Source organism: Rahnella sp. AA (genome assembly GCF_002834385.1).
Lineage (GTDB): Bacteria > Pseudomonadota > Gammaproteobacteria > Enterobacterales > Enterobacteriaceae > Rahnella.
In genome coordinates this window covers 81,551-196,893 of sequence record NZ_PITQ01000010.1, presented here as the reverse complement: position 1 = coordinate 196,893, position 115,343 = coordinate 81,551, and the positions used below count along the sequence as shown (strand labels likewise).

The window sequence follows — 115,343 nt, the reverse complement described above, 5'->3', positions numbered from 1 at the left end:
TAAGTTGATGTGCCGAAAGGGATTTATGGAACAAAAAAACCGCCTTCCGGCGGCATTAAAAATGAATACTGGAATTCAGGCCGCCTTTAAGAAGGCTGCCACCAGAAGTTTGTGTGAGCAGATAATTGCAGATTCTGAGTATTCATTTTTTCAGAATATCACGAGGCTCCCCTGACGTAAACGCGGCGACTCTGATCGGTTTACGTCAACAGGCCCCCGCGATTTCATTAATCAGGCGGCTTTCACGGCACGAACTTTTTTGCCCGTCGCCGCTTCGTCTGCTATTTCTGCGGGTTCTGATGTCTCCGCAACCGGTTCCTGGATACTCTCTTCTTCCGGCAATTTGCTGGTGCGCAGAATATGCTGGACAGTGTCTTTTTGTTCAGCGAGACGCAGCGCGATGTTTTCTGCCAGCGTTTCGTCAATTTCAAGCTCACTCTGTAGCAGCCAGTCGGTAAAAGCATCTGCCATGTCGAGCATTTTGTCGTAAGCGTCTGCTTCTTTCTTATTGGCAAAAGTCATTTTTTCTTCACCTTTTCTGACGACAACAAATTTTGTTTCAACAGCCATGATTCGCTCCTTATACTGTAATTATATACAGCATACCAATGATGAGTGCAGCATACATCATCCATTTCACTTTTTACAGCCCACATGCATCAATCTGCAAATTCAGTTAATGTCACTGTCACACCAAAATTCAACGTATTTCGGGAGGACTTTGTGGCATCAATGCAAACGGTTTGTCGCTGGACAAAAGACTCATATCTGATCACGACGGATATCCGGCAACTTGATATTCCGGCCATTCACCGCTATCTGACCCGTTCAACATGGGCGGTCGGGATTGATGAGCAGACAGTCCGCGACTCAGTTGAGAACAGCCTTAATTTTGGGTTGTTTGACGGTGAAAAACAGATTGGATTCGCCCGATTCATCACAGATTACGCCACTTTTGCTTATCTTTGTGACGTTTATGTACTTGAAGAATATCAGGGAAAAAATCTTGGCGGCTGGTTGATCGAATGTGTTCAGGCGCATCCGGTGACTGAACGGTTGCGCCGTATGGTGCTGTTTACGTCCACCGCCCCGTGGCTCTATGAGAAATTCGGCTATGAACCCGTGAATCGCCCTGATTACACCTGGACAATTGCCCGCCCTGATATTTACCTGAAGAAAACGTAACCATCATGGCTGCGGGCATATTCTTATTCACTGCCAGCCCGCGGCGAAATCTGGCCGCAGGCTGGCAGTATAAGCAAAACCTAAAGCACTGATCCCACCAGATAGAACATCACCATGCTCAGTATCACCACCGCCACGGTATTCCTGATAAACAGAGCAAACATCACACTGAACACCGTTCCCCAGAAATAAGGGTTATCAGGAAAGGCGCGCAACACACCGTCCTGCGCCACAATAATGGGGCCGCAAATGGACGTCAGTAAGCAGGGGGCTGCGTATTTTAGTGCCTGGTTGACGCATGCCGGTAAGCGCACCGGCAAGCGGGGCTCGAGGAACACATAACGGTTGAAGAAAACCACCCCCGCCAGCGTAAACAGCAATAACCAGCTCATTCTTTTTCTCCGCATAATCTGGCGATCAGCAATGAAATCCCCATGCCTGAAAGCCCGGCGATGATGATTGCGCCGGAGAAATGCAACGCAGTGAACAGCATCGATAACCCTAATGAACTGCACACACCGGCAAGGACGGCGGGTCGGTTAATCATCGGGATCACAAGGGAGGCAAAGGTCGCAATAATCGAAAAATCCAGATGAAACCGTGCCAGATTGGGTACCGATGACGCCATCACAATGCCTGCCAGGCTGCATATCACCCAGCAAAAATAAAAAGTCAGCCCTGCCCCGATCATAAATCCCGGTGTCAGCGTATCCCGCTCTTTATATGACGCACTCAGGGCAAAGAGTTCATCGGTCAGCAGGAACCCCACCGGAATACGAAGCCGGGCGGCGAAGGCTGAAACCTGCTGCCTGAGCGTCAGCCCATACAGAAAGTGTTGTGCTGTCAGAAAGAAAACCGATATCACGATAACCGGCGCGCTGGCTCCGGACATCAGCATCGCCAGTGTGACCAGTTGCGCGGCTCCCGCATACACAATGGCAGACATCCCGAGGCTTTGGGAAAATGTCAGCCCGGACTGAACCGCCATCGATCCGGCCAGAATGCCCCAGGGGATCACGGATAAACATAAAGGCAGCATCGCGATTGCGCCATGCACGAACCCGTTATGGCGGTCTGCGGTCTTTGGAATTGTCATCATAATAGTGAACCGTAATGAGTTGAACGGTCACTTTATGCGGGAAACGCAAGCCCGGTCTTGAACACGATTGCGGGGGTCAGAAAATCTTGTGGGCTTTGATAAACTGGCCGGGCGTCACGCCCATGGCGCGTTTGAAATGCCGGTTCAGATGGCTTTGATCAGCAAACCCGGCCAGTAACGCCGATTCTCCAATGGGAAGCCCACCTAACAGACAGGCTTTTGCCTTACGTAAACGGGCCTGGATGAGCCAGGAATGCGGCGATAATCCGACGATTTTCGTAAACTGGCGCAGGAAATGCCAGGTGCTCAGCCCGGCGGCTTCCGCCAGGTCTGTCAGGCCGAAATCGGCTTCGGGGCAATCATTGAGCAAATCCTTAATCCTCAGGATCTGCGTTTCGGCATGACTGAGTGGCCGGGGGGTTTTAGGCGAAGAGCAATGACGCATCACCAGCCAGGTCATGGTCGACATCAGCATGCTTTCTTTAAACAGCTTATCGCCGGGCTGCATCAGCACATCAAAAGTCATCTGTAATTGCTGCGCCAGGCCGGGATCGTAAACCACCGGCAGAGGAAACCAGGGGATTTCGCCATTCATGCTGAGCAGGTCGCGCGATAATGATTTCATCAGGGAAGGATGGGGATAGAGCGCACGGTAGGCCCAGCCCGTTTCTGATTCTGCCTGTCCGGTATGCACCTCATCAGGGTTTACCAGCACAATATGGCCCTGCGGCGCGCAGTGCTCACCGCCGCTGCGGTAGAAACGCTGCGTGCCGTTTTCGATAAGTGAAATGCAAAATGTCTCGTGAACGTGGCGCGAAAAGCACTGTTCACGGTAAGTCGCATTCAGCATCTCCAGCCCGTTAAATTCGGCCAGATGATAATAATTTGCCTGTTCTTGCATGGTTATCACTGTACCGGAACGTCGTTTTTCGCAAAAGGGACTTCTGTATACCGGCTCTGTCTCTGAAAATCTTGAACAAAGTTGCTGTCAGGTTTTTTTCTTTCGCCCGAACAGGTCAGCCGTAATTTTCGCCATAAAGGCCAATCAGGCGTCGGACCACGCCGTTCGTCCAGCCGAAGCCATCTTGCAATGGGTATTCTCCCCCGCCGCCCGCACGGGAGGTGTCGCCGGAAATATGATATTTTTCAATCAACTTGTGATGTTGCTGATAAAAATCATGGACCGTTTTCAGCCAGCTGCGGGCGATTTCATCCCCCAGCAGATCTTTGCCATACAGCTTGAACCCCTGGATAGCCATCCATTGCAGCGGTGCCCAGCCGTTGGGTTTGTCCCATTGCTCGCCGGTTTCATTCCCGGTCGCCAGGAGGCCCCCCGGCGTGAGTAAATGTTCCTGTATCGCCAGCGCCACTCTTTGTGCCTGCACGTGCGTCGCCATGCCAACGTAAAGCGGCACGACGCTGGCGGCGGAAAACATTGCCATTTTCTGGCGATGCCAGTCGTAATCACGGAAACATCCGTCAGCATCATCCCAGAGATAGCGGTTGATGGCATCGCGGCGGTTTTCCGCTTTTTGCCGGAACAGGGCTTCGGTGTGTTTCTCGCCTTTCAACCCGGAAATATTGGCAATTGTGCTTTCGAGTTTGTACAAAAAAGCATTGAGGTCGACGGGAATAAACTGTGTGGTGCGGATGCTGGCCAGCCGGTGGCTGTCGCGCAGCCATCGCGAAGAGTAATCCCAGCCGGACTCTGCGCCTGCACGCAAATCACGGTAAACTTCGTTAGCCGGACGGCTGGATTGCTTTGCGGTTTCCACATCTTCCAGCCAGGATTCATCACGCGGCGTGTCCCTGTCATCCCAGTAGCGATTGAGCAGCGTGCCGTCCGGCAGGCAAACTACGTGGCGGTAAGCCTGGTTAGACGTCAGTGAATCCGCGCCATCCATCCAGAAGGCATATTCCATTTTCAGATGTTCAAGATAACGCCGTGCGCCCCGCACGCCGTCCTCCTCAAACAGTTCGACCATCAGCGCAAAGACCGGCGGCTGTGAGCGGCTGAGGTAATAGGTACGGTTGCCGTTTGGGATATGTCCGTACATTTCGATCATCCAGGCAAAATTATCTGCCATCGTTCGCAGCAAATCATTGCGCCCGCTTTCCGCCAATCCCAGCATGGTGAAATAGGAGTCCCAATAGTAGGTTTCGCCAAAACGCCCGCCGGGGACGACGTAGGCCTGTGGCAACGGCAGCAGTGACGACCAGGGAACATGATCTTCAGGCTGGCGCGTCAGTACCGGCCAGAGTTTATCGATGTGTTCTTTGAGAGAGTCACCGGGGTCGGAGACGTATTCATCGCCATGAGGTTCCGGCAGCCAGAAGTGGGCTGCAACAAACCGTTGTAAATTAAACCCCGGATGATTTTTTATCCGCCGGTAACGCAGCAAAATATCCAGAGGATCCATTTTTGGCGGACAGTCAGGGAATGTTTTACTGTCGGCAAACAACTGTGAGGCCTGTACGCGCGTGAACAGCTCCATATAACGGTCAGCGGGGGTTAATGCATCGGACGGAGGCAACCCTTCGATCATCTCCGGTTCCGGTTCTGCATCCATCATCCGGTCAAGAATGAGTTCAATCGGTTCAAATTCGGTGTCGTCCGAAATCTTAAATTTAGCGTTTTGCATAGGCAATCGGCCTCTTTCAAATCAGTGTGTTACGCGACGGCGTCATGATCATTACAGTGCGACGAAATGTTGTGCAAATCCTGCAAATAGGTTTCTCCCCAGTTCGCAATATCATTTTTTCGTAGCACCGCCATCATGTCGTTGTAGCGTTCGAGCCTTTCAGGAAGGGGCATCGTAAGTGCTTTGTTCAGCGCAGCGGCCACATCATCACGATCGTAAGGATTGACAATCAGCGCGGCGGTCAGCTCATTCGCGGCACCGGCAAATTGCGACAACACCAGCACGCCGGGGTCTGTCGGATCCTGTGCGGCGACGTACTCTTTGGCCACCAGATTCATCCCATCGCGCAACGGTGTTACCAGGCCGACATCCGTGAGGCGGAACAACTTCATCAGCAGGCTGCGCTGAAAATGTTGATTGAGGTAAAACAGCGGGGTCTGGTTCATGCTGCCGTATTTGCCGTTGATGCGCCCCACTTCCGTTTCCAGTTGATGGCGCAGTTCCTGGTATGCCTGCACATCACCGCGCGACGTTGGCGCTATCTGGGTATAACGCACCTTGCCACGATGTTGCGGGTATTTTTCCAGTAAGGCTTCAAACGCCAGAAAACGCTCCGGCAGCCCTTTGGTGTAATCGAGGCGTTCACAGGAAATAATGTTCTGTGCTTCACGCAGTTCACGTTCAATTGCCGCCATTTTCGGTGGCAGTGCCCCTTCGGCCATCTCTTTAATGCTTTCCGGCGCAATGCTGATCGGGTAGACACCGGTCGCAAAGGTATGGCCAAAAGCCTGATGCAGGTTGCCGGTAATTTGCTCAAGTGCGTCAAGTTGCCCCAGATTATCGAGAAACGCCTGACGGTCATTTTCCGTCTGGAAACCGAGCAAATCATACTCACTCATCATTTTGAGCAGCGGGTCATGGGTTGGGACAGCATTAAAAATTTCTGGCGTGGGGAACGGAATATGCAGGAAAAAGCCAATGCGGTTCTTCACCCCGAGCTTGCGCAGCGCAGCGGCAAAAGGCAGCAAATGATAATCGTGGATCCACAAGATATCATCCGGCTGGAGCAGTGGCTGCAACCTTCTCGCCAGCAGATCATTGACCCGGCAGTAGCCTTCCCAGGCTTCGCGCTGGAAATCGACTAAATCGGTGCGGTAATGAAGCGCGGGCCAGAGTACGGCATTAGAAAACTGGCAGTAATAGAGGTCGTAATCGTTTTGATTAAGCGGAACCGAGGCATAAGTGATGCCGTCATTTTCCACCAGTTTCAGTTCCTCTTCATCGTCCTCGCCGGAAATCTCGCTGATTTCACCATTCCAGCCAAACCACAGCCCTGACGTATTTTTCAAAGCATCCAGAATGCCGACGGCCAGACCGCCTGCGGATTTCGAACCGTCAGGAATGGCAATACGGTTAGAGACAACAACCAGGCGGCTCATGAGTCTGCCTCCGATGTGTGAGAAGTGGGATGAGTGATAAAGTGACGTTGTAACGCATTCAGCCACTGGTAAACATCGCTGACGCGCCCGACCCGGTAGTGTGCAAGGCTTGAGCCTTCACCGACTTTTACGGAGATCCCCTGCAGTGCATTGACGACTTCGAACCCCTTTTCGTCGGTCAGGTCATCTCCGATAAATATCGGCAGGCGTCCGGCAAATGGCACCTGTTGCATAAAGTCGTAAATCGCCACACCTTTGTCTTTGCCGCGCGGTTTGATTTCAATGACGCACTTACCGGGCTGAAGGACTAACTCCGGAAACGTCGTTACCACGCGCTCTGCCAGTTCTAATACCTGTTGCTGATGGAGCATCGCCTGGCGGTAATGCAGGGCAAACGCCATCCCTTTGGTTTCCAGTAATGTCCCCGGCAGCACTGACATGCCTGCTGAGAGCGTTTGCTCAACCTGTCTGACAATGTGAGGCGGTAAGGTTACGCGGTGGAAGTTTCCGGCACCATCGCGCATTTCGGCCCCGTGAACACCCGCCGCAGGCAGCGTTAGCGGCGCAACCAGCAGGTCAAGCTGCTCAACCGGGCGGCCTGATATCAGCGCCAGCGCGCCGGAAGAGGCCGTGAATAAAGCATATAAATTATCGCGAACGGCGGCGGGTATTGTGACCCCCTCCGGCTCATCGCAAATTTCTGCCAATGTGCCGTCGACGTCGAAAAAGAAGGCGTATTGTCGCGGATCCAGTCCGACGGGTAAAAGCGGCGTTTCGGTGGTGTTTTCCTGAATTTCTATGGTCAAAATAACTCTCCTGTTTGCATGTTACGACACAGCGCCTCATTGCGCTGAACACTCCCGGAGGTGTTTTCTTATTTTCTAATAGTTGTATCTGATACCTTGTTCACGAAGGACAATTTCGAATAAACAAATATAGTCTCTTATCAGGGCACCACCGGGATAATCAGATTTATCCAGAAGCCCGCCGGTGCAGGGCATTCTCAAAAATTCCGATAAACGTGACGTTGTCGCAACGCCACTCATGCATCCGCACTTTCTTCCCCGCCGATGATTTCTTCATCGCTCAGACGGTCAATCACCGGATAAGCGACGGCAGCAATATGGTGATGTACGCGCCGGTAATCGCGTAACACGCGCTGGAAAATATCGCCCGATTCCGCCCACGCATTTTTATCGTCACGCAGCTTTCTGAAATGCTCGCGACTGGCGATGGCTTCAATCTGGCGCACCACCTCTTTGCGCGCTACCAACTGATGCGCCGCCGCTAAATCTTCCCCGAGAAAAGCAGTGATCGCCAGGCGCAGGCTCGTCAGAATTTCCGCGTGCAGCAGGCCGATGTTATGCAGCTCGAATTCGCTGAACTGCTCGCCACGCCGCGCACGACGGGTTGCCAGTTGCGTCAGGCTGCTGGAAAGAATGTCGCCCGCGTGCTCAATATTAATGACAAACATCAGGATCTCCTGCGCGCGGTCGGCGTCCGAATCGCTTAACCCTTCTTGTCCGATATCGGCCAGATACGCGCGGATCGCCGCACTCAGCACGTCGAGTGACAAATCTGCCTGACGGATTTCGCCTGCTTTCAGAAGATCAGGCGCGACAAACAGCGCACGCAGGCTGTCGAGCATCATGTTCAGCATATCGGTGACCCGCAGTGATTCGCGCACGGAATTGGACAGCCCGATATAGGCGATGTCCAGCCCCGCCTCGTCGAGATACATCGGCATGCCCGGGTCCGCCGGACGCTGTTCTTCCGGGAAGAAGCGTTCCAGTGCACGTGACAGCGGACCGGTCAGACCGATAAACACCACCGCCAGAACGGCGCTGAACGCGGTATGGAACATCACCACCAGCTGCGGGGTGGTCAGCGCGAGCCGGGTTGCCAGTGCACTGAGCAGTGGCATCAGCACCAGTGCCACCCCGCATCCGGCACCGCGCACCAGCAGATTGCCGACCGGCAGACGGCGTGCCACCGCCGAGCCGGCATTCAGCACCGGCGGCAGCGCTCCGCCGATATTGGCACCGAGCACCAGCACCATGGCGGTGACCGGTGTCATCACGCCGGTGGCGGCAAGCGAGGCAATCAGCAAAATAACCGCCACGCTGGAATGACAAATCAGCGTCAGAATAATGGTTACCATCAGTGCAATCAGCGTATCGCCTTCCAGCCCCTGCATGACGGCGTGAAATACCGGCGGCCAGCGTGGCGCTGAGCATGCCGAGTGCCAGCAGCATCTGGCCAAGCCCTATCAGCGCGCAGCCCGCACTTTCAAACCCCGAGTGGTCACGAAGTTTAAACACCACAAACCCGCTCAGTATCAGCAAAGGAACGGCAATTTCGGTGTTGAAACTCATCAGCTGAACCACCAGTGTCGACCCGACATTCGCGCCGAGCATAACCGCCAGCGCCGGTGCCAGGCTCAGCGTTCCGGCGGCGGTAAATGAAGTCGCCATCAGGCTGACTGCGGTACTGCTTTGCAACAGGCCGGTTATGCCGATACCGGCGAGCAGCGCCATCCAGCGGTTAGTGAGATGCCGCCCCATCCAGTGACGCAGCGGGGTACCAAATCCGCGTTGCAATGCAGTTGAAATCATGTGAGAACCCCACAGCAACAGCGCGATCGCGCCGGCCAGATGGACAAGCAGTGAGGTTCCGGATTGAGTCGTCATAATCATTGTCATTCCCCTTTTTCAGGGTTGTTTTTGTGATGCAAAAAATGCGAAAAGCAAAGGCTCGATAAAAGCAGGTACCGCCGTCCCGACGGCACCTTTGGTCAGTAAATCAGAACCATTGTTTGAAGCGGCGGATATAGAACGTTTTCATGCCCTGCGCCACGCAGCAGTAAGCCAGCAACGTACCGGCCAGCCACGGGAAGTATTCCCACGGCAGCGCCTGCAAACCGACCACCGGACCGAGCGGCGAAAACGGTACATAAATCCCAATCACCATTACCAGACCGGTCATCAGCATCACCGGCCAGGCGGCGGTGCTCTGAATGAACGGTATTTTCTGCGTGCGCAGCATGTGAACCACCAGCGTCTGCGACAGCAAGCCTTCCACGAACCAGCCGGACTGGAACAGCGTCTGCATATGTTCACTGTTGGCGCTGAACACGTACCACATCAGCGCAAAGGTGGTCATATCGAAAATCGACGATGTCGGGCCAATCCACACCATGAAACGGCCGATGTTTTTAGCGTCCCACTTGCGGGGCTTTTTCAGGAACTCTTTGTCGATTTTGTCCCAAGGCAGCGCCAGCTGGGAGATGTCGTACATCAGGTTTTGCAGCAGTAACTGGATAGCCAGCATCGGCAGGAACGGAATAAACGCACTGGCGACAAGCACCGAAAACACATTGCCGAAGTTAGAACTGGCGGTCATGTTTAGATACTTCATGATATTCCCGAACGTCTCGCGCCCTTTCAGAACGCCCTCTTCCAGCACCATCAGGCTTTTTTCCAGCAGGATGATATCGGCAGATTCTTTGGCGATATCCGTGCCGCTGTCGACGGAAATCCCGACGTCGGCGTCACGCAGCGCAGGCGCATCGTTAATTCCGTCACCCAAAAATCCGACCGTATGCCCGTTGGCCTGCAAAGCTTTCAGCACGCGGGATTTTTGCAGCGGTGTCAGTTTGGCAAACACCGTGCGCTCTTCGACCAGTTCACGCAGCGATGCGTCATCGAGACGTTCAATCTGCGGCCCCAGCAGCGGTTCACCCGGCTCCAGCCCGACCTGACGGCAGATACGGCTGGTCACGACCGCGTTATCCCCGGTCAGCACTTTCACCGCCACGCCGATATCGCGCATTGCGGCAATCGCCGGCCCTGCAGATTCTTTTGGCGGGTCCAGGAACGTCAGGAACCCGTGGATAATCAGATCGTGTTCGTCATCAGCGCCGTACTGCTTTTTTGTCTCAGGGCGGCGAATTTCGCGGGTCGCGACGACCAGAACGCGGAAACCGTCTTTGTTGTAGTCGTTCGACATCGCCAGCAACGCATCGCGCCGCGCATCTGTCAGTTCCACGACATTGCCGTTTTCGCGGATATGCGTGGAAATGCCCAGCATTTCTTCCACCGCGCCTTTACACACCAGCAGATGGTTTGCATTGCGGTCTTTGACGACGACGGACAAACGGCGACGCACGAAATCGAACGGTATTTCATCGACCTTGCTGTAACCCTGCGGTTTCACAAAGCCCGGCGTATTGTCAGAGAACCAGATAACCGCCTGATCCATGAGATTTTTGATGCCGCTTTGGTGATAACTGTTCAGCCAGGCAAGTTCCAGCACCGAAGCGTCTTTCTGGCCGCGTGTGTTGATATGGTGCTCGAGGATAATTTTATCCTGCGTCAGCGTGCCGGTTTTATCGGTGCACAGCACGTCCATCGCGCCGAGATTCTGGATAGCATTCAGGCGTTTCACCACCACCTTGCGCTTCGCCATCGCCATTGCGCCTTTTGCCAGGTTAGCGCTGACGATCATTGGCAGCATTTCCGGCGTCAGACCGACGGCAACCGCGACCGCGAAAAGCAGTGCATCCCACCATTCGCCTTTCATGATGCCGTTGATGAGAAACACCACCGGCACCATCACCAGCATGAAGCGGATCAGTAACCAGCTGACGCTGTTCACGCCGCGGTCAAAGGCCGTCTGGGCACGGGTGCCGACAATCGCTTTGGCCAGCGAACCAAAATAGGTACGGGGTCCGGTGGCGACGACCACGGCTAATGCTGTGCCGCTGACCACGTTGGTGCCCATAAAACAGATGTTCGGAATATCCAGCAGATTTTCGTTTTCAGCCCCGCTTTCATTCGCTGATTTTTGCGCGACGTTGCCCAGCGTGTCGTACTTTTCGACCGGCAACGCTTCGCCGGTCAGCACGGCCTGACTGATAAACAGATCCCGCGATTCCAGCAGCCGGACATCCGCCGGGATCATATCCCCGGCGTAAAGCTGCACGATGTCGCCCACCACCAGCTGGCGCATCGGGATCTCGCACAGTTTGCCCTCTTTACCCGCCACCTCGCGGCGTAACACGGTTGCCGTAGTACGAACCATGGCCTTCAGCGCTTCGGCGGATTTGGCAGAGCGATATTCCTGCCAGAAACGTACCAACCCGCTGAGGCCTACCATCGCGCCTATGATATAAACCGACGTCAGATCGGTTTCTTCACCCGCGCGCAGCGGCAGCCAGAAATCGGTAAAGAAGCTGATAATCGCCAGCACGATGAGCACATAAATAAACGGATTGTTGAAGGCTTTAATCAGCTGAACCAGCATGTGAGGCGGCTTGTCGTGTGCCACTTCGTTATACCCTTGTTTCTCCAGTCGCTGAGCCGCGCTGTGGTGAGTCAGGCCTTCGCGGGTCGAGTTGACGTTAATGAGGGTAACCTCAACCTGGTTATTGGCTTCCTGAACGGCTCGCATGGAGAGCGCCTGTTTTTTTCTTTCTGAGATGTTTTGGTTTTGTGCAGTCATGATGATGCTCCTGTCACCGGATAACGTGCAGGTGGAAACCGCAATCTGTTATTTGCAGGCTGCAGAAACCCCTCACCTTATTTCAGTGATCGGTATTTATTTATTTGCGCAGAATTCCCCGCCGTTTATTTTTTGCTTATTATTTTTCTTAAAATAATAAGGGAATAAACAGAGTGAAATCTATTGTGTGTCTTTTATTGATGCATTACTGACGTGTGTTTTTATTATGAATAATAAAAGACCAAAGCCGTCAGGCATGCGTCCAGACGATGTTCAGCGCAGCGTAATGCTGACGTTGAATCAGTGAGAGGAAATCCGACTATGTGGGTCTTCGCTGTCAGAAACGATACAGCGTTGTTCCAGCTGACCGGTGACAGGACTGACCCGCCACGTGGTAACGCGGTGATTAAATGCGTTGATTTTAGAGGAAAAAATAGAATCTGCGTCTTTCTTGCGGGCAGCCAAAATCCTGTCACGAGACGGACGGAGACGCAAAGTGGATGTCAGTGTTTTAACATCAGAAAAAAGGGTAGATTTGAACTTCATAACACACCTCGGGACCGTGACATCCAGGTTGAGGTGGGATTACACGAGAGCATCAGGCTCTGGCGAGGCACACCCAAACGATGAAATGATCACAATCGATTTTATGTTTACTGTTCCGGCACGCTATATCAGCGTCATCCGGCAAGTTACTGGTTACAGTGTCCATTAGTCTCTTATGTAAAGTTAATAAAGGCCGTTACTTCCGGCTCGTGCAATTTACCCAGAGCGTCTATTATTGTCAACCCGCAAATTAAGATTAAAACCGTTCGTTTATATTTTAGAGAGGTTAGCTCCCGAATATAAACGAACCTCAATAACCCTGTTATTTACTGGCCCTTTTTATTCAACTTAAGGCGGCGACTGACAGGTTCAAATTTCTGGCAATGACAATCGGGCGATCACCACTTTCAGACCTGCGGCATGGGCGCGTTCCACCGTCGGCGGTCAGGATCGCAGTGAGCAGAACGTTGAACGGGCGCAAACTCTTAAAACGCGAAACGCCGGACAGGGATATGTCCGGCGAGGATTAATACAATGAATCTGACGAATCAGAAACTATCTGTCAGAAATTATATTGCACACCAATACGGAGGCGGGTCTGGCGCTCATCGGTTGTTTTACGCACGGAGACATCACCGACCTCCGCGTAAGGTGTCCATTGTTTATTAATATTGTAAGCCACTTTTAAATCCTGCTCATAATCCCATTTGTCATTGTCGTAAAGGATCTGATCGCTGTGTTTATAAATATAGTTATATTCAAACCGCCAGTCAGCAATTTTATAACCTAACCAGATTTCACCACGATTAGTTTTACGGTCCTCCGTATTTTCTTTGGTATAGCGGGTGTATTCGTAGCGGTAACGTGCATTGAAATAAACGCCGTTATCAAAGGTATACCCGGCCGTTAAGAACGGCTTATAAATGCTGTTGTCAGAACTGGATTCCAGCGTGAAACCCGGTTGTACAAAAACAGCCGGAGTGACTTTATATTGATAGCTGACCGTGCTTTCTGTGCCGTTATCTACCAGATTATTAAAAGGTTTATTCTGATTGTCACCGCCCGATTTCCACTTGGCTTCCAGCGAAAAACCGAACCCGTTGGCAAAACGATGTGAGACCATCGCCCTGTCTTTATGTTGTTTACTGTCATCGAGCCATTCATGGCGAAGATCAATGGTCACAGCCTGACTGCTGGCGCTGGCCAGCAGCAGACAGCAGAGCAGCAGTCTGTTATTTTTCATTTTAGAATCCCAGAGATATTGAGTAATATTATTTTATTTAAAGTGCATAATGCTAATTACGCTGTCATCATTTTTTCTTTAGAAAATCAGCATAATTAAATCCGCCGTCAGAAAGACGGGTCACCGGATCGGGTAGCCGCAGGGAAATAAACTCTCCGGGCTGAATTTCTTTATTCAATTTATTCACGGTTTTGTGGCCGGTATAAAAATAATTACTGTTATCGATATTGCCGCTGACGGCGTCATCGTACTTTCCGGCGGAGGTGCGCAGCGAAACGTTGCCTTTGAACACGCCCTGTTTATCGGCGGTGGTATAGGGCGACGGGCGGAACAGGAAATTAAAGCGTTTGTTGTCCACCGCACGGTTGTTTTCTACGATCAGTGCACCGGGGTTAAAGTTGTCGGTAAAACCGTCCATGCCATTTTCTACCGCCACATTGTGACGCACGATATGGGCAACCGGTAAACCTTCCCCGCCAAGTTTAAAACCGTTGCTGCCGTTGTGAACCGACAGGCTATTTTCAATGGTCACGCTGCCGTTCGGGCCATCTTCAATCTTGTTAAACAGATCGAATCCGTCATCGATGTTGTCGTGGGAATAGCAGTTCACCAGCCGGTTGCCCTCACCCACCCGCATTTTCACCGCGAATCCGTCCGCATTTTTACGTCCCGGATCCTGATTTCCCCAGGATTCAGAATTGCTGATCAGGTTGTGGCTGGCCCATAATGCGCGCCCGATGCCGTCCGGTGATGCCACCCAGATGCCCGTGTCATCGGCATGATGTGCTTTGACGCGGTCAATGTGGTTATAACTGCCGGCAATGCTGAAGCTTTTTTGCGTAACGGTAATGCCCTGAATATCCCAGTAACCCGCATCCAATTTCAGCCCGTTAAACACCACGCTGTCACCCTGCGGCCGCAATATTTTGCGGGCTTTTTCCGTCCCGCTGGCGGTCGCCGGAATGAGGCTGGCAGGATATTCACCACCGGCCAGCCACAGGGTGCCACCCGGCGCTAACAGATTGACTGCACTGGCGAAATCCAGCGGGTTCGCCGGTGAACCGTCGTTCCCCGCGCGACCCTGCGGGGAGACATACAAGGCTTCAGGGTTGCTCACCAGCGCTAGGCTGACCGGGAATTCCTGTGTCAGCGGTTTGCCGTTATCCGGGGTAAACGTGATACTCAGCGCTGTGGCAGGATGCTCTGCATGGAACGGGATGGCGATCACCTCGCCGCCGCGCACGGCTTTATGACGCAGCAACGGTTTTCCCCCCTGTTCAATTTGCAGGCTTCCGTCGCCATTAGTGCGTAGCTGGAAAACGCTGTCACGGTGCGTAATGACGGGTGATGACATCACTTCAATTCGCGGGTTGAGTGACGGTGTCACATAGGCAGCAGACGGCCGGGTATGCGCTTCGCTGAGCGTCAGTTTCGCGTGATTCACGGTGATTCTGGCATTGCGCGAGGCAAAGAAACCAACGTAATACCCGGTTTTGTCCAGTTGCGTGACACGGTCTGCCCCCTCAACCGTTTTACTTATCCATTGCTCACTGCCTTGTGGCGCATAGGCAACGTCAAAACCGGTGTCCGTGCGGGTCAGGCGCAGCGAAAAATGTTCAGGCGTTGTCAGCGGATGGTAGCTTTCGCGCACAATACCAATACCGGTATTTCCCCACGGCTGCTGTACACCCTGGCGGGCAATCAGCGCCAGAACGGGCGGTTTTTCACCGATGGCCATGACGCTGTTCATCACCATGTTTGATGCCGCCGGGAGCTCTTCAATGCCCGGTTTGGTGACCGGTTCACGCGGATTACCCAGAATATCGCGCACCAGTAACCCGGCACCTTCCTGCCCTGCTGGTTTCGCGCCGTTCTCCGGCCCGAACTGATTGAGCGTGATATCTGCCTCGAGACGGAAATTCACCTCCGCCGGTAAACGCGTATAAAAATAGGTCAGACCATCATGGCTGTTGCCCACTTTGCCGCCACGGCTTTCCAGCGTGAAAGGCGTGATGAGCGGCGATCCTGACGCCGGAACGGCTTTTCCGTCCGCCAGCCGTATTTCATTCATACCGATTTTTTCCGGCAGAACGTTTGTCGAAAAATTGACGTCGGTCGACTGACCGAAAGTGATGCTGTGCCAGACCAGATTGCCGGCATCAGGCAATGCAGCGGCGATGCCTTGTGCGCTCATCCCCAGGGACAGCGCCACAATAAACAGTTTTGGTTCCCACATGATCGTTCTTATCCTAAAAACGCAGGGTGTCGCTGGCCGGTTTCCCGGCCAGTCGGTGAAGTTAATTCATAGCGTGGTGAAACTGTGTGTTACGGGTTTTGCGTCGTACTGACCATGGGTTTCGGTTCAGTAATCTCAACGGCGGGTGTATTGAAAATTTTGCGGCAGACCGTGCTGTTACCCCAACATTCTTCATACGGATAGCCAATCAGTTCTTCCATTACCGCCCGGACCTGCGGCTGAACCTGGCTTATCTGCCCGCCTGCTTTGATACGCGCGACTTCGCCAAGAACCACCAGATGAGTTTTGCGGTTCAGCTTCATTTGATTACTAAAGACAATCGCCATCAGTGCCAGCGCGATAACGCCGATGCAGAACACCATCGCGATGGCCATCACGGCGCTTTCCGGCTGTGTATGTGACTTCGACTGGAAGCCGTAGAAACTCAGGATGGCCCCCATCACAAAGACGATCACCGAGCGCATCAGTTTACCGGAGAACGTCATCGCACCGGCGTAGATCCCTTCGCGGCGACGTCCGGTAAAGGCTTCATCGATATCTGCCAGGAAGGTGTAAACCGTCCACGGAATGTAATACACACCGCCGGTACCGATACCGAACACGACTGTGATGGTCAGCATTGCGACGGTGGCGTACTGCTGTGGCAGGTGCAGGAAATGCAGCAAGCTGTAGCAGATGACTGAGAAAATAACGATACCGAGGGCCAGAATATAAGGCTTGCTGAAACCATGTTTCACGCAAATACCAATGAAGATGGCGGTGGAGAACAGTTGCAGAATGGAATTGAGGCTGCTCAGCCCTGCGACCATTGTCGGGTCATACTGCAGAACGAAAATGATGAAGTACGTAAAGACCGAAGCAAACAGCCATTCCGCGCCGAAACCACACAGGTACATGCCCAGATGCTTGCGGAATACGCGTAAATGAAACGTTGATTTCATGTCCCGCACCAGCGTCAGCATTGTTTTGCCGAGGCTCATTTTCTTCTCATTCACTGGCGTGGTTTCTTCCACCGGGCGTTCCCATGAGGACAGATACAGCATACCAATCGCAATAAACAGGATCACACCATAGGTCAGTGCGGTGAAGAAGAACGGTTGTGCGGAATCTTTGCCGTAAATGAGGATGAACTGGCCCGGAATGAAGGCCGCCAGGAAATTCGCCACTTTACCGAAAATCGCTTTGTAGCCTGTCAGCTTGGAACGTGCGGAAAAATCGGTGGTCATTTCCGTTGCAAGCGTTTCGTACGGCACCATCACCGAGGTGTAGATCAGTTCGAACATGACGTACGTGGACAGGTAATACCAGAACCCGAAGCCTTCCACCCACAGCAGCGGATAGAACATCATCAGTGGTACGCCAAGAAGGATAAAGAAACGGCGGCGGCCAAAGCGTTTACCGAGACGCGTTTTGCCAAAGTTGTCAGAGAGATAACCCATCAGCGGATTGCTGATGGCATCAATGATGCTGGCGACAGAGAAAATCGCTGAAGCCTGTAACAGCGTCAGGCCACAGAAGGTGGTGTAGAAATACAGTAACCAGATGCCGGCGATCGCCAGCGCCCCGCTACCTAACAGATTGCCGCCGCCATACGCCAGCTGATGTTTAAATAAAATTGGTTTTTCTGCGTTCATTGTGTTCCCGCCCAGAAGAGAGTTTTTAAATATGAACCGGTGTTTCGTTTTTATGGATATGGCGTTTTATATAGGCGAGGGGAATGAATAGATGTGAATCAGTTCACATTTGAAACAGCAGGTGTGAATTGTCGGCCTGTTTTGAGATACGTGTAACACTCTCATCCATAAAAAATACACATTTCGGGAGACTATTCGTAACGCATTAGTTTGGGATTGAATGATTAGGCGACTATTGCTTTAAGAAACCGTAACTTAACTGTTACGTGAATTTTACTTACAGAACGGATTTTGCAGTGAAGGTCATGCATACAGCAGGAGTTAAGGTGGGAAAAGGCCAGTCCCTGGCCCTGTTGCTTGCTACAGCGAGTGATTCTGAGGCGGTAAATCCTGAGGTTTGCGATCAGGAGTTAAGTAATGACGCTGTGCTTGCATGGAGCTCATCCAGCAAGGTGTAACGCTTACGATATTCAGAGCGTTTTTTACTGGCGATGTCTTCCATCGGTTTTCGTGGCAGTTCAAGCGGCACGTCGTATAACGCAGAAGAGTAAGGCGTGGCGCTGATTGAATCCCAAAATTCGTTATAACTGGCGACAAATACGTTTTTCTTACGGTGACGGTAACGCAGGCTGCGAAACACGTGGCCGGTATCGCTCACGGCCAGAATACGACGGACGCCGGTTTCTGCCGCGATACGTTGCAGGCTTTCCAGCAGCAGGCGTTTCGGGAACAAGCCGTAACAGGATTTTGTGGCCTGCTTAATGACTTCATGCGGCGTTGAGCGGTGTGCTCCCTGGAACCCGCCGACAATCAGCGTCAGGCCCCCGTCGCGTTGCACAATACTGAACGTCAGCGCGGCCAGCAGCGTGTCTTCCATATACAGGAACATGTTGGCTTCGCCTTCACGCTCCGATTTGCCGATTGATCCCAGCACAACATGAAATGACTCGCCGTCTTTACCGGTAAACTGCGTGACAGTGTTGCCTTTTGCACTCAGAAACGTATTGCGCAGCCCGATGTTGGCAATATTTTTGACGAATTCATAGTGATCAACCAGCGCGGCGGCACGCCCGGCAGAGGCTAATCCGAGGTGCAGATAAGGTTTGTGAATTTTGCTCGGTAATTTGGTCTGAACGCTGAATGCTTCCTGCCAGACCGGTTCGGCGGCCATTTTGTTGAGCACTCTCAGGGTATCCAGCGGATGCAGTAACGTACGCACGGCGTATTTCACGCGGAACATCCGGTCACGCCACAAATTATCCGGTACACACGCCCCGCTCAGCAGATCTATAAACAGGTTGAATCCGCTGGCATTTTTTGTCGTTGTTTCGCTGAGGGATTCAGTTTCGTTGAGGGGGGAGTGTTCCATGATTATTTCCGTCACCTGAAATAATCACGGTATCACCCGATTTTTAAACAATTTTACAACGCGCTTTTAAAGCAGGATGGCGCGATAGGAATAAACGCAGACCGTTTAACTGTCGTTTACTTTACAACTTACTTACACAGAAACCCGATTTTCTGCACATTTATCAGGTAATGCCGGGGGGGCTGTTTATTTGGTGTTTCTCTTCATTTCAGTTTGTCATGACTGTGAACGTTTCCCCACTCACACATCATATCTAAAACAGGGAGCAGGGACTGGCCTCTTGCAGAAAGGCTATATTCCACCTTTGGCGGGATTTGCGGGTATTCCTTCCTGATGATCAAACCGTCACTCTCCAGCTCTTTCAGCGTGAGGCTTAGCGTTCTGTAGGAAATTTTCCCCAGACGGCGTTTCAGCTCATTGAATCGCACGACAGGCGTTGCCCCGGTTAACGAATAGAGGATGATCATTTTATATTTTCCGCTGACCAGCGAAAGCGTATAAGCGAACCCCGTTTCCTCCCTAAGCTCGCAGGGCATATCAATCACTTCCTCTTTCATTACACTATCCTTTTGTATAGTACATATCATAAATGACAGTATTGTACTTTAAATTAAAGCTCCCTATGATGCAAACATCAAGCAGACACTGAATTACTTCATCGAATAAAGGGATATATTATTTGAAAACGCTCATTGTTGTTATTCACCCAAACCTGAATGAATCTGTTATCAACAAACGCTGGACCCGTGAATTAACGCAGTACCCTGAATTATATACTGTCCATAATCTTTATAAGACTTATCCAGACGGCATTATTGATGTACAGAAGGAGCAACAGTTAATTGAGCTGCATGACAGCATTGTTCTGCAATTCCCGTTGTATTGGTTTAATTGCCCTCCGCTGCTGAAGAAGTGGCTGGATGAGGTCTTTACCTACGGCTGGGCATATGGCTCCACCAGCGGCCACAAGCTCAAAAATCGTAAATTTGCTCTTGCCGTGAGCGCCGGTATTAAGGAAGCGGATTTTGTATCAGGCGGGCGTTATCAGCACTCGTTAAAAGAAATACTGTTGCCCTTTGAAATGACGGCTAAATATGTAGAGGCAAATTACCTCCCCTTCTATGCTTTCTATGATGCTGAGAGTGAAGTTTCGCAAGCGCAATTAGATCATAGTGCGAAAGGATATATAGATTATCTTCAGTCTTTCTCTTTAATGCCATAAGTTAAACCCGGCAATTGCCGGGTTATTTTATTTACAGAAAATTAAAACGTAGCTGCGTTATTTATTCTCGACAAATTCAAACGCCAGTCGTAGTTGTTCTGCGTTCGGGTCACCTGGCAACAGATGAATGGATTCCCCTGCCTGCAATGTACGGGCGATCAGGCGTGACATCTGTTTTTCATCCTGAATATTCACCTTCAGTTGCGCCAGACTGACGGGCAAGTCCAGCACGCGGTATAGCGCGGTGAGCTGTTGCACCACCTCCGGCTGATTGAGCAGTGCACTTTGTACCAGAATACCGTAAGCCACTTTAGTGCCGTGCAGGAAAGCGTCGGTTTGCGGCAACGCCGTCAGGCCGTTATGCACTGAGTGTGCCGCCGCGATACGCGTAAATCTGTCCCCTAATCCGCCGACCAGACCTCCGCCGGCAATAATGGCATCGAGGACATTAAGGAACGGTTGTGTCAGCTCGTTATTATCCTGGGCCTGCAGCGCAGCTTCGCTTTCATTGAGTAAAACGTCGCGGATCGTCAGCGCCGTGTTCAGGCCGAGTTGCACCGTTAACGGCAGAATTTCCGGTTGCGGGCTGAGCACTACCGCTTCGTACCATTTCGCCAGCGTGTCGCCGATACCCGCCAGCAGATATTCTTTCGGCGCACGCAGAATAATGCGCGGTTCGACCAGCACCAGATGATTGGCATCATTAAAGATTTCATAGCGCAGTGCCTGCCCCTCGTCGTTATACCAGACAGACAGCGGCGTCCAGGCGGCGCAGGTGGCGGCAATAGTTGGGATTGCCACCACGGGCAAGCCGAGACGTCGCGCCACCACTTTTGCCGTGTCGAGCACGGCACCACCGCCAATGCCGATCACGACCTGCCGGTCTTTTCCGCCAATACCGGCAATACGCTGTACTTCGGTTTCGCTGCAATGAGCCTTAAACAGTACGCGTTTTGCCTGCGGGGCGGTAAAGCTCTCAGGGAGAAAGTCTTGCGCGGCAACCAGCGCGCGTTCGCCATAAATCCACAGCGCCTTATCCAGCTGCTGTGGCGGGTAAAACTGCGCCAGCCTGTCGATTGCGCCAGGGAAAGAAAAATAGTTTGCAGGGCCGGTAACGACGCGGATATCGGTATCACTCATGAGGAAATCCTTGATTTAGAAGCTGTTAACATCCTACGCCCGGACATCCGGATGGCTAATAATCTTTAGCATTAACTTATGCCTTTTCGTTCGTTGCCATTCATTCACGGGTCATCAAAACTCGGACAATCAATTCATTATCTCAATATAAAAGCCTGATCAAAGGCTGGCATGAATTGTCTTCCCGTTTAAATGATGATTAACCACACAGGGCAACAGACATGAAATTGTTCTCCGCTTCACTGCTGGCGTTAAGCCTGCTCGCCGTTTTTCCTTCTTTTGCCGCCGATACCGCGGCGGTGCCGAAAGCTATCAGCGACCATAAAGGGCCGATCCGCATTGCGGTGATCCGCAATCTGGGTTCAGACGATAACACCACGCAATTTGTCTCCGGCGCGGTTCAGGAAGGCCGCAAACTGGGCTTTCAGGTCAGCACGTTCCTGAGTAACGGTGACGACGCCAAATTCCAGGATTTCGTCAACCAGGCCATCAGCCAAAAATACGACGGCATTATTTTGTCTCAGGGACGTGACCCTTATTCCACCGAATTACTCAAGCGCATCACCGCCAGCGGCATCGCCGTTTCGGTCTTCGATACGGCTGTCAACGGTGATATCCCCGGCGTGACGGTCACTCAGCAGGATGATGCTTCTCTGACAGATCTTTCTGTCGGACAGTTAGTCAAAGATTTCAACGGCAAAGCCAATATCGTCAAGCTATGGGTCGCCGGTTTCCCGCCAATGGAACGCCGTCAGGATGCGTATAAAAAGCTGCTGAAAGACCAGCCGGGCATCCATGAACTGGAATCCGTCGGCGCGGTGTCTTCGGATGTTCAGGGCGACACGGCCAACAAAATTGGCGCAATTCTGGCGAAATACCCGAAAGGCAAAATTGACGCCATCTGGGGAACCTGGGATGCATTCAGCCAGGGCGCGTATAAGGCCTTGCAGGAAAATGGCCGCACCGAAATCAAACTCTACAGCATCGACATTTCCAATCAGGATATCGGCCTGATGCGTGAAGCGAACAGCCCGTGGAAACTCAGCGCAGCGGTCGATCCGAAACTGATCGGCGCGATTAACCTGCGTCTGGTGGCGTATAAGATTGCCGGCGAGAAAACGCCTGCTACCTATGATTTCAAAGCTGCGGCGATCCCTCAGGCGTTGCTTGTCAGCAATCCGGACGCCGTAAACGTCGCGTCGCTGGCAAAAGTCATTCCTGGCTGGGGCAAATCGGATGATTTCATCGCGCCGTGGTTCACCACGCTTGAAGCGAAAAATAAGAAATAAGGCCGGAATATGACAACGCAATCTCTGCCTCAACCGGAATACAGCCGAAACATGCGGCTGATCGGGCACAGCGACCAGGGGGGGAAACCTGACGGCGTGCAGGTGATGGTTCACCGCGGTTATGCCTATATCGGGCATATGGTGTCGCAGGGTTTTTCCATCGTGGATGTCCGCGACCCGAAAAATCCGCGCCCTGCCGGTTTCGTCGCAGCACCACCGGGCACCTGGAATGTGCATTTACAGGCGCACGACGATTTACTGCTGGTGATTAATGCACGCGATTTGTTTGCCGACGTGCGTTTCGCCGATGAAAAAGTGTATTACACCCGTTCCGTCAGCGAAACGGTCAAGGGCACGCAGCAGCGCGGCTGGAGCGCCGGTGTGCGTATTTTTGATATTTCGACGCCTGACCGGCCAAAAGAGATCGGTTTTCTCGGGCTGGAAGGCATCGGCGTTCACCGCATCTGGTATGTCGGCGGGCGCTGGGCTTACGTTTCTGCACTGATCGACGGTTACAGCGATTACATCTTCCTGACTATCGATCTGGCTGACCCGCGCAATCCGCAGGTAGCCGGACGCTGGTGGCTGCCGGGGATGCACAACGCAGGTGGCGAAACACCGGACTGGCCGGAGGGCAAACGCTATGCGCTGCATCATGCGATCATCAGCGGTGATACCGCCTACGCCAGCTGGCGCGACGGCGGCCTGACGCTGCTCGACATCAAAGACAGAACCGCACCTCAGTTGATTTCACACCGTAACTGGAGCCCGCCGTTTGGTGGGGGTACGCATACCGCGCTGCCGTTACCGGACCGGGATCTGCTGATCGTGCTGGATGAGGCGGTGCTGGATAATCAGGAGGATGGCGAGAAACTGATCTGGGTATTCGACGTGCGTGAGCCGTCAAATCCGGTAAGCATTTCAACGTTTCCGCAGCCGGATGAACGCGATTATGTCAGTAAAGGCGCGCATTTCGGCCCGCACAATCTGCATGAGAACCGGCCTGGCAGCTTTATCAGTTCGACGCTGATCTTTGCCACTTACCAGAATGCCGGTGTGCGTGCGTACGACATCAGTAATCCGTATCAGCCGAAGGAAACCGGTGCACTGGTTCCGGCGGCTCCGGCCAAAATGATGGATACCCGCCCCGGCAGGCCGCAGGTGATTCAGTCCTGCGACGTGTTTGTCGATGCGCAGGGTATTATCTACAGCACCGACTACAACGGTGGATTATCGATCATCGAGTATCTCGGGTAATTCTGTGCCGCATCTGAACTCGTCAGTTTAAGATGCGGCGATTTTCTTTTCCGCGATTTTTAGTAAAAAGCACCATTCCGTCTCACCATCAGCAGCAATAATCGCCACTTTTCATTTGCCTTCACTTGCATATGGGCTTCTGCATTGTTTTATTAACTCCGTTCTCTGACTCTGGCTAAGGTGCTTTGATGAATGATTTCTCACAAACCGATTTTGACGTCCGGCTGGAATGGGGTGCTCAGGCAGCAGAGCAACTGGCGGCTGAGGCAGATTGCATTGTCATTATCGACGTGATGTCGTTTTCGACCTGCGTGAGCATTGCAGCGGAACGCGGTAGTTTTATTTTTCCGTATCCGTGGAAAGATGCCCGTGCGCAGGATTATGCCTCTGAGAAAAATGCGCTGTGTGCACAGTTTGACCGCCGTTTTGACGGGCCGGGGTTTACACTTTCTCCCTGCTCCTTGCAGGATATGACCGCGGGTACCCGGCTGGTGCTGCCCTCGCCTAACGGTTCTGCACTGACGTTTGCTGCGAAGAAAAAGTCAGGTGCGGATATTTTCACTGCCTGCTTTCGAAACCTGACCGCGACCGCCCGTGCCTGCGAAAAGTATTCCCGCATTCTGGTGATACCCGCCGGAGAAAAGTGGTCTGACAACACTCTTCGCCCGGCCATTGAAGATCTGGCGGCGGCTGGCGGATTGATTTCACGCCTGAAACACCGGCGCTTATCAGTAGAAGCCCGTGCTGCCTGCGCGGTTTACGAGGCCATTAACCGGGAGGAACTCCGGGATTGCGGTTCTGCGGTTGAGCTGCGGCGGCGCGGATTTGCCGCCGATGTGGCAATTTGTCTGGATGAAGATGTCTGCGATGTGGCCTGCAAACTCACGGACGATGCTTTCGGTCCCACGGTTTCAAGCTAAAACCGCTCTTTTTGATCCTTGTCCTATCTATAACCTTCCTGAAGGTGTGTGATAGGTTAAATACTTATCATCTATCTTTTGCTGCACCTTGCAGCGATTTTGCTTTTTCCGGGACAGAAGACAATGAGCCAAAGTAAATCGGATGTGTCAGAACATCCGCAGGGAGATGTTGCTGCGAATACCGGGATCTCTGTTATTGCTTTATTGGTTGCTGCTGCTTTCTTTATGGAGTTTATCGACGGTACGGTGATTGCCACCGCACTGCCGCAGATGGCTCTCTCATTCGGGGTTTCGGCGGTGGATCTGAACGCCGGGATGAGTGCCTATATGCTGACGCTGGCAGTACTGATCCCCGCCAGCGGCTGGGCGGCTGAACGGTTCGGCGCCCGTAACGTTTTCACCTTTGCACTCGCCGTGTTTACGCTGGCCTCGTTGTTTTGCGCGATGGCGTCGGGTGTCAGCGAATTTATCATTCTGCGTATTATTCAGGGGATTGGCGGGGCGCTGATGGTGCCGGTTGGCCGCCTGACGGTGCTGAAAACCACGCCGAAACCTCAGCTGATTAAAGCGATTGCTACCCTGACGTGGCCTGCGTTGGTTGCCCCTATTCTCGGGCCGCCGCTGGGCGGGTTTATCACGCACTATGCGTCATGGCACTGGATTTTTTATATCAACGTACCGCTGGGCGTGATTGCAATGCTGCTGGCCTGGCGTCTGTTCCCGCAGGAACGTCCGGATGAACCCAAGCATTTCGACAAACCGGGTTTTCTGCTGACCGGGCTGGCGATGCTTTCACTGGTGACCGGGCTGGAGCTTATCAGCCAGGATCACATCTTGTGGACGACGGCCATTCTCTTGCTGGTTGCCGGTGTGGGGCTTTCCTTCATGGCAATTCGGCATTTATACCGCGCGCCTGCGCCGATGGTGCATCTGGCGTCTCTGGTGATCCCGACATTTCGTATCAGCATGGGCGGCGGCTCGCTGTTTCGCGTGACGATAAGCGCCGTACCGTTTCTGTTACCGCTGATGTTGCAGGTGGGTTTTGGTATGGACCCCTTCCATTCCGGCCTGCTGGTGCTGGCCGTGTTTGCCGGTAACCTGGCGATGAAGCCGGCAACCACGCCGCTTATCCGTCGTTTTGGCTTCCGGCCCGTGTTGGTGGTGAACGGTCTGCTCAGCGTTTTCTCGTTGCTGTTCTGTGCTTTTCTGACGCCCGGCACACCTGACTGGCTGGTGATGCTATTGCTGTTCCTCGGCGGTCTGAGCCGTTCGATGCAGTTTACCGGCATCAGCACGCTGGCGTTTTCTGATGTTCCGCAAAAACAAATGGCCGATGCCAACACGCTGTTCAGTACGGTGTTACAGCTCTCTGTCGGGCTGGGGATCACCGTCGGTGCGCTGGGGACCCGGCTTGGGGAGCAACTTATTGCGCTGATGCACTGGGAATCTGTGCCGGGTATGAGTTTCAAAATCTCTTTCATTGTCATCGCTGTTCTGACGCTGATCGGCTGGCTCGACATGCTGCGTCTGAAGCCGGATGCCGGATCAACGGTTTCGGGCAAAAAGTGAACCGTTGCCTTATGATGAATCGTGTTGATAAACCCTTCAGGAGCAAACGATGTTCACAGGATTAAGCGCTTTTCCTCTTACACCGCTGACGGCAACGGGGGGCGATGAGAAATCCTTTGTCAGATTGATTGAACGGCTGGTGAACGCCAGGGTGGATTCCATTGGCGCGCTGGGGTCGACGGGCAGTTACGCGTACCTGACCCGCGAAGAACGCGCCCGCGTCACGCGTCTGGCAGTGGAACATGCCGGTGGAACTCCGGTGATGGTGAGCATTGGTTCATTGCGAACCTCTGACGTACTGCATCTTGCGGAAGATGCGCAGCAGGCGGGCGTCAGCGCGGTATTACTGGCGCCGGTTTCTTACCAGAAACTGACCGCTGATGAAGTTTTTACCCTGTATGAAACGGTTTCGCGCCATCTTTCGGTGCCACTCTGCGTTTACGATAATCCGGGCACCACGCATTTCGATTTTTCTGATGAATTGTATGCCCGCGTGGCGCAGCTGCCTGCCGTTGCCAGTATCAAAATCCCTAATCTTTCCGCCGATCCGCAGGCCACCCGCGCCCGGCTCAATGAAATTCGCACCCTTGTGCCTTCACATATCACGCTGGGTGCGGCGGGAGATCTGGCCGCCGCGACGGTGCTGACACAGGGCGGTGACGTCTGGTATTCAGTGATTGCCGGTCTGTTCCCGGAAATCCCGGTCGCCATTACCCGTGCAGCCCAAAGTGGCGATGAAGCTGAGGCGCAGGCGTTATCGGCGCAGCTTGAGCCGTTGTGGGTATTGTTCAGAAAACACGGCAGCCTGAGAGTCGTTGCGGCGGCGGCGGAAATTCTCGGTATTGTTTGCGCCCCCTGCCTGCCGTTACCGCTTCATGCCCTGGCCGGAGATGAACGTCAGCGCCTGGCGGAGGTTCTCAGAGAACTGAATTTACACGCCTGATTTTTACGGCGGGAACGCTTCCCGCCGTCTTGCCCCTTTCTCGCCTTCACGCCACAAACAGCCCCTCTTTTTGTCGCTTATTCAGCCGTTTGATTTCGCTTAAATCCTTTAGAGTGATTGCATCATGAACCTTTTCTGCCTGCGCGCTGGCGCGGAGCAAAACAAACAAAGGCTATTCAGGCGTGGCAAAATCATTTTTACGCAGTGGCAGTCTCAATGACATCCTTGCGCTGGGCGAAAACGGACAGCCGGTTTACGCATCAGCCCTGCAATTACGGGAAACCTTACGCCTGCGTAAACAACCTGCAATTGCCGATTGTCTGGCGATCCCGCAACTTAACGAGGCCGGAGATCGCCTCGACTGGTATTCCCCACGTGAAGGCAAAGTGGTTTCCTGGGCCGCCGCGACCGATTCTGCGCGAGCTTCGGCATTACGTCAGTTAGAAAATTGCCTCAATGTTGTCGCGCAAATCGGCAATACCGCTAAATCTTCTGAAAAACCCGCCAATCAGTTTTTTGGTTCTTTACTGGAAAAGGCGTTTCGCTTTCCGGATCAAAACCACGTTTATCTGGTCGGTGGTCAGCCGGTTATTACCTTCTGGGGCTTTGTTAATTTCGACAGTGCCAGTAATACAGACGCTTTCGCTTCCCTGCGCAATAGCCTGACGGCAGATGAACCGTTACCAACGCTGTCGCTGGCGGCGGAAAAAGTGAAAGCACCGGAACCGGTTGTTGCCCCAGTGGAACCGGTGAAAGTGATCAGGACGGTGGAAGCCCGTGCAGCAGAACAGGAAATCGCTGCACCGGAGCCTGTTGCGCCTCCTCGCCGCAAAATATCCCCGCTGATATGGGCGCTGCCAGTGGCTGCGCTGGTGGTGGCCGGGTCTGCTGCGGGCTGGCTGTATTCCCGTACGCCTGCGCCGAAAGTTGAAACGGCAAAAGCCAAAGCGCCTGAACCCGCCCCTGTTGCCGAACCTGCGCCAGTGGTCATTGCGCCACCGCCGGTGGCCGCAGAAGTGAAAGCGCCTGTTGCCGCTACGCCTGAACCCGCCAAACTGCCGGTCGCCCCGGCGGCGGTAGTCCCGTCGCCAGAGCCGGTCGCGGAAGTGGAAAAAACGCCGGTGGTTGCTGAACCCGTTGCTGCGCCGGTCAGCAAAAATGCGCTGGTGATGCCACCGGACGCCGTGAAAATTGGATCCACTAAATTCCTCAACGGCAACTGGAATGTGATTGTTGATATCAAAGATCCGGTTACCGGTAAGCCGCCGGTGCTGCACTATCAGATCAAACAGGGCCAGGGTACGGTGAAAATCACCTACGGTGCCGGGGTTACCTGCCATGCAGCCATGAGCGCGGGCCTGATGCAGTCGGGTAAACTGGTGATCAACAGCCGTTACAAAGCGAAATGCAGCGATGGCTCCCGCTATCAGATGCCGGAAATCAGCTGTACTCAGGGCGCAACTGGCGCAGCCGTGTGTCAGGGCCGTTATACCGGCGACACGGTTTACCCAATGACGATTAAGCGCGAAGGTAAATAACCGCATGCTGGCAACCATTACAGATTTTAAGCAAAAAATTACCCTGATTCAGGACAGCGGCATTCAGTTCCTCGACTTTGCGCTCAGGCCGGTGTGGGATGACGAATTACCGGCTAAATTTGTGCGCAAAAGTGCCAACGGGCCGTTATTGCGTCTGGATTACAACCGGCAAAATGGCCGTCATTTTTTACCGGGGCTGGATGGCGCAGCGCCGGAGGTGGTACGCCCTGAATTTAGCTTCCCACTCGAACAATCGCTGAAGCTGCTGGATCAGATCTGGCTGCCGCTGCCGTTTCTGCGCTTTAACCCGCCACGTACGTTTATGGCCGGGCCGGACAACTGGGCGCGGGTGCAGATCCGTGAGCTCGATGCACCGGAAGCCGATGGCAGCACACATCGCGTGGTGATCGCCTTTGATACCCGCGTGGTGGAAGGTGATGACGAACAAACACAACTGGCCCCCACGCCGGATGATGTCAAAAATGGCATCAGTTTTGCGCTGGCCTGGCACAACGACGAGTTGCCCGATTTCCTCGACCAAACCTGGGTTGACGGCTGGCTGCGGGAAGTGTTTACCGAGCAGGCCGCCCTGCGCGAACAGCGTGAAGCGCGCAATATTAAAGTTGCTTTGCGCGAGTTTGAATATCAGGCGCATTACCTGAACCTGCTGGAAATGCTGGGCAGCCAGCTGGGTATACCGGAACTAAAGATCAACGGTGCCACATTGCAGGAACCGGCGATCAACGTGGATCTTATTCTTGATGTCGGTAACTCACACACCTGCGGCATTCTGGTGGAAGACCATGTGGGCGAAACCGATGGACTGAAACAGACCAGTGAGCTGCAGCTCCGTGACCTGTCTGAGCCGCATTTCCTCTATAACGAGCTGTTTGAAAGCCGCGTTGAATTTGCTCAGGCGCGTTTCGGCAAGCCTAACTTCTCCGTAGAAAGTGGCCGTGATGATGCGTTTATCTGGCCTTCTATTCTGCGTGCGGGGCGTGAAGCCAACCGTCTGGCACTGCTGCGTGAAGGCACGGAAGGATCGACCGGTATTTCAAGCCCGCGCCGTTATCTGTGGGATGAGGACAGCTATTCGCCGGGCTGGCGTTTCAGCCAGGGGGGGCACGGCGCGATTCAGGAGCCGGTAGCGGCGGCAATGCCGCTCACTTTCCTGATCAACGACGAAGGCCAGCCGCTGTCTGAACTGGCCCCGGAAGATCGCCTGCCGGTGTTTTCTGCCCATTACAGCCGCAGCTCGGTTATGACGCTGATGCTGTCTGAACTGCTGGCGCAGGCGCTGATGCAAATCAATAGCCCTGCACAGCGAACTAAAATGCTGCGTTCTTCTGCGCCGCGCCAGTTGCGTAACATCATCCTGACGCTGCCTTCCGCCATGCCAAAACCGGAACGTGAGATTTTCCGCCGCCGGATGCAGGAAGCCATTGGCCTGGTATGGAAATCGATGGGCTGGCATCCGTCAGACGACGGTTTCAAAAACCAGGCCGATAAGGCGAAAAGCCGTATGCCAGTGCCGGATGTGCAGATGGAATGGGACGAAGCCACCTGCGGGCAGATGGTCTATCTCTATAACGAGACGCAGGTGAATTTTGGTGGTCACACTGGCGAATTCTTTGCCAGCATGGCACGTCCGGACCGTGAACTGGCTGACGATGAGCCGGTCGGTAAAACACTGCGCATCGCCTCGATTGATATCGGCGGTGGCACGACCGATCTGGCGATCACGCAATACTGGCTCGACGACGGTATCGGTAACAACGTTAAAATCACCCCGCGCCTGCTGTTCCGCGAAGGTTTTAAAGTGGCGGGTGACGATATTCTGCTTGATGTCATCCAGCTTTATATTTTGCCCGCATTGCATGCCGCGCTGAAAAAAGCCGGTCTGGCAAATCCGGACGGCCTGATGACGCGCCTGTTCGGCAGCGAAGGACGTATGGACGGGCACGCCACGCTGCGCCAGCAATGCACGCTGCAAATCTTCATCCCGCTGGCGCATGCGGTGCTGGAAGTTTACGAACGTTTTGATCCTCTGGATACGCATGCGGAAATTGATGCGCCGTTTGGTGAATTGCTGCTGCAGGCGCCAACGCAGAAAGTCCTGGAGTACCTGCATACCGAAATTCAGCGGGTGCTGCCGGCGGGTTCCGCCGTCTTTGATATCCTGCAGGCACCGCTGGTCCTTAAACTCAGCAAGCTGCACAGCGAGTTTTTATCCAACCGCATGAGTATTACGCAGAATCTGCGCTCGCTGTGTGAAGTGGTTGCGCTGCATGATTGTGATGTGCTGTTGCTGACGGGCCGCCCTTCGCGCTTCCCGGGGATCCAGGCGTTGTTCCGTCATCTGCAACCGTTACCCATCAACCGCATGCTGTCGCTCGATGGTTATCACACCAGCGGCTGGTACCCGTTCAACAAACTCGGGCGTATCGATAACCCGAAATCCACCGCTGCGGTGGGCGCAATGCTGTGCCTGCTGGCGCTGGATTTGCGTTTACCTGGTTTCTATTTTAAAGCCGGTGACTTCCAGCCGTATTCTACCGTGCGTTATCTGGGGATGCTCGATGGCAATCAGGCACTGACTGACGACAATGTCTGCTACAGCGATATTGACCTCGATGCCCACGATTATAAACTCGACAGTGCCGCCAGTTTCCGTATCCGCGGTGCAATTTGTCTGGGCTTCCGTCAGTTAGAGAACGATCGCTGGCCTGCGTCGCCGTTGTATACCTTGTCCATCGCTGAGCCTGAGCTGGCGCGAAAAGTCGCGGGTGACAGCGTGCTGCGGGTGAAACTGGCGGTGAAAAAAGGGGAAGATCACCCGACGCCGGAATTTTTCGATATTGCCAGTGCAGTGCTGGATAACGGCACCAAAGTGCCTTCTCATCACCTGCGCCTGCGGTTAAATACACTGGGCGAAAGCCATTACTGGATCGACAGTGGGAGCGTATTCGTCTCATGACAACAAGCACGACAGCATTAACTTCAGCACCGGAGCTGACCACTAATGAGTTGCAGCGCCAGTTTGCGGCGGTGTCCGGCACCATTGGCGATGCGCTCGGTTGGGTGGAAACCACCCGCAACCAGGCACCACGCCTTGATCTGGAAGCCGACCGCCTGAATCTGCAATTGAAACGTTGTCGGGATAAAGCGCAACGTCTGTCGCTGGCCTGCGAATTGCCGCCTGCACTGGGCTTTTATGGTCAGTCTCAGGCGGGTAAGTCTTATCTGATTTGTTCACTGGCCGCGGGAAACTATGGCCGGCTGGAAACGCGTCTGGGGGGCGTGACGCTGGATTACCTGACGCAAATTAACCCTGGCAACCGGACTGCACGTCTGGCGACCCGTTTTACGCGGCAGTCAGATGTACGCGATCGCGCCTTTCCGGTGCGCATTCTGTTACTTAATGAAGCAGATTTAGCCCGTATTGTTGTCCGTGCGTTTCGTCCGGACAGCCATTACCACGTTCCTGACACACAGCAAATCACCGAGCATCTGAATAAGCTGATGATGCACCGCCAGCCAGAGCCGGTTGAAGGATTTACCAGCGAACAAATGATGGGGTTATGGGATTCCATGATCCGCCTCGATGCCCGCCGGTTCCGTCATCTGAATGCGCATTTCTGGCCCGTTGCGGTGAAGCTTGCGCCTTATCTGAATATTGACGACCGTGCCCGTCTGTTCTCATTGTTATGGGGAAATGCTCCTGCCCTGACAACAGCATACCGGCATTATGCCCATACGCTGCAGCATCTTGGCGGCGCAGAAAGCCTGCTGGCCCCGCTCAGCGTTCTGGTGGATGAGGCGATGCAACCGGCTGATGGTATTTTCAGCCAGTCGCCTGCTTACGATATCGAAATTTCCGTTTGCCCTGAATTTGAGGGTAAAAGCGTGGCGCCCGTGACGTTGTCACTGGAAGAGCTGACGATGCTGGCTTCTGAAGTGCAAATTCCGTTACTTTCGCCGCCGCGTGAAGCGCTGTTCGAGCAAATTGATCTGCTGGATTTACCGGGTTACGGCCTTGCAGAAGATGACGAAGGCGAGGACGACATCACGCCGCTGTTCCGGGCAAAAGTCTCCTACCTGCCGGAGCGTTACACCGATCGCCATGAAATGAATATGCTGATGGTCTGTACTGCTTCTGACAAACGCGAAGACGTGGTCGCCATCGGGCGGACGCTGGAACACTGGGTAAAGGAAATGCACGGTGAGAATACGCAGGTCCGCAGCCGCCGTAAGCCGGGTCTGGTGTGGGTCTTAACGCCTTTTGACCGGCGTATGACGCAGGCCGTGCATTACGACGAAGCCGTGCAGCGCCATGTGGGGAATCCGGGGGACGCCTGGGGCGCATTACTGGCGATGGATGAACGCGGTCTGCAACGCATGGCGGATTATCTGGTGGCGGAAATTCGCCCGGAAGTGCGGCTGAACCGTCTGGCCGAATTGCTCGACGAATTGCGTCGCGAGCTGGCGGATAATCTGCTGGGACGCTGGTATCAGGCCGGTGAAGTTGCCGATCCGGCGCAAAAACAGCGTACTGTGCAGACGGTGATTAAGGCGCTGCAAACCCGTACCGGCGTTCACGGCGAGTTACTGGAAAAACTGCTGCCTGGCCGCGATGAGTTACATCGTATTTATCACGAACACGCCGGACAGCCCGCTGAAAGCGGTGAGCCGGATGAATCAGGTACAGAAAGTTTTGGTATCGGTATCGATATCGATTTATTTGCCGAGCAGCAGGATGCTCAGATCTGGCAGGATAAACCTGATGATGGCACCGCGTTTGCGCGTCAGGTGCAGCGATACTGGATCAACCATTTGCGCGGTCTGCCAGAGAATGAGCCTCTTATCGCCCTGCTGGGCGTGGCAAAGCCGACCGTCGAATTGCTGATGGAAGAACTGATCACCGCCAGTTTCCGTCTGAATATGGGAGAGGCGCTGGTCCGTTCTCTGGGGGGAATTCTGCCCGCAGGAGCACGCGATCATGAGCATCACGCCGATCGTCAGGTTTCCCGCGCCCTGACGGTTCTCGGTGATTTTGTGGCCTGGCTCGGTTTTGAGAAGCAGGCAGAAGCCGATCGTCCGGAAAGCCGTATCAATAAGGGCAACAAGATTTTTGCCAAGCCGCAGAAAAACGTGGCGAGCTGGAAATCATCCCGGCGTTTAACGAAGCTTTCTGCCACACCGACCAATACCACGGCATTTTACATTTATGACTGGCTGGTGGGTTTGCAGGAAAGCATCATGCGCAACGCGGGTTATGCGGCAGGAGGGGAAATCCCCGCCGTGCAGCGTGCAGATCTGGCCCGTTTGCTACAGGCGCTTGAAGCGTAAAAAAACGGTGCCGCGTAACGTCATGCAGAACAAAATGGCCGGAAGGATAACCTTCCGGCCATTTTTATGCCTTCAGCGATGGGGGCGCTCGCGGGCTAAACGTGTTCTCTATTGATTACTTCTGGCCGTTGAGTTGTGCCAGTTGTACCTCTGCCGCCCGGGCAGAAGATCCCGGGTTCTGGCCGGTGATCAGCAAGCCGTCCTGAACCACATACGAGCCCCAGTCTTCGCCTTTTGAGTAAATCCCACCCAGCGATTTGAGTTCATCTTCCACCAGGAAAGGCACGATGTCGGTCAGGCCGACGGCATCTTCTTCCGTATTTGCAAAACCGGTGACTTTTTTGCCCTGTACCAGCGGATTCCCCTGCGCATTTTTAACATGACGCAACACGCCCGGCGCGTGACAAACCAGCGCAACGAGTTTCTCAGCAGCCAGGAATGATTCGATCAGCGCAATCGACGTTTTATCTTCGGCCAGGTCCCACAGCGGGCCGTGGCCACCCGGATAAAAGACCGCATCAAAATCTGACTGAGAAATGCTGTCCAGACGAATGGTAGAGGCCAGCTGCGCAATGGCCTGTTCATCGGCTTCAAAACGGTGTGTCATCTCTGTCTGAAATGCAGGTTCATTACTTTTTGGGTCAAGCGGGGGTTGCCCGCCAGCCGGTGAAGCCAGCACGATATCAGCACCCGCGTCTTTAAAGGTGTAATACGGTGCTGCCAGTTCTTCCAGCCAGAAACCTGTTTTGATGCCGGTATCGCCCAGTTTGTCGTGTGAAGTCAGTACCATCAGAATTTTCATGTTGTATATCCTTGCAGTGAATGTTCGGTGACTGGATTGTAGTAGACCAGTCGTCTATTAACTCTTTACAAAAAAACACCTCAATGCGAGGTGCTCATTTCTGTCCAGCAGCTCAGCCGGGCTGATGGATAATTTGCTGCGTCATTGCCATCGCGGCTTCAAAAGGCTGCATGCTGCGGACGATTTTAACCATCACGCTTGATCCCAGCCATAACTGATACAGCCCCCGGGCAACGACAGAAGGATCATCTTTCACCTGCATCGATCCTTCTTTGACACCGGCCTCAATGGCCCGCGTAATGCGTTCAATAATGCCTGATGTGCCGTAATCTAACGCCTGACGCATCGCTTGAGAGAGGTCTGCCACTTCAGCGCCCAGTTTTACGGCCAGGCATTTGCCCTGACAATCAAAAAATGACTGGCTCTCCTGCCATTGTTGCCAGTAATTCATCAGGCGCTGAGCCATCGTCTGCCCCGGTTGCGCCAGGGTTTCATCCATCACAGACAAATAATCCCGGAAGTAGCTTTTCAGAAGCTCTTCCCCAAACGCGTCTTTCGAACTGAAATAATAGTAGAAAGACCCTTTCGGCACGGAAGCGGTTGTCAGGATTTCATTCAGCCCGACCGCTGAGAAGCCTTTTTGAGCCATGAGCTTCTGGCCGACGTCAAGAATGCGTTCGCGATGGTCTGATTTGTCTGCTGCTGACGTGGTTGTCTTGTTCATGGCGCTACACTACTTTGAATTAGACCAGTCGTCTAGTGAAAAATGAATAATTATTTAGCGCCTGTCTGGCGGGAATTTTTTAAAGATGTAAATACTACAAACTGTAAAAATTACTCAACTTTTTGTAAATTAAGCCGATGAAGTTTCTTACGGTTAATTCTCCGTTTATGTTTCAGGGGTGATACGGATGTTGATAGGGATAGATTTAGGTACATCAAACTGCGCAGTGGCTATCTGGCAAGACGGCCAGTCCGTTCTGGTTCCCAATGTTTACGGAAAAAATCTGACACCTTCGGTGATCGGGCTTGATGATGACGGGCATATTCTGGTGGGGGCGCCTGCTCATGCACGTTTGTTTACTCACCCGGATTTAACGCTTTCCAGTTTTAAACGATTTATGGGCACCGATCATCAGTTCCGGTTGGGTAAGCAGTTTTTTCGTGCTGAAGAACTTTCCGCCCTTCTGCTCCGCAGCCTGAAAGCCGATGTGGAACAGTATTGCGGGAGCAGCGTTGACCGCGCCATCATCACCGTTCCGGCTTATTTCAATGATATCCAGCGCAAGGCGGTGAAAGCGGCGGGTGAACTGGCCGGGTTACACGTCGAACGTCTGCTCAATGAACCGACGGCTGCGTCGCTGGCTTACGGGCTGGTGAACCAGCAGGAGCAAAAATTTCTGGTGTTCGATCTCGGTGGCGGCACGTTTGATGTGTCGATCATTGATATGTTCGAAGGCGTCATCGAAGTGCGTGCCAGCAGCGGCGATGTATTCCTGGGCGGTGATGATTTTACCCGCAGCCTGGCCAGCTGGATGCTGACGCAGTATCCGCAACTGGATAAAGACGATGCCGCCCTTTTCGGACAACTGCTGACGCTGGCCGAAAAAGCCAAGTGTCAGCTGACGACCGAAGACAGTACTACATTGAAATACCAGTGGCACGGCGACACGCTGAGCTGGACGTTTACCACAGATATCCTCATGCAATGCTGCGAGAGCACGCTTGAGCGGATGAAAAAACCGGTCATTCAGGCGTTGCGCGATGCGAAATTCTCAGCGGATGAAGTGGATCACGTCGTGCTGGTGGGGGGCGCTACACGAATGCCGCTGGTACGCCAGGCCGTGGCCCGCTTGTTTGGCCGTTTTCCGCGCAGCGAGCTGCAACCGGACGAAGCGATCGCATTGGGTGCCGGGATCCAGGCCGGGCTGGCATTACAGGATCAGGCTCTCGACGATATCGTGCTGACTGACGTTATGCCCTTTACGCTGGGCATTGCGATTTCCCGTCGCAAAGGTGAAGGCTATGAAGACGGTCATTTTTTGCCGCTGATTGAGCGCAACAGTTTTGTGCCGGTCAGCCGTGTAGAATCCATCGTGACGATCTCTGATCAACAAAAACAGCTAAATCTGGCGATTTATCAGGGCGAAGCGCGGCTTGTCGCTGATAACATTCTACTCGGTTCGCTCTCCGTCGACGTGCCGCCACGCCCCGCTGGCGAAATGACTGCTGACGTGCGTTTCACGTATACGCTCGATGGAATTCTCGAAGTGGAATGCAAAATCGACAGCACCGGACGGGTTGAAAAGCTGGTGATTGAGAAAGCCCCGGGCAGCCTGACACCGGCACAAATCGTGGAAAGCCTGCTGAAACTTGAAGGCATCAAGCAGCATCCGCGTGACCAGCTGGTAAACCGCCAGCTGGTCGCAGAAGCCAACGCCTATTACGAACAAAGCCTCGGCGTTCAGCGCCAGTTCATTGCCGATCAATTACATCGGTTTGAAAGCGTGCTTGATACTCAGGATGCTCGCCAGATTGCGGCTGCGCGTAAAGAATTTGAGGAGCTGATCGGCCATTTGCGCAGGGAATGGGAATAGCCGTATGGGAATCTGGTCAGTTCTTGGGATCGAACCCACACAGGATCTTGGTATTATCAAACGGGCCTACGCCCGCCAGCTGAAAAATTCGCGCCCTGACCAGGACCCTGAAGGCTACCAGCGGCTGCGGGAGGCTTTCGAGTCCGCCAAGCGAGGCGAGCAGTTTTGGAATTTCAGTGACGATGTCACTTTTTCCGCGCATCCGTCTCCTCAAGGTGAACTGACCTCCCTGTCAATGCCACTTCATTTTGACATGCCGGGCCTGCCCGCCGCGTTCGATGAGTCTTTACTGCAGCAAACACAAGTGAGTGACAAAGTTTCAGAAACCGTCAGCCTGCTGCTGAAGGATGAGGACGCGGGTATGCAGCTTCTAAGCCGCAACTTATCCGGCGACTTACTGCAAAATTTGAAATTCCGTGAGATGTTCAGCCAGCAGATGGCCTGGGAGCTGGCGGAGCGTGAGGGATTGTACCCTGCGTTGCTGGTTAAGGTCGCCGCGCGGATGGAATGGGAAATTGACCGCTATCAGCCTGAGGGTATTTCGCCTTACCAGCTTCAGGCGCTGCATCAGCAGATTGAAAATACGAGCGGCAATCGCTACTGGGCGTCACTCCGTGCGCAGTATCAGAGTCCGCGTTTCAGGCGCGAAGCCTTTGAATTGCTCAGCGTCGAAGGAAAAACCATTTCATGGTGGATGAAGTGTATCCCCGGTTTTACCGACGACATCAGAATGCAGCAACGTGAAATTAAATTGCGCCATCCGGCACTCCTGCCGCAGATCAATTCCCGTCTGGAAGATGAATTAACCCGTTGCCGCTTTGCGCTCAGCGGCGAAACAGCGTTTCTGGTGATATTCTGGTGCGTGCTGTCGGCCATCGGGGCCCGTCATTCTGCGCACTGGCTGCGTGACAGTGTTCTCTCTGCGGCCACCGTGTTGGGCTGTATTTTTGGGTATAAAGGCATTCATCTGTCTTTACGTCACCGTCCCCGCCTGCTGGCCGTCGCTGAAGCCGCCGCATCTTTGCTGATGATTGCCCTTGCGGCAAAGGTATTCAGCGGATTCTATGGCCTGTTCATTTATCTTCAGGATGACCCCGGACGCGGGCCGGCGTTGTTCTTCATGTTGCTGGTCACGGTGCTGTTCTGTACCTGGGCTATCAGCCCGAGATCCTGGCGCTGGTACAATCTCGTTAGCAACAGCGTGATTGCATTGCTGACGCTGCCGTGGCAGCAGGCCAGAAAACCCGGCTGGTTCAGGCGCATTATTGCGTGTGTTGTGATGTTATTTTTCTATTCGAGGCTAATTACGTGGGCAGTGGCATGACAGGCAACGGAGTGTGGTCAGTTCTGGGTATTGAACCCACGCAGGATCTGAGTGTGATTAAACGGGCTTATGCCCGTCAGTTAAAAAGCACACGCCCGGATGTTGACCCGGAAGGTTATCAGCGCCTGCGGGAGGCGTTCGACACGGCAAAAAATTATTGGGATATCCGTGAGGTGGTCACAGACACTGAGCCTGTCGTGGAAAACAGCGCACCGGCAATCATTCAGATGCCCGTTCAGTCCGACTTTTTGGCACACCACACACCGGTAACGGAGCAATTAAGTGTAAAACGCTGGAAAGTCATTTCGAAGGCGACAGAAATCATTGATGAAATGATGGACGATGAAACGGCCGGCCTTCGCCGTCTGGCTTCTTTTGAGCAAAGCAGTTTGCTGCAAAATATCGAACTGCACGAATTGTTTAACCAGGAGCTGGCCGCGCAGTTAAGTGAGCGGGAAGGGTTATATTCCGCATTGCTGAACAGCGTTTCTGCGATCATGGGCTGGGAGATCGACCACTACCAGCCGGGCGGTATTTCTGCGCAGCGGCTTTATGCGCTACAAGCGCAGATAGAAAAGACCGGCGCAAATTATTACTGGTCGGTGATGGCGCGTAATGGTCAGCTATCGGTACTTGACCGCCTGCGTTTTCGCTTGCTCACTGTTGAAGGCACCACGCTGCCCTGGTGGGCGAAACTGATGCCTGATTTTATTAAATCGCTCAATGAGAAAGTCAGTGAGATCAGAGCGTATTATCCTTCACTGTTGCCACGTATTAATTCCCGGTTGCTGAAATCTCTGTCAGAAACCCGGCTGGTGATAAGCTGGGGAACGGCATTTCTGGCGGCATTCTGGCTTTTGCTGATATTCACAGGCACCCGTGAACTGCCTGAACCCTGGCCCACGCGTGCTGTCCTTATCGCCATCACCGGGTTATATATTCATGGTTACCGTTATTTTGAGTCGAAACTGCGGTTCCGCCCGCGCTTGCTGTTTGCAATGCAATGCGTCCTGTCGCTGATCTCAACCGCCATCATGGTCAGAATGTTGCTGGGCTTTTTCACGATATTTAAACCTGAGGTGGGGGAATTGGTGATGGCAATTACCAATTACGGGGTACTGTGTGCCAGCAGTTTTTCCGTGCTCTGGATGATGGCACCAAAGCACTGGAAGTGGTACTGCACACCGTTAAACGCGATGACTGCGCTGGTGGTTTTCCCCTGGGAATTGATGAGAAGAAATTCCGGTGTGGTCGGTGTTGTTGTCTTTATCCTGATGCTGGGCGTTTATGCCCTGCTTCTTGCATTCGCTATCCGGTAACTCAATTGCGGGCTGAGCCAGCCCGCTGTCACTTTTATGACGTCAGCACCCAGACACTGACACTACCCGCATTACAATAAAACTGTGCGGTGCCTGCTTCATTTGTTTTGATGATATCTTCACGGTTTCCCAGCAGGTCCCGCCATTCTTTTTGTGCAAAATCTCCGCCCAGCTCGATAGTCTTTTCCCCCGCTTCGCCGCCGGACATGATGACGACGCAGCCGGGATGTTCTGCGGTGCCGCTGCGGGTAAACGCAATGCAATCAGGCTTATCGAAGTAATCGGTTTGAACGCCCCAGGCATGGGTCTGCCGCGCTTTAATTAAGGTTTCCAGACCGGGAATAACCGGCATGTCGATGGTGTAATTTTCACCGTCATCGCCTTTGTCTTCGTAATTCGCCCCCAATAAGTCAGGATAAAATACAATGGGGACGCCCTGCTCACGCAGTAAAATCAGCGCGTAAGCCAGCGGTTTGAACCACGGCTCAATAGGAGCTTCCAGCGACTGTAACGGCTGGGTGTCGTGGTTGGCGACCAGCGTGACGGCATGCGCGGGATCAACCTCCACCAGCGTGTTTTTGAAGATTGTACTCAGGTCGTAATCAGCGCCCTGTTTCGACGCGTGGTGAAAATTGAGTTGCAACGGTGCATCGAACAGCATCGTTTTACCCTCAACCTGATCGATATAATTTTGCAGCGTCGGCACATCGTGCGACCAGTATTCTGCCACGATATAAACCGGCTGCTCCGCCACGCTTTGAATATGGTCAATCCAGTCTTTGTAGAACCACGCCGGAATATGCTTGACGGCATCAAGGCGAAAACCGGTGCATTGTGTCTGTTCCATCAGCCAGCGCGCCCAGTATTTCAGCTCCTCATCAACGGCTTTATTGCGAAAATCAACGTTGGCTCCCATCAGATAATCGTAATTGCCAAACTCATCATCGACCTGAACGTTCCAGCCCCCGGCGGTATAATCGTTGATGATTTTGAAGATGCCGTTTTCATCCGGGTTTTCAATGTGATCCACGCCGCTGAAACAGTGATAATCCCAGATGAATTCCGAATATTGGCCTTTGCGTGCGGCGAAAATAAATCGCGTCCAGGCATCTGCTTCGATGATGTCTTCACTGATTTCATCCCGGTTATCCATGTTGACACGGTTCAGCCTGACGCGTTCTTTTTCGTCCGCACCCATTTTATGGTTCAGCACAACGTCAAGAATGACACCAAGTTTATGCTGTTTTAGTGCGGCGATTGCGGCCAGCAGGCCTTCTTTATCGCCATATTTAGTCGCACGCGTTCCTTTCTGTTCAAACTCGCCGAGATCGAACAAATCGTAGGTGTCATACCCCACTGAATATCCACCGGAGTCCCCTTTGTAGGCCGGTGGCAGCCACGCAGCGGTAATGCCAATTTCAGCCAGCCAGGCGGCCTTTTCGGCAACTTCCGGCCAGAGTTTTCCACCATCCGGGTAATACCAGTGAAAGAACTGAAACAACGTAGGATTCTGCATACAGGTTCTCCATTCAGATGACCGGGAAATGAAGTATGGAGCAGGAACGGGAAAATAGCGGTAGCGCGGGCCCTGTTCAGCGATAAAAAAAGCCGGTCAGCAATGTGACCGGCTTTACGTCCGCAGCAAACCTTAATCAGTTGATCTCGGGATGTTGTGCAATCAGGTTCTTTCTTTTGGCTTCCAGTTCCGCAATCTGCGCATCGATATCTTCAATTTTCTGTTCGATGTTATCGTGATGTTCCTGAAGGATTTCACGCGCTTCCGCGCGGTCAGATGCCGCTGGTGTAGCCCCTTTCAGCGGGCGGTTGGCGGTTTCTTTCATGAAAATCCCGGTCACCAGGCCGATCACCGCCACCACCATCAGATAGTATGCCGGCATGTACAGATTATTGGTGGCCTCCACCAGCCATGCGGCAATCGTGGGCGTCAGCCCGGCAATCAGTACTGAAACGTTAAAAGCAATCGCCAGGGCGCTGTAGCGGATATGCGTCGGGAACATCGCCGGCAGCGTTGAGGCCATCACACCGATGAAACAGTTCAGCAGTACCGCGAGGATCAGCAACCCTAAGAAAATCAGGCCGATGACATCGCTGTTGATCAGAATGAAACAAGGAATGGCCAGAATAAACAGGCCAATACTGCCGATGATCACGAAGGGTTTGCGGCCAAACCGGTCACTCAGCATTCCCATAAATGGCTGTACAAACAGCATTCCGACCATGATGGCGATGATAATCAGCACACCGTGATCTTCAGAGTAATGCAGGCTGTGCGACAAATAGCTCGGCATGTAGGTCAGCAACATGTAGTACGTGACGTTGGTGGCAATCACCATGCCGACGCAGATAATGAGCGGCTTCCACTGTTTGGTCAGAATCTCACGGAAAGAGACTTTCGGCGGTTCGGCGATGTCCTTACGGGAGTCGCTGTCGATTTTATCCACATGCTGCTGGAAGGTCGGGGTTTCTTCCAGCGCATGGCGCAGATAAATACCAATCAGGCCGAGCGGTGCGGCAATAAAGAATGGAATACGCCAGCCCCATTCGAGGAAGTTGGCATCACCCACAATACTTGAGATAAGCACCACGACGCCTGCGCCAAGGATAAAACCGGCGATGGAGCCGAAGTCCAGCCAGCTACCAAGGAAACCGCGTTTTCTGTCCGGTGAGTATTCGGCGACGAAGATTGCCGCACCGGTGTATTCACCTCCCACCGAAAAGCCCTGCGCCAGTTTTGCCACTAACAGCAGAATGGGCGCCCAGATACCGATGGAGTCGTAGCCGGGTATCAGCCCGATACAGAAAGTACTGACGGACATGATAATGATGGTGACAGAGAGCACCTTCTGACGACCAAATTTATCGCCGAGCGCGCCGAAAAACAGGCCGCCCAGAGGCCTGACGAGGAACGGAACGGAGAAAGTTGCCAGCGCGGCAATCATCTGAATGCCCGGGTCTGCGCCCGGGAAGAAGACCTGGCCTAATGCAAATGCCACAAAGCCATAAACACCAAAATCAAACCATTCCATCGCGTTACCCAGCGCGGCGGCGGTGATGGCTTTTTTCAGTTTGGTATCGTCAATGATGGTAATATCATTGATTTGCATAGGTTTAATGCGTTTTTTTCTTAATCTCATCTTTTACATCCCTTTTTTTAAATACTCCACCGTGTAAGCGTGAGATATTTTGTTCGTACCTTTAACTATTTCAGGTATCAATAATTTTCCAGCAAGCCATACCATTATAGGATCCTTTTGCGGTCTGGCAAAAGGCGACCATTTTGTGATCAGCTTTACACTTTTGTTTTCATCCTCCGCGTTTTTCCCTGCTAAGTGGTAATGTGTTTTCAAATTAATGAAACTGCATTTTAATTAATGAAAAGGAAGCCATAACAACGGCTAATTTCATGCTACTTATGGGGTGAATCATGGCAAAAGGTTCTCAGATTCAATTTAATTTCCACACCGTTCAGGATCGTCAGACCGGTGCGCGCGTCACACGCCTGACGCCTCCCGACGTTCTGTGTCATCGTAATTACTTCTATCAGAAATGCTTTACGCGTGACGGAAACCGGTTGTTGTTTGCCGGTGAGTTTGACGGCAACCGTAATTATTACCTGCTGGATTTAACGACGCAGAAAGCGGTTCAGCTCACACAAGGAAAAGGTGATAACACCTTCGGTGGCTTCCTTTCCCCGGACGATCAGTTTCTGTATTACGTGAAGAATGAGCGCAGCCTGCAACGGGTAAAACTGGCCGACTTCAGCGAGGAAACGGTTTATCAGGTGCCGCAGGAGTGGGTCGGATATGGTACCTGGGTAGCAAACAGTGAATGCACCAGCCTGGTTGGGATTGAAATCAGTCGCGAAGACTGGAAGCCTCTGTCTGACTGGAAAATATTCCAGGAGTTTTATCACAGCAATCCGCACTGCCGTCTTCTGTGCGTTGACTTACTCAATGGGAAATCCCGCGTTATCCACGAGAAAAACGAATGGCTGGGACACCCGATTTATCGGCCGTTCGATGACAATACGGTCGCGTTCTGCCACGAAGGCCCGCACGATTTAGTCGATGCACGCATGTGGCTGGTGAATGAGGACGGCAGTAATGTGCGTAAAGTAAAAGAACACGCGCCGGGTGAAAGCTGCACACATGAATTCTGGGTGCCGGACGGTTCCGCGCTGGTGTATGTTTCGTATCTGAAAGGTCAGCACGATCGCTATATCCGCCGTTTTGATCCACAAACCGGTGAAGATATCAGCCTGATGACTATGCCTGCATGTTCCCATCTGATGAGTAACGGGGACGGCTCGCTGCTGGTCGGCGATGGATCCGGTACGCCGGTGGATGTGAAAGATACGGCCAGCCATACGATTGAAAACGACCCGTGGTTATATATCTTCGATGCAAAAACTCGCCAGCATGCACCACTGGCGGCGCATAACAGTTCCTGGCAGGTGCTGGACGGTGACCGCCAGGTGACACATCCTCATCCCTCGTTTTCGCCGGATGATCGCCACGTATTGTTCACCACCGATTATGAAGGCTTACCTGCGCTTTATCTGGCCGAAATCCCTGAAGCCCTGCTCAGTTCATTACGAAAGGACTAAGGTATGTTTACGTTTAAAAAAGATATTCCCTTGCAAGATTTGGGCAACGGTGTGAGCCGTCGCGTTCTGGCCCATGACGGCACAATGATGGCCGTGGAAGTGTATTTCGAAGAAGGCGCGGTCGGCCCGATGCATAACCACGTTCATGAGCAACTCACGTACGTGCTGTCCGGCCGCTTTAAATTTACCATCGGTGAAGAAACTCATGAGGTGACCGCAGGAGATACACTCTATAAAAAACCGTACATTATGCACGGCTGCGTGTGTCTGGAAAAAGGCGTTTTGCTGGATACCTTCACGCCTCAGCGGCAGGATTTTCTCTGACTAACAGCAAATTTGATCAATAAAAAAACCGGTGATATCACCGGTTTTTTATCATGGTAAAAATGAAATCTTACGCGAGGATCTCACGGACGAAGTTTTCGATTTCTTTGTTCTGGCAGTTTTCGAAGAAACATTTCTGGAAACGCTCACCGGTCACGGCGGTTTTCACCAGCTCCGGATCAATCGCGCGCAATGTGTCGAGATAGTTTTCTTTCACCACCGCTGCTTTTACCTGATTAAGGATCCCTGCGTTCCTCACCTGAGGTTCTTTACGGTCAGCCGGATAGCCCTGGCCTTTGACGCCGGTGAAGGCTTTCTCAAAGATAAAACGCACGTTCAGCTCAGCGCCCCAGCCAAAACCCTTGGCGAAAGGCAGTGACAGCGCGTTGCCATTATTAATTTGCGCGAAGAGGAATGCATCTGCCGGATCGATACAATAACCGCAGTTAACGCCCGGATGAATATTCAGCGACATGAGCGCACCCTGCCCGGTTCCGCAGCCAGCTACGACAAAATCCACCGCTTTGGAATTGAGCAAAATACTGGCCATAATGCCCAGATGGATGTAAGTCAGGTGGTGATCCTGCTCATCTGACATGCCCACGTTGTATACCGGGTACTCTTTTTCCGATGCTACGGCGTTCAGCTCTTTCAGGATAATCGCGTTTTTTGCGGCCTGACTGTTTTCCATCATCAATGCAATTTTCATAAGATTCTCTCGTTAGGGCAGCGGGCAGGCCCGCTGCATAGGATCAACGGTTCAACATTGTGCGCAATTAACGCGCCAGCCAGCCGCCATCAACGGCAATGGTGTAGCCATTAATGTAGTCAGAGGCCGGTGAAGAAAGGAAAACGACAGGTCCCATCAGGTCCGATGGCAAGCCCCAGCGTCCGGCAGGTATGCGGCCAAGAATTTCTTCGCTGCGGGCTTCATCCGCGCGAAGTTGCTGAGTATTGTTCGTTGCCATATACCCCGGCGCGATAGCATTCACATTGATGCTGTGCTTAGCCCATTCGTTCGCCAGCAGGCGGGTAACCCCCATGACGGCACTTTTCGACGCGGTGTATGAAGGCACGCGGATGCCGCCCTGATAGGAAAGCATGGACGCAATATTGATAATTTTGCCGCCAGTGCCCTGCGCGATAAATTGTTTTGCGACCGCCTGAGACATGAAAAAGACGGATTTGATGTTGAGGTTCATCACGTCATCCCAGTTCTTTTCACTAAATTCAATCGCGTCTTCACGGCGGATGATCCCGGCGTTGTTGACCAGAATATCCAGATGCCCCATTTCTGCGACGGCGCGTTCCAGCAGCGCGGGGATCACTTTGGTATCGCTCAGATCAGCGGTCAGGCTGAGGAAACGACGCCCGGTCGCCCCTACACGCTCAATGGTTTCTGTCGGTTCAACAATATTGATACCGACAATGTCGCAACCCGCTTCAGCCAGACCGACTGCCATGCCCTGACCCAGACCGGTATCGCATCCGGTCACTATCGCGACTTTTCCCTTCAGAGAAAAATTATCCAGAATCATGATGTTTCCTTTATTCATAAGACGGAGGCAAATACGCTTTCCGTAGGACTTAATGGTTGTCGGGCTCTGCCCGGCGCCGAACTCATGAAAGGAAGTTTAGCGATAAAATTCGCTCAACTCAACAAATTGAAACGTCATTTCAATTTATGTGAACTTTGATGTCGTTTTTTGTTGGGTTGATCACGTCCTGAAGGACATCGTTGTGCTGATGCCAAAAAAATGGGCCGGAAACTGTGAAAAAAGTGCGAGAAAAAGCGGGATGAATGGATTCACCGGAAGGATTTGGAAATGACAGGGAAAGGCTGATTTCACTGCCCGGCAGGAAACCGGGCCCGTGGTGCACACTTGCAGAATGAAGTGAGAGGATATTTAGTGCAGGCAACCCTGGCATTCAGCGCCCATATTCAGGCCACGACGCCAGTCACCGGGAGTCTGGCCAAACTGACGTTTGAAACTGCGGGTGAAAGACTGCTGTGAATCGAAGCCCAGAGAAATCGCAACGCTGACAATCGGTTCGCCACTGCTGGCCAGCATGTCGGCAGATTTCTTCAGCTTTTTCTCGCGAATGAACTCGCCCATGGGCAAGCCGGTGTGTTCCTTAAACATCCGTTGCAGATACCAGCGTGAATAACCTGCACGCTTGGCCACCGTTTTGATATCCAGTCGCTCTTCCAGATTGTGATCGATCCAGTCGATCAGGTCGTGAATGAAATCCTCGGTTCTCATGAACATTCTCCCGCTCTTATTTTGTTTGTGCCCCCGAGGGCAACTCGTCTTTTTATAAACTGACGTAGTTTTTGCTTAAATGCAAGTTTTACTATTGCATTTAATTTGCCGTTACAGGATAGTCTCGTTTCCCCAAGTAAACGTTCTGTAAAATAGCACAGAAAGTGTAACAGTAATTCTTGCACTTTAGTAGGCGCATCCTTACAATCCCCTCGAATCAATTGTATCAGTATTTGATACATTATTGTGCTGATGAACAGCGCAAGTCCCAAAAAAGTCAGATCAGGCAAAGGACGTTACCCGGTGGACAGGCCGGTGTATTGCCTGACAGCACTTACTCACTGGAAATAAAAATAATGATGAACCTGAAAAATTCACAGGTTGTTGTACGCGGCCGTTCCGGCGGTACGCATTTAACGTTGCGCCTTTCCGGGGTTGCACTGATGGTTGCCCTGCTCGCCGGGTGTGACAACAGTGTGGCGCAAAATGCCGCACCACCTGCACCGCAGGTCACTGCGGCAGATGTCTTAATCAAGCAAATCAGCCAGTGGGATGCATTCAACGGCCGCGTGGAGGCAGTACAAAGTGTTCAGCTTCGCCCGCGGGTGTCCGGATATATCGATAAAGTGAATTATCAGGAAGGTCAGGAAGTGAAAAAGGGTCAGGTGCTATTCACCATTGATGACCGGACTTACCGGGCCTCGCAGGAACAAGCCCAGGCAGAGTTGGTGAGGGCGCGTAACCAGGCCAGTCTGGCAAGAAGTGAATCCGCACGAACCGAAGCGTTGATCGGCACGCAGGCAGTTTCGAAAGAAATCGCTGAGCAGCGCCGCTCGGCGGCTTCGCAGGCGCAGTCAGACGTGCTGGCTGCTCAGGCACAGCTGGATATGGCGCAGTTAAACCTCGATTTCACCCGTGTCACTTCCCCGATTGATGGGCGTGCCAGTCGTGCGATGATCACGACCGGCAATTTAGTGACCGCCGGAGACACCGCGAGTGTACTGACGACGCTGGTTTCTCTCGATACTGTCTACGTTTATTTCGATGTCGATGAGGGAACTTACCTGCGTTATCAGGCGCTGGCTCGTGACGGGAAACTCAATGACAGCCCGCAAAACCGCCTGCCGGTTCATGTCGGTCTGGTGGGTGAGAACGGCTACCCGCATCAGGGCGTGGTGGATTTCACCGACAATCAGCTTAATTCCGGCACTGGCACCATCCGCATGCGCGCCCTGCTGGATAACCGCGACCGCACCTTTACCCCGGGTTTATTTGCCCGCGTCCAGTTGCCGGGTAGTGCAGAGTTTAATGCGATGCTGGTCGATGACAAAGCGGTGCTGACCGATCAGGACCGTAAATTCGTTTATGTCGTGGATAAAGACGGTAAAGCTCAGCGGCGCGATGTCGTGGTCGGGCGTATGTCCGGCGGGTTGCGCATTGTGCAAAAAGGCCTGGAAGCCGGCGACCGCGTGATTATCGACGGCGTGCAGAAAGTGTTTATGCCGGGTATGCCAGTGAATGCCAAAACGGTGAACATGGCCGCCAATATCGTCTCCCCTGCCCCAGCAGCTGTTCAATAACAGAGAATCCTGACTCATGGACTTTTCCCGATTTTTCATCGACAGGCCGATCTTTGCGGCGGTTTTGTCAATTTTGATTTTAGTTACCGGGGCGATTGCGATCCCCCTGCTGCCCGTCAGCGAATACCCGAACGTAGTGCCGCCGAGTGTGCAGGTTCGCGCTGAATATCCGGGTGCAAACCCGAAAGTGATTGCGGAAACCGTGGCGACGCCACTGGAAGAAGCGATCAACGGCGTCGAAAACATGGTTTACATGAAATCTGTAGCCGGTTCTGATGGTGTGCTGGTGACAACGGTAACCTTCCGCCCGGGCACAGATCCGGATCAGGCGCAGGTTCAGGTACAGAACCGTGTGGCACAGGCTGAAGCGCGGTTACCGGAAGATGTGCGCCGCCAGGGCGTGACAACGCAGAAACAGTCACCAACGTTAACGCTGGTGGTACATCTGGTGTCACCAAACGGTAAGTACGATTCCCTGTATCTGAGTAACTACGCAACACTGAAAGTAAAAGATGAGCTGGCGCGTTTGCCCGGTGTCGGGCAGATCCAGATTTTCGGTGCAGGCGAATACGCCATGCGCGTCTGGCTGGATCCTAACAAAGTCGCGGCGCGCGGGCTGACGGCTTCGGACGTGGTTAAGGCAATGCAGGAGCAAAACGTGCAAGTGTCTGCGGGTCAGTTAGGCGCAGAACCTATGCCGAAAGACAGCGATTATCTGCTTTCAATCAACGCCCAGGGGCGCCTGAAAGACGAAGATGAGTTCGGCAAAATCATCCTGAAAAGCGGCGACAATGGCGAGATCGTGCGCCTGCGTGATGTTGCCCGCATTGAAATGGGGTCCGGAAGTTACGCCCTGCGCTCTCAGCTTAATAACAAAGATGCGGTGGGGATTGGCATCTTCCAGGCACCAGGTGCGAATGCGATCGATTTGTCCGATGCTGTACGCGCCAAAATGGCCGAACTCTCCACCCGCTTCCCGGAAGGAATGACCTGGCGCGCACCTTACGACCCAACGGTATTCGTTCGCGATTCCATCAGCGCGGTGGTTCATACATTGCTCGAAGCCGTGGTGCTGGTTGTGCTGGTGGTGATTCTCTTCCTGCAAACCTGGCGTGCGTCGATCATTCCGTTACTGGCAGTGCCGATTTCGGTCATCGGGACATTCAGTATTCTGTATTTACTTGGTTTTTCACTCAACACGCTTAGCCTGTTTGGGCTGGTATTGGCGATAGGGATAGTGGTCGATGACGCCATTGTGGTGGTGGAAAACGTCGAGCGAAATATCGAGGAAGGTTTAGCACCGCGAGAGGCCGCGCATCAGGCAATGCGGGAGGTTTCCGGGCCTATCGTCGCGATCGCGCTGGTACTGTGTGCGGTATTCGTACCGATGGCATTTCTGTCGGGCGTAACCGGTCAGTTCTACAAACAGTTTGCGGTTACCATCGCCATCTCTACCGTGATTTCCGCCATTAACTCACTGACGCTTTCCCCTGCGCTGGCGGCGCTGCTGTTGAAATCACACGGTGCGCCGAAAGATATGCCATCACGGTTGATTGACCGGCTGTTCGGCTGGATTTTCCGCCCGTTCAACCGCTTCTTTAATGCCAGTTCGCACCGCTATCAGAATGCGGTATCGAAAACCCTGGGGCGTCGTGGCGCTGTATTTGGTGTCTACGTTTTACTGCTGTGCGCGGCAGCATTCATGTTTAAAGCTGTGCCGGGCGGTTTTATTCCAACACAGGACAAATTGTATCTGATTGCTGGTGTGAAAATGCCGGAAGGGGCCTCTTTGTCACGTACTGATGCGGTGATCCGCAAAATCAGTGCGATGGGGTTAAGTACGGATGGCGTGATTGATGCGGTGGCCTTCCCCGGCCTGAATGCGTTGCAGTTCACCAACACACCGAATACCGGTACGGTGTTCTTCGCGCTGAAACCGCTGAGTGAACGTACACGCACGGCGGCCCAGATTAACGCAGAAATCAATGCCAAGATCTCACAAATCCAGGAAGGTTTTGCCTTCTCGATAATGCCGCCGCCGATCCTCGGCTTAGGCCAGGGTTCAGGTTATTCCCTGTATGTGCAGGATCGTGCAGGGCTGGGCTATGGTGCATTGCAGACTGCGATTAACACGATGTCTGGCGCTATCATGCAAACGCCGGGAATGGGATATCCCATTTCTTCTTATCAGGCTAACGTTCCGCAGCTTGACGCGCATATCGACCGTGATAAGGCCAAGGCTCAGGGGGTGTCGCTTGATGACCTGTTCAGCACTTTGCAGGTGTATCTGGGTTCGTCTTATATCAACGATTTCAACCGGTTCGGGCGGACCTGGAAAGTAATGGCGCAGGCCGATGGTCAGTTCCGTGACAGCGTGGAAGATATCGCTAATCTGCGTACGCGTAATGATAAAGGTGAGATGGTACCGATTGGCAGTATGCTGAATATTACGACGACCTACGGTCCGGACCCTGTGATTCGCTATAACGGCTATCCGGCTGCAGATTTAATTGGCGATGCAGACCCGCGTGTGCTGTCTTCGACGCAAGCCATGACAGAACTGACGGCAATGTCGAAAAACCTGCTGCCAAACGGCATGAATATCGAATGGACAGATCTGAGCTATCAGCAGTCGACACAAGGCAATGCAGCGCTGATTGTCTTCCCGATGTCTGTATTGCTGGCGTTTCTGGTGCTGGCAGCATTGTATGAAAGCTGGACGCTGCCGCTGGCGGTGATCCTGATTGTGCCGATGACGATGCTTTCCGCATTGTTTGGCGTGTGGCTGACCGGTGGGGATAACAACGTATTCGTGCAGGTCGGGCTAGTTGTGCTGATGGGGCTGGCCTGTAAGAACGCCATCCTGATTGTCGAGTTTGCCCGTGAGCTGGAAATGCAGGGTAAAGGGATTATCGAATCGGCGCTTGAAGCTTGCCGTTTGCGTCTGCGCCCGATTGTGATGACGTCGATTGCCTTTATTGCCGGCACTATCCCGCTGATCCTGGGGCATGGCGCGGGTGCAGAAGTGCGTGGCGTTACCGGGATTACCGTATTCTCCGGCATGCTGGGCGTTACGCTGTTCGGCCTGTTCCTGACACCTGTTTTCTATGTGGCCCTGCGTAAGCTGGTCACCCGCAAGAAAACGGCGTTAGAAACGCAAACTGCCTGATGCTCAAAAATTAAAAGTGTTAAATGCAAAAAGCCGGGATGACCTCCCGGCTTTTTTATCTCATTCGTTTACCCAATGGTTATTTCGAACAGAGCGAATTGTCGGCGTATTCAGCCGCTAAGTCTTTAGTACATTTATACTTTCCGCCCCGTTCGAACTCAGCCAGCGCATCCGCAACGGTGTGTCGCGCCAGAACCTGAAACGAGGCTTCTTCCGCTTCACTGACAATATTTTTGAAGTATGTGCAGGCATTTGCACTGACGACGCAGCGAGCAGGTACATCAGGGCGAGCGGCCCACAGACGTTTATCTTCGATCACGGCACAATAAATGTCGCGCAGAGAAATTTCTTCTGCCGGCCGGCCAAGGTTAATCGAGCCTGTTCGGCCAAGAGTGGACACGATAATGCCATGCTGAGTCAGCGGCACCATCAATTTGCGGATAAAGCTGGAGTTAGCTTCCAGACCGGTGGCTAAAATTGCACTGGTGCAGCGCTGACCAGCCTTTTGGGACTGTGCGATACAAAACACCATCTGCATAGCTGTCGGAAAGCGATAATCTAACATGTCATTGTCCTGAGAAACCAAGCCCCTAGATAAAGTACCGTATCACAGAGAAATAGCCCTGTACGTGATCTGGTCAATAATATAACAAATACCCGGCCTTTTGTACACGCAGTTTATCAATACATTTCAATAATGTAGGGCACAAAACGCTTAATAAACAGCCCTGCATAATTCCTCTTTTCACTTCTTTAAATTCAAGTGGTTGAGAGAAACTCCTGCAGAATCAGGCAAGGAATTTAAGCGATTCTAACCGAAATTGTTCTAAATGACTTAACCGAAATATCACCACAGGTTAAACGAAAGTCCTATCTCTCTTGAAATCTGCGGGCAGATTTATGATCATTCGCGCACTTTTGCAGCCCTCAGATAAGGCAGTTATTGAATGTTTTGGTATTTAGCAGGATTTTTCTTGCTACTTTGGTTGTTGGCAGGGCTGATTTATAACAGGTTGGCGGCTTCAAGTGAAAAGGATGCTGCAGATAAAAGCGAAACCGAAGAGTGCTTTTATGATTAACGATCTGTACATTAACAAACAAAATACAATTTATTCTCTATATAAAAAGCCCATCCTAAGATGGGCTTTGAATGTTGTTTATCAGATGTTAGATCAGAAAGAATCAGAACTGATATACCAAACCTACAGCAACGATATCATCGGTAGAGATACCTGCTGCCTGATAGAAGTCATCATCGCCGTCCAGTAAGTTTATTTTATAATCTACATAAGCAGACATATTCTTATTGAAGGAGTAGTTGGTACCGACTGAAACATATTTAACCAGGTCTTTGTCATTCCAGTCTGAATTTACATGGATGTCGCTATTCAGATCCTTACCTTTGGATTGCAGGTAAGAAATTTCAGGACGTAAACCGAAGTCAAACTGATATTGCGCAGTAACTTCAAAGTTCTGCGTTTTATTGGCAATAAGATTGTCATAGTTGCTGCCAAAACCGGTCATGTTGCGTGTTTCAGAATACATGGTTGCCAGGTAGACATTATTAGCGTCATATTTTGCGCCAATAGTCCATACGTCAGCTTTATCACCATCCGCAGTAGACAGGTTTACCTGATCATTCGTGCGGTCAGAAGATGCGTATGCTGCACCGGCGCTGATCCCCATACCGAAATCATAAGTGGTGGACAGCGCATAACCGTCACCATTTTGTTTACGGATAGAGCGGTCACCGTTATTTGTCCCTTCACCGGTTACATTACCGTCATTTGCGCCCTGATATTGCAGTGCAAAGTTCAGCCCCTTCACTTCACCGAAGAAGTCAGTGTTGCGGTAAGTGGCTACGCCATTGGTACGGCCAACCATGAAGTTATCTGCGGTGGTATAGGTATCGCCACCGAACTCTGGCAGCATATCCGTCCAGGCTTCAACGTCATACACAACACCGTAGTTACGGCCATAATCAAATGAACCGTATTCGCCAAGTTTCAGGCCTGCAAAGCCCAGACGTGTGGCGTTGCCAGCAGTGCTATCTTCAGTATTATTAACCTGAATATTGTATTCCCACTGCCCGTAGCCGGTCAGTTGATCGCTGATCTGTGTTTCGCCCTTGAAGCCTACACGTGCGTAGGTCTGGTCACCATCTTTGCTGGAATCGTCAGAGAAATAATGCAAACCATCAACCTTGCCGTACAGATCAAGTTTGTTGCCATCTTTATTATAAACTTCTGCAGAATGGGCTGCGCCTGCAACCAGTAATGCGGGGATAACCAATGCCAGTGCTTTTAATTTCATGATGTTATTCCTTTATCATTTAATTGAATGCTTTAAGTTTTTATATATAATTTACGTATGACTTGATGCTCGCAATAATATTACGCATATAGTTCCGTAGTGCTGTATATAAATTATCGTTTTTCATTTTATTATTTATTGCTAGATATTTCCATTCAAGAAATTAATATTTAAGATGAATGTGTATTTAGATTTATATAAAAATCATATTTATATTAATGAGCTTGGTTGTGATATTTTATTTATCGTTTCGTGGCATCATCACCACGAAACGATTTACCCTTCCTGATTTTATATTCACATTCAGTTGCCGTATTCCCTGTCCACGGCTTTACTCATTTGCCTCGTCTTAGCACGGGGCTTTTTTTTTTGCATAAAAAAACCCACAACCGGCGAAAGTTATGGGCTCAACAAATGAGAGAGAACTAAAAAATTCCTACGACGAGGTCAGAGAGACTTTCCACAACAACCTGCATACTGATGCCGGAACTGCTTAATCAGCAATGTCAGCACCCGTTATACAGGGGACTACAAGCACTATCAGGAGAAGGTTTGCCAGTTGCACAGTTCGTTCCAGTAACTGAACCTTAATAAACGCATATAGCGGTCAGTGGCGTCGAAACCAGGTCGGGTCACTGTTCCCCAGGTCAATACCGTAAAGACACCCGGTTGCCAGAAAGCTTTCCAGCAAGCGGTACGTGTCCTGCGCGTTTTCCTCAGGTTGGCGGAGCACTTCGCGATGCATAATTCGCTGCCACCACGAGCGGTGCTGAGCTTTTTGTACAGTCTTTGACATACAGGCCTCCGGAAGATGGCTGGGGTCTTTGTGAAAAACAATGACATGCAATGTTTATCGGATGTCATCAGTTAACCCTGTCTGGGCTGTGAAATGAACCAACGATTTATGCTTTCTATATGAGGTTTTGAACTATAACTTCCCGGACCATATCCCTTCGCAGAACAGTTTTGCACAGGCCTGGCTATTTTGATGGCGCAAAGCAGGATCTCCGGGCTCACAGGCGAGTTGTACAATTATGCCAGTGAAACACTGCCCCATAAGCGTTGCAGAGATATCATCGCGGAACAGCGCGTTTTGCTGGCTGAATGCCAGGTTTCCGGCAATCAGGGCGGATAACAGGCTTTGTGTTTCCCGTGCATGAGGCGGCGACAGCAATATCTGCTGAGTCATCTCGGTGTTTTCGGCAAAAAAATTGAGCAATTTGCGAAAACTCAGCGCTACGCGATCAATAACCTGATTTTCAGCCACCTGTGGCGCTATTTTTAATGAATACACCACTGTTTCCATGCGTTCCCGGAAAGCAGCAATATCGTCTTCGGTCATCTTTTGTCCTTTATCGTTTTGCAATTTCTTCATCCTGCCTGACTGATTTTCATAAATGTACCGTGCTACCTATTTGAATTCTATAAGTTAATGACCGTTGCTAACAATTGCACATAGGACGCTATAGGCGTAAACCAGTCAGTAGCTCACGTAATGGCGCCGGGTAGAGTATGCCGTGCCTTACGCGCAGCACCTGAGAACGATACCGAATACATAGAGGATAGTTGTATGTCTAAAAATGGAAAAGTGGCTTTAGTTACAGGTGGTGGTCAGGGGATCGGCCGTGCAATTGCACTGCGTCTGGCGAAGGATGGTTTTGCTGTCGCGGTTGTGGATTACAATGGCGAAACGGCAAAAAAAGTCGCCGAAGAAATTAACCATGCCGGCGGTAAAGCCATTGCCCAACTGGCCGATGTTTCAGACCGGGAACAAGTTTTTGCTGCCGTCGAGGCGGCAACCAAACAGCTGGGTGGTTTTGATGTGATCGTCAATAATGCCGGGATTGCCCCGACAACACTGATCGAAGACATCACGCCAGAGATTGTTGATAAAGTCTACAATATCAATGTTAAAGGCGTTATCTGGGGGATTCAGGCAGCGGTTAAAGCGTTCAAGTCCCTGGGACACGGTGGTAAAATCATTAACGCCTCCTCACAGGCCGGGCATGTGGGTAATCCTGAACTGGCGATCTACAGTTCGAGCAAATTTGCTGTGCGTGGCCTGACACAGACGGCCGCCCGCGATCTGGCCCCGCTGGGTGTGACTGTCAACGCCTATTGCCCCGGGATTGTGAAAACGCCAATGTGGGAAGAAATTGACCGTCAGGTCTCTGCCGCAGCAGGTAAGCCAGTGGGTTATGGTACGCAGGAATTTGCTAAAAATATCACCCTGAAACGTCTTTCCGAACCGGAGGATGTTGCGGCGTGTGTTTCTTATCTTGCCGGCCCTGACTCTGACTATATGACCGGTCAGGCATTGCTGATAGATGGCGGTATGGTATTCAATTGATCCCCCTTCCCGCCGGCCAGGCCTCTCAATGTGAGAGGCTTTTTTATTCCTGTCGTGTTTTTGCTCAGTGTCTTGCTAAAGGAATGTAGTATTCACAAGTCACGCCGTTGAGGGCAGATTCGCGCGAGTACTTTTCCAGATCCGGCTGGATGATAAATTCAAGCCCAAGGGTCGGCAGGAACACCGAATACAGGTACAGAATAAAATCGTTCAGCCGGCTGAGATCGTAAGGATAATTGATCTTAAGATACCGGCTGGCCGGAACCACAATCGTATGGGACTCGCTGAGCCTGACCTGCTGTGCGACGGTATATTCCATCTGTAATGCATTAGCGACTTCATCATGTGTATCAGGCCGGCAATCAGATAATCCCCAGACCGGCGCCAGCAGCGATTCGGGTGTTTCCAGATAACGTAGTAGTTCTGCACGATGGACGTGGTTTTTACTGTTGAACAGGGCTTCAATCGGATAGGAGTGCGTTACGGTGTCACCTTCAAATGCCATTTCCGGCAGTTCAACAATTTCATATTCCGGCTGTGGAAACTCATCGACAGTCAACGGCGCGGTGATCCCGTTCATCGTCCACGAGGCATTGCGGCGATACATTCCCGGCGTTTCGGCAAAATTCTTTTTAAATGAGCGGGTAAATGTTTGCTGCGAATCGTAAGAATAATACAGCGAGATATCGAGGATCGGCATATTAGTCAGACGTAACGCAATAGCTGCCATTGTCAGACGGCGGTCGCGTATATATTTACCCAGCGCGTAACCTGTTTTGCTTTTAAACAAACGCTGAAGATACCATGGGGAGTAGCCGGTTTTCTTCGAGGCTTTTTCCATGGTCAGGCGATCACTCAGGTTGACTTCGATCCAGTAAAGTAACTCTTTGATCAAGTCGTCATGAAAATCGGGTTTCTGCTCGCTGTGCAAAATGAACTCCCTGTGCTGCTATAGTGCCGCGTAATTTAGTGCGCGACAGATTTTGAAAACACATTCACTACAATGACACCGGCGATAATCAACCCGAGGCCGATCATTGCTGGCGTATCCAGTTTTTGTCCGTAACCAAACCACCCAATGGCAGAGACCAGAATAATTCCCACACCGGACCAGATGGCGTAAGCGATACCGGTCGGCAACGTTTTCAGGGTCAGTGACAATAAGAAGATTGCAATCGTATAACCGATCAGCGTGACGACGCTTGGCCATAAACGGGTGAATCCTTCCGAGCTTTTCAAACTGCTTGTCGCGATAACTTCAGCCAAAATAGCCAGCCCAAGCAGTAAATAAGTCTTAAACATCAGATGTTTCCTTACAAATCGTTTTGCCTGTGTACAGTTCATTTTGGATCGCGCGATCCAGATTGTATTCAGCGCAGGCGGCGGTTAATCCGAGGGACTCAAGGCGTGACATGGCATCCATGCTGCTGCTCAGGCCTATCAGGCGCCAGGAAATATGTTCCGGGGCTTCTCCGGCAACAAACTCCCCCTTTTGCCGGCCAAATACGATGGTGTCGGAGACCAGTTCATGCCAGTCAGCCACGGAAAGTGCGAAGGCGGCTTTCATCAGTGGATCCTGCTCTGTCAGTAACATGGCTTCATGCCACAAGGGAATGGCCATCAGAGATTCGTCATCCTGTGGGTCAACCAGAAGAAGAGTTAACTGTTCACGGGCCGTTAAACGCTGGCATCTTTCCAGCAGCTGAGCTTTCAGGATCTCCATGACCCGCGTATAGGCCTGCGCGCGCAATTCGGCTGCACTCGAAAAATGATGATGGACCTGGCCCGTCGCAGCACCGGCTTCCTGAGCGACACGCCGGACAGTTGTTGCGGCCAACCCTTCACGCCTTGCGATGCGCGCGGCAGCTTCAAGAATGTTAGCGCGACGGGCTTCTTTACACAGATAGGCCACTGAATAATCCGAAGCAATGGGAGTAGCTGAGGATAATGCCAAGACTTGGACGGATGTTCAAGTTTTTTGAGAACGTTCATTCACCTGTGATTTTATATAGGTAAATGACTTGCATTTTGGGGTGAAAGCGTACCCGCCAAAGCTTATAAAAAGCTTACGGCGGGAGTAGTTATTTATCTGAGCAGGCAAAACTGACGGCGGATTTTGAGTCGCCCGTTCCTTTATAGCGGGGGTATAGCGGATAATCGCACAGCGGCATTTCGCGGCCTGCAGTGGCTTTGTTGGTATCAATCATTACCTGCTGGCCGGGGTCAATACCGTGATCGACCCATTTATCCAGAGCGCCGAGTGAATCCCAGCTTACCCGAAATACACCGCTGCTGTGCGTGAATCCTGGCGCGAGATATAAGCGGGCAAACTGATGTAACTCTTTTTCTCCGAAGCGGGTTCTGAGCTTTTCATAATATGCCACCGTATTCCCCGGTGGGACTGACACATCTGCCATCCCGTGCATCAGTAAAAGTTTGCCTCCGTGATGAACAAAAGCACTTATGTCAGCGTCGTTATTGTCCACCTGAGCGGCCAGTTCTTGCAGCCTTGCCTCATGGGTTGCTGGGTTAAACGTCAGCGAATCGAAACTCGCGTCACGTGTGACTTCGTAGCGTACTGCCTCGTCGCCCATCATATAAGGAAAGGAAATGATGAGATTATTTCCTGCCGGTTGGGGTTTATCGGCACTGTTTCCAAATACACTAACCAGCCCCGGGGCATCCGCACCTAACAATACCGGCCAGCGTGCAAAGTGGTCTCCGGTAGGCAGTTTTACGCCCAGCGGAATCGGTTTATTCAGCATCTGCAGTAGCGAGATTTGCGTATCCGAAAGGCAGTTATTGCCGGTATCTTTACCGTCCGGGCAGCGCAGATGAGTCAGTTTAAAGGTTGCGCTGCAGGCATCCGTGTTGGCGACCACGCCATCAGCCAGACCATCCAGTTTATCGCAGGCACCGGTAACTGCATTGGCGATCAGGGCCGCTTTCAGCGGGGAAATCCATGCACCAGGTGTATTGTAAATTGCCTGCCCGATGCTGATCCCCGCCATATGTAGTTCGACGACGTTGTAAACAGGATGAATAGCAATGGCGCCATCATAGTCGAGAGGGAAGCGTTGAATGGCGGCGAGTGCTTCATGGCCGCCTTGTGAGTTCCCCTGAAAATACATGCGGGAAGGTTTTTTACCATAAGCCTGTGTGATAAGCGCGACGGCAACGTCATGCGTTTTCTTTATTTGCGCACCGGAAAAATTTTCCCAGGCTTCGGCATTTAGCGTAAAGGAAGCATCTGAAACGCCCCCCTGGTGGCCAGAATCGCTGCCGAAAGTGGCATAACCTTGTTTCAGAGCTCCGGGTGTAGCTGCTGGCGCCAGGCGAGCTGTGTCAGCATCTTTCACAGCACCGTCGAAACCGCTACCACCGAGTTGCAAAGCTTTACCATTCCAGCTAAATGGCAGGTAAAGCTGGAAGTTAATGTCCGGAGCTTTCAGGTCAATGGGTTTGATCTGCCCTTCCACTTTGCAATGCTGGCTATTCAACCCTGCTATTGCAACGTTTGTTACCACGGCACCCCGCGTAGGCAGCCCGATGCGGGACGCATCGATGCGAACATTTTTCAGTGCAATGCATTGTTGTTGGGTTAGCGCATTTGGTTGCGCAGCAAAGGTTGTGCTGGTGAGTAAAACCAATAAGCCGCTACAGAGAAATACTTTCATCAGGCTGCGTTCATTCCATGGACGTAATGGCGGCAGTTTGTCATTAATTGGAATTTGAAAAAAGCCTCTATTTTAGTTACAACATTCTAATAACGCATAAAAATAATAACTGAGAAAACTTAAACTTCCGTGAAATATTCGATTCAACAGGAAATCAGTGCAGCTCAGTCTTCAGAGCCACGGGGTTCGAGATCCAATGATGTAAAAAACCACGATAAGGGTTTAATTCATTGTTTGTATTGAAATTTAATGCCCCAGCATATTTATATGACCATGTATCAGCGGCGATAATCTTGCCAGATGCTCCTCATTTGGCTCTGCCACATAGCGACCATAGTTTTCTGTCTGTTCGCTGGTCAGAAAGTCATCATTCATTGCGCATCCTTTCGTAAACGGGTGTTCTGTTCTCTTTTTAACTGTCTCAAATGTTATAAATTTTGAGACCATTAAAAACGACTTAAAACGTGTGTATCAAAAATCGTGTGGGCGTAAACCTCACTTGAAATCAGATATGGCGATGATGCTTATTCACCAGAAACAACCAGCCAGATTGATGATAGAAAAGGCAGGTATTTCTCGGGCAACCTACTTTCGTTTAAAGAGGAAAGCCAGCCACATTGATTAACGAATACTACTTACTCTTCGACTTCAAGGTTATTTATTAGCCGTTGTAATAACGAAATCAGTGCAGAGCATTCCTCTATGTTCATCCCATGGGTTGCCAGTTCAACTACACCTTTTATCTGACAGCAGTTCGCGGACAAGCTGAAGGGTTATGTGAGCGGCACAATTGCCAGTGTCACGCATCGTCTGAATACCAGCCTGCTGGAGGGAATGAATAACAGGACCAAGGTGATAAAACGAATGGCTTATGGATACCGGGATAACGACTACTTTTTTATGAAGATAAAAGCAGCGTTTCCCGGTAAGGCGCGATGAACCAAAAAATAGGCTTAGCGTGGTTTATTTGGATTAATAACTTAGCTCAGCGCTGCAATTTTTGGTGCAGCAACTTCTGCCGGTTTATTGGTGAAACGCGTAACGGCGGTCAGCAGCACCGCGATCACCAGAGAACTGCCCATGAAGACGTAAGAAGCCTGCGGACCGTTGAAGACGCCGTTCAGGTAACCGACGATCCACGATCCGACAAAAGAACCGAGTGCGCCGAAGCTGACGATAAATGCCATCGCACCGGCCATCACATTGCGCGGCAGCAACTCGGGAATGGCGGCAAAGAACGGGCCGTAGGGTGTATACATCGCGCCACCGGCGATCACCAATAACACATATGACACCCAGAAATGATTCGCGCCCACGGTAAACGACGCACAGAAGCACACCGCGCCCAGCCCGAGGAACAGCAACACAATCAGCTTACGTTGCTGGTATTTATCAGAGAACCAGGACGCCCCGAGCATCAGCGGCACCGCCAGCAGATAAGGCGCAGCGGAAAGCCAGCCGGTCGCCACAATCCCCATACCAGAAGCAGTTTTCAGGATCGACGGCAGCCACATAATGAAACCGTACATACCGATGTTCCAGAAGAAGTGGATAAACGACAGCGACAGCACTTTGCGTGAACGCAGCGCTTCGCCATAATTTTTCACCGGCTTCATTTCGGCCTGTTCCGCCGCCAGCGACTCTTCAAGCGCCACTTTCTCCTGCTCGCTCAGCCATTTTGCATCTGCCGGACGATCAACAAATATCACCCACCAGATAGCCGCCCAGATAATCGCAGGAACGCCTTCGATGATAAACATCCCGCGCCAGCCAAGGGCATCCACCAAATAACCTGAAAGGATAGACATCCACAATACGGTGATCGGATTACCAAGAAACAGGAAAGTGTTGGCTTTCGAGCGTTCCTGCTTAGTGAACCAATGGCTGAGGAAGACCAGCATCGCAGGCATCACCACGCTTTCGGCCACGCCGAGCAGGAAACGAATAACCGCCAGCGCCACCACGCTGTGAACCATGCCGGTGGCAGTGGCTAAAACGCCCCACAGGATCAGGCTCCAGAAAATCAGTTTTTTGGCGCTGCGTTTTTCGGCATAAATCCCGCCCGGCACCTGAAAGAAGAAATAGCCTAGGAAGAACAAGGCGCCAAGCAGTGATGAAATGCCCGGCGTAATATTTAAATCCTGCGCCAACCCGGAGGCGGCACCAAACCCATAATTGGCACGGTCAAGATACGCGAGACTGTAGGTGATAAACGCCAGCGGAATAAGCTTACGCCAGCGCAGCGGTGCCAGTTTTTGAGGCAAATTGAGGTTCATATGTCGGTTCTCTGAGTTTTAGTATTACCTGCCAGAATGCCTTCTGGCGTCGTTTTTTAGCGCCAATGTGGATCGTATCATCCTGTCATACACCAACTTGTATGACATCATTCATGTTTAAAGATGCACCACTGAAATGCGCCGGGCAATCATCAGACTGGCGAAGTAAAATCTGCGTCACAAAATTCTTTTTTTAGCAGGCAGTGGCTCATAAGCCCGCAAAAACCGGCGGGATAACTTCACACCCGCCGCCTGACGTGCTATATCTCTGGCCGTTGTAGGACAACTTATGGCGACGGACAAGATGAGTATTCAATCGATCCAAAAACACAATGTGGTGAATGCGGTTTACGATCAGATCAAGGAAAAACTGCTTGATGGCAGCTGGCCGCCGGGTAGCAAACTCCCCTCGGAGGCGGAACTGACCGCATCGTTTAACGTCAGCCGCGTCAGCATCCGCAGTGCGGTGCAGCGGTTGCGGGATCTCGGCATTGTGGTGACGCAACAGGGCAAAGGCAGTTTTGTCAGCCAGAACCTCAGTCAGCAAACTCTGCTCAATGAACAGCAGCCGATCATGCACCTGAGCCGCGAAGAGTTTCACGACATGATGGTATTCCGTCAGACGGTGGAATTTAAGTGCATGGAGCTGGCGGTCATCAACGCCACGGCGGAAGACATCACCGCGCTGGAACAGGCGCTGAACCGTATGCTGGTCAATAAAGATGACTACAAAAAGTACTCACAGGCCGACTTCGACTTTCATCTGGCGATCGCCAAAGCCTCGCAGAACAAAGTGTTCTACAACGTGATGAATTCGATTAAAGACATCTATTACTACTATCTGGAAGAGCTGAACCGTGCGCTGGGGATTACGCTGGAAAGCGTCGAAGCGCACATCAAAGTGTTTATGGCGATCAAAAACCGCGACTCTTCAACAGCGGTTGCCGTACTCAATGACGCGATGTCCGACAACGTGACGGCCATCGAAAAGCTCAAACAGTCCCTGCCGGACGCCAAATAAGCGCCATACTCAGCGCCAGAATTTGCACTCTGGCGCTGAACCTTTCCGGACTTTACGGACGTGACGCCGTACCATCAGGTGTCCGCGCCATCGTCCAGGAAGGAATACCGCCGACGCACGGATACTGTGCCGCTTTTTTCTCGTCGATATCTATCCCCAGCCCTGGACGGTCGCTCAGATAGGCATAACCCTGATCGATTTCCGCACATCCCGGGAACACATCACGCAGCGCATCGTTCACCGGCGTATATTCCTGAATACCGAAATTGGTCACGCTCATGTCCAGGTGCAAATTGGCACAAACACCGACCGGCGAAATATCGCCCGGCCCGTGCCACGCGGTGCGCACACCGTGCAGTTCGCTGAGCGTCGCCAGTTTTTTCGCCGGCGTGATGCCGCCGATGGTGCTGACGTGACAGCGGATATAGTCGATCAGGTTATTGGTAATAAGCGGCTTCCAGTCATTGACGTTGGTAAACAGCTCGCCCATCGAAATCGGTGTGGAAGACTGCTGACGCAACATTTTCAGCCATTCGATATTTTCCGGCGCAACCGGATCCTCGAGATAAAACAGCTGATATTGCTCGAGCGTTTTCGCCAGTTGAACGGACGCAATCGGCTGCACGCGTTCGTGAACGTCGTGGATAAATTCGATGCCAAACCCGAGTTTATTACGCAGATGATCAAACAGACGCGGCACGCTTTTAACGTAAGATTCCGGGTCAAAATAAATCCCCGGCGTACTGGAGCGCGGCGAGCGTTTAGGCTGAATATTTTTGGCACGTGCCAGACGGGTGGCAATAAGCTTCATGTCGTCAGTCCCTGCTCCACCGTACATCCCCATCTGGCAGCGCACATACTGATAGCCCTCCTCCATGCGCGCACGGATATTGTCTTCCACTTCAAACTCATCGCCGCCGTCCGTGTGTACATACAGCGGAATACCGTCGCGGCATTTTCCGCCCAGCAGTTCATACACCGGCATGCCGGCCAGCTTTCCTTTGATATCCCACAGCGCCATGTCCACGCCGGAAAGCGCGTTGTTCATAATGGGGCCACTACGCCAGTAACCACTGACGCAGGCTGACTGCCAGATATCTTCAATACGCGTCGGATCCTTACCGATTAAAAACGGTTCCATGTATTCATCAATGGCGGTTTTCACCGCATGAATACGCTGGGTAAACGTGGCGCAGCCTAATCCGTATAAACCCGGCTGGTTGGTTTCCACTTTCACCACCGCGAGATCGATACCTCCGGGTGCCGTCAGAATGGTTTTCACCGCGGTGATTTTAAGATTACTCACAGTAACTCCTTAATATGTATGTCAGACCCGATAACGTCTTTTCCTGATGTGGCGCTCGCCACACAGCGAATGAATAACTCTTAGCGCAGTTATATCTATCAACTCAACTGTCGTCCTACAAGTTATTTTGTTTATATCACCCCTGAACAAACCGCCAAAGCCCGGTGAAGAGATTTTGTGCACTCGATCATACAATCTGCCGGAACAAAATTATTTGCTTGTTTTATAAAGACTAAATAAATTAATGCGATTTTTCATTCTAAAATTGTGTGACGAAGATGGCAAATAACTTACCTCAGCATTGATTTAAAAAGAGCCTTGAATCAGTTTAAACACGAATGATGTCATACAGGTTGAGTATCTGATGACGCCCTGAGAAATATCAACGATGAGGAATTATCATGTCTGCTGCATTATTTGATTTAACCGGCAAAACGGCGTTAGTGACGGGTTCTGCCCGCGGTTTAGGTTTTGCTTACGCACAGGGGCTGGCGGCGGCCGGGGCTGGCGTGATCCTCAATGATATCCGCGAAGAACTGTTGCAGGAATCTGTCCAGTCACTGCGTAATCAGGGTTATCAGGCGCACGGTTTTGCCTTTGATGTCACCCGTGAAGATGCCGTGGAAAGTGCCTTCGCCGCCCTCGAAGCACAGGGATTGCAGGTGGATATTCTGATCAACAACGCCGGGATCCAGTATCGCAAACCGATGGTAGAACTGGAGCTGGAACAATGGCAGCGCGTGATCGATACCAACCTCACCAGCGCCTTTATCGTCTCCCGGGCGGCGGCTAAACGCATGATCGACCGTGGCAACGGCGGCAAAATCATTAACATCGGCTCGCTGACCAGCCAGGCAGCGCGCCCCACCGTTGCGCCGTATACCGCCGCCAAAGGCGGTATCAAGATGCTGACCTGCTCGATGGCCGCCGAATGGGCAGAATTCAATATTCAGTCCAACGCCATCGGCCCCGGCTACATTCTCACCGACATGAATGCCGCGCTTATCGATAACAAGGAATTCGACAGCTGGGTAAAAGCCAGCAACCCGTCGAAACGCTGGGGTAAACCGCAGGAATTGATCGGCACTGCCGTGTTCCTGTCCTCGTCCGCTTCCGACTACATCAACGGCCAGATCATCTATGTCGATGGCGGCTGGCTGGCAGTGCTGTAAGCGCCTGCCTGAACTCTGAAAGACTTTGCCCGCGGCAGCCTGTGCCGTGGGCAGTACCCTGCATCTGCATGACCAAACCAATAAAAAAAACTGACCAGGACACTCAAATGAAAGCAACAAAGTCGCGATTTTTTATCCTGTCGCTGTTGTTCATTGTGACGGCCATTAACTATATGGACAGAGCGAATCTGTCCGTCGCGGGCAGTAAGATCCAGTCCGAATTCGATCTGAGCGCCACGCAGCTCGGTCTGCTGTTCTCAATGTTTACGTGGTTTTATGCTGCCAGTCAGATCCCCGTGGGCTATGTGTTGGACCGCATAGGCTCGCGTATTCTCTACGGCGGCGCCATTATTCTGTGGAGCATTTTCACTTTCCTTATGGGTTTCTCCTCGCACCATCTGTTCACGACTGCCACCGCCTCGTTCCTGATGCTGCTCGGCTGCCGCGCACTGATCGGCATAGCGGAAGCGCCGTCGTTTCCGTCGAATACCAAAATCATTGCCACCTGGTTTCCGGACCATGAACGCGCACGCGCCACGGCGATTTACTCCAGCGCGCAGTATATCGGCCTGGCGTTGCTGACCCCGGCGCTTTCCTACGTTGTGGCGGAATACGGCTGGGAAATGTCGTTCTATCTTTCCGGCGGCGCAGGCATTTTGTTCGGCATCTACTGGCTGATGAAATACCGCGACCCTCAGCACAGTACCGGCACCAACCAGCAGGAACTGAATTACATCCGCGAAGGCGGTGGTTACGGCTCCACAAATCAGGCCAGCGTCAGCGAGAAAGTACGCTGGAAAGACATCAAATATTTCCTCAAACAACGCACTATCTGGGGATTGTTCATCGCGCAGTTCGCCTGCTCTTCCACGCTTTATTTCTTCCTGACCTGGTTCATCGTCTATCTGGAAAAAGGGCTGCATCTGTCGATCACCAAAGCCGGGATCGGCGCGTCATTCCCGTATCTGATGGCGATGGCGGGCGTCCTGTGCGGCGGTACGCTGAGCGACATGCTGCTCAAAAAAGGCAAATCGCGCACCTTGGCCCGCAAACTGCCGGTGATGGCCGGTTTGTGTCTGACGATGGTGATTTGTCTGGTGAATTTCTTTGAAGATCAGCCGACTGTCGCCATTGCCATTTTATCCGTCGCGTTCTTCGCCAACGCCTTTTCCAATCTCGGCTGGGTGGTGTGGAGCGATGTGATCCCGCGTAACTTTATCGGCACGATGGGCGGCTGCCTGAATATCTGCGGCAACCTTTCCGGCATCGTCAGCCCGATTGCCATCGGCGTGATCCTGCAACGCACCAACAATTTCCAGTACGCCATGTGGTACATCGCCGCCGTCGCGCTGGCGGGTTTACTGGCTTACACCTTCCTGGTCGGCAAAATCGAAGTGATCGTGCCGCCGAAATCCGATATTCCCAATCAGCATCGTGCTGACTCAAATCAGCAGAAAATAACCGGAGCATTGAAATGAGCACTCAACACAAAATTACCTGTAAAGCCTGTTTCGCTTATGGCGAAAAAGACGTGCGCGTGGAAAAGCGCGAACTGGAATACAGTGACAGCGATATTCTGGTGAAAGTCGTTTGCGGCGGCATCTGCGGTTCTGACATTCACTATTATCAGCACGGACGCGCCGGGATGTCTGTGCTTAAACACCCGATGGTGGTCGGCCACGAGTTTGTCGGCGTGATAGAAAAAGCGCCGGCAGATTCAGGTTTCCACGCCGGTCAGCGCGTGGCGGTCAATCCCTCGCAGCCGTGCAATCACTGTGCATTTTGTCTCGAAGGGAAACAGAATCTGTGCAAAACCATGCGCTTTATGGGCAGCGCGCAGTTCAATCCGCACATCAACGGTGGATTCTCTGAATACGTTGTGGCGACGAAAGCCCAGTGCTTTGCCTACAGCAAGGTGCCACCTAAGGTGATGGCCTTTGCCGAACCCACGGCTGTGGCTATCCACGCGGTGAATGTCGCCGGAACGCTGGTTGGTAAAAAAGTACTGGTGATTGGCGCGGGGCCGATTGGTTGTCTGATCCTGGCAGCCGCCCGCAGCTCAGGGGCCTCGGAAATTGTCGCTTCCGACGTCAGCGCCCGCTGTCTCGAACTGGCCGTTGAAATGGGCGCCAGTGCCACATTCAACCCGATGGAGCAAGGCAGTGCGGACCACTATCAGGAGAACAGCGGCTATTTCGACGTAGTGTTCGAAGCCTCTGGCAGCCCGGCGGCCATCCAGTCTACCGTCGCTTTCACCCGCCCTTCCGGCACCATCGTACAGGTCGGTATGGGCGCGGCCAGCGTGGAATATCCGGTCATGCCGATGCTGGTCAAAGAGATCACCTGGGTGGGTTCTTTCCGCTTTATCGACGAATTTGCCACCGCCGTCGCCTGGCTGGAAGACGGTCGCGTCAATCCGCTGCCGTTACTCAGCGCAGAATATGCGCCGGAATCCATTGAAGAAGCGTTGATTGCCGCCGCCGATAAAACCCGCTCCTCGAAAGTGCAGATTACCTTCTGATACCTGCCCCAGCGCCACCGCTTTTCGTACCGGAAAAGCGGTAAGGGGTCCGCTTGGAATACGGAAAATAAACCACGCCAAGGCTACTTTTCAACCAGAATGCTCTTGCCTCCCCCCGAACTACGGGGCTACTGCGTTTCAGTGTCCTAAACCGAACTTGGCCCTCTAACCCCGTCACCGGCATATCCGGAACATAGACAGATTCAGCTGAGCTGGCAAATCGTCAAAAAAAAGGATATCTGAAGAGATTGTAAAAAAGGCCGCACAGGCGGCCTCTTTAGCTATTTCTTATTTTTAGTTGAACAACGCTTACCGCTTACGCCAGAGCGTCAGTTCTGCCACGGTATGCTGGAATTTTCGCGCGGTTTCGCGAATGACAAATGGCACGTTTTGCGGTTTTTGGATCTCTTCAAACTCACTTGCCAGAAGGCGGCATAGCGCCTGATGCGTTGTCAAAGCTTCACCATTTTCACGTAATCCTCCCAGCCAGTTTTCCTTCGATGTGAACTCTTCCAACCAGGTATACGGCGAGGAAAGCATCAGCAAGCCGCCGGGGCGGATCATCGGTGCAATATCTTTAAGAAAGCGTGCAGGCTCACGCAGGCGGTCCAGCAAATTCGCAGCCAGAACCAGATCGTATAATTCTGCCTGAGGTTTCAGGTTGCATGCGTCACCCTGCACAAAACTCACCCGCCCTGTCTGCTCTGCGCTGATATTTGCGTCGGATAATGTGACCTGGCAGTAATCCACCAGCTCGCCCTCTGCCGGTATGACATACCGACAAGCCTCACCGCGTGACAATGCCAAAGCAACATCAATAAACCGTGCGGAATAATCCATACCGACTACCGAATCGAAATGTCGGGCGAGCTCAAAACTGGCGCGGCCGGTAGCACAACCGATATCCAGCGCCCGCCCTCGCAATGACGTATTGTTGACTGCAATATCAACCAGTGTTGATGCATAATTTGCAACATCAAAATGGCGTGGTCCGTACTGGAAATCAAGATACTGAGCCACAAGGCCGTCAGTTTCATAAGGATTCACGGCCATGACTTCCTGATGACCGGACACCACATAACGAAAGCCCGCATGCTGGAAAAAGTGGCGGCGAAAAGCATAGCGGGAAGACTTCAAGGCCTCATTACCCGTCGAAATCCAGCTCCCCCCTTTGATCATCGAATGCTTGCCATCAAACGTTGGTGTTGAAAAATCGTCATACAATGGATGCACGCGGAAACCATCAAATCCACCGATCGGCGTTGAAGTCCACTGCCATACATTTCCCACGATGTCATAAAAATTGCCCTGCGCGAAATGATCGACCGGGCAGGAAGACGCCCATCCGGCAAGGTTGATGTTGCCCGGCGCTATATCCCAGTCAGGCTGATCACCGGGAACCCGATTGCGTAAAATCATCCATTCCGCTTCCGTCGGCAACTGTACTGACTCTCCGGTCTTCGCCGCTTTCCAGCGACAAAACGCTGCCGCTTCTAACTGGTTAACTTCTGCTGGCCAGTCCCACGGCATAGGCACTTCTTCCGTCATCAACCGTAGCTTCAGCTGTTCAGGTTCTTCGGGTGAACCGACCCAAAATGTCGGCATTTCTGCCTGTGCAAAATCACGCCAGCCGGCCCCTTCTTCATCCCACCATTGCGCTTCACGATAGCCACCTTCCTGCACAAAAGTATAAAATTCTGCATTACTGACCAGCATTTTACTGGCACTAAATGCCTGAATTTTATGTTCTGATGACCCATATTCATTATCCCAACCATAAGTATCATCACGCTTACCGAGAGTGACAACGTCACCTTTAACGGCCAATATTTCATTCACCGGCACCGTATTTCTGTCATGGCGGGCAAGATTACAAGATGGCCAGTGTGGTTGCGGTTTGACCCATTCCACTGGTAACTGCCGGATCAGGACACTGGAGGTCTCCAGATGAATACGTTCATGCTCGATACCCATCAGAATCACCCACGCCGGGCTATTCCACCCCACCGGCAAACTCAGTGGCATGGTATCGATAATACCAAGGATATCGTCACGGACTTTGTTGCGATATATCCGTAAATTTGCGACAGATGGCCAGTTATAGTGCTGATCGTCAAGATCGTCCCAACTCATCTCATCGACGCCAATCGCCAGCATCGCTTCAATCTGAGAATCGATGCGCCGGGAAATTAACCCGGCGGCCATCAGCTTATTGATATAAAAAGTTGCGGTATGCCCGAAATAAAAAATCAGCGGGTGACGAAGTGAAATAGCCTTATTGAAATAGGCTCGTTCATCGGCCAGGCAGTCAAACAGGCTTTCGTACAGTTCCCAGGTCTGAATAAAATAATCACGAATTTCCTGACGCTTTTGCTCTGCGGTTCCGGTACTGAGCAAAATTGTCTGTGTCGGTTCAGGCAGCCCGATGGCGCTCTTTTGTTGTGAAAGCATCATTCATTCCTCTGTCTTCTGGCGTTACCTAATCAATACCCAAGTGTAGCAGGTCACATTTACGTCTTTTCCCGGCACTGTCTGGCCAGGTTTTTTATCTCAGCTCATTTAGCCATAAAATCCGTAAGAATCTCTTTTACTCCATGAAAAGCAGTGAAGTAGGCGGTATCTGCAACGATTCACCTTCAAATTCATGGTGCAATCCAAGGTAATCCGGAGCACCAATGATGCCCTGAATATTGTCAGAAAATGCTTCCAGCGCCTGTTTCATTTGTGGCAAATAGTCGTGTGTGTCATATACGCGGTCGATGCCTTCCAGTGAATGATTCATAATTTTGCGTGCAACATCGTTAGGAACATTCAGGGAAGATAACTTAGAACGCGCCGTTCGGCGCAAATCCCGGGTGGCAAATGGCTCGATACCCAGGCCGCGTTCCGCGCGTAACATCCGCCGGATCACCTGCGTTATGGCTCCCCGGGATAATGCTTTTTGCGGATTACGCGGCGACGGAACCAGCCACGGGCTATCTTTCGGGCTGGATGAAATCAATGCATTAATGCAGGTAACCATTAACGGCGTCAGTGGCAGGCTGTGGTCGCGTGCCGATTTGTTGCGTGTGCCCTGCCTCCAGACGCCAATTCGTAAATGGAATTCATCTTTTCGGGCGCGAATGACTTCATCTGGCCGCCTTGCCGTTAGCAGACACAGGCGTAACGCCCAACGGCATTGCTCAGAAACATCCCATAAATCAAGTCCATGCCAAAAAATCCAGATTTCAGCATCGGTCAGCGATCGTTCGCGCGGCGGCGTATTTCTTCCCCCTACGTCGCGGCGTTTCATCGAACTTAACGGGGAGTGTGCCAGGTAGCCTTGCGTTTCTGCCCAACCAAAAAATTGCTTACACAACGCAAACACCCGTTTAGCCTCGGAAATTTTTCCATCCGCCAGTAAAACGTTGAATAACCGGTTCAGGCGCAAACGTGTGATTTTATTCAGGGGAACATCACCGATAACGGGTAAAACATGTTTCATCAGGGAAGAGACTGCAATTTCCGGACGGCGGCGTGTCAGAACCAGTGAAAGACGGATCCAGAGGTTGACCACCTGTCCAACCGTTGCGTTTCCCTCTTCGTCAACATTATCCAGTTTTGCCAGCGGCGTCATTTTCACATTCTTGAGATAAGCCAGAACGTGGCGGCCCACATTTTCGGCTGCAAAATCTGTTTCGGTTACAGTTCCATTTACCACGCTATTCATTTGCCACATTTTACCCGAAAAACCATAGGGCGGAGTTATAACAAGCCTGAGAGTCATAGGCAAAAATTTTGTGACTCCAGACCTATTAAGTCTGGAGTCACAATGACAACGAAGGACGAAAAATAAAGGATTCATGAGAAGGATTATCGGGATGAGATTTGACTAAAAAATCAGCAAATATAATGATGTAGCGCATATTTTCGGATGTAGTCATCGTTATACGTTATGAATTGACGAAATAATCGTCACCTTTCAGAACTGAGCGCTGACTTTCGATAGCGCGTTTTCAGCTTCTGTAGCGTAAATGTTTCCCTAAAGAAAATTTTGCTTATGCCGACATGTAAATAGTTAAGGATCCTTAATCCCATTCAAATCGCAGTCTGGCCACGGAAATGTCACTATGCGCAATAATCAACCAGTATCACAGCGGGAATATCAGTACCCTGACGACGCAACTCTGATGTCGACGACAGATGCCGACAGCCATATCACCTACGCCAACGATGCTTTTATTGAAGTCAGTGGTTTTGCCAGTGAAGATATTATCGGGCAGCCTCACAATATTGTGCGCCATCCCGATATGCCACCTTCAGCATTCAAAGACATGTGGACAACATTGCAGCAAGGTTTTCCGTGGACAGCGCTGGTCAAAAACCGCCGCCGCAACGGAGATCACTATTGGGTTCGTGCCAACGTCGTCCCGATTATTCGCAGCGGTAAGACTAAAGGTTATCTTTCAGTTCGCACCAAACCTACCGCGGCAGAAATTACGGAAACCCAGACGCTGTATGACAAAATGAATCGGGGGGAGCTCAACAACCGCCGGTTGCATCGTGGCCTGTTAATCCGTACCGGCCTCACCCGCGGGCTTTCCATTTTGAAAACCCTGTCGGTACGCTGGCGGATCCGCAGTGGTCTGATCGCCTTACTGATCATTAACTCAGCCGCAATTTCAAACCTGACAACATTGCCTGACATACAGCTGTATACAGCTTTCGCGCTCAATACTCTTTTCATCTTATTACTGGGATTTTGGCTTGAATGGCAGGTCACCCGCCCTGTTGAACAGCTATGCAGCCAGACATTGCGGGTCGCCAGCGGGGCCAGCCACACGATCACCCCGATGGAACGCGTCGACGAAATTGGAATGACATTGCGCTCGGTCGGACAGTTGGGGTTAATTTGCCGGTGGATGGTTGATGACGTTAATGACCAGGCACATAAAGTTCGCACCGCCAGTGAATCGCTGGCCAATGGTAATGAAGCGTTGAGCCAGCGTACGGAACAAACCGCAGCCAACGTTGGCGAAACGGCAGCGGCGATGAATGAAATGAGCGCGACGGTCGAGAGCAATACGCAAACTGCAGCTGATGCCGACAAGTTATCACTGACAGCAAGTGCAGCGGCGGAAAAAGGCAGCAATGCCATGCAGGAGGTCGTTGGCACCATGCAGGAAATTACTGACAGCTCGCACCAGATCGCGACGATCACCAATGTTATCGACGGCATCGCATTTCAGACTAACATTCTGGCACTCAATGCGGCAGTAGAAGCAGCCCGCGCCGGGGAACAGGGAAAAGGTTTCGCCGTGGTGGCCGGTGAAGTTCGAAGCCTTGCACAACGCAGTGCCAGTGCAGCCAGTGAAATCAAACGGCTAATCGACACCAGCGTGGAAACGGTGGTATCGGGATCCCGGCAAGTCGATCAGGCGGGTAAAACTATGGCTGAAATCGTGGCACAGGTCAGGAACGTCTCATCTCTGATCGGACAAATTCGTAATGCGACCAGCGAACAAAATCTGGGATTACTGGATATCGCCAAAGCGATTGAAGAACTGGATCGCATCACACATCAGAATTCGCTTCAGGTACAGGAAGGTGCGCAGGCATCTTCAGGCCTGAAACGACAGGCCGACCGCCTGGTCGAAGCAGTCGGGGTCTTCAGGTAGTTTGTTGAAATGCGTTCATGTACAGCACCAGATCCGGATAATTAGCCGAATCTGGTGCTGGTTATTTCCCGACTATTTTTCTGGCTTCCCACTCTGACGCCAGCAAAGCATACAAATATTCACTGCACCATTCACCTTTCAGAAAGCAGTTTTCCAGAAAGCTTCCTTCGCGCCGAAATCCTGCTGACCCGAATAACCGGTAACTGCCGTGGTTGCGGATATCGGTAACAGCGTACACACGGTGCTTTTTGAGATGGTCAAAAAGATACGTCAGCAGCAGATTTAATGCGCTTTTCGCGATACCTTTTCCCTGCCACTTCGGGTCAAGCGTTATGCCCAGCTCCACCTGATAGTCATCGACAAAGTGGAGCCCGAAATCCCCAACCATACCAAATTCAGCATGTTCGATCGCAATCTGAAACCAGTTATCCGGCGTACCAAAAGGAATTTCATTCATCTGTTCAAACAACAATTCCGCCTCCGGGCGGGTGAAATATTCCCAACTCTGATAACGGGCGACGGCCGGATCCTGGCGATAACGGGTGAAAGCGCCGAGGTCATCATGATGAAAGTGACGCAGACTGAGTAAAGATGAGGCCAGTAAAGTCATAGAGATTGCTCGTTAATATAAAAGACAATTCATTCGTTATATCAAAGTGTTATTGTTTGTGGAACCGTTTCCGTATCAATAAAAAAGCCGGACGAGGTTTTCCCTGCCCGGTCTGATTTATCACGGACCCCGCTCAGCCCACTGCCGGACTCAGGCGTTCGCCAGCCTGAACGCAGACACCGAGCGGGTCAGATGAAGCACCTGCTCTTCCAGTGAAGCCGCCGCTGCTGCAGATTCCTGCACCAGCGCCGCATTCTGCTGGGTGACGCCGTCAATTTCTGTCACGGCCTGCTCAATCTGACTGATCCCACGGCTTTGCTCATCGGACGCCGTCGAAATATGTTCCATCAGAACGTCGACCTGCGTAACCGATGAAATGATTGCCGAAATAGATTCGCCGGTACGGGAAACCTGATCCGATCCTTCCTTTATATTGGCAACCGATTCAGAAATCAGACTTTCGATTTCTTTTGCCGCTACCGCACTTCTCTGCGCGAGACTGCGCACTTCGCTGGCGACCACCGCAAATCCGCGCCCCTGCTCACCGGCGCGTGCGGCTTCAACCGCGGCATTCAGCGCCAGAATATTGGTCTGGAAAGCGATGCTGTTGATGACGCCCGTAATGTCCTCGATCTTTTTAGAGCTGCTGTTAATGCGCCCCATAGTTCCGATCACATCCTGCGCCACCTTCTCGCCCGCGCGGGCATTTTTTACCGCTTCGCGCGTCAGACCGCTGGCCCGGCTGACGTTTTCGGTATTTTGCTTAACCGTCGCGCCCAGCTCTTCCATGCTGGCGGCAGTTTGTGTCAGCGCCGCGGCCTGTTGTTCGGTACGCGAAGCCAGATCGATATTGCCTGCGGAAATTTCCTGCGACGCGTGCGCGACGGTATGGCTGGTGTCACGTACCTGCCCGATAATTTGGGTCAGGGACTGACGCATATGTTCCATCGACTGCATCAGTTCTTCAATTTCACTGCGGGAACTGTTTTTAAACGGTACCGGCGTATCGAGATAACCTTCTGCAATTTTGCGGCAATGATCGCGCGAGCTCAGCAGCGGAGTCAGAACGAAGCGCTTGAGTAATAACAACACGCCAATAATGATGATCAGGAACAGTAAACCAAACGCAATCGTCAGCCCGATACCAAACTTAAAATTGCCCTGAGCGTCGCTGTTAAGATTTCTGGCGTACTGCTCATGCAGCGCCAGCACTTTATCCAGCACCACTTCGTACTGATGATCAAGCTGAACTACGGCCGGGATCCGCGCTTTAAACTGCGCCTGATCACCCGCTTTCGCCGCATCAATCAACGGTTCGATCCCGTTCTGACGATAGTTCTGATAAGCCGTGCGGTAAGCCTCCGCCAGTGCATTTTCGCCCGGTAATTTTGGTGCATTTATGTAAGCCTGGAATGCGGCGTCCGCTTTTCCCATCACTTCACTGACGCCGTCCAGGGAAGTAGCAGAAGGTTGGCCGACGTTGTTTTCAATTTCCTTCATATATTCCATCACGCGAACACGCGAGGTACGGCTGTGGTTGATCGGGTCAATGATGGAAAGCACCACGCGGATTTCCTTATTCACGTCATCCAGAGACTGGTTGCTCTGCGTCAGCAACCAGACGTTTGAAATCATGCTGGTAAAAAAGAGAGCAAAAAGAACAACTAAAACAAGCAAAGAAGACTTTTTAAGCGACATCGGTACATTCTCAAAATGGGGCTGGAGTCTGTTTATCGGCAATTTGCACCAGATGTTTAACATTCCCATCGCCCTATCTGAAATTTACGGCAGGATGATCGGTGTCTGTAAGGACGTCAGCGGGGTACACGACAGACTAAATCTGACTATTCGGAAGAAAGCGTTTTCCCTATTTTTGAAATGATCTTTCACCCCTGAATTAAGAAATTTGTGTTCAGCCTCTTTTAAACGATCTTTAACAGGAAATTTTCCTGACGATCAGAAATTTGTAAATCAGAGGAAATAAATATTATCACACCGATGAAAAATAAATTCATACGGCATGAATCATTCACCACGCGAATAATTTTATGGAGAATAGAAGAAAAAAATTATATTTGTTCTCTTTTCTTACCCTGTACTAAATAAAAATTCATTGCGAGTTGTTATATATTTTTTGAGGGTGAGCAACCCATTCTTAAGGAATTTCTTACGACCCTCAGCTTATAAATAAATCTACTGAATCCCGAAACCCTTACTGTATGCGGCCTGCGGGGCCATATGAAAAAAAATATTATATATCAATAAAATGATCTGAATTTGTTCACGCAGAAATTAGTAACTATTGGTTACATATTTAATTTCCATTAAAACAAGTAATGTTTCTAAAATGACTCCTACAGGTACTTATCTGAAATTTTCTTTTCAGGTAAATTCAAAAACACACTGCACAAATGTTCCCGTAAATATTTTGTCTCGCTTGTGACCCTGGTTTTAGTTGCACACCGACGTGCATAAAAAGGATGTTTTTTGGCAGGGTTGCCAACCTTTCATTTATTTATGGATTCATTGGCAGCGTTTATCACTCCACAGTAAGGGATAGGCATGTCTAATAGCTTTCAGGAAGAAATACCCAAGGCTCGCGTCAATATTAAACTTGATTTACATACTGGCGGCGCTCAGAAGAAAGTCGAATTACCTTTAAAATTAATGGTCATGGGCGACTACAGCAATGGTAAAGAAATCCGCCCATTGTCAGAGCGTGAAAAAGTTAACATCAACAAAAATAACTTTAACAGTGTTCTGGCCGACTTCAGCCCGTCGCTTAGCCTGACCGTGGAAAACACTCTGGCCGGCGATCGCAGCGAAGAAATCGTCAGTCTTAACTTCAAAGAGATGAAAGATTTCGAGCCTGAACAGGTTGCACGCCAGATCCCACAACTGCGTGCGATGCTCGCTATGCGTAATTTATTACGTGACCTCAAATCCAACTTACTAGACAACGCCACTTTCCGCAAAGAACTCGAAACCATCCTGAAAGATGACAACTTGAGCGATGACCTGCGTGCTGAACTGGCTGCTCTGGCTCCCCAGAATTCTTAACCCTTCCTGAACGGATTAACCCGAGACTATGCTGATGTCTGCTACTGAAAACAGTCAAGAAAGCCGCACAACCGTGCTGGAACATGCCGACGCAGGAAGTGTTTATGCGTCTTTGTTTGAAAAAATCAATCTGACCCCGGTCTCCGCACTGGGAGACGTTAATGCCTTCCAGGACGATCAGGCCCTGTCTGATGTCACTACCGATGAACGTGTCACAGCGGCAGTTCAGGTCCTCCTGGAACGCCTGAAACAGTCCGGCCAGAAAGTTGAGCGTCTGGATAAAACGTTGCTGGATGGCCACATTGCCATGCTCGACGAGCAAATCAGCCGCCAGCTTGACGAAGTCATGCATCACCCTGAATTCCAACGCATGGAATCCGGCTGGCGTGGTCTGAAGTTCCTGGTAGACCGTACTGATTTCCGTCAGAACGTAAAAATTGAATTGCTGGACGTTTCTAAAGACGACCTGCGTCAAGACTTCGAAGATTGTCCTGAGATCATTCAAAGTGGCCTGTATCGTCATACCTACATCCAGGAATATGACACACCGGGCGGCGAACCAATCGGTTCTGTGATCTCCAACTACGAGTTTGACGCCAGCCCGCAAGACGTCGCGCTGCTGCGCAATATCTCTAAAGTGTCTGCCGCAGCACACATGCCGTTTGTCGGTGCTGTCGGCCCTAAATTCTTCCTGAAAGATTCCATGGAAGAAGTGGCCGCCATCAAAGATATCGGCAACTACTTTGACCGTGCTGAATACATCAAATGGAAATCTTTCCGTGACTCCGATGACTCACGCTATATCGGTCTGACCATGCCGCGAGTGCTGGGTCGTCTGCCTTACGGGCCAGACACCGTGCCCGTTCGCAGCTTCAACTACGTTGAAGAAGTGAAAGGCCCGGATCACGAGAAATACCTGTGGACCAACGCCTCTTTCGCATTTGCAGCGAACATGGTGAAAAGCTTCATCAAAAACGGCTGGTGTGTACAGATCCGCGGCCCGCAGGCGGGCGGTGCAGTCACTGATCTGCCAATCCACCTGTATGATCTGGGCACCGGCAATCAGGTGAAAATCCCGTCTGAAGTGATGATCCCGGAAACCCGCGAATTTGAATTCGCCAATCTCGGCTTCATTCCACTGTCTTACTACAAAAATCGTGATTACTCCTGCTTCTTCTCCGCGAACTCCGCGCAGAAACCGGCACTGTATGACACGGCTGATGCTACCGCGAATAGCCGTATCAACGCGCGTCTGCCCTACATCTTCCTGCTGTCACGCATTGCGCATTACCTGAAGCTGATTCAGCGTGAAAACATCGGCACCACCAAAGATCGCCGTTTGCTTGAGCTTGAGCTCAACACCTGGGTGCGCTCGCTGGTGACTGAAATGACCGATCCGGGCGACGACCTGCAGGCTTCTCATCCGCTGCGCGACGCTAAAGTGACCGTAGAAGATATCGAAGATAACCCGGGCTTCTTCCGCGTGAAACTGTACGCCGTACCGCACTTCCAGGTGGAAGGTATGGACGTCAACCTGTCATTGGTTTCTCAAATGCCGAAGGCGAAAGCGTAAAGGGCCGGGGTGGTAATGAAAATTTATCGACCACTGTGGAGTGAGGGGGCATTGCTGTCCCCTCAGCAGTTCCAGCAGCAGGCCCTGTGGGAGGCGCACAATAACCAGTGCATCGCCCACCTGGCTGTAGTCAATCCCTGGGGCGTGGCAAAAGCTGAGTTTGATGACGGCCTGCTGAGCGTACAGCGCTTGCAGGCTCTGCATCTGACGGTACGACTGTCTGACGGCACACTCGCGGATACAGGGAGCAGCGACCTGCTGCCCCCTGCACGTGATTTATCACAGGACATTCCTGCGCAGACTACCGAACTTACCATACTTCTGGCGATGCCTTTATTGCAGGCAAATACCAGTAACGTACAGATGACCGACGTCGCCGGTGACCGCCCGCTGCGTTACCGTCAGGAATGGGTAAACGTACAGGACATGTTTGGTCAGGAAGTAGAGTCTATGGCCGTTGCACGCTATGCCCTTTCGTTACGCTTTGATATCGAGCAAAACGACGAATACCTGACTTGTCCGGTATTACGCATTGTGCGCGACGGGCAAGGTGGCTGGAGAAAAGACAGTGCATTCATTCCGCCGCTGTTGGCCATGTCAGCGCACCCTGAGCTGGTGTTAAGCATGGAGCAAATCCTTACACAGCTTCAGGCAAAACGCCGTCGCCTCATGAGCATGCGCCGCGAAAGCAATCAGCGCATGGCGGATTTTGCGGTGGCTGACGTATCGTTGTTCTGGCTGCTCAATGCCCTCAATACACACGTATCCGTCCTGTCTGAGTTGGTGAAATACCCTGCCCGGCATCCGGAGCTCGTCTGGTTTGAGCTATCCAGGCTGGCGGGAAGCCTGCTGACATTTTCTCTTGAGCATGACATCGAGGCGATCCCAGCCTACGACCATGCGTCACCAGAAACCGTGTTCCCGCCACTGCTTGATTTGATCGGTAAACTGCTGGAAGCCAGCCTGCCTTCACGCGTGATCTCACTTGAGATGCAGCGAGTTAACGGGCAGCAATGGAAAGCACCTCTCAATGATAGCCGGTTGCGTGAAGAGGCTGACTTCTATCTGTCAGTGCGCTCGACCTTGCCAGCGTATCAGCTGATTTCACAGTTCCCCGCGTTGTGCAAAGTGGGGGCGCCAGACGATGTTAATAATATCGTGAATATCGCTCTCAACGGCGTTCCGCTCATTGTTCTAAGCCATGTTCCTGCCGCTATACCGTTGCGGCTTGAAAATCAGTATTTTGCGCTCGATCTGAATCATCCTTCCGCGAAAGCTATGCTGGATTCCGGGGTATGCATGTTCTATGTGCCGGAGTTGCTGGGTGAACTTCAGCTGGAACTGTATGCGGTGCTTCGCTCATGAAAAATGAAATCGATATTGATGAGCTTCTGGCCGATACCTGGCTCGCTGTCGTCCAGTTGCGTAACGGTGTTGTCGCAGAAGAAGGTGATGAGTTGTATGCGCGCTGCCGTGCACAGGTTGAACGGACTCAGGATCAGCTGAAGCTGGCTGGCTATGACGAAGAAAGCATTGAACATATTACGTATGCGCAATGTGCACTGCTCGATGAAACAGCTCTGGGTCGCCAGCAGTCTGGAAATCCACCAGATAACGGGCATCTGGCGTGGCAACGCGCACCGCTGCAGGCCCGTTTCTTTGGTTCATTGCAGGCAGGTAAAGCGCTGTACGAGCGGATACGCACCGTACTGCGTCAACCTGCGCCGGACATTGCGGTTCTGACCTGCTTCCACCGTGTTTTGTTACTGGGTTTTCACGGCCAGTACGGTGCGCAGGCGATCAACCTTCAGCAGCGCGAACAAACGCTGGAAGCACTCACTGAACGTGTGATGCCTTTCAAAGTGGCGCTCCCGGGTACATTGCTGAGCAAAACAGGACGTGTTCGTGGCAACGCATTGCTGCGATCGCCGTGGTCCTGGGTGCTTATCGCTATTGTCGTGGTAGCCGGTGTCTGGTGGGGTGGTCATCTTTGGCTACAACATGCTATCAGCCAGCAATTGCCGGGGCTGCACTGATATGCGTATAGGTTCCCGAAAGTCTGTTTACTGGCTGACTGCGCTGGCAGGTAGTCTCATCCTGGTTTTGTGCTGGGTATTCAGTCCGTTTGGCATGCCTGAGAAACTGATCGCCAGCGTGACTACCTTGGTGCTGGGACTTTTGCTGATGTGGTGGGCAAAGCGTCGTGATGTGTACGTCGACACAAGCACGCGTCTGGACAACCTGCCGGAAGCCTCGTTTTCTCAGCCGGTTGTTCTGGTCTGCGGGGACAAACTGGATGTTTTGTTCGGTGATACCACGGTCCGCGTAACGCCGCTTGCCTGCTATGTCAAAACGGATCCTGCTAAACCGCTCTCCGTTTTCGTTGATGCGGTTTTATCGCAACGCCCGGGCTGGATCCGCCAGATGTCCATGCTCTTAAGCGTGGCGCCTGAAACTCATGCCGATGAAGCTGTGTTTAGGGCAGAGATCAAAAGCTGGCGCCAGCAGTTTCATCGCCTGCAAAAACGTATTGGGTGCCGTATTCCTGTTCTGTTCAGCTGCTGGCTGAACGGGCCCGCATCGCCATGGTTTATCGGTGCGGCCGACGGAAAAATGGTGGTCAGGGAAGAAGAGGCAGGTGCGACATTGCTGGACGAATGGCTGGGTACGGCAGGTACACAGACTCAGTCCGCACGCCAGGCACAGGCAACCGTTCTGGATGCTGCCTGCATATGGCTTCGCACCGTGCTGCTCGACGAAATGCAACGCCCTGAGAGTTTATCTCCACCCGTCCGTCCCGTGGGTATTGGTGTGCGATTTGTGGCCCTATCAGGCATCGCGGATAACATCTGGTCAGCCGCTCTGCAGCGCCGGACTTCGCTCAGTGCCCTGATGCCTTTGCAGGCAGGTCAAGAAGGCGTGCTGCCTTTCCCGGATCCTTTACTCCCGCTGTTGTCCGGCACCACGCGGCATATCCGCGCAGGGCTGGCTCCGGTGCTTAGCATTATCATCTTGATGTGTTTTGCCGTGGCAGCCATCGGTTTTTCCGTAAACAACAATCTGTGGCTCATCACGCGTGTCGGTATGGATCTGAACCGCTATCGGGCCATTTCGATGGATAACTATATTCCGAAAGCTGAGGCTGTAGGCGTACTTAAACAGGATGCGCAGTTACTGGAACGCTATCACCGTCAGGGTGAGCCAATGCGTCTGGGGATCTGGCTCTATCAGGGAGAACGTCTGTGGCTGGCATTACAGCAGGAAATCGATCGCTACGTTCCCCCGCCGCCACCTCCACCGCCCGTTGAGAAAGACACACCGAAAACCGTGCGTCTCGATGCCCTGTCGCTGTTTGACACCGGCAAATCCGACCTCAAACCGGGTTCCCTCAAAATGCTGGTAAACGCGCTGGTCGACATCAAAGCCAAACCGGGCTGGCTGATCGTCGTCGCCGGACACACCGACATTACCGGAGACGCGAAGGCCAATCAGGTTTTATCCCAGAAGCGTGCGGAATCATTGCGCGACTGGATGCTCTCCACCAGTGATGTTTCCCCGACCTGCTTTGCGGTTCAGGGCTACGGCGCAACACGCCCGATTGCAACAAATGACACCCCGGAAGGCCGTGCAGCTAACCGTCGTGTCGAAATCAGTCTGGTGCCGCAGGCAGACGCCTGCAAGGCAACAGCAACCCCCGATTCATCAAATGATTGATGGATGCTTAACCTAGAAATGGAGAACTACCCATGGCAATTCCTGTTTATCTGTGGCTGAAAGACGACGGCGGCGCGGACATTAAAGGCTCCGTAGACGTAAAAGATCGCGAAGGCAGCATCGAAGTGGTTGCGCAGGAACACAACCTGTACATCCCGACCGATAACAACACCGGCAAACTGACGGGTACTCGTATTCACACCCCGTTCCTGTTTACCAAAGAAATCGACTCATCCAGCCCGTATTTGTACAAAGCAGTGACCACCGGTCAGACCCTGAAATCTGCTGAGTTCAAATGGTACCGCATCAACGACGCTGGCCAGGAAGTTGAGTATTTCAACACCAAGCTTGAGAACGTCAAACTGGTGAAAGTCGCGCCAAAAATGCACGACATCAAAGACCCGGCTAAAGAGAAACACAATCATCTCGAAGCGATTGAGCTGCGTTACGAAAAAATCACCTGGACTTACAAAGACGGCAACATCATTCATTCCGATTCGTGGAACGAACGTACCACCGCCTAATTACCCGTCATCTTTCGCGCCGCAGATGCGTTGGCTGCATTCGCTCACCCCGGTCACATAGTTATCTATGCTCCCGGGGCTTTGCGAACTTGCCGCCTTTCTGCAGCACGAAATATTTAGGGTAATACCCTGTGCGGACAGGATTTTCTGTCCGCCGTTTTCCTGAGCGTCTGCGTGTCGGGTGCTGAGTAAAAAAACAATCTGCCTTCCGCCCTGATGCGCTTTAGGTTCCTGATGACAAGGAAACAGCGACGGGCGGTAGCGTACCTAAAATCAAGGAGCAGCCCGCATGGAACACCAGTCAGCCGTTTTACTTCGTCGTTTGAACCCGTATTGCGCGAAAGCGCTGGAAGCTGCCGCGACTCTTTGCCAGACCCGCGCACATGCGGAAATCACGCCTGAACACTGGCTGCTGAAACTGCTCGAGCAAGGCGAAGGTGATATCACCGTGCTGGCCCGCCGTTATGAATGGGACATGGACGCGCTCTGGCAAAGCCTGCTGGCCCATCTCGATGCCCTGCCGCGTTCTGTGCGCACCCGCCCGCAACTGTCCGACGATTTGCAGACGCTGATGAAATCTGCCTGGCTGGCCGCCTCTTTGCAGGACGACAATCAGACTATCCGCAGCGTGAATCTTCTCGAAGCTCTTATTGCCAAACCTAAACTGCTGCGCTGCGAGGGCCTGTGGCCGCTGTTCAGCCTGAGTGAAGAACATCTCCGCCGCCTCAAACCGATGCTGGATGCGGTGTCAGAAGAGCGTTCAGATCTCCAGCAACAAGAAAGCCTGAACATGCCGGTCTCCTCACTGAATGAGCCTTCTGCCACGCCGAAAGCGGATAATCTCTCCAGCCTCGGCCTGAGCGAAGCCCTGCAAGCCGCACTGGATAAGTTCACGCTGGACGTCACCGCAAAAGCGAAAGCCGGGCAAATTGATCCGGTATTTGGCCGCGATAACGAAATCCGCCAGATGGTTGATATCCTCTCCCGCCGCCGTAAAAATAACCCGATCCTCGTGGGCGAACCGGGCGTGGGGAAAACCGCGCTGGTGGAAGGCCTTGCGCTGCGCATCGCGGAAGGTAACGTGCCGGACAGCCTGAAAACGGTCAGCCTGCGCACGCTGGATTTGGGTCTGCTACAGGCCGGTGCGGGCGTTAAAGGCGAGTTCGAACAGCGTCTGAAAAACGTCATCGACGCCGTCCAGCAATCTCCGGCGCCGGTTATCCTGTTCATCGACGAAGCGCACACCATCATCGGGGCAGGTAATCAGGCCGGTGGCGCGGACGCCGCCAACCTCCTCAAACCTGCCCTTGCCCGCGGCGAACTGCGTACCATCGCCGCCACCACCTGGTCTGAGTACAAACAGTATTTTGAACGCGATGCCGCCCTCGAGCGCCGCTTCCAGATTGTCAAAGTCGACGAGCCGGACGACGAGATGGCCAGCCTGATGCTGCGCGGTCTGAAATCCCGCTACGCCGAACACCATGGCGTACACATTACCGATGAAGCGGTAAAAGCCGCCGTCAGCCTGTCGCGCCGCTATATCACTGGCCGTCAGTTGCCGGACAAAGCCGTAGATTTGCTGGACACCGCCAGCGCCCGCGTCCGTATGAGCCTCGATACGTTGCCGGAAGATTTAACCCGTCTGAAAGCGCAAATCACCGCGCTGGAAATGGAAGAGCAGGCACTGCTGGAAGATATTGCGCTGGGCAACAAAACGCACGGCGATCGCCTTGAAAAGATTGAACAGGAGACCGATCGTCTGAGCGAACAGCTCACTGCGCTGGACACGCAGTATCACGCGGAGAAAGCCCTGACGCAGCAACTGCTGGAGACCCGCCAGGACATCAGCCGTCAGCAAGAGATCGCCAGCCTGCAGGATCAGCTCAGCCATTTGCAGGGCAATACGCCGCTGCTGAGCCTGGATGTTGATGTGCGCACCGTCGCCACCGTGATTGCCGACTGGACCGGCGTGCCGCTGTCCAGCCTGTTAAAAGACGAACAGACAGATTTGCTGCAACTTGAAAATCACTTGGGGCAGCGCGTCGTCGGACAGGATCACGCGCTCGTGGATATGGCGCAGCGCCTGCGCGCCGCCAAAACTGGCCTGACGTCAGAGAACGGTCCGCTGGGCGTATTTCTGCTGGTCGGGCCGAGCGGCGTGGGTAAAACCGAGACCGCGCTGTCACTCGCCGACTGTCTGTTCGGCGGCGAGAAATCCCTGATTACTATTAACCTCAGCGAATATCAGGAAGCGCACACCGTTTCCCAGCTGAAAGGTTCTCCTCCGGGCTACGTTGGTTATGGCCAGGGCGGCATTCTGACCGAAGCCGTGCGCAAACGTCCGTACAGCGTTGTTCTGCTCGATGAAGTCGAGAAAGCGCACACGGATGTCATCAACCTGTTCTATCAGGTCTTCGACCGCGGCTTTATGCGCGATGGCGAAGGGCGAGAGATCGACTTCCGTAATACCGTCATCCTGATGACCGCCAACCTTGGCAGCGACCACATCATGCAACTGCTGGAGGAACAACCGGAATCGACAGACAGCGATTTGCAGGAAATGCTGCGCCCTATCCTGCGCGACCACTTCCAGCCCGCGCTGCTGGCACGTTTTCAGACCCTGATTTATCGTCCGCTGGCCGCCAACGCGCTGCGCACCATCGTTGAGATGAAACTGGCGCAGGTCGCCAAACGCCTGAACAAACATTACGGCCTGCAAACCACCATCGAAGAAAGCCTCTACGACACGCTGGTCGCCGCCTGCCTGCTGCCGGACACCGGCGCGCGTAACATCGACAGCCTGCTCAACCAGCAGATCTTGCCGGTGCTGAGCCAGCAACTGCTGAGCCGCATGAGTGAGCAACAACGCACCACTTCACTGGCGCTGGGCTGGGATGAAAAGGAAGGGATTACGCTGGAATTTGATGCTGAAAAAGGAAATAACGCATGAGTGCATCCGAAGTCCTAAACCTGCTGCAAAACCAGTCACGTTACCGGGTAGATGTGCACGGCTGTGCGGCATTTCTCGACGTACTGCGCTTCGAAGGCGAGGAATGCCTGAGTGAGCCGTTTGAATACATTATCCATGCGACCTGCACGGACGCTGACCTGACCGCCGAACAGATGGTGTTGAAACTGGCCACGTTTACGATGCAGACGCCCGTGTTTGGCATCGCCGGCACCGCTATACCCGTTCGCGTCGTGCACGGTGTGATCCAGCATTTTTCCCGCATTTCTACCTCAGCGGATGAAACGGTTTACCGGATTGTTCTGGTGCCTCGCGTGGCGCTGCTTCGTCATAGTGAAAAGTGCGCCCTTTACCTCAATCAGTCCGTTCAGGAAGTCGTCGAGAAAGTTCTGCGCGATCACGGACTGGAAGGCGCGGATTTCGAGTTCCAGCTTTCGCAATCTTACCCGGCCCGCGAACTGATCACCCAGTGGCGCGAGACGGACTTAGCCTTCATACAGCGCTTACTGGCAGAGGTCGGGATTTACTGGCGATTTGAAATGGACACGCGTTTTGAGCATGACGTCATTATCTTTGCGGACAGCCAGCAGCAATACAAATTCGGCATAAGTCTGCCTTTACGTAATCAGGCGGGCATGAGCGACAGCGGTGCAGAAAGTGTCTGGGCGCTGACCACCCGTCATCAGGTAGTTACACAGCAGGTCACCACCCGCGATTATAACTACCGTGATGCGCTTAGCCCGATGGACAGCACGGCCAACGCCGCTGGTGGCGATGACACCACAGAAGGTGAAGCCTACCATTACGCCGAACCGTTTCTGGAGTCCGGCGCAGAAGACGCCGTGGAAACCGGTGCGTTTTATGCACGCCTGCGCCATGAGCGACTGCTTAATACCCAAAAAGCTGTCACCGGACGCAGCAGCAGCCCACAGCTGGCACCGGGTCAGGTGCTGGAAGTGGACGGCACCCTGCCTTCTGTACTCAGCCCAGGCATCTTGCTGACCGGCATCCAAACCAGCGGTTCACGCAAGAATGCCTTCACGGCTCACCTGACCGGCCAGCCTTACAGCGAAACTGTTTGTTTCCGCCCTGTTCTTCCCGCACGTCCGGCGATTGCAGGCACCTTACCGGCGCGGGTTGAGAGCACCACAAAAGGCGACACCTATTCCTGGCTGGACAGTCAGGGCCGCTATCGCGTGAAGCTTGATTTTGACCGTGACGAACAGGAACAGGGTTACGCCTATCTCTGGCTGCGCATGGCGAAACCTTACGCCGGGGACACGTATGGCTGGCATGCCCCCTTGCTGGACGGCACCGAAGTAGCCATTGCATTTGACAGCGGCGACTGTGACCGCCCGTACATCGCTTACGCCCTGCATGATTCGGCGCACGGCGATCACGTCACTGATGATAACCATACCCGCAACGTCCTGCGCACTCCGTCTTTCAACAAACTGAGAATGGAGGATAAACGTCAGGAAGAGCACGTTAAACTCGCGACTGAATTCGGTAAGACGCAGCTGAACATGGGTCACCTGGTTGATGCCGGACGTGAAAAGCGCGGTGCCGGGTTTGAAATCCGGACGGATGAACACGGCGTCATGCGGGCCGGCAAAGGTATTTTTATCAGCGCCGAAGAACAGCTCAAGGCACAAGGTGAGGTGCTGGAGATGGCACCCGCACTTGGCCAAATCAAGCAGGCCAACAACGAGATGCAGGCGTTGAGCGATGCCGCGACTCAGGCCACCGCGCTGGCATCAGATATCCAGAAACAGCTGAGCTTTGTTCAGGATCGCCTGACAAAACTGCAATCCGCTGCGGTTCTGGTCAGCGCGCCAATGGGCGTGGCACTCACCAGCGGCGAGCATTTGCAGCTTGCGGCAAAACAAAATCTGATGATGAACGCCGGTAACAACGCCGATATCGGCGTGATGAAAAATCTGTTTATCGGTGCCGGTGAAGCGCTGAGTATGTTTGTGCACAAGCAGGACGCAAAACTGATCGCCAATCAGGGAAAGGTCAATATTGACGCGCAAAATAACACGATGGCCCTGACCGCCAGACAAACCCTGACCATTACCAGTTCGGAAGATGAAATCGTCATCACCACGCCGAAAAAACTGACACTCAACGGCGGCGGTTCCTACCTGACGCTGGATGCCAGCAAAATCGAGCACGGCTCGTCAGGAGATATGACCATCAAATGCACGAACTATTTAGTGCCGATGACAGGGGCGTCTAAACCAAGTGATACACCAAAATTCACGACGGCGACGCTGGATATTTCAGAAAAAAATTCTGGAAAAGATTTTTCTGCATAAATATTTAATTACATTCGGATGCTAAAACTCTAATCGACTTCGCGAGGCTTAAATGAAGGTCAATATTATTTATAAATTTCTCGCATCATTGATTTTAAGTTTTTTATAGTCAGTGTTGTTTATGCCGGAAACGATACTTCTGAAAATCCGGTAGATAAAACTCAGCAGTTCTACACGAAATACATTCAACTTTATTTCAAAATTACTCCTCCCGATGCTCCTGAACTGAAAAAACTAATGAAGGACAATGTGTCGCCATCATTTTTAGAAAAAATTAAAAAAGCCCAAATTTGTGCAGATGGAAAGGATCCGGTTTGCCGCATCGAAGAAGTGAGTCCAGAGGATGGCTACGTATATATTATACGAGCCCAGGATGCATACGATGATTGGGTGCATGTTAATGTTGATCCGATATCGCTGAGTGACCGAAAAGCAGTTGTTAAAGTATCACTGGGTGGGGTTCAGGAGAAAGCCCATATACTTTCAGTGAGCCTTATTAATATTAATGACCATTGGAAAATAAATTCTGCTTCGGATCTCAGCCCCGCTAAATATCGCTTTAAATAATTACGCAGTGAACAACCTTAGATATAAGTAAATTACCATGCAAATAATAAAAGACTTCAAGTTTCGTCCATTTTATATAGGTTAAAAAATGCTTAATAAATTAATATGCTGTGGGTTGTTTGCTTTTACAACTAGTGTGGCTTCGTCGCCAAACCAGTCACAATCTCCAGAAGAAGCGGCTATCTCTTTTTATCATGATTACTTAACTTCCTCTCAACTCAATGTGACAGAAAGTTTAAAACAATCCGATATAGCGATTGCAAAATATACTACTCGTCATCTGCAAAAAGAAATTAACATGGATAATTCCGGTTCAGACTACTTCACTCACGCTCAGGAATTTTGCCCTGAGTGGGCAACCAATATTGCGGTGTCAAATACAAAAACCAAAAGCGACACTTCCCATATAATATTGACCCTGGGTTTTGAAAAAAGCTTTTCTTCGTATGATGTAGGCTTGATAAAAGAGCAAAGAATCTGGAAATTAAATTCTGTTAAATTCATTAGCAGGCGGTCTGGTTATTGTAATTAATGTTACATCGGGATGAACATGTTCAATATTCCTAAAGCGATTGAAGTATTACATACTAATGCGTCCATAATCTCAGCTAATAATTTATCAAGATTTAAACAAGGACTTGATCAAAAACTAAAGTATGGTAAATCACAATGCGCACATTATGTAAAAATAGCGATATCATCCGCTGAAGGTGGAGCATTACCCTTAAAGAATTCTGGTATAAATTCTGCAAAAGATTATGGTCCTTGCCTAATTGAAAATGGCTTCCACGCTGTCGATGGAGCAATGTCAGCTCATATTGCTGGAGTTTACTCAATCACAGGGCAGCAGGCCGGAGATGTCGTTGTTGTCCAAAGTGCGCCGAATCATCCGGACGGCCATATGGCAATGTTTGATGGTACGCAATGGGTGTCCGACTTTGTTCAGCCGAAAGGATTCTATCCAGCTGCAATTTATCGCACAAATAGCATAAGTTTTGTCTTGTATCGTTACGGTGATGCCCAGGATGCCCCACCTCCCGCAGAAAACAAGACCGACAATAAAGATCTTCATATCTGTTACCCCATCACCAAAAATGCCAAGGGCGACGAGTTTGGCAACAGTGAAGAGATACTGTCTCATATAGAAAAGGAACCCGCGGGGTTATATCTGGTTGGCCGGAATGGGATGTGGCACGGCGGTATTCATATCAGTTCTGTCACTACGCCATGGTGTGCTCTGAGCGGAAACGGAGCCTCGGAATCTACTGACTTCCCAACGCCCTATAAAGGAGGACAATCCCTGCGATGCATGGCAGATGGCGAAGTCGTCGCTTACCGTATTTGTAAGGATTATCTTCACGCGCCGTGGCCCTCCGGTGAACTCAGCTATTCAGGCTCTTTCGTGCTGATACGCCATTATCTCCAGCCGGGTGAAGACAAGAAAAGTAGTCTGACATTTTACACGCTGTACATGCACCTTGCCCCATGGTCGGCTTATCAGGGCAAAAAAGGAGAAACAAGCTGGAAAATCAACGAAAAAAACGGCTTATCCGCCTATGAAGATGCGGACCGTACAGTACGTAAAGGCACATTACCAAAGGGTACTAAAGTTCGTTGGGATGAGAATGATGAGGGTTACAAAACTCAAACGGATAAGGGCCGCATTTATGGCAATGTCACTCTTGACCAGGATGTGATTGTCAAAGCTCATGGACAAACACCCGAAAAAAAACTGTTCAGTAAAGGCGAATTGGTATGGGTTCTGGCGGACAGAGATAATTTAAAAACAACGGAATCTGTCGTTATCCCACCAGCATGGTGGGCGCATTTCCTGCCACCATCAAAGGAAACGCTTGAATACGACAAGGTTGTCTGTCCGAATCCATTACGTATTAATGCCAAAGATCCTGTAGGACATTTGGGTTATTATCAAAACCCGGTCAGCATGGGCTATATCCCCCGCTATCAGGCACATATTGAATGTTTGAGTGTGGACGAAAACTTACCGACATTCCTGACCAACCCGGATAAAGTCGAGCGGGATAAACCTTTGTACCTGAAATATTCACCGGGATTGCTTCGTTATAATAAAGATCTCTCTACCGGTAAATTTGTTAAAGAAACACAGGTAACCCGCTCAACTGGCATTGCCACATTATCGAAGATTAAACCGGCTAGTGGGCCTGTTGATGGCACCAATCCGGCCGAAACGTATTATCAAATCTATCCGGAAACGGCGTGGCTGGCAAAAAGCAGTGTGAAGTTGTTATCGCGATATGACCTGGGCGATCTGGGCTTTACGTTGACCGATGATTCGCCTCAAAGCTTTGATAAACTTGAAGGTAAAATTCCGCCAGAAAGTCTGATAAAAAAAATACTGGATATATTGCATCACGATTCACAGCAGGATATGCGTATTGACTATGCGTTGATGCAAACAAACTACAAACGTCTGATTGATATGCTGAGCGCTAAACCTGAAAGCTATTCTCCGGAAGAATACCGCCAGGCGATACACAATCCACACATGCGTGATTCGCTCTTTAGAATCATCGCAAAACACCCCAGTGAATGGTATTTCAAGCCGGCAGATTCCTTGTGGCAAACCTTCCTTAAGAATCTGGCAAAAGATCAGCCTGAATGGAAAGCCTACAATGAGACAGCGATTAAAAAACTGGGCTGGATACAGGATTTGGACAAAAGCAAAGTGGCTTTGGGACCGTCGTTGTGGCATATGCATCCGATAGTGTTTTTGAATATGATGAGTTCGAAGGGACGTTTTTCATATAAATACTCAAACTATAACATCACTCTCGATGATGCTTTAGATACTCAATTGAAGCTCGGTAACAATGGTGGGCCTACCATGCAAAAAGGCGGAGGGTTCCCTCGGATAAGCAAGGAAGAAATCCGTCCTTACTTTGATCCTGAGATACATCTGGAAGAACCTGATATTTTCCAATATCTTGATATCTCTATGCCAGTAAGTGTTACTGAGGAACAAATGAGAGCCTATCTTTCAAACAAAAATATCTTATCCGGACATGAGGCAACATTTTTAAATGCGGCTCAAAAATACGGTGTGAATGCTATTTATCTAGCTGTTCATGCATCGCTTGAAACAGGAAATGGGAAAAGCCCACTCGGTACAGGTATTATAGTAGATGGTGTAAAAGTATATAATATGTATGGAATTGGCGCGTTAGACGGAAAAGCAGTTGTTACTGGTTCGAATATGGCTAAGAAGATGGGTTGGACTACGCCAGAAAAAGCAATAGATGGAGGTGCATCATGGATAGCAAGTCATTATATACTTGCGAAACAAAATACATTGTACAAAATGAGATGGAATCCTGAGAATCCTGGCACACATCAATATGCCACAGCAGCTAATTGGGCCTTAGCTCAAAGTAAATCACTTAAGCGCGAGTGTGATCTATTCCCTGAAGTTACTTTACCTTTGGATATCCCGGTATATAAAAAATGAAAATTAAATTCTCATTTAGAAAGAACGCCATATCTATATTATATTTGGTTACTATATTCACAATCAATAGTGCTCTGGCTGAGAGTGATTCATGTCAGAAACTACAAAATACTGCCAAAGTGACTACGATAAACGGCCAAACAGATATACCGAGGGATACTTACGTATTTGCAAATAAAAATAGAGTGATGTTCTATAACGCACCAAATGAACTGTGTAAAATTAATGACATTTTTGTTGTGAATGGTGATTTGCTATATGCATATAAAAAATTCCTCACATATACTTATGTAAGCTATCCAACAATTAAAGGACAATATGTTTTTGGTTGGGTAAACAGCGATGACATAGATGCTTTCTCCCCTGAAAAAGCAGTAAGAAATAAAAAACGACTATTCATTACAGATTTTATTGTAATGAACGATAGCAATTGGTTCGGATTGGGAAGTAACTATGAAATTTTGGGCGTCAAAGAAAACGAAATATCATCAAGTTTCATAGGTGATTTTCCAAATAACGTTGGTGGTCTGGATAAGTTTTACGCACATGAATACACGAACTTTTCAATCATAGAATCTAACGTTGGTTATGATAAAAGACTGTGGACCATGGATGATAGTAATATAATTTCCTCCATCACCTTAAAAACGCCAAATTATAAAACCATTCGCAATATAAAAGTTGGTGATTCTGCCAATGACATCCGCAGTGCATACAATTTACTACCAGATAAAGAAAACAGCAACAAAATTGGATATTTATTTTCCGAGATGTCTTTAGTTTTTAATTTAAACAAAGAAAAAATAACCTCAATCGAAATGTCCTTCATTACAGATAATTAAAAATCCTGAAAATATAAAATCACTTTATTAAATATAATTAGTGAGCTTATGGGGTCCATAAACTAATCAGTGATCCACCGCACTGGTCAGACGATGGTCGTTAGAATTAATGAGGTAAGCATGTTCAGAATACTAGCGGTTAGTGCATTATTTTTTACATCAATTATATGCTTTGCTAAAGACCCAGTTGTCAAAATTAACACAGGCATTGTGGTTCCATCCAGTGATTATGGTTATTTTTTATACACACCAAGAAAAATCATGGATACAGATATTATATTTATGGAATATAATTTTAATGGTAAATTAAAGTGTTGCGTGAAAATAAATGGCAATGAGTTAGCATGGCGGGAGAAAACAACAGCAGTAAGTGATGAATCTGGAGGGCAAGATGTTAATCTTTATATTCCCATCAAAAATAATAAGATAAAAGAAACAGTTCCAAAGATATCCATTATTTTTTCAGAGCATGATTCTAAGTCATTTTCACCTGTAATCAGTAGGAGTGAAAATAACGTAACAGTTTTAGTGAAAGGCATGAACTATTATTTTTCCATGTGTAATAGCCAAGAAGGTGTGCATATCTACTCTGTAGGAAATAAAGTTGATGGGCATTTATATTATCCCCTTGGGTACGAAGTCAAACCAACGTGCCCTAAAGCTATTTATGATTACTAGTTGATCAAGAGGTTAAAAATGTTGAGCTTGAAATTCTTCCGTTTTCTTATTATTTCTGTTGTTTTATCTTCAACACAACTAATGGCTTCTACTGAAAAACCAGTAAAAGGACGCTTTGTTATTACACAAAAAGGTGAAACACTGAACGATGGATCCAGAGAGTCGATCACTTGGTTATTCAATATCGATGGGAATGGGGGTGGAGCATTAAAAAACTCTTCTTGGCATGCTTTTTTTACTTGTGATGGTGTTTATAAAATCACTCAGGATTCAGGACAGCTAGAATTCATGTGGGATAGAAATGCAAATCCGAAAAAGGTATGTTATACCCCTTCGCCACAATTTATAATGAAAAAAGAAAATGGACACTGGCTTATTAAAAGTAAATTATTCCCATGGGGAGATGGCGGTTGGGAGCAAATAGAGAAAATTACGGAAAATTAAGAAAAATTAAAATTGCGCCCCCAATAGTTAGCGTTTTTTTTTAAAAAAATGACGATGGGATAAGGTTTTCTTAACATAATCGGATAGTGCTATTATTTTATGTGAATAGCTATAAGATCAATTTGATATAAAAATTGGTGATTCTGTCAATGACATCGGAAGTATAGGCACTTTAATGCCGACAAAATAACACAACAGCAATTTTTCACCATTAATTCAATAACTTTATTGGTAACTAAAATGAAAAAAATACTTACTCCTAATGGACGTATCATAAAAAAGCAATACCTCCTGGCATTTTTATTAGGCGGACTTCCATTGCATACAGTTGTAGCAGCTGGTTTTGATTGTACTAATTCTAGCTTGAATGAAACTGAAAAAAAGATTTGCGATACTTCTTACCTCAGTAGGACTGATAGTCTAATTAATGAAATGTATTCAGCTAAATCCGCGAGTAGTATCAGCCAAGGTACATTAAAACGAGATCAAGTGAAATGGTTGCGTGAAAGAAATCTTTGTGGTGGTGATGCGAACTGTATAGAACTATCATACAGAAATAGAAAGCAACAACTGGATTCTACATTGGGCTTCCTTTCTGTCGAACAAATATTTAAGAATGAAATAGATCCTCCATTAGACGAGAATATCGTTAATAAAAATGGTTTTGTTATTAAGGATAATCCTTGGAAAGTAAGGAAGTTGTTTTCAAGAAGTGAAGTTTCTCATGAATTAAACCTATCAAGCGGTAGTGACGATCCTCGCGCCTGGCAGATTATGACATATAAAGTGGTTAACGGTGATCTTGTTTTGTTTTTTGCTGTAACGACACAAAACAGTATTAAAATCATTATGTATCGAAATGATAAAGCAAGTGTTTTCACTACACATGATTATAATAGAGGATTAAAAAATGCAAAAGACATATCATTGATAAGTCAAGACCCAACTTCATTCACTTATTCCATGGCTCCAGGTGTGGATTATTTAGATGATAGTACAGAATTCTTTAAAGTTAATATAATAAATGGTTTTATATCGCAACCTATAAAAACAGAAGTTTTGGATGAAGCATCCCGGACAGAAGCCAAATGGGTAGGTCATTGCGGGAGGCATAGTTGTATCGGTAATAGCGTATCGCCGGATAAAAAATGGCGCATCGCAACGCCTTATCTATCTTACGAAAATTCTGATGAAGGAATTTATTTTTTTCCAGAGAATAACCCAGACCTTGGTGTTAATGTTTTCATGCCCCAAACAGACAATAACGACCGTGAATATGGATACAATAGAAATTTTACCTGGGGTGAGGAAAATACATTTTATTTTGATAATGATGGCGGCCTTGCATGCATATGGAAAAGTAACATTGAGAAAAAAATAACTGAGCGTATTTTGCCTGTTGAAGGGCTTATAAAACCCTTCTATGTCAATTACAGCAGCCACCCCTATGTTATTTCAAGCCATGAAAATTACTCATCTATTGATAATGAATCAAATCGACTAGATGGTTATTTTATAGCTAAAAATTAAACTAATTAGTATGTTCGTTATATTTTTATTAAGAACCTTAATATTTCCTGATTCCTTTTGAGTTCAAGCAAACGTATAAATATGGTGAAAAAACCCACAATCTAAATGTGACTTCAACACGGCTGATACCATGCTCCTCCACAATAATTTCACCCCGCTCTGTAAAAGGATTTGCCCATGTTTCCTGTTGTTCGCGTTGGCGATAAAACCACTCATGGTGGAATGGTTTTGGCTGGTTCCGGCACGATGACGTTTGCGAATATTCCCGTTGCCCGTAAAGGCGATAAGGTGTCATGCCCGATACCCGGCCATGGGCCGACAACTATTATTGAAGGCAATCCTAATTATCTCGACAACGGTATTCCTGTGGCCTTTCACGGCCATAAATGCGCCTGCGGATGTACGCTGATAAGTTCTCTTCCTGCGGCGCAGGTAGGATAAAAATGCCCGTCAATCTCGATATTATTCCCGCTATTGCCCCCAAAGTGGTCCGGCCCCGCGTTCGTCGCTGGCTTATTTTCTGGGCGTTTCTTCTGCTGACGGGCGCGGTCGCCACGCTCTGGTTCTGGAAAAACGAACACACCGGCATGGCGTTCTGGTTCACTGCCGCCGTCGTTCCTACCGCCGTATGGGGCGTCCTCTTCAGCCTGCGGCGCATCAGCTATAAATGTGACCAGATCTGGGCGGCGTCGTGGAATGAGGAACGTAATCAGCTTCTTGAAGATGAAACGTTGCGGGGTCAGCGCCACCTCTGGCTACACGGGTGCGCATCGTTAACCACGCTGGGGAAAAATACCGGCGCGCTGGTCAGCGCCGTGTTGAAAAACACCCCGCTGATGTCTTCCTCTGTTCCACGAACCGGGGGCGCTACCGTTCGGCATACGCGCCTGGGAAATGAGCACAGTACGGTGCCCGAGCTATTGCTGGAATGCCGTTCGGTTCTTAGCGTGCGGATGAACAGCCTGCTCGACGCCCTTCCCGCTGAAATGCCGTGTTACGTCCTGCTCGATATCCATGTCGACAGCAACCCTGCGGTAAACGCGGCTGCGGCACAGGAGTTTCGTGGCGTGTTTTCCCGTCCGCTGCGGCAGATAAATGGCAGCGGGCTTGCTGCTTTAGACAGCTGGACAGACATGACCTGGGGCATTCCGTCGGCTCTGCTGATAGTGAGTACCCAGATCAATGCTTCACCCACCAATAACAGTGGCGAAGCTGCCGCTGCCATGTTGCTGACCAACTGCCCGTCGCCAGCCGATCCGCAGGCGGTACATATTCACCGGCCGGAACGCGGCAGCGCTGGCATGCTCAGCAAAACGATGTCCCGCGCGCTGTTGTGGGCGAAAGCAGCTCCGGCATCTGTCACACAGGCCTGGCTTACCGGCGGGAACCTGCTGACAGACAGCGGGTGGAGTACCGCCTGTGAAACCAACGCGCTTGCGCTGAATATTCAAAAGCAATGCGGCTTCATCGATAACATCACAGGGTTTACTGGCGTTGCTGCGCCATGGCTCGCCTACATCACGGCGGCCACACAGTGCCGCGAAGATGGCATCACACAGGCTGTTGCGGTGCAAACCGCCACGGACGAAATTTGGGTTGGATGCGTTTCTGCACCGGCCTCAGACGTTAAGGACATTCAGGACTCATCACTGTGACAATCAGATCCCTGCTGGGCAGTACTTTCTTGCTGTTGATTTTTATCGTCCTCATTGTGGCAGGTGCCCTCACCTTCTATCCGCAATGGGTGGCCTCCACGTTCGGCATCGGTCCGCTGTCGCCTTCCGGCATCTGGACACTTTGCCTGAGCCTCGTCGCCGGACTGGGCGCACTGTTCTGGCTGGTCGAACGTCTTTTCGACCGCGTCGGCAAAGCCGGTGTTCGCGTGCAATGGCATAAACAAAAAAATCAGCAGGCAGGGGCTGGCACCGCTTCTGATGTCGCCACTGCGCCCTCTTCGCCTTTCCCCGGGCTGGATGAACAACTTCGGTTTCGCTACGGCCGGTTCTGGCACAGAAAAGTGCGGATCCTCTGGGTGACGGGCGACACGGGGCTGGTCGAGCAGGTTGCACCCGGCCTGACCGGGCAGCACTGGCAGGAAGGTGACGGTACCGTGCTGCTGTGGGGCGGTTTACCTGACGTTCCCGCGGACGCTGAACGGGTGCAGGCCGTCCGTCAGTTACGTTCACGCCGCCCGCTGGACGGTATTGTCCATGTCCTTGACGGTGAAAACTTACCGGGCACAGCATCGCTGGATGAAATCCTGCGCCAGCGCCAAAAAAGAGACGCGCTGCTCGGCTGGCAGGCACCGGTTTACTTCTGGGTGCTCGGCAGCAGCGAATGGTCGCAGGCGGGTCGCGAGACCGGAACCGTCGGTTGCCTGACGCCGGGAAAGGTAACAGCAGATGCCGTACTCAGCGCACTCGATGCATTAATCCCTGATTTACGTCAGCAGGGAATGGCGCAACTGGCAGTGGATACCCGTTACGACTTCCTATTGCGTCTCACCGATAAACTGCGCAAAGAATGGCGTGCGGGGCTAAAAAGATTGCTGACCGCCGTTACGCAGGGCCCTTCTGCACTGATGCTGCGTGGCCTGATGTTCAGCCTGCCAGTCACAACAGAAGCAGGAACGGCGCATAACTGGGTACCGGTGCCGGTGTGGCAAGGTGTTTTGGAGGATTGTCGTCGCACAACCGGCAAACGCGTGGGCTGGCCATGGGAAAGGATCCTGCAAATTTCGCTTCTTTCTCTGATTGCCCTTTGGGGTGCAGGCACCCTGCTCTCTTTATGCATTAATCAGCAGCAGATCGCCGGGTCTCAGGAAAAAGCTGCGATGGCGGCAGATACGCAGCAACCTCTGGCGGACCGTCTGACGCATCAGCTGGCACTGCAACAGGAAATTGCAAAATTACAGTTCCGTGAGACGTCGGGTTCGCCGTGGTATACGCGCTTTGGTCTCAATCAAAATGCCACACAGCTGGCAGCACTTTGGCCGTTGTACCAGCGAAACAGCGAGATGTTAGTGCGCGATCCCGCACAGGCTAAACTCAGTCAGAGACTGACGGAGTTTGTCCAGCTGCCGCCGGGCAGCCCGCAGCGCGACGCTTTAACGCAACAGACATACGCAGAGCTTAAAGCCTACCTGATGATGTCCCGCCCTGATAAGGCAGACGCCACTTTCCTGAGTCAGACATTAATGACAGCCTGGCCGCAGCGCGAAGGGGTTCCGAACGGTCAGTGGCAAAATGTCGGGCCAAAACTCACCGCCTTCTGGGTACAGAATCTGCCAGCACATCCGGAGTGGAAAACCACGCAGAACAAAACGCTGGTGACTTCAGTACGGCAAATTCTGCTCAAGCAGATTGGCCAGCGCAATGCCGAAGCCGCCCTGTATCAGGACATGCTGAAGAAAGTCGCCAATAATTATCCGGATATGACGCTGACCGAAATGGTCGGCGATACCGATGCTTCATCGTTGTTTGATACCGAAGAAATTGTACCGGGAATGTTCACCCGTCAGGCGTGGGAAGAACAGGTTCAGGATGCGATTGATCAGGTGGTCGCGACCCGTCGCAATGAAATTGACTGGGTGCTCACCAGCAAATCCCAGCCTGCCGCTGACGACATATCACCCGAAGCGCTGAAAGAACGTCTTACCGAGCGTTATTTCACTGATTTTGGCAATGCGTGGCTGAACATGATCAACAGCCTGCACTGGCAGGAGCCCGGCTCGTTGTCTGAAGCGATTTCTCAACTTACGCTGATGTCTGACGTCCGTCGCTCACCGATGGTCGCGCTGATGAATACCCTCGCCTGGCAGGGGAAAACGGGGCAAAAAGGTGAAGCCCTGGCCGATACACTGGTTAATTCAGCCAAAAAACTGGTAGGCAAAAAACAGCAACCGGTGATCGAACAGGCGGGTGGCCCGCAAGGTCCGCTGGATGCCTCGTTCGGCCCGCTGCTGGCGATCATGGATGGGAAAAACGGCGGCGCTGGCAACAGCAACCTCAGCTTCCAGGCCTACTTAACCCGTGTGACGCAGGTTCGTCTGAAACTTCAACAGGTCACCACGGCACCGGATCCGCAGGCAATGACGCAGATGCTGGCGCAGACCGTGTTTCAGGGCAAAGCCGTCGATCTCACCGATACCCGTGATTACGGAAGTCTGGTTGCCGCCAGCCTCGGACAGGAATGGAACGGATTTGGTAAGGCGATGTTCGTACAACCGCTGGAACTGGCCTGGCGTCAGGTGCTGCAACCTGCGGCCGGTAGTCTGAATGCACAGTGGCAAAGTACCGTTGTAGACCAGTGGGATATCTCATTCGCCGGGCGCTATCCGTTTGCCACGACAGGCAGCGACGCGTCCTTACCGGTCGTTGCACAATATCTTCGTGCGGATTCCGGACGCATCTCGCAATTTCTGAAAACACAGATGAGCGGGATTTTACATCAGGAAGGTAACCGCTGGGTTCCGGACGCCATCACCAGTCAGGGCCTGACCTTTAACCCGGCATTCCTGGATGCTATCAACCAGTTAGGGCAATTGTCAGACATCATCTTTGCCCAGGGTGATGCGGGCTTACGCTTTGAACTGATGGCGCGACCATCGAAAGACGTGGTGCGCACCCAGCTCACCATAGACGGGCAGGATCTGGATTACTTCAACCAGATGGAAAGCTGGCAAAGCTTTACCTGGCCTGGCAAATCCTATTATCCGGGTACCCATCTCAGCTGGCGCAGCATCAGCTCCGGTATGCAACTGTTCGCAGACCAGACAGGTAACTGGGGGCTGATCCGCTTACTGGAAAAAGCACAGGTCACACAGCTCGACAGCAGCCGCTATCAGCTGGTCTGGAAAACGCCTGACGGGCTTCCGCTCAAATATATTCTGCGCACTGAACTGGGCAACGGCCCGCTGGCACTGCTGGCGTTACGCAATTTCTCATTGCCGAAGAAAGTCTTTTTAGATGACGTACCGGTCTCAGCGGCCCTTGCGGCTGACCCCGGCGCAGCCAATACCCACGATATGTCAGACAGTGAAGACATCCCCGCCGGAACCCCCTCCGGCTCTGGTGAATAAAGACTTCGTTTTTGCACCCGCGGCTGAACGCGTGTGCAATCCTGCCACTGCTTTCGATTGACAACACCACTGAATTTTTCAGTCAGGAATCTGTATATGGATGATTTGACCCTGCGTTATTACGAAGCAGAGATGCGCTACCTGCGCGAGGCCGGACGTGAATTTGCTCACGCCCACCCTGACCGCGCCGCCATGCTTAATCTGGACAAGTCCGGCGCACGTGACCCTTACGTAGAACGCCTGTTCGAAGGCTTTGCGTTTCTGATGGGCCGTTTGCGGGAAAAGCTGGATGATGACTTGCCGGAGCTGACTGAAGGGCTGGTCAGCCTGCTTTGGCCGCACTATATGCGCACCATTCCTTCGCTGGCGATCGTTGAGCTCAAGCCCGATTACCAGCAACTTAAACAGGCCGAGTCCATTCCTCAGGGCTTCTCCGTGCTGTCCCAACCTGTCGGCCCGAAGCACACCTGTTGCCAGTATCAGGTCACCCGGGACATGCCGTTGCAGCCACTCAATTTGTCACACGCGAAGCTGCATACCGAAACGGACGGGCGCTCAACGATACGCCTGCGTTTTGACTGCGGCCCGCTGGCGGACTGGCGCAAAGTTGATTTAAGCCGCGTGTCTGTGTATCTCGACGCAGATGGTCCGGTGAGCAGTGCGCTGCATCTGGCTCTCACGCGCAACGTGCAGGCCATGTACGTTCGCCAGCCAGAGTTGGGGCAAGACAGACGCGCCATCGATGGCTGGTTCAAACCGATGGGCTTTGAAGAAAATGAGCAGCTATGGCCAAAAGGCACCTCGGCCTTCAGCGGTTATCAGCTGCTGCTGGAATACTTTACCTTCCGGCCTAAATTCATGTTTGTTGAGCTCAACGGCCTGCAAAATGTTCACCTCGCACCGGGCACGACCTGGTTTGAACTCGATATCGTCCTGAGCGAATTGTGGCCGTACGACCTGCCGTTTGATACCGACACGTTCCGGCTGCACTGTGTACCGGTGATTAACCTGTTTTCACTGGAAGCCGATCCGCTTCAGATTGATCCGCTGGCTAACGAATACCTGCTGCGGCCGCTGCGTCTGCAGGACGGGCATGTGGAAATCTACAGCGTCGATCAGGTCCATGGTTCGGTAAAAAACGGCAGGCATGACTACGTGCCGTTTACCAGTTTTCGCCATCGTGGCGGCATGATGCGGCACGACGCGCCGGAGCGCTATTTCCACTCAAGGGTGAAACGGGGGCCGTCCGGCCTGCATGACACCTGGCTGATCCTTGGCGGTAAATCATTTGAGGCCGAGCAACTGGGGGATGTACGCGAGGCTCTGTCGCTGCGTATCACCGGCACCAACGGCCAGCTCCCGCGTAAAGCACTGGAAAGCACCCTACTTAACCGTGTGGTTAAAGCCGGGAAAGTGCCGGTGCAGGTGCGTAACCTGACCACCCCGACGATGCCGGTTTATCCCCCTGCCAACGACCGTTTCCACTGGCGGGTGATGAGCCATCTGGGTTCCAGTTTCCTCAGCATGATGGATGACCCGGAAGTGCTGCGTGGCACGCTGGCGTTGTATGACTGGACGGATGACGAAATGAATTGTCGCCGTCTGGAAGCCATCGTCGCGGTAAAACACCGCCTTATCCAACGTTTTGAAAAGGGGTTCATGCTGCGTGGCGTCGATATCGAAATCACCCTGAATACCGACAACTTTGCCGGTGAAGGTGACGTGAATTTATTCGGTGAGATGCTGCACCGCTTCTTTGGCTTGTACGCCGATATCCACCTTTTTAATCAGCTGACGCTGGTGTTACAACCGACAGGAAAACGCCTGAGATGGAACGAGAATCACAGTCAACACGTACCGGGCTGATCGACGCCCTGAGTTCGCAGGCACCCTATCTGAATTTCTACCGGTTTTGCCAGCTACTGGAACAAGCTGACAAAAACGCGCCGTTGTTAGGGACAACCAGCCATCCGGGCACTGATCCGGTGCGCTTTCGCCCCCATCCCGGCATGGGATTTCCGGTCAGCGAAATTAAATCTATTGATGCCGATAAAGACCATCCTGATGCTCCGCCCACCGTTCGTACGACCTTTATGGGGCTGTACGGCGTTGACTCACCGCTACCCACAGGCTATCTCGACGATATTGCCCAGCGGCGCGAGGGGCACGAAGGGGTTGAGCATTTTCTGGATATCTTCAACCACCGGCTGATGACCCAGTTTTACCGTATCTGGCGTAAATATGCCTACCCGGCAACATTTCAGGCAGGCGGGACGGATGAAACGTCTCAGTGTCTGCTTGGGCTGATTGGGCTGGGCATACCCGGAACTGAGAAACATATTGCCACGCCGGTCTCCCGCTTTTTGGCCCTGTTGAGCACCATGCGTTTGCCGACTCGCACGGCAGAAGGGATCCGTGCCCTGGTGAATCTGCTCGCACCTCAGACACAGGCGCATATTCAGGGCCATGACCCGGTGTCGGTAGAGATCCGCACACGCAGCGGACTTTCCGGTGAAAACAAGATCGCTCTGGCTCAGCGCAGCGTGTTGGGACGCAAAGGTAAAGATGGCAACAGCCGCGTGCTGGTCACCCTGTTTACCGACAATGCGCAGGAGGCGGAAGGCTGGTTGCCCGGCGGCCATCTGCACACCGACCTGCTCGTCCTGATGCGGGTATACCTGGGATACCGGTGCAACGCGCGGTTGCAACTCACCGTCCCAACCCGTCTGCTGCCTGAACCCCGGCTTGGCGGGACTCGCCGCATACAACTCGGGCGTACCGGTGTGCTGGGGCTGCAGGAAAGCAAACGCAGTTCACTGCCCCAGAGTATGACGGTCAGCCTTGGCCTCTATGAAGGTATCCGGGATGAACCTCTTTCCCCGGCGACATCGGGCGAATACCGTTTTCGTTAAATCTTGCCATCCCTGCCCCGCACGGATGCGCTGTTTTATGCAAAGTAAGAGAAGGATGCCCTGATGGCACAAAGAAACTCCACGCACGCCCGTTGGCTGCGCAGCGGCGTATGGCTGCTTGTCACCCTGCTCAGCGGTTGTGGTCTGACCCAGACCGTGGTCGACGGAACTAAAGGCGTGACTAAGGCCATTTTTTATAAACAAATTAAGATATTACATCTCGATTTCACTCCACGCTCCGCCGTGAATACCGACGTGGGTGATCAGTCATCTCTCGCCACGATGGTACGGGTTTACCAGCTCAAAGATCGCAAAGCCTTTGACGGCGCGGATTATGAAAAACTGCTGCTTCAGGCTGACACCGTCTTAAAACCCGATGCGCTGGCATCAAAGGAAGTTTTAGTCATGCCAGGTGGCGATGTATCGCTCGATATGCCGATGGAGGCCGATGCACAGTTTGTTGCTGTGGTGGCGCTCTTCCGCCACCCCGACAGACTGCATGACACCTGGCGGGTAGTCCTGAAACGTGACGAACTCGATCCGGATAAGCCCCGCACGCTGGAGCTGAATAACGACAAGATGGTTTTGTTGCCCGTCAAAGATTAAAGGGAGGTTTCTGTGGTTGATATTCTGAGTTCTCTCCTCCCGGCCTCCGGGAGTTTGTCCCGTTATTCCCTCAATATCTGGAAAAGCCCCTTTGAACTCGACGTTCTCAACTTTCGCGGCGAAGAGCAGCTCAGCGAGCCCTATTCTTATGTGATAGAGGCGACCAGCCCGGAGCCGGATATCGACCCCGCGCAGGTCTTACGCAAATTTGCCTGCTTCAGCATGCAGACATCCGCACAACCGGGCCGCACCGTTTACGGCGTGGTGCGTGATTTTCAGCGCCTTTCCACCTCTGCTGACGAGACGCATTACCGCTTTGAGCTGGTGCCCCGCCTGAGACTGCTGGAAAACACCACGCGCACCGCCATTTATCAGAACCAGTCGGTACCCGAAGTGGTCGAACAACTCCTGCGCGCCCACGATCTCGAAGGGCAGGATTTTGAATTTCGCCTCCGTCAGGCCTACCCGGAGCGCGAACTCATCACCCAGTGGGGGGAAAATGACCTGCAGTTTATCCGGCGTATTCTGGCCGAAGTGGGTATCTGGTGGCGTTTTGAAACCGATACCCGCCTCGAATCCGAAACCGTCGTGTTCGGCGACGGGCCGGAGCAGTATCAGTTTGGCGTCACGCTGCCTTATTGTGAGCCTTCCGGCATGAGCGACGGTCAGGCGGAAAGTGTCTGGGGCATGAAAGTCCACTGGCAGGCCGTAACCGGGCGTATCAGCAAACGTGATTACAACTACCGCGACGCCACCGCCCCGCTCGATACCGCCGCGCAGGTCAGAAGCCTGGCACCGGTGACCGGTGAGGGATATCACTACGCGCAGTCGTACCGCGAGGTCGGGGACGATACCGACGCCGCCGCCGAAACCGGCGCGTTTTACGCCCGCATCCGCCACGAGCGCCTGCTCAACAAACAGAGCCGCATCTTTGCCCGCACCACCGGCCTCGCCCTGGCGCCGGGGCAGGTGCTCGAGCCGCAGAACTACCCGTTCAGCGACCTGAAGGACGGCATTCTCATCACCCGGATTGTCACCAAAGGCGCCCGCAGCGAACACTTTCGCCTTAACCTGTGGGGCATGGCCTACAGCGAAAATGTCTGTTTCCGCTCCGTCCCGCCTGAGCGTCCGGTTATCCGCGGCACCGTACCGGCGCGGGTGGAAAGCACGGAGAAAAAGGACACTTACGCCTGGCTCGACAATCAGGGGCGGTATCGCGTCAGGCTTGACGCTGACCGTGATGCATCGGGCAACGGCTATGCGTACCTGCTGCTGCGCCTCGCCCGGCCTTACGCCGGTGACGGCTACGGCTGGCACAGCCCGCTGCTGGACGGCACCGAAGTCGCCATCGCCTTTGAGGCCGGAAACCCGGACCGCCCTTACATCGCCGGCGCCCTGCACGACTCGGACCACACCGACCACGTGACCGAACGCAACCACACCCGCAACGTCCTGCGGACGCCTTCGAATAACAAGCTGCGGATGGAAGACCGGCGCGGCGAAGAGCACGTCAAACTCGCCACCGAATACGGCAAAACCCAGCTTAACGCCGGGCATCTGGTGGATGCGCAGAATAAACAACGCGGCCAGGGCGTCGAGCTGCGCACCGACGAACACGGCGCGGTGCGCGGCGGTAAAGGCATTTTCATCAGCGCCGACGCCCAGCCCAAAGCGCAGGGTCAGGTCATGGACAACAGCGCCGCGCTGCGTGAAATCGAATGCCTGCAACAGCAGGTCAAAGCGCTGAGCCAGGCGGCCGCCGAAGTCAGTGCGCTGGAGGCCGATATCGCGGCGCAAATCGCGATGTTCAGCGGGCGCCTGAAGCCGATTAATCAGGTGGTGCTCGCCAGCGCCCCGGAAGGCATGGCGCTGACCAGCGGTGAGCATCTCCAGCTGGCGGCCACCAAAAACCTGATACTGAACGCCGGTCAGAATGCCGATTTTGGGGTGATTAAAAACCTGACCCTCAACACCGGGCAGGAAATGGGGATGTTCGCGCTGAAGGGTGAAATGAGCCTGAAGGCCAGTCAGGGCAAGGTTGAAGTGCAGGCGCAAAACAACACCATGGCGCTGGCGGCGGGCAGGAAAGTGAGCATCACGGCGGTGGACGGCGACATTCTGTTTGCGGCGAAAAAGCGCATCACGCTGATTGGCGGCGGCAGTTACCTCATCCTGCAGGACGGCAAAATCGAGTACGGCACCGAACATGATTACTTCTGCCGCACCGGGCATTCGGTGCTGACCGTGCCGGAGGCAAAGCCGCTGAAAATGCCGAATATGCCTTTTGTGGAAGGCTATAGTGAATATTTTATTCTTCAGGATCAGAAAACCGGCGAACCATTAGCAGGACTCCCATATACCCTCAGTATTGATGGTCGGGAGTTTGAAGGGGTTACAGACAAAAATGGATATACCCAATATGCCCACACCCCCGAAAGCAAAAACATCGAAGTGAATCCACACCCGGAACTGTTTAACCGAATGATATTAAATGCAAGTTACTGGGATGACGCCACCCCGCTAAAGCTGGATTTCGATAAACCCACTGAAGAATAAGGGACCTATAAAATGGGTAAAAAGAAAGGGACAACCAATGAGACAGGGGCAGGAAAAACAACAACGAAGCCTGATGCATCAGGTTCCGTTTTACCCGTAACGAACCCGCTAGACCTGTGGTACCTCTGCCAGAAAATCAACTATGCATTGCTAAACCCCATTACTCGAGATGCTGATGGAGCCAGGTTGCTTCAGCGCACGGTGACATGGATGATACGAAAGGAGAATAGTTGGTTTGATTATCATCATCCTTATATAGGTGAATGCGGTTACGATATGACCTCCAGTCCGCCACAACCCATAATGAGCAAGAAAGAACCAAACCGACCGTCTTACTTTCCGCTTGCACAATATGAAGCCATCAAAACAAGATTTACATATCTGACCTATGGCATGAGCGCTGCCGATATTCGCGTTAGTGTGCTCAAGGCATTATTAAATTTAAATGAGCTTGAATCAATTCTTTCGCCAGACATGAGAGAAACGCCGGGAGCGCTAAAAGAAACCGCTGACGGGTTTGAGGCTATGTTTAAAATACAAAAAGGATTATTCAGGATCCCCGATGTAGTAAAAATAAAGAATATAATGCTGAGCGGCAAAATAGAGTTTCAGCAAGAAAATATCGATGATGTCATTGAGATAAAATTCAACGAAACTAAAGATACATTGTCCGGAGAACAGCGAGACGCATATATAGATATTGCCGGAAGTCGTTCAAAATTTCACTTACTCGAAAGTAACGTTTGCCAGATTGACGACCGCAGGAAAAGGGAATGGCTGCAGGACGCGAAAAAAGAACCCATGTATGTCCCTGTCGCGTTGGGTGAGCAAAAACGACGCAATGAAAATAAGACACGCTCAGAAGCAGGCGAATACCAACACCTTATTGGTGCAATCGATGAGGAATTAAATGAGGTAAGAAGGCGCTTCACGCCACCTAAGCCAATAGATAATGCTGGACCACGCCTGGAAGCACCAATGTCACCAGCCGAAATACAACGGCTTGAACGCTCGCGAGCACAAATCGAAATGTCTCTCGCCGCCCCTTTTGTGGCCGTCGCAGCTGCAGCGATGGCTTCAGTAGCGGCCACAGCTGCAGCCGGAACGACCTCAGTAGAAGTCACCCTATCTAGTGCATCCAATGTCATTAAGTTTACTAACATTACTCAAAAAGCGACTAAAATTGCAGTTGCCACATCCGGGACGGTAGCAGTAACAAAACTGGCGGCCAAAGAACAGGAGCGGCTAAACCCGCAGCAGCGCTACACAAAAGATTTTTTACTGAACCCAACAAAAACCAGCCAATCTTATATTTTCTGGGACGACTAAATTAGAAGGAATTGAACCATGAGTTTTTTTGAAGAATTTGATGAAGCGAGTTGGGAGTTTACATACGGGCATGAAACAAATGACCAGTATAATGTCTTGCAAGTAGGATTGGTGGCGTTTTTTCACCTTGATAAAGCGTGGGAGCATGAAAAAAGGCTAGCAATCGCTGATGCCTTCGAGTTGTATATAAATGAATTCGGTAAAAAACTGGTCTGTGGTTATATTGGTGATGTGAATAGTCAAAAAAAATTTTTTATTGCCGATAGGCTCTCGAGAAAGGAACGCATTTTATCGCTTGAGGATGGTGCGCTCGAGGCATGCTGGAGATCGAGCGAGGACATGGACTATGTAAGCGATTATCAAGTTGAGGTTTATTCTCCGGCTGGTTGGTATGAACACGTCCATCATCGTGTCACATATTTTAGGATATACTTACCTGTTACAGAAATTAAAGGCGAAGGAAAAGCTAAATTTGAAAAATTAATAGTTGATTTTTGCCGAATATTAAAACCAATGCATGGATTAGCAGGGTTGGGAATCCAACAAATTTACGAGCATGAAAAATTTCAGCATCATGAGTATGAAATAGCTAAGATGTTCAATGGTATCGATATGACAAATCCCTATACGGATAAGGAGTACCGGGCAGGTATAAAGTCAATTAATTGGTACACAATTATATGTAATGAATTGGCAGACAAAGTTGGCGGTACTAACTTCAGTAACTTGTTAAAAGAAAAACAATTTAAAATTATTGATTACAAACGCGGATTAATTATTCGTGCGGGGGAAACCCCTGAGTTAGGATGGGATAAAAAAGTTCCATATCCGCCACTGTATGTAAAAATAAATAATATATTGAAACCCATCAGAGCACCAAAGCTTGACTCTTTTGGCTTCGGTTCTAACGCTGGAGAAATTCGCTTTGATGAGAGATCAACTGCTAACTGGCTTAAACGTTTTGATATTGAACTACCTGAAATTCAACCAGCCCCTGTTCAAGAACTAAATACGGATCCTAAACGCATCACCGCCTTCAGCGGTGAAATCAGCCCGCACACCGGCAGGTGGGGAACCTTTATCGACGGCAGCCTGCGCTATGTTCACCTGAAACAGGGCCAGAAACTGCCGGACTATGAAGATAAAGAAGGCAAGCTGCACCGTACACTTTGGTCATTGCTCGAGCGGGATGACAAGGGCAGCGTTTTTATAAACTCATAGTGCGCAAGGCATTTTCACCTTCTATATCAACCCCGTGCCGGCGTGTGTTGAAAGTACGGAGAAAAAGGACACCTACGGCTGGCACAGCCCGCTGCCCGACGGCACCGAAGTCGCCATCGCCTTTGAGGCCGGAAACCCGGACCGGCCATACATCGCCGGTGCCCTGCACGACTCCGACCACACCGACCACGTGACCGAACGCAACCACACCCGCAACGTCCTGCGTACGCCGTCGAATAACAAGCTGCGGATGGAGGACCAGCGCGGCGAAGAGCACGTCAAGCTCGCCACCGAATACGGCAAAACCCAGCTTAACGCCGGGCATCTGGTGGATGCGCAGAATAAGCCGCGCGGCCAGGGCGTCGAGCTGCGCACCGACGAACACGGCGCAGTGCGCGGCGGTAAAGGCATTTTCATCAGCGCCGACGCCCAGCCCAAAGCGCAGGGTCAGGTCATGGACAACAGCGCCGCGCTGCGTGAAATCGAATGCCTGCAACAGCAGGTAAAAGCGCTGAGCCAGGCCGCCGCCGAAGTCAGTGCGCTGGAGGCCGATATCGCGGCGCAAATCGCGATGTTCAGCGAGCGCCTGAAGCCGATTAATCAGGTGGTGCTCGCCAGCGCCCCGGAAGGTATGGCGCTGACCAGCGGTGAGCATCTCCAGCTGGCGGCCACCAAAAACCTGATACTGAACGCCGGTCAGAATGCCGACCTCGGCGTGATTAAAAACCTGACCCTCAACACCGGGCAGGAAATGGGGATGTTCGCGCTGAAGGGTGAAATGAGCCTGAAGGCCAGTCAGGGCAAAGTTGAAGTGCAGGCGCAAAACAACACCATGGCGCTGGCGGCGGGCAGGAAAGTGAGCATCACGGCGGTGGACGGTGACATCCTGTTTGCGGCGAAAAAACGCATCACGCTGGTTGGCGGCGGTAGTTATCTCATTCTGCAGGACGGCAAAATCGAGTACGGCACCGAACATGATTACTTCTGCCGCACCGGGCATTCGGTGCTGACGGTGGCAAACCCCCTGAATACTGAAATGCCCTGGGTCGCATCTCCTGTAGAGCTCAACGCCATGAAAATGCTCGCGACAGCCGTCCCCTCAACGGAGGTGCTGGTCCAATATCTGTACCATGACAATGCCCCCTTCGTCGGAGCACTGTTCACGGCGACACTCTCTGATGGCTCAACGCGAACCGGCACATTGGACGGCAGTGGTTATCTTCATCTGACCGATATTCCTGCCGGTGGGATGCAGGTAGAGTTTGGGCCTGATACCCGCGAGTATCAGCGAAAAGACAAGACGGATAATCAGCAGTTTATCGGTCCATCCCTGAGTAGTTCTGATATTGATGCCCTGATAACCAAACACAGCGGAGGTGGGAAATGAGTTCGTCAGGGTATGCCTGGTTTAAGGAAACCAGTCTGGAAACGGGGCAATGGATTTGGGGCACGCTTCAGGGCTCCTTTAACGAGAAGCAAGCCATCAGCCAGATCCTCGTGGACGCGGCAATTGGTATGATCCCGCTGGTGGGTGATGTGACAGCGGTGCGGGATTTGATCGCCGTTTCCATCGGCCTGATAAAAGATCCCAAAAAGCGCGAAAGCACCATGGAGTGGGTATTTCTGGTCGTCCTGCTTTTTGCGCTGATCCCGGTGATCGGTGGCCTTATAAAAGGCGCCGGACGGCTGGCATTACAGGTGGGTAAAGGAGCTGAAAAAAACCGAGAAATACTTGAGCAAACTATCAAGTTCCTGAACCGTTTTGGTGAGGGTAATGCCGTTAAATGGCTGGCTAAGTTGGATGTGACCCAATATCAGCCTCAGATTATTGAAAAAATGTCTGACTTTTGCCAGACCCTTATCACAGCGATTAACCAGATCCTAAGTGCCCGCATCGGGCGCATGCTCCCGGATAAATGGAAGAATGACCTGATTGCCGTGCGTGATGGATTTGTGGAGCTGAAGTCGCTGGCAGCAAGAATGATCCCGCAAGCGCTCAAAGAGCTGGATGCAAAACTGCGGGTGCTTCAGGGGATGGTGTATCAGGGGGAAATCCATACCGTCGCCACCGCATCAGGCCGCGCTGTCGTCAAACGGGAAGCAGAGGCGTATTTGCTGGAGCGTGATATTCGCGTCGCGGCAAAACAGGGAACGCGTTTTCCGAGTAATCATGCAGAACAGAGATTAGAAGCAACCCTGAGAAGGAAATATTCAAAACAGGGGTATCCGAATATGCTTGCCTACACCAAACAGAGCCCGGCATTTGGCGATAAATTAGTCTTTCCTGACATTGCTTCATTTAGCGGAAAAGTCACTGCAAAAAGTGCCGATGATATGGCCGGAAAAACAATTTTTCGCGCCTTCGGTAACAAGACTGAGTTAGCTATTGATCCTCGCGGTTCTAATGCCGCAGGGGGATTTTGGGGTTACCAAGATATTCCGGGAAATGCAAAAGAATGGCGAGACCTCTCAGCCGTACTGGATGAATGGAATGGCAACGGTTTTCTGGTCGTGCTGCATTTACCCGAAGATCTGGCAGCAAGGATGCCCGGAACCAATGCCTGGCATGGAACCATTGCCGAGCAGTTTGGAAATAAGATAGATACTCAGTATCTGGAGGGTGGTGGTGAGCAAGTGATAATTAAACTTGAAGGTGATTTTTTTAAAGAACTGAACCGCATCGGTGATGAAGTAAAAGCGTCAGGGCAGACTGCGAAGGTTGAATTGAATGGCGTAAAGGCTGAATTTTACCCGACTGGGTGGAAGGATGTTGAAGGCGTTCACGGCTACAGCAAACCTGATGGTATCGAACCTCCTTACGCCACCACTACCCGTACGCTGCATGATGACGAACTTCGCAGCAAAAAAGTGGACAGGGCCATCATTAACGCTGTGCGCATAGAAAACCAGACAGCAATGGAGACCGGGCAATGATCCTTGAAAAAACAAAATATCCGATGACCGACGATTTAGTACGCCGTAAATTGTTCTGGTTATTACAGCGGTTAAGCAGCTACACATTGTGGAAGCGCAAACGTGATGCATGGGCGTATTTTGCTCAGGAATATGAACATGCGCTGAAAACCTGGCCGGAAGAAATAACGAATGGATTCGATCCCGAGGCGATCATTTGGGCCTATGATGCCCTGCGTTTGTATGAGGAAGGATTACCGGAATTAGCAATGGGTAACCGACAGGTGTGGCAACGTCAGACGGGACCTTTCCAGCAGCTTTTTCGACCAGTCAGTCTGATAGAGATTTATTTTTATTATCCTTGCCATGATGAACGTGGCGGACAACGAGAACCTTATCCACCAGAGATTGAAAAAATTAATAAGTTACGTATCGCAGCTGGAGTCTGGGGGGATAATCTACTTTATCCACCTTCTGATAATGTTTGTAATTTTTTTGATGCTGATTACTTACTGAACCCAACGCATTATAATTATAATCTAACTATATTTCCTTATCCGATATTCCCCAAAAACCTCCCTCCCGTCCCTGAGCGAAGCGACATTATTATTAAGACGGGTGAACCTGTGCCTTGTGACGGTATCTGGGAACCGGTGAAAATTGAATACAACCATAAACTGCTGGTCATTAAGACGGATATTCGCGGGTTTAAAAACCAGGGGGCATTTAATTACTTTATTCGTGGTATGAATGCCCCGCTTCAGACCTATCTTGATGACCTGCTGGAGGCCGGCTTTGGCTACAGAGACGTGCACTGGCGGCTGGTCTGGGAAGATACCCGCTATTGCGACGGCATTATCCCCGATGAATCTGAGTATTTCCTTGATGATGAGCCGGGCAAGCGTATCACCTGCCAGAGCGGAGAACGCTGTCCCCATACAGGGCGCTGGGGAACACTGGCAGGCGGGCAACAACAGTTTGTTCAGGTACCGGTCGGCGCATTGATGCCACAAGCTGCTCAGTATCAGCGAGAACACTGGAAATCAGAGATTTTGGTCCCGGCGATCTGGAGTCTCCTGAGTCGTGATGACGGTGGTAGTGAGTTTATTTCGTCTAAAGATGGTGATGCATGACAGACGATTTAGTCCGGCGCAAATTGTTCTGGTTATTACAGCGGTTAAGCAGTTACACCTTGTGGAAACGCAAGCGTGATGCGTGGGCTTATTTTGCTCAGGAATATGAACATGCGCTGAAAACCTGGCCGGAAGATATAACCGAAGGTTTCTACCCTCGAGCTATAATCAAGATTTATGAAGCCCTTCGATACTACGATGAAGGGTTACCTGAACTCGCTGCCGGGAATCGTCAGGTCTGGCAACGTATAACAGGCGAGTTCCATCAACTTGCACAGCCTATAGATTTGGTTGATTCTTATTTTTATTTACCCTGCCATGAACGTGGAGTACAAAGGGAGAAATATCCTCCTGAAATAGAGAAGCTCAATAAATTACGGATTGCAGCGGAGTACTGGGGAGATAATTTACTTTACCCACCGCAAAATAAAGTCTGTAATTTTTTTGATGCAGAGTATTTACTTAAACCTGAAAATTATTCTTATATTTTTAAAACATTACCTTACCCTGTTTTCCCCAAAGACCTCCCCCCCGTCCATGAGCGAAGCGACATTATTATTAAGACGGGTGAACCTGTGCCTTGTGACGGCATCTGGGAGCCGGTGAAAATTGAATACAACCATAAACTGCTGGTCATTAAGACGGATATTCGCGGGTTTAAAAACCAGGGGGCATTTAATTACTTTATTCGTGGTATGAATGCCCCGCTTCAGACCTATCTTGATGACCTGCTGGAGGCCGGCTTTGGCTACAGAGACGTGCACTGGCGGCTGGTCTGGGAAGATACCCGCTATTGCGACGGCATTATCCCCGATGAATCTGAGTATTTCCTC

Annotated in this window: 88 protein-coding genes and 3 pseudogenes; 53 read left to right on the top strand and 38 right to left on the bottom strand. The window is 51.6% G+C overall.

What is annotated here, in order from left to right; genetic code table 11:
* Nucleotides 1–231: 231 nt before the first annotated feature.
* A complete protein-coding gene (locus CWS43_RS21505) occupies nt 232–570 on the bottom strand; it encodes a YebG family protein (RefSeq protein ID WP_101079162.1) in 339 nt (112 codons plus the stop codon).
* A 162-nt stretch (nt 571–732) separates the two neighbouring features.
* Here CWS43_RS21505 and CWS43_RS21500 point away from each other — a divergent pair, with 162 nt between their 5' ends.
* Nucleotides 733–1,185, top strand: a complete 453-nt coding sequence (locus CWS43_RS21500) for a GNAT family N-acetyltransferase (protein ID WP_101079161.1) — start codon at nt 733–735, stop codon at nt 1,183–1,185.
* An 80-nt stretch (nt 1,186–1,265) separates the two neighbouring features.
* On the opposite strand, the gene CWS43_RS21495 is transcribed toward CWS43_RS21500, so the two are convergent.
* The 14 genes and pseudogenes from CWS43_RS21495 to CWS43_RS21430 all read right to left on the bottom strand — a co-directional run bounded on the left by CWS43_RS21495 (nt 1,266) and on the right by CWS43_RS21430 (nt 19,473).
* The gene (locus CWS43_RS21495) at nt 1,266–1,577 is read right to left on the bottom strand and encodes an AzlD domain-containing protein (RefSeq protein ID WP_101079160.1); all 312 of its coding nucleotides are present in this window, start codon (nt 1,575–1,577) and stop codon (nt 1,266–1,268) included.
* Nucleotides 1,574–2,284: an AzlC family ABC transporter permease gene (locus CWS43_RS21490; protein ID WP_369825914.1), complete on the bottom strand. Its 711-nt coding sequence runs from the start codon at nt 2,282–2,284 to the stop codon at nt 1,574–1,576. The genes CWS43_RS21495 and CWS43_RS21490 overlap by 4 nt, the downstream gene beginning before the upstream one ends.
* 76 nt (nt 2,285–2,360) lie before the next feature.
* Nucleotides 2,361–3,185 (bottom strand): AraC family transcriptional regulator, encoded by an 825-nt coding sequence (locus CWS43_RS21485; RefSeq protein ID WP_101079159.1) that lies wholly within the window; start codon nt 3,183–3,185, stop codon nt 2,361–2,363.
* A gap of 115 nt (nt 3,186–3,300) precedes the next feature.
* A complete protein-coding gene (locus CWS43_RS21480) occupies nt 3,301–4,926 on the bottom strand; it encodes an alpha,alpha-trehalase (RefSeq protein ID WP_101079158.1) in 1,626 nt (541 codons plus the stop codon).
* A gap of 29 nt (nt 4,927–4,955) precedes the next feature.
* Complete coding sequence (otsA, locus tag CWS43_RS21475) at nt 4,956–6,365, bottom strand: alpha,alpha-trehalose-phosphate synthase (RefSeq protein WP_101079157.1); 1,410 nt, start codon at nt 6,363–6,365, stop codon at nt 4,956–4,958.
* The gene (gene otsB / locus CWS43_RS21470) at nt 6,362–7,171 is read right to left on the bottom strand and encodes a trehalose-phosphatase (protein WP_101079156.1); all 810 of its coding nucleotides are present in this window, start codon (nt 7,169–7,171) and stop codon (nt 6,362–6,364) included. Before otsB ends, otsA begins: the two co-directional genes overlap by 4 nt.
* A gap of 236 nt (nt 7,172–7,407) precedes the next feature.
* Nucleotides 7,408–8,628 (bottom strand): Na/Pi cotransporter family protein, encoded by a 1,221-nt coding sequence (locus tag CWS43_RS21465; RefSeq protein ID WP_232777142.1) that lies wholly within the window; start codon nt 8,626–8,628, stop codon nt 7,408–7,410.
* A 25-nt stretch (nt 8,629–8,653) separates the two neighbouring features.
* Nucleotides 8,654–8,980 (bottom strand): annotated as a pseudogene (locus tag CWS43_RS27620) (Na/Pi symporter); the annotation flags it as partial.
* A gap of 187 nt (nt 8,981–9,167) precedes the next feature.
* Nucleotides 9,168–11,867 (bottom strand): magnesium-translocating P-type ATPase, encoded by a 2,700-nt coding sequence (gene mgtA, locus CWS43_RS21460; protein ID WP_101079155.1) that lies wholly within the window; start codon nt 11,865–11,867, stop codon nt 9,168–9,170.
* A 1,108-nt stretch (nt 11,868–12,975) separates the two neighbouring features.
* On the bottom strand, nt 12,976–13,656 hold the full coding sequence (locus CWS43_RS21450; RefSeq protein ID WP_101079153.1) for an oligogalacturonate-specific porin KdgM family protein: 681 nt from the start codon (nt 13,654–13,656) through the stop codon (nt 12,976–12,978).
* 67 nt (nt 13,657–13,723) lie between these two features.
* Complete coding sequence (locus tag CWS43_RS21445; RefSeq protein ID WP_101079152.1) at nt 13,724–15,892, bottom strand: right-handed parallel beta-helix repeat-containing protein; 2,169 nt, start codon at nt 15,890–15,892, stop codon at nt 13,724–13,726.
* A gap of 89 nt (nt 15,893–15,981) precedes the next feature.
* Nucleotides 15,982–17,547: an MFS transporter gene (locus CWS43_RS21440; RefSeq protein WP_101079151.1), complete on the bottom strand. Its 1,566-nt coding sequence runs from the start codon at nt 17,545–17,547 to the stop codon at nt 15,982–15,984.
* A 403-nt stretch (nt 17,548–17,950) separates the two neighbouring features.
* A complete protein-coding gene (locus tag CWS43_RS21435) occupies nt 17,951–18,916 on the bottom strand; it encodes a VirK/YbjX family protein (protein ID WP_101079150.1) in 966 nt (321 codons plus the stop codon).
* Nucleotides 18,917–19,119: 203 nt separating this feature from the next.
* Entirely contained in the window at nt 19,120–19,473 is a 354-nt protein-coding gene (locus tag CWS43_RS21430; RefSeq protein WP_101079149.1) for a helix-turn-helix domain-containing protein, read from the bottom strand.
* A 122-nt stretch (nt 19,474–19,595) separates the two neighbouring features.
* Here CWS43_RS21430 and CWS43_RS21425 point away from each other — a divergent pair, with 122 nt between their 5' ends.
* Nucleotides 19,596–20,138: an NAD(P)H-dependent oxidoreductase gene (locus tag CWS43_RS21425; protein WP_101079148.1), complete on the top strand. Its 543-nt coding sequence runs from the start codon at nt 19,596–19,598 to the stop codon at nt 20,136–20,138.
* Between the two features lie 57 nt (nt 20,139–20,195).
* Here CWS43_RS21425 and CWS43_RS21420 read toward each other — a convergent pair whose 3' ends face one another.
* Entirely contained in the window at nt 20,196–21,278 is a 1,083-nt protein-coding gene (locus tag CWS43_RS21420; protein WP_101079147.1) for an oxidoreductase, read from the bottom strand.
* A 221-nt stretch (nt 21,279–21,499) separates the two neighbouring features.
* On the opposite strand from CWS43_RS21420, the gene CWS43_RS21415 reads away from it, so the two are divergent.
* The 8 genes from CWS43_RS21415 (at nt 21,500) to CWS43_RS21380 (ending at nt 34,143) form a co-directional block, all read left to right on the top strand.
* A complete protein-coding gene (locus tag CWS43_RS21415; RefSeq protein ID WP_101079146.1) occupies nt 21,500–22,567 on the top strand; it encodes a sugar ABC transporter substrate-binding protein in 1,068 nt (355 codons plus the stop codon).
* Between the two features lie 9 nt (nt 22,568–22,576).
* A complete protein-coding gene (locus tag CWS43_RS21410) occupies nt 22,577–23,824 on the top strand; it encodes an LVIVD repeat-containing protein (protein WP_101079145.1) in 1,248 nt (415 codons plus the stop codon).
* A gap of 188 nt (nt 23,825–24,012) precedes the next feature.
* Entirely contained in the window at nt 24,013–24,744 is a 732-nt protein-coding gene (locus CWS43_RS21405; protein ID WP_101079144.1) for a 2-phosphosulfolactate phosphatase, read from the top strand.
* Between the two features lie 123 nt (nt 24,745–24,867).
* Nucleotides 24,868–26,313, top strand: a complete 1,446-nt coding sequence (locus CWS43_RS21400; RefSeq protein WP_101079143.1) for an MFS transporter — start codon at nt 24,868–24,870, stop codon at nt 26,311–26,313.
* 49 nt (nt 26,314–26,362) lie between these two features.
* Nucleotides 26,363–27,256, top strand: coding sequence for a dihydrodipicolinate synthase family protein (locus CWS43_RS21395; RefSeq protein ID WP_101079142.1), 894 nt, complete (start codon nt 26,363–26,365; stop codon nt 27,254–27,256).
* Nucleotides 27,257–27,438: 182 nt separating this feature from the next.
* Nucleotides 27,439–28,794 (top strand): SrfA family protein, encoded by a 1,356-nt coding sequence (locus CWS43_RS21390; protein ID WP_101079141.1) that lies wholly within the window; start codon nt 27,439–27,441, stop codon nt 28,792–28,794.
* A 4-nt stretch (nt 28,795–28,798) separates the two neighbouring features.
* The gene (locus CWS43_RS21385) at nt 28,799–31,771 is read left to right on the top strand and encodes a virulence factor SrfB (protein ID WP_101079140.1); all 2,973 of its coding nucleotides are present in this window, start codon (nt 28,799–28,801) and stop codon (nt 31,769–31,771) included.
* Nucleotides 31,768–34,143, top strand: coding sequence for a virulence factor SrfC family protein (locus CWS43_RS21380; RefSeq protein WP_101079139.1), 2,376 nt, complete (start codon nt 31,768–31,770; stop codon nt 34,141–34,143). The genes CWS43_RS21385 and CWS43_RS21380 overlap by 4 nt, the downstream gene beginning before the upstream one ends.
* Nucleotides 34,144–34,258: 115 nt before the next feature.
* On the opposite strand, the gene CWS43_RS21375 is transcribed toward CWS43_RS21380, so the two are convergent.
* Both CWS43_RS21375 and CWS43_RS21370 read right to left on the bottom strand, forming a co-directional pair.
* Entirely contained in the window at nt 34,259–34,945 is a 687-nt protein-coding gene (locus CWS43_RS21375) for a type 1 glutamine amidotransferase domain-containing protein (RefSeq protein ID WP_101079138.1), read from the bottom strand.
* A 112-nt stretch (nt 34,946–35,057) separates the two neighbouring features.
* Nucleotides 35,058–35,669: a TetR/AcrR family transcriptional regulator gene (locus CWS43_RS21370; RefSeq protein ID WP_101079137.1), complete on the bottom strand. Its 612-nt coding sequence runs from the start codon at nt 35,667–35,669 to the stop codon at nt 35,058–35,060.
* Between the two features lie 187 nt (nt 35,670–35,856).
* Between CWS43_RS21370 and CWS43_RS21365 the strand changes: the two genes are divergently transcribed.
* The 3 genes from CWS43_RS21365 to CWS43_RS21355 are packed head-to-tail and all read left to right on the top strand — an operon-like array spanning nt 35,857 to nt 40,185.
* Nucleotides 35,857–37,542 (top strand): molecular chaperone HscC, encoded by a 1,686-nt coding sequence (locus CWS43_RS21365; RefSeq protein ID WP_101079136.1) that lies wholly within the window; start codon nt 35,857–35,859, stop codon nt 37,540–37,542.
* 4 nt (nt 37,543–37,546) lie between these two features.
* The gene (locus CWS43_RS27615) at nt 37,547–38,866 is read left to right on the top strand and encodes a hypothetical protein (protein ID WP_232777134.1); all 1,320 of its coding nucleotides are present in this window, start codon (nt 37,547–37,549) and stop codon (nt 38,864–38,866) included.
* Nucleotides 38,863–40,185, top strand: a complete 1,323-nt coding sequence (locus CWS43_RS21355; protein ID WP_101079135.1) for a hypothetical protein — start codon at nt 38,863–38,865, stop codon at nt 40,183–40,185. Before CWS43_RS27615 ends, CWS43_RS21355 begins: the two co-directional genes overlap by 4 nt.
* A gap of 34 nt (nt 40,186–40,219) precedes the next feature.
* Here CWS43_RS21355 and amyA read toward each other — a convergent pair whose 3' ends face one another.
* Together amyA and proP are read right to left on the bottom strand one after the other, a co-directional pair.
* Nucleotides 40,220–41,701, bottom strand: a complete 1,482-nt coding sequence (gene amyA / locus CWS43_RS21350; RefSeq protein WP_101079134.1) for an alpha-amylase — start codon at nt 41,699–41,701, stop codon at nt 40,220–40,222.
* Between the two features lie 136 nt (nt 41,702–41,837).
* Nucleotides 41,838–43,340, bottom strand: a complete 1,503-nt coding sequence (gene proP, locus CWS43_RS21345; protein ID WP_101079133.1) for a glycine betaine/L-proline transporter ProP — start codon at nt 43,338–43,340, stop codon at nt 41,838–41,840.
* A gap of 290 nt (nt 43,341–43,630) precedes the next feature.
* Here proP and CWS43_RS21340 point away from each other — a divergent pair, with 290 nt between their 5' ends.
* Entirely contained in the window at nt 43,631–44,812 is a 1,182-nt protein-coding gene (locus CWS43_RS21340; protein ID WP_101079132.1) for an oligogalacturonate lyase family protein, read from the top strand.
* Between the two features lie 3 nt (nt 44,813–44,815).
* Nucleotides 44,816–45,136: a cupin domain-containing protein gene (locus CWS43_RS21335; RefSeq protein WP_101079131.1), complete on the top strand. Its 321-nt coding sequence runs from the start codon at nt 44,816–44,818 to the stop codon at nt 45,134–45,136.
* A 70-nt stretch (nt 45,137–45,206) separates the two neighbouring features.
* Here CWS43_RS21335 and CWS43_RS21330 read toward each other — a convergent pair whose 3' ends face one another.
* The 3 genes from CWS43_RS21330 to CWS43_RS21320 all read right to left on the bottom strand — a co-directional run bounded on the left by CWS43_RS21330 (nt 45,207) and on the right by CWS43_RS21320 (nt 47,400).
* On the bottom strand, nt 45,207–45,845 hold the full coding sequence (locus CWS43_RS21330) for an RpiB/LacA/LacB family sugar-phosphate isomerase (protein ID WP_101079130.1): 639 nt from the start codon (nt 45,843–45,845) through the stop codon (nt 45,207–45,209).
* Between the two features lie 67 nt (nt 45,846–45,912).
* A complete protein-coding gene (kduD, locus tag CWS43_RS21325; RefSeq protein WP_101079129.1) occupies nt 45,913–46,674 on the bottom strand; it encodes a 2-dehydro-3-deoxy-D-gluconate 5-dehydrogenase KduD in 762 nt (253 codons plus the stop codon).
* A 369-nt stretch (nt 46,675–47,043) separates the two neighbouring features.
* Complete coding sequence (locus tag CWS43_RS21320) at nt 47,044–47,400, bottom strand: helix-turn-helix domain-containing protein (RefSeq protein ID WP_101079128.1); 357 nt, start codon at nt 47,398–47,400, stop codon at nt 47,044–47,046.
* A gap of 359 nt (nt 47,401–47,759) precedes the next feature.
* Here CWS43_RS21320 and CWS43_RS21315 point away from each other — a divergent pair, with 359 nt between their 5' ends.
* Both CWS43_RS21315 and CWS43_RS21310 read left to right on the top strand, forming a co-directional pair.
* The gene (locus tag CWS43_RS21315) at nt 47,760–48,980 is read left to right on the top strand and encodes an efflux RND transporter periplasmic adaptor subunit (protein ID WP_369825915.1); all 1,221 of its coding nucleotides are present in this window, start codon (nt 47,760–47,762) and stop codon (nt 48,978–48,980) included.
* Between the two features lie 16 nt (nt 48,981–48,996).
* Nucleotides 48,997–52,149, top strand: coding sequence for an efflux RND transporter permease subunit (locus CWS43_RS21310; RefSeq protein ID WP_101079127.1), 3,153 nt, complete (start codon nt 48,997–48,999; stop codon nt 52,147–52,149).
* Nucleotides 52,150–52,228: 79 nt separating this feature from the next.
* Here CWS43_RS21310 and CWS43_RS21305 read toward each other — a convergent pair whose 3' ends face one another.
* Entirely contained in the window at nt 52,229–52,714 is a 486-nt protein-coding gene (locus CWS43_RS21305) for an Rrf2 family transcriptional regulator (protein ID WP_101079126.1), read from the bottom strand.
* Between the two features lie 382 nt (nt 52,715–53,096).
* Between CWS43_RS21305 and CWS43_RS27705 the strand changes: the two genes are divergently transcribed.
* Nucleotides 53,097–53,228, top strand: coding sequence for a hypothetical protein (locus CWS43_RS27705; protein WP_255414167.1), 132 nt, complete (start codon nt 53,097–53,099; stop codon nt 53,226–53,228).
* A gap of 103 nt (nt 53,229–53,331) precedes the next feature.
* On the opposite strand, the gene ompC is transcribed toward CWS43_RS27705, so the two are convergent.
* The 3 genes from ompC to CWS43_RS21290 all read right to left on the bottom strand — a co-directional run bounded on the left by ompC (nt 53,332) and on the right by CWS43_RS21290 (nt 55,804).
* Nucleotides 53,332–54,462: a porin OmpC gene (ompC, locus tag CWS43_RS21300; protein WP_101079125.1), complete on the bottom strand. Its 1,131-nt coding sequence runs from the start codon at nt 54,460–54,462 to the stop codon at nt 53,332–53,334.
* Between the two features lie 607 nt (nt 54,463–55,069).
* Complete coding sequence (locus CWS43_RS21295; RefSeq protein WP_101079124.1) at nt 55,070–55,258, bottom strand: hypothetical protein; 189 nt, start codon at nt 55,256–55,258, stop codon at nt 55,070–55,072.
* A gap of 132 nt (nt 55,259–55,390) precedes the next feature.
* On the bottom strand, nt 55,391–55,804 hold the full coding sequence (locus tag CWS43_RS21290; RefSeq protein ID WP_101079123.1) for a hypothetical protein: 414 nt from the start codon (nt 55,802–55,804) through the stop codon (nt 55,391–55,393).
* Between the two features lie 228 nt (nt 55,805–56,032).
* Between CWS43_RS21290 and CWS43_RS21285 the strand changes: the two genes are divergently transcribed.
* Complete coding sequence (locus tag CWS43_RS21285; protein WP_101079122.1) at nt 56,033–56,812, top strand: (S)-acetoin forming diacetyl reductase; 780 nt, start codon at nt 56,033–56,035, stop codon at nt 56,810–56,812.
* Between the two features lie 64 nt (nt 56,813–56,876).
* On the opposite strand, the gene CWS43_RS21280 is transcribed toward CWS43_RS21285, so the two are convergent.
* The 5 genes from CWS43_RS21280 to CWS43_RS27610 all read right to left on the bottom strand — a co-directional run bounded on the left by CWS43_RS21280 (nt 56,877) and on the right by CWS43_RS27610 (nt 60,864).
* A complete protein-coding gene (locus tag CWS43_RS21280; RefSeq protein WP_101079121.1) occupies nt 56,877–57,743 on the bottom strand; it encodes a helix-turn-helix domain-containing protein in 867 nt (288 codons plus the stop codon).
* A 35-nt stretch (nt 57,744–57,778) separates the two neighbouring features.
* Nucleotides 57,779–58,114: an SMR family transporter gene (locus CWS43_RS21275; RefSeq protein WP_101079120.1), complete on the bottom strand. Its 336-nt coding sequence runs from the start codon at nt 58,112–58,114 to the stop codon at nt 57,779–57,781.
* The gene (locus CWS43_RS21270) at nt 58,107–58,724 is read right to left on the bottom strand and encodes a TetR family transcriptional regulator (RefSeq protein WP_101079119.1); all 618 of its coding nucleotides are present in this window, start codon (nt 58,722–58,724) and stop codon (nt 58,107–58,109) included. Before CWS43_RS21270 ends, CWS43_RS21275 begins: the two co-directional genes overlap by 8 nt.
* Nucleotides 58,725–58,893: 169 nt before the next feature.
* Nucleotides 58,894–60,489 (bottom strand): tannase/feruloyl esterase family alpha/beta hydrolase, encoded by a 1,596-nt coding sequence (locus CWS43_RS21265; RefSeq protein WP_101079118.1) that lies wholly within the window; start codon nt 60,487–60,489, stop codon nt 58,894–58,896.
* A 246-nt stretch (nt 60,490–60,735) separates the two neighbouring features.
* Nucleotides 60,736–60,864, bottom strand: a complete 129-nt coding sequence (locus tag CWS43_RS27610) for a transposase (RefSeq protein ID WP_232777132.1) — start codon at nt 60,862–60,864, stop codon at nt 60,736–60,738.
* A gap of 378 nt (nt 60,865–61,242) precedes the next feature.
* On the opposite strand from CWS43_RS27610, the pseudogene CWS43_RS21260 reads away from it, so the two are divergent.
* Nucleotides 61,243–61,428: pseudogene (locus CWS43_RS21260) on the top strand (transposase); the annotation flags it as partial.
* Between the two features lie 41 nt (nt 61,429–61,469).
* On the opposite strand, the gene CWS43_RS21255 reads toward CWS43_RS21260, so the two are convergent.
* Nucleotides 61,470–62,765, bottom strand: coding sequence for an MFS transporter (locus CWS43_RS21255; RefSeq protein WP_101079117.1), 1,296 nt, complete (start codon nt 62,763–62,765; stop codon nt 61,470–61,472).
* Between the two features lie 304 nt (nt 62,766–63,069).
* On the opposite strand from CWS43_RS21255, the gene CWS43_RS21250 reads away from it, so the two are divergent.
* Nucleotides 63,070–63,786 carry a FadR/GntR family transcriptional regulator gene (locus CWS43_RS21250; protein ID WP_101079186.1) on the top strand — a complete coding sequence of 239 codons (717 nt, stop codon included), beginning with the start codon at nt 63,070–63,072 and terminating at the stop codon, nt 63,784–63,786.
* 52 nt (nt 63,787–63,838) lie between these two features.
* On the opposite strand, the gene CWS43_RS21245 is transcribed toward CWS43_RS21250, so the two are convergent.
* On the bottom strand, nt 63,839–65,092 hold the full coding sequence (locus tag CWS43_RS21245) for an enolase C-terminal domain-like protein (RefSeq protein ID WP_101079116.1): 1,254 nt from the start codon (nt 65,090–65,092) through the stop codon (nt 63,839–63,841).
* Nucleotides 65,093–65,493: 401 nt separating this feature from the next.
* On the opposite strand from CWS43_RS21245, the gene CWS43_RS21240 reads away from it, so the two are divergent.
* The 3 genes from CWS43_RS21240 (at nt 65,494) to idnD (ending at nt 68,785) form a co-directional block, all read left to right on the top strand.
* Nucleotides 65,494–66,264 carry an SDR family oxidoreductase gene (locus CWS43_RS21240; protein WP_101079115.1) on the top strand — a complete coding sequence of 257 codons (771 nt, stop codon included), beginning with the start codon at nt 65,494–65,496 and terminating at the stop codon, nt 66,262–66,264.
* A gap of 107 nt (nt 66,265–66,371) precedes the next feature.
* Nucleotides 66,372–67,742: an MFS transporter gene (locus CWS43_RS21235; protein WP_101079114.1), complete on the top strand. Its 1,371-nt coding sequence runs from the start codon at nt 66,372–66,374 to the stop codon at nt 67,740–67,742.
* Nucleotides 67,739–68,785 carry an L-idonate 5-dehydrogenase gene (gene idnD / locus CWS43_RS21230; protein WP_101079113.1) on the top strand — a complete coding sequence of 349 codons (1,047 nt, stop codon included), beginning with the start codon at nt 67,739–67,741 and terminating at the stop codon, nt 68,783–68,785. The genes CWS43_RS21235 and idnD overlap by 4 nt, the downstream gene beginning before the upstream one ends.
* A gap of 309 nt (nt 68,786–69,094) precedes the next feature.
* On the opposite strand, the gene ovoA is transcribed toward idnD, so the two are convergent.
* Entirely contained in the window at nt 69,095–71,236 is a 2,142-nt protein-coding gene (gene ovoA, locus CWS43_RS21225) for a 5-histidylcysteine sulfoxide synthase (RefSeq protein WP_101079112.1), read from the bottom strand.
* Nucleotides 71,237–71,372: 136 nt separating this feature from the next.
* The gene (locus CWS43_RS21220) at nt 71,373–72,494 is read right to left on the bottom strand and encodes a site-specific integrase (RefSeq protein WP_101079185.1); all 1,122 of its coding nucleotides are present in this window, start codon (nt 72,492–72,494) and stop codon (nt 71,373–71,375) included.
* 400 nt (nt 72,495–72,894) lie between these two features.
* Between CWS43_RS21220 and CWS43_RS21215 the strand changes: the two genes are divergently transcribed.
* Nucleotides 72,895–74,442, top strand: a complete 1,548-nt coding sequence (locus CWS43_RS21215) for a PAS domain-containing methyl-accepting chemotaxis protein (RefSeq protein ID WP_101079111.1) — start codon at nt 72,895–72,897, stop codon at nt 74,440–74,442.
* Nucleotides 74,443–74,503: 61 nt separating this feature from the next.
* Here the strand turns inward: CWS43_RS21215 and CWS43_RS21210 are convergent, their stop codons facing one another.
* Both CWS43_RS21210 and CWS43_RS21205 read right to left on the bottom strand, forming a co-directional pair.
* Nucleotides 74,504–75,052, bottom strand: a complete 549-nt coding sequence (locus CWS43_RS21210) for a GNAT family N-acetyltransferase (RefSeq protein ID WP_101079110.1) — start codon at nt 75,050–75,052, stop codon at nt 74,504–74,506.
* 150 nt (nt 75,053–75,202) lie between these two features.
* Nucleotides 75,203–76,750 carry a methyl-accepting chemotaxis protein gene (locus tag CWS43_RS21205; protein ID WP_101079109.1) on the bottom strand — a complete coding sequence of 516 codons (1,548 nt, stop codon included), beginning with the start codon at nt 76,748–76,750 and terminating at the stop codon, nt 75,203–75,205.
* An 864-nt stretch (nt 76,751–77,614) separates the two neighbouring features.
* Between CWS43_RS21205 and tssB the strand changes: the two genes are divergently transcribed.
* The 28 genes and pseudogenes from tssB to CWS43_RS21065 form a co-directional block, all read left to right on the top strand.
* Nucleotides 77,615–78,112, top strand: a complete 498-nt coding sequence (gene tssB / locus CWS43_RS21200) for a type VI secretion system contractile sheath small subunit (protein ID WP_101079108.1) — start codon at nt 77,615–77,617, stop codon at nt 78,110–78,112.
* A 28-nt stretch (nt 78,113–78,140) separates the two neighbouring features.
* On the top strand, nt 78,141–79,685 hold the full coding sequence (gene tssC, locus CWS43_RS21195) for a type VI secretion system contractile sheath large subunit (RefSeq protein ID WP_101079107.1): 1,545 nt from the start codon (nt 78,141–78,143) through the stop codon (nt 79,683–79,685).
* 15 nt (nt 79,686–79,700) lie between these two features.
* Complete coding sequence (gene tssK, locus CWS43_RS21190; RefSeq protein ID WP_101079106.1) at nt 79,701–81,050, top strand: type VI secretion system baseplate subunit TssK; 1,350 nt, start codon at nt 79,701–79,703, stop codon at nt 81,048–81,050.
* A complete protein-coding gene (gene tssL / locus CWS43_RS21185; RefSeq protein ID WP_101079105.1) occupies nt 81,047–81,721 on the top strand; it encodes a type VI secretion system protein TssL, short form in 675 nt (224 codons plus the stop codon). Before tssK ends, tssL begins: the two co-directional genes overlap by 4 nt.
* A gap of 1 nt (nt 81,722) precedes the next feature.
* A complete protein-coding gene (locus tag CWS43_RS21180) occupies nt 81,723–83,399 on the top strand; it encodes an OmpA family protein (protein ID WP_101079104.1) in 1,677 nt (558 codons plus the stop codon).
* A gap of 32 nt (nt 83,400–83,431) precedes the next feature.
* Nucleotides 83,432–83,923, top strand: coding sequence for a type VI secretion system effector Hcp (gene hcp / locus CWS43_RS21175; RefSeq protein ID WP_101079103.1), 492 nt, complete (start codon nt 83,432–83,434; stop codon nt 83,921–83,923).
* 289 nt (nt 83,924–84,212) lie between these two features.
* The gene (gene tssH / locus CWS43_RS21170; RefSeq protein WP_101079102.1) at nt 84,213–86,873 is read left to right on the top strand and encodes a type VI secretion system ATPase TssH; all 2,661 of its coding nucleotides are present in this window, start codon (nt 84,213–84,215) and stop codon (nt 86,871–86,873) included.
* Nucleotides 86,870–89,212: a type VI secretion system Vgr family protein gene (locus tag CWS43_RS21165; protein ID WP_101079101.1), complete on the top strand. Its 2,343-nt coding sequence runs from the start codon at nt 86,870–86,872 to the stop codon at nt 89,210–89,212. The genes tssH and CWS43_RS21165 overlap by 4 nt, the downstream gene beginning before the upstream one ends.
* Before the next feature lie 237 nt (nt 89,213–89,449).
* Nucleotides 89,450–89,779, top strand: coding sequence for a hypothetical protein (locus CWS43_RS21160; RefSeq protein ID WP_369825913.1), 330 nt, complete (start codon nt 89,450–89,452; stop codon nt 89,777–89,779).
* A gap of 88 nt (nt 89,780–89,867) precedes the next feature.
* Nucleotides 89,868–90,311: a DUF3828 domain-containing protein gene (locus CWS43_RS21155; protein WP_101079099.1), complete on the top strand. Its 444-nt coding sequence runs from the start codon at nt 89,868–89,870 to the stop codon at nt 90,309–90,311.
* Between the two features lie 18 nt (nt 90,312–90,329).
* The gene (locus CWS43_RS21150; RefSeq protein ID WP_157825426.1) at nt 90,330–93,266 is read left to right on the top strand and encodes an N-acetylglucosaminidase; all 2,937 of its coding nucleotides are present in this window, start codon (nt 90,330–90,332) and stop codon (nt 93,264–93,266) included.
* Nucleotides 93,263–94,108, top strand: coding sequence for a hypothetical protein (locus tag CWS43_RS21145; RefSeq protein ID WP_101079097.1), 846 nt, complete (start codon nt 93,263–93,265; stop codon nt 94,106–94,108). Before CWS43_RS21150 ends, CWS43_RS21145 begins: the two co-directional genes overlap by 4 nt.
* Nucleotides 94,109–94,228: 120 nt before the next feature.
* Nucleotides 94,229–94,786, top strand: coding sequence for a hypothetical protein (locus CWS43_RS21140; protein WP_157825425.1), 558 nt, complete (start codon nt 94,229–94,231; stop codon nt 94,784–94,786).
* Nucleotides 94,787–94,804: 18 nt separating this feature from the next.
* Nucleotides 94,805–95,230: a hypothetical protein gene (locus CWS43_RS21135; protein WP_101079095.1), complete on the top strand. Its 426-nt coding sequence runs from the start codon at nt 94,805–94,807 to the stop codon at nt 95,228–95,230.
* A 240-nt stretch (nt 95,231–95,470) separates the two neighbouring features.
* Nucleotides 95,471–96,760, top strand: a complete 1,290-nt coding sequence (locus CWS43_RS21130) for a lysozyme inhibitor LprI family protein (protein ID WP_101079094.1) — start codon at nt 95,471–95,473, stop codon at nt 96,758–96,760.
* Between the two features lie 177 nt (nt 96,761–96,937).
* Entirely contained in the window at nt 96,938–97,201 is a 264-nt protein-coding gene (locus CWS43_RS21125; RefSeq protein WP_101079093.1) for a PAAR domain-containing protein, read from the top strand.
* A 2-nt stretch (nt 97,202–97,203) separates the two neighbouring features.
* Nucleotides 97,204–98,415 (top strand): hypothetical protein, encoded by a 1,212-nt coding sequence (locus CWS43_RS21120; RefSeq protein ID WP_101079091.1) that lies wholly within the window; start codon nt 97,204–97,206, stop codon nt 98,413–98,415.
* Nucleotides 98,412–101,840 (top strand): ImcF-related family protein, encoded by a 3,429-nt coding sequence (locus CWS43_RS21115; protein ID WP_101079089.1) that lies wholly within the window; start codon nt 98,412–98,414, stop codon nt 101,838–101,840. The genes CWS43_RS21120 and CWS43_RS21115 overlap by 4 nt, the downstream gene beginning before the upstream one ends.
* Before the next feature lie 96 nt (nt 101,841–101,936).
* A complete protein-coding gene (gene tssF / locus CWS43_RS21110; RefSeq protein ID WP_101079087.1) occupies nt 101,937–103,706 on the top strand; it encodes a type VI secretion system baseplate subunit TssF in 1,770 nt (589 codons plus the stop codon).
* Nucleotides 103,670–104,752, top strand: coding sequence for a type VI secretion system baseplate subunit TssG (gene tssG / locus CWS43_RS21105; protein ID WP_101079085.1), 1,083 nt, complete (start codon nt 103,670–103,672; stop codon nt 104,750–104,752). The genes tssF and tssG overlap by 37 nt, the downstream gene beginning before the upstream one ends.
* A 63-nt stretch (nt 104,753–104,815) precedes the next feature.
* Entirely contained in the window at nt 104,816–105,358 is a 543-nt protein-coding gene (tssJ, locus tag CWS43_RS21100; protein WP_101079083.1) for a type VI secretion system lipoprotein TssJ, read from the top strand.
* A gap of 12 nt (nt 105,359–105,370) precedes the next feature.
* Nucleotides 105,371–107,914 carry a type VI secretion system Vgr family protein gene (locus CWS43_RS21095; RefSeq protein ID WP_101079081.1) on the top strand — a complete coding sequence of 848 codons (2,544 nt, stop codon included), beginning with the start codon at nt 105,371–105,373 and terminating at the stop codon, nt 107,912–107,914.
* Nucleotides 107,915–107,926: 12 nt separating this feature from the next.
* Nucleotides 107,927–109,243, top strand: coding sequence for a hypothetical protein (locus tag CWS43_RS21090; RefSeq protein WP_101079079.1), 1,317 nt, complete (start codon nt 107,927–107,929; stop codon nt 109,241–109,243).
* 18 nt (nt 109,244–109,261) lie between these two features.
* Complete coding sequence (locus CWS43_RS21085) at nt 109,262–110,464, top strand: type VI immunity family protein (RefSeq protein ID WP_101079077.1); 1,203 nt, start codon at nt 109,262–109,264, stop codon at nt 110,462–110,464.
* Between the two features lie 67 nt (nt 110,465–110,531).
* A pseudogene (locus CWS43_RS21080) lies at nt 110,532–111,498 on the top strand (DUF2345 domain-containing protein); the annotation flags it as partial.
* Nucleotides 111,499–111,979: 481 nt separating this feature from the next.
* The gene (locus tag CWS43_RS21075; protein ID WP_232777130.1) at nt 111,980–113,398 is read left to right on the top strand and encodes a hypothetical protein; all 1,419 of its coding nucleotides are present in this window, start codon (nt 111,980–111,982) and stop codon (nt 113,396–113,398) included.
* The gene (locus CWS43_RS21070) at nt 113,395–114,510 is read left to right on the top strand and encodes an Imm72 family immunity protein (RefSeq protein WP_101079074.1); all 1,116 of its coding nucleotides are present in this window, start codon (nt 113,395–113,397) and stop codon (nt 114,508–114,510) included. The genes CWS43_RS21075 and CWS43_RS21070 overlap by 4 nt, the downstream gene beginning before the upstream one ends.
* Nucleotides 114,507–115,343, top strand: an 837-nt coding sequence (locus CWS43_RS21065) for an Imm72 family immunity protein (RefSeq protein ID WP_101079072.1), incomplete at its 3' end; no start/stop codon positions are given. The genes CWS43_RS21070 and CWS43_RS21065, both read left to right, overlap by 4 nt.

What these genes read in the sequence shown, in the direction of transcription:
- CWS43_RS21505 (WP_101079162.1), bottom strand. Translation starts at nt 570, where the DNA reads ATGGCTGTTGAAACAAAATTTGTTGTCGTCAGAAAAGGTGAAGAAAAA.
- CWS43_RS21500 (WP_101079161.1), top strand. Translation starts at nt 733, where the DNA reads ATGCAAACGGTTTGTCGCTGGACAAAAGACTCATATCTGATCACGACG.
- CWS43_RS21495 (WP_101079160.1), bottom strand. Translation starts at nt 1,577, where the DNA reads ATGAGCTGGTTATTGCTGTTTACGCTGGCGGGGGTGGTTTTCTTCAAC.
- CWS43_RS21490 (WP_369825914.1), bottom strand. Translation starts at nt 2,284, where the DNA reads ATGATGACAATTCCAAAGACCGCAGACCGCCATAACGGGTTCGTGCAT.
- CWS43_RS21485 (WP_101079159.1), bottom strand. Translation starts at nt 3,185, where the DNA reads ATGCAAGAACAGGCAAATTATTATCATCTGGCCGAATTTAACGGGCTG.
- CWS43_RS21480 (WP_101079158.1), bottom strand. Translation starts at nt 4,926, where the DNA reads ATGCAAAACGCTAAATTTAAGATTTCGGACGACACCGAATTTGAACCG.
- otsA (WP_101079157.1), bottom strand. Translation starts at nt 6,365, where the DNA reads ATGAGCCGCCTGGTTGTTGTCTCTAACCGTATTGCCATTCCTGACGGT.
- mgtA (WP_101079155.1), bottom strand. Translation starts at nt 11,867, where the DNA reads ATGACTGCACAAAACCAAAACATCTCAGAAAGAAAAAAACAGGCGCTC.
- CWS43_RS21450 (WP_101079153.1), bottom strand. Translation starts at nt 13,656, where the DNA reads ATGAAAAATAACAGACTGCTGCTCTGCTGTCTGCTGCTGGCCAGCGCC.
- CWS43_RS21445 (WP_101079152.1), bottom strand. Translation starts at nt 15,892, where the DNA reads ATGTGGGAACCAAAACTGTTTATTGTGGCGCTGTCCCTGGGGATGAGC.
- CWS43_RS21440 (WP_101079151.1), bottom strand. Translation starts at nt 17,547, where the DNA reads ATGAACGCAGAAAAACCAATTTTATTTAAACATCAGCTGGCGTATGGC.
- CWS43_RS21435 (WP_101079150.1), bottom strand. Translation starts at nt 18,916, where the DNA reads ATGGAACACTCCCCCCTCAACGAAACTGAATCCCTCAGCGAAACAACG.
- CWS43_RS21430 (WP_101079149.1), bottom strand. Translation starts at nt 19,473, where the DNA reads ATGAAAGAGGAAGTGATTGATATGCCCTGCGAGCTTAGGGAGGAAACG.
- CWS43_RS21420 (WP_101079147.1), bottom strand. Translation starts at nt 21,278, where the DNA reads ATGAGTGATACCGATATCCGCGTCGTTACCGGCCCTGCAAACTATTTT.
- CWS43_RS21415 (WP_101079146.1), top strand. Translation starts at nt 21,500, where the DNA reads ATGAAATTGTTCTCCGCTTCACTGCTGGCGTTAAGCCTGCTCGCCGTT.
- CWS43_RS21410 (WP_101079145.1), top strand. Translation starts at nt 22,577, where the DNA reads ATGACAACGCAATCTCTGCCTCAACCGGAATACAGCCGAAACATGCGG.
- CWS43_RS21405 (WP_101079144.1), top strand. Translation starts at nt 24,013, where the DNA reads ATGAATGATTTCTCACAAACCGATTTTGACGTCCGGCTGGAATGGGGT.
- CWS43_RS21400 (WP_101079143.1), top strand. Translation starts at nt 24,868, where the DNA reads ATGAGCCAAAGTAAATCGGATGTGTCAGAACATCCGCAGGGAGATGTT.
- CWS43_RS21395 (WP_101079142.1), top strand. Translation starts at nt 26,363, where the DNA reads ATGTTCACAGGATTAAGCGCTTTTCCTCTTACACCGCTGACGGCAACG.
- CWS43_RS21385 (WP_101079140.1), top strand. Translation starts at nt 28,799, where the DNA reads ATGCTGGCAACCATTACAGATTTTAAGCAAAAAATTACCCTGATTCAG.
- CWS43_RS21380 (WP_101079139.1), top strand. Translation starts at nt 31,768, where the DNA reads ATGACAACAAGCACGACAGCATTAACTTCAGCACCGGAGCTGACCACT.
- CWS43_RS21375 (WP_101079138.1), bottom strand. Translation starts at nt 34,945, where the DNA reads ATGAAAATTCTGATGGTACTGACTTCACACGACAAACTGGGCGATACC.
- CWS43_RS21370 (WP_101079137.1), bottom strand. Translation starts at nt 35,669, where the DNA reads ATGAACAAGACAACCACGTCAGCAGCAGACAAATCAGACCATCGCGAA.
- CWS43_RS21365 (WP_101079136.1), top strand. Translation starts at nt 35,857, where the DNA reads ATGTTGATAGGGATAGATTTAGGTACATCAAACTGCGCAGTGGCTATC.
- CWS43_RS27615 (WP_232777134.1), top strand. Translation starts at nt 37,547, where the DNA reads ATGGGAATCTGGTCAGTTCTTGGGATCGAACCCACACAGGATCTTGGT.
- CWS43_RS21355 (WP_101079135.1), top strand. Translation starts at nt 38,863, where the DNA reads ATGACAGGCAACGGAGTGTGGTCAGTTCTGGGTATTGAACCCACGCAG.
- amyA (WP_101079134.1), bottom strand. Translation starts at nt 41,701, where the DNA reads ATGCAGAATCCTACGTTGTTTCAGTTCTTTCACTGGTATTACCCGGAT.
- proP (WP_101079133.1), bottom strand. Translation starts at nt 43,340, where the DNA reads ATGAGATTAAGAAAAAAACGCATTAAACCTATGCAAATCAATGATATT.
- CWS43_RS21340 (WP_101079132.1), top strand. Translation starts at nt 43,631, where the DNA reads ATGGCAAAAGGTTCTCAGATTCAATTTAATTTCCACACCGTTCAGGAT.
- CWS43_RS21335 (WP_101079131.1), top strand. Translation starts at nt 44,816, where the DNA reads ATGTTTACGTTTAAAAAAGATATTCCCTTGCAAGATTTGGGCAACGGT.
- CWS43_RS21330 (WP_101079130.1), bottom strand. Translation starts at nt 45,845, where the DNA reads ATGAAAATTGCATTGATGATGGAAAACAGTCAGGCCGCAAAAAACGCG.
- kduD (WP_101079129.1), bottom strand. Translation starts at nt 46,674, where the DNA reads ATGATTCTGGATAATTTTTCTCTGAAGGGAAAAGTCGCGATAGTGACC.
- CWS43_RS21320 (WP_101079128.1), bottom strand. Translation starts at nt 47,400, where the DNA reads ATGAGAACCGAGGATTTCATTCACGACCTGATCGACTGGATCGATCAC.
- CWS43_RS21315 (WP_369825915.1), top strand. Translation starts at nt 47,760, where the DNA reads ATGAACCTGAAAAATTCACAGGTTGTTGTACGCGGCCGTTCCGGCGGT.
- CWS43_RS21310 (WP_101079127.1), top strand. Translation starts at nt 48,997, where the DNA reads ATGGACTTTTCCCGATTTTTCATCGACAGGCCGATCTTTGCGGCGGTT.
- CWS43_RS21305 (WP_101079126.1), bottom strand. Translation starts at nt 52,714, where the DNA reads ATGTTAGATTATCGCTTTCCGACAGCTATGCAGATGGTGTTTTGTATC.
- CWS43_RS27705 (WP_255414167.1), top strand. Translation starts at nt 53,097, where the DNA reads ATGTTTTGGTATTTAGCAGGATTTTTCTTGCTACTTTGGTTGTTGGCA.
- ompC (WP_101079125.1), bottom strand. Translation starts at nt 54,462, where the DNA reads ATGAAATTAAAAGCACTGGCATTGGTTATCCCCGCATTACTGGTTGCA.
- CWS43_RS21295 (WP_101079124.1), bottom strand. Translation starts at nt 55,258, where the DNA reads ATGTCAAAGACTGTACAAAAAGCTCAGCACCGCTCGTGGTGGCAGCGA.
- CWS43_RS21290 (WP_101079123.1), bottom strand. Translation starts at nt 55,804, where the DNA reads ATGACCGAAGACGATATTGCTGCTTTCCGGGAACGCATGGAAACAGTG.
- CWS43_RS21285 (WP_101079122.1), top strand. Translation starts at nt 56,033, where the DNA reads ATGTCTAAAAATGGAAAAGTGGCTTTAGTTACAGGTGGTGGTCAGGGG.
- CWS43_RS21275 (WP_101079120.1), bottom strand. Translation starts at nt 58,114, where the DNA reads ATGTTTAAGACTTATTTACTGCTTGGGCTGGCTATTTTGGCTGAAGTT.
- CWS43_RS21265 (WP_101079118.1), bottom strand. Translation starts at nt 60,489, where the DNA reads ATGAAAGTATTTCTCTGTAGCGGCTTATTGGTTTTACTCACCAGCACA.
- CWS43_RS27610 (WP_232777132.1), bottom strand. Translation starts at nt 60,864, where the DNA reads ATGAATGATGACTTTCTGACCAGCGAACAGACAGAAAACTATGGTCGC.
- CWS43_RS21255 (WP_101079117.1), bottom strand. Translation starts at nt 62,765, where the DNA reads ATGAACCTCAATTTGCCTCAAAAACTGGCACCGCTGCGCTGGCGTAAG.
- CWS43_RS21250 (WP_101079186.1), top strand. Translation starts at nt 63,070, where the DNA reads ATGAGTATTCAATCGATCCAAAAACACAATGTGGTGAATGCGGTTTAC.
- CWS43_RS21240 (WP_101079115.1), top strand. Translation starts at nt 65,494, where the DNA reads ATGTCTGCTGCATTATTTGATTTAACCGGCAAAACGGCGTTAGTGACG.
- CWS43_RS21235 (WP_101079114.1), top strand. Translation starts at nt 66,372, where the DNA reads ATGAAAGCAACAAAGTCGCGATTTTTTATCCTGTCGCTGTTGTTCATT.
- idnD (WP_101079113.1), top strand. Translation starts at nt 67,739, where the DNA reads ATGAGCACTCAACACAAAATTACCTGTAAAGCCTGTTTCGCTTATGGC.
- ovoA (WP_101079112.1), bottom strand. Translation starts at nt 71,236, where the DNA reads ATGCTTTCACAACAAAAGAGCGCCATCGGGCTGCCTGAACCGACACAG.
- CWS43_RS21220 (WP_101079185.1), bottom strand. Translation starts at nt 72,494, where the DNA reads ATGAATAGCGTGGTAAATGGAACTGTAACCGAAACAGATTTTGCAGCC.
- CWS43_RS21215 (WP_101079111.1), top strand. Translation starts at nt 72,895, where the DNA reads ATGCGCAATAATCAACCAGTATCACAGCGGGAATATCAGTACCCTGAC.
- CWS43_RS21210 (WP_101079110.1), bottom strand. Translation starts at nt 75,052, where the DNA reads ATGACTTTACTGGCCTCATCTTTACTCAGTCTGCGTCACTTTCATCAT.
- CWS43_RS21205 (WP_101079109.1), bottom strand. Translation starts at nt 76,750, where the DNA reads ATGTCGCTTAAAAAGTCTTCTTTGCTTGTTTTAGTTGTTCTTTTTGCT.
- tssB (WP_101079108.1), top strand. Translation starts at nt 77,615, where the DNA reads ATGTCTAATAGCTTTCAGGAAGAAATACCCAAGGCTCGCGTCAATATT.
- tssC (WP_101079107.1), top strand. Translation starts at nt 78,141, where the DNA reads ATGCTGATGTCTGCTACTGAAAACAGTCAAGAAAGCCGCACAACCGTG.
- tssK (WP_101079106.1), top strand. Translation starts at nt 79,701, where the DNA reads ATGAAAATTTATCGACCACTGTGGAGTGAGGGGGCATTGCTGTCCCCT.
- tssL (WP_101079105.1), top strand. Translation starts at nt 81,047, where the DNA reads ATGAAAAATGAAATCGATATTGATGAGCTTCTGGCCGATACCTGGCTC.
- CWS43_RS21180 (WP_101079104.1), top strand. Translation starts at nt 81,723, where the DNA reads ATGCGTATAGGTTCCCGAAAGTCTGTTTACTGGCTGACTGCGCTGGCA.
- hcp (WP_101079103.1), top strand. Translation starts at nt 83,432, where the DNA reads ATGGCAATTCCTGTTTATCTGTGGCTGAAAGACGACGGCGGCGCGGAC.
- tssH (WP_101079102.1), top strand. Translation starts at nt 84,213, where the DNA reads ATGGAACACCAGTCAGCCGTTTTACTTCGTCGTTTGAACCCGTATTGC.
- CWS43_RS21165 (WP_101079101.1), top strand. Translation starts at nt 86,870, where the DNA reads ATGAGTGCATCCGAAGTCCTAAACCTGCTGCAAAACCAGTCACGTTAC.
- CWS43_RS21160 (WP_369825913.1), top strand. Translation starts at nt 89,450, where the DNA reads ATGAAGGACAATGTGTCGCCATCATTTTTAGAAAAAATTAAAAAAGCC.
- CWS43_RS21155 (WP_101079099.1), top strand. Translation starts at nt 89,868, where the DNA reads ATGCTTAATAAATTAATATGCTGTGGGTTGTTTGCTTTTACAACTAGT.
- CWS43_RS21150 (WP_157825426.1), top strand. Translation starts at nt 90,330, where the DNA reads ATGTTCAATATTCCTAAAGCGATTGAAGTATTACATACTAATGCGTCC.
- CWS43_RS21145 (WP_101079097.1), top strand. Translation starts at nt 93,263, where the DNA reads ATGAAAATTAAATTCTCATTTAGAAAGAACGCCATATCTATATTATAT.
- CWS43_RS21140 (WP_157825425.1), top strand. Translation starts at nt 94,229, where the DNA reads ATGTTCAGAATACTAGCGGTTAGTGCATTATTTTTTACATCAATTATA.
- CWS43_RS21135 (WP_101079095.1), top strand. Translation starts at nt 94,805, where the DNA reads ATGTTGAGCTTGAAATTCTTCCGTTTTCTTATTATTTCTGTTGTTTTA.
- CWS43_RS21130 (WP_101079094.1), top strand. Translation starts at nt 95,471, where the DNA reads ATGAAAAAAATACTTACTCCTAATGGACGTATCATAAAAAAGCAATAC.
- CWS43_RS21125 (WP_101079093.1), top strand. Translation starts at nt 96,938, where the DNA reads ATGTTTCCTGTTGTTCGCGTTGGCGATAAAACCACTCATGGTGGAATG.
- CWS43_RS21120 (WP_101079091.1), top strand. Translation starts at nt 97,204, where the DNA reads ATGCCCGTCAATCTCGATATTATTCCCGCTATTGCCCCCAAAGTGGTC.
- tssF (WP_101079087.1), top strand. Translation starts at nt 101,937, where the DNA reads ATGGATGATTTGACCCTGCGTTATTACGAAGCAGAGATGCGCTACCTG.
- tssG (WP_101079085.1), top strand. Translation starts at nt 103,670, where the DNA reads ATGGAACGAGAATCACAGTCAACACGTACCGGGCTGATCGACGCCCTG.
- tssJ (WP_101079083.1), top strand. Translation starts at nt 104,816, where the DNA reads ATGGCACAAAGAAACTCCACGCACGCCCGTTGGCTGCGCAGCGGCGTA.
- CWS43_RS21090 (WP_101079079.1), top strand. Translation starts at nt 107,927, where the DNA reads ATGGGTAAAAAGAAAGGGACAACCAATGAGACAGGGGCAGGAAAAACA.
- CWS43_RS21085 (WP_101079077.1), top strand. Translation starts at nt 109,262, where the DNA reads ATGAGTTTTTTTGAAGAATTTGATGAAGCGAGTTGGGAGTTTACATAC.
- CWS43_RS21075 (WP_232777130.1), top strand. Translation starts at nt 111,980, where the DNA reads ATGATCCCGCTGGTGGGTGATGTGACAGCGGTGCGGGATTTGATCGCC.
- CWS43_RS21070 (WP_101079074.1), top strand. Translation starts at nt 113,395, where the DNA reads ATGATCCTTGAAAAAACAAAATATCCGATGACCGACGATTTAGTACGC.